This is a genomic window from Bacteroides rodentium JCM 16496 (genome assembly GCF_000614125.1).
Taxonomy (GTDB): Bacteria; Bacteroidota; Bacteroidia; order Bacteroidales; family Bacteroidaceae; genus Bacteroides; species Bacteroides rodentium.
In genome coordinates, this window is sequence record NZ_BAKJ01000016.1 from 1 (window position 1) to 86,118 (window position 86,118).

Genomic DNA, 86,118 nt, shown 5'->3' on the forward strand with positions numbered 1-86,118 from the left:
AAATTCATTCAGGAATGATAAGGTAGTAAGTCATTGATACCCAGCTAAACGACGAAAGGCAAGCAGTCTTTTTATCGACTACTTGCCTTATCGTTGTGATTCCGGTGCGATTCAATATTTAAAACTGCATAGAATTTCATGCAAAACAATGAACATTGTATTACAGATGGTTACAGGTTAAACAATGCTTATTTATTGCATTGTAGTGCAAATAAGTAGTGCAATACTTTAATTATGTAGTGCAATTTTCGTATATTTGCACTACGGGATTATATCCTATTTCAACAATGATAATTTTAGCAGTATGGAAAGAATTACAATTTTTAAAAGGACTACGAAGAAGGAAGGCAATATTAAACTTCGCTTCCGATTGCAAGATGGGCGCAATGTAGATTTATATCACAAAAGTGGTATTGTTGCCAATCTTAAAGAACTTGACAAGTTCACTTCCGAAGGTGCAGTAAAGCCCAAAGTAACCATCTACAACAAGTTATTGCACGAAGCCATAGCAACCGAAGTTACCGTTATGCGTAAAGTTTATGCCGACATGAAAAACAAAGGCTCTGTAATGAACGGGGAAACATTTGAAAAACTAATTGATGCGGAACTTCATCCTATCGCAGCGAAAGAAGAAGCTACGTTTCTATCCGACTTTTCCAAGTTTACTGAACGCTTCTTTCGTGATGGAGTTATAGGTGAAGGACGTTTGGCGCATTATAGAGTTACAGAAAGAGAATTAACTCGATTCCTTATTATCAAAGGTAAATCAGACATTAAGACACGAGATTTTGATAAGGAATTAATCATGGACTACCGAGACTTCCTGTTAAATGAATACCTCTATGTAGAGAAATGGACAGGACTTTACACGGGACTTACATCTGCAAATGTACCTACCAAGCCACGCAGCACCAACACCGTAGCGCAAAAACTGAACCAATTACAGAGTTTCTTCACTACAATGGAAGACGAAGAACAAATAGACAAATCCCCATTCCGGAAGTTGGGCAAACAGCGCAGAAATGCAGCACTTGAAGAAAAGTACGATGACCCTATATTTCTGACCGCAGACGAATTTAATAGGGTTATCGCAATGGACGTGCCAAAGAGCTTACAGGAAACGAAAGATGCGTTTATTCTACAAAGTATGCTTGGTTGTCGTATATCTGATTTTAAGGTTATGGATATGAGTAAGATCGCCATTGATAAAGAAGAAGGGTTTGCTTATATTCGCTATCTACCTATCAAGACAAAGAACAAAAGTCACGAAGAAGTAGAAACACCTCTTATGAAAACGGCTTTAGAAATCATAAAGAAACACGACTTCAAATTTAATATATTGAAATACGTTTCCGGTGAGCGTGGTTACAACGACAAAATAAAAGCATTACTGCAATTCTGTGGTATTGACAAGGATTGTACGGTTTTTAACCAACAAACCAAAAACAACGAACATAAGCCATTGTTTGAGTTGGCAAGTTCAAAACTGTGTAGAAAAACTCATATTGACATTATGAACAAGGTACAAGTAAATCAATACGCAGCCGGACTTCATAAGGAAGGAAGCGTAGCAGTAAACAGGTACACCAAATTAAGCCTGCACGATAGATTTATACTAATGTGCGCAGCGTTCAGTGAACCTTCTTATAAAGTGGATGAATATTTAAATGTTATTGATTAATCGGTGCTGGGGGCGGTGTATGCCGACCCTACCCATAAAACAGAATAACTATGACACGAAACGATGCAAAAATGATTGCCGAAGAATTATACAAGCTCATGCGCAAAGATGTAAAGCAGCTCGTCTGTCAGTCCGTAAGGGAAGAAGCTGAGGAGTGGCTTACCACCAAGCAAGCCGCAGAGCTGATGGGGATGTCAGTGAGCTACATAGAACACAGCGACATCCCGCATACAAAGGTCGGCAGATTGAACAGATATAAAAAGTCGGACATTGTAAAACTGATGAACAGATGAGTTTTTGGTTATTCATGGTTTTGTGGCTGGTTTTGTCAGCAATACAAAAAGCAAGTAGGGAGGATTAGGATATGACAATAGAAGAACTTGCAGCAGAAGTTTGTAGCGGAAATATAACATCGGTAGAAGTGTATGAGGGTTATTTTAAGACATGGAGTAAGAACGAACGCTCTATGTTCTTTGCAAAACTCACCGCCGCACAAATGAATGAGGTTATAGCAGATACTCGATGGGATAATCTGACGTATGACCATTGCCGACATTGCATTGAATATTTGAAGCGCAAATGGCATGAAGAAGATATGTCAAGCCAAGGCAACAGACCCGATACATCAGCAGAAGAACGTACTATTGATGAAGAAGCTATCGGGAATTGGTTCAACGCTCGATTCAAAGGCGCAGGAAACGGCAATATCAATCATTTGTCGGACTTAATTAAAGACCTCAAACAAAATAGGAGCAATAAAGAATTTGCTAAAATTGCATTTCTGATTCACAATAGTAGATATTGTCTGTGTGGCAAAAAGCCATTCTCAACATTCTATCAAGACTTTTGCCTGGCAGTAGGATGTCAACAAAAGAAATATGACCCATGCAAGCTAAGAGATGAAGAATTTGCAAGGAAATTCTATTACCTTTGATATTTTTCTGATTGCAAAACAATATGAAGTCGGCTTTTTCACGGAAAGTCGGCTTTTTTCGTACATAAACACAGAAAAAGTCGGCAAAATGTCGGGTCTGATAGTCGGCTATAAATCATCTAATTACTTATTAATCAATAATATACAAAAGCCATTAAAGTCGGCTTTTTCTCATTAAATTTCACACTACCTATCTTTGCATCGAACAACGAAAGTTGAGTGCGCACAAGACTTTCTCTAAACAAGAAAGTAATGAATATTAGAGATTTAATTGAAAGTGGTGCAAATGTATCGGTAACGGTCAATTTGCTTGATTTGAAAGAGTTTATGTTATCGCTACTAAACGAGCGTGACGAAGAAAAAAGGAGAAGTGTCCCTGCTCCCGAAACCTATATTACGCAGGATGAGGTATCAGCAAGGTTGCAAGTGGATAAATCTACTTTGTGGCGATGGGATAAAAGCGGCTATCTCACCAAATGCCGTGTAGGCGGCAAAGTCCGCTACCGTCTTAGCGATGTAACTAAACTTATGGAGGGCTAAGACTATGGAAGAAAAAACAAGAGCGACCGAAGCCGCCCCGATACAGCGCAAAGGTAATGATTCTCAGCGAGATATGCAAGAAAATGCCTACATTTCTTCGGAAAGCCTTGCGGAAAAAGTAGCGGTGAAAGGTTACACCATAACTCCCGATGCTTTATCAGAAAACACTCTCCCGATAGATGGTTTATCGTCCAAGATACAAGAAGTTATTACCCAGTACACAGATGCGTATCAGTGCCCCCGGGAGTATATCGTTACCGCTATCTTTGCGGCTGCTGGTGTAGCCTTGGGGAAGAAGGTTTCAATTTTTGATGGACTTTTTTGGAACAATCCTTGCTTGTGGCTCGTAAATGTTGGGCGAAGTTCCGCAAATAAGACCGCTCCCACCAAAGCAATAATGAAGCCAATCATAGAGGCTCAACAAGCCGGCTACAATGCTTTTTCTGAGGCTTATTCTCAGTGGGAAAGGGATAATGTCGGGAAGAAGAAAGACGAACGCAATGAAGCTGACAAGCCTAAATGGAATACACAGCTTTACATTTCCAAAGGAAGCGCGGAAGGACGTTACAAGGCAATGCAGGATAATCCTAATGGAGTATTAATGTGGGCTGACGAGCTGGCTACATTCTTCGGAAATCTTGGACGATACAATAATGGGGACGATGCCACAGAGCTTCTAAACTTTTTTGACGGGACTTCTTCGCCCATCAACATTAAGAGCGAAATCCCCAAAATGCTTGAAAATCCTTTCATGTCTATCTTTGGCGGCATCCAGCCTGGTATTTTAGGCAAGATTTTTGGTAGTGATTCGTTTTTGAACAACGGTCTAAATCAGCGGGTTTTATTTGCGTACCCCGATTCCTACCCTTCAGCGGACTATTTCAAGCGCAAGCGGATTGGCGGAGAGATTAAGGAGTTTTGGCACCAAACCGTCCTATCTCTGCTTGATGATGCTGGCAGCACTCTATATCTTGATTTAGATGCAGAAAAACTTTACGGAGAATTCTGTAATGAGTGTCAGAAAAAAGCCGAGGCAGCGGAGGATGATTACGAAGCAAGCTTGTATGGGAAGTTCCGCCCTAATGTCCTTAGGTGGGCGGCAGTAGCTCACTACCTCAGCGACAATAGAGGTATGACGAGAGTTACGCCCACCGTTATGGAATACGCTATAAGATGTATGAGATATTTCGCTACAGCAGGCGCAAGGGTGTATGAGCATTTGAAACATGGTTGTTTGCCGAAGGTTAAGCCGATGGGAAATCAAGAATTAATAGCGGAACTGGCGAAGCGGTATAAAATCAGCAGCCAAGCCGACCTCGCTAAAGTACTTGGTATCAGCCAAAAGAATGTTTCAACCGCAATAAACAAGTTTAAATGACGATGGTAGGGTACAGGTATAGGGATATTTGGTGTATATTGCTGATTTACAGCTTATTATAATGATATACCCTATACCCTTATACCCTATACTCTAAATAAAATTCTTATGGAAAAGATGTTTGATGTTGAAATCTCTATTTATCGTAACGTATTCGACAATGTGGGAACAAGCTGCAAGTTATCGACATTTCTTTTTAGTAGTAAGCACAGGGCAAAGATAGAATATCTTAGAACTTTGCCCACTAAAAAAGAACGTGACAAGGTTAAGATGACGCTCCCATCTGCTTGTATAAGTGGGGTGTTCCACCCGATAAGGAAGCAAGAGTGTTTAAAAAGACATACGGGATTTATTTGCGTTGATATAGATGCAAAAGACAATCCGTCTGTTACAGATTGGGAAGCATTAAAAAGAGAGCTATCCATTCTCCCTCAGATTGCCTACATTTCATTGTCGGTATCGGGAAATGGGTTATTCTTGCTTATTCCTATATCATATAAGGCTAAGCATTTGCAGCACTTTAAAGCTATGCAGAAAGACTTTAAGGATATGGGCATAATAATCGACCCTGCTTGTTCTGATGTAAGCAGAATGAGAGTAATAAGCTACGATGAAAGTTCGTATATCAACGAAGGTGCAACGGAATACAAGAAATTACTTGAAGAGCCAAAACCTACTCTAAGAAAACTAAACTATAATGTAAACGTGGATGATACATTTAGTAGGATATATTCTTGCTTACAAGAAATTCAGTCATTCAACATAGACATTACACAAGGTTATAACAGATGGTATGAAGTAGGTTGCTCACTGGCTTCACTTGGCGAAGCTGGCAGAGAGATTTTTCACGCTGTAAGTTCCTTAAATGATAAGTATAGGTATGCAGATGCAGACAAGAAATTTTCCAATCTCCTTGCCACAACTCATGCGTTCACCATAGGAACTTTCTTTGCTATCTGTGAGGAATATGGGATTTCTTACAAGAAGGTATAGGGTATAAGGGTATAGGGTATAAGGACGCAAACATCTGTTATTCAATATGTTATGCAATATTTGCCTATACCCTCGTATATTAAAAAATCAAAGAAGTATGTACATAGAAAGACGAATAACTTTTTAATATTTGAAATATGGAACAAAAAAAGATTATAGAACAAACAGACCGATACGACATCGTGCAATGGGAATTTCAAGAAATGCCAATCACTTTCCGCTTTTGGAAAGACGGTAGCGGCATTATAGAGATTAAAGTAGATAAGCACTTTGCCATCGCTAATGGCTACAAGTCCGTTTCAGACATGGCAGAAAGGACAATTGGCAGAGCAAAATTTGAAGAAATGTTCGGAGGTGTCCCGGAATGGATAAGGGTGAACAGAAACGGAGATTTCTTCTTTGTCGGACTGCCTAAGCACCTGCTCAACTAATCGTCAAAAAAAATAAAGAGGGACGGTTGCCGATTGGTTGCCGTTCTTTTTTTTGCAAGAAATTCGGTAATTCCCGATATACAGAGTCCCATTTCGGGAAAATCAAAACTATAAAATCATAGTTTTGCAAATAAGTAGCTGATTTACAGAAGCTCGTCAAGAAATTCGGATGAGTTCAGCACCCTTCATCTTCATGTGTGTGCGTGGGTTGTCCTATCTCATCCACAATCCTTTGCAGAGCGTCCAACCGTGCTTTGTAGTCATGCCATTCCTTACACTTGCCATCCTTGCGTTTGTAGATGTGCCTTACAGGCGGCAGCGTTATATTAGCAGGAACAAGCCGCTTACCATCACCTTCCACAATCATTTGGTAAGTTTCATCAGTTAACGCGCCGACCATCAAAGAAAGATGTTCTACTTTGCGACCAATCAAACAGCGTATCAGATAGATAAACATTGCAGATTTAAGAAAGAAAAGTACATGATACTCATTCACTCCATCATGTAAGCACAGGGACCAGTAAGGAAAGCCATGCCATTTGGTTTTTGATACAGACATAAGCCGCCCTTCGATTTGTGAAAATTCGAGTTCTTGGTCTGTATAAGGCGGCACACATCGCAACCTACCACGGCTCACCCGTACATCGATAGGAACACCGCCAAAGCAAGGCATATCATCGTTTATGTTCATAACAGTTTCTTTTTTAGTGTCAATAAAAAAGGAGTGAACATTTGCCCACCCCTTATTGCGGATTACAAGCACCGGAGTAACCTTTTCTCCCTCTCACCGCTTTAGGTTCTTTCATCGTGCCCGGACATCCTTCGTTATTTATAGCGGTGAAGGTTCGTAACCGCTTGCTATCAGGAGGATAGAACTATTCTTTCTCACCCGGTAGTATTCAGTATATTGGGATTGGGTCTGTAATGTTCCACCTTATCATCATTGATGGTTATGAAACCTTGCCAACGTCCCCAGCACTCCACCGCATCCGCAAAGGCATTGTTTCCCTCAATGGCTGATTGCAACTCATTCAGAACCTTTGCAGCTTTGACACTTAGTTTCCATACCTTTTCGGCTTGCTCGCCACCGTACACGCTGCATTCCGTTTTCAGAGCTTCCAGTCCGTCCTTGTCAAGAACACACACACCGTCCTTAATAGTAGTCTTATCAATAAGTTGATGGTGCTTCTTTGTAGTCAATGCTTTGTGGATGGCTTTCACTGCGTCAGAAATTCCCCCATCGGAAAACGCAGTGGAAAGCCGTACCGACTTCGGCAGGTTCGCCATGTAAGCATCATACTCTTTTCTTGCAGCCTCAACAAGTTCATTGCACAAAGTAGAAGGGTCAGAGAGAAACTTTGTAATTTGTTCGTCCGTGAGTTCCCCGGTAACGCCTTCCAGTTCCACGATAGCGGCATTTACGGCTTTCGCCCACTCATTATTATAGTCTGTCTGCAAGGAAAGGCGGCTTTCATTGGTATAAATCAGCTTCTTCATCGGTTACCTCCTCTCTTTTCCCGACATCTTGGGTCATTTTGAATTGCACCGACAATACTCTCCATCAAAGAGCCGTATTTCGGGGCTTGTGCCTCACGTTCTCTTTTTACGATTGCCACCACATCGGCAGTAAGTTCTTTCATTTCTTTTTCGTTCATGTTATCCTCCTTTTTAGTTTAATGCAAATGTAGTCATAAATTCTTTAATCCACAACTGTTTTCACAATTATATTAAAGTGATACTTTAAGTAAAAGAAACGATTTAAGGCGTTATCTCAAAGCAAGGTGATAACTTGTACCGCCAAAGTGGAGAAAATGCCGTGTTGGGGCTGGGATGAAGCGAGAGAGGGCGCAAGGGCACTTTGCAGGATGGCTTCAAAAAGAAAAACGGCAGATAGCCTACTATGCTTCGACTATCTACGTAAAGGATATTATCACCACAAAGATACGATTTTCTTTTGATAGAGAAAATTTTCAAAAAAAAATTTGAGTGGGGACGGACTAAAGCCGAAAACCAGCCATACCGGGGAGGGGGGGCTAACACGGTATTCCGTTCTCAAATAGGTATTCCGGGGCTATGTCCGCACCGTTTGCCCAAAATACCGTACCGTCGACCCCGTAACGCTCAAACTCGCTTTCATCTTTCAGTTCCTCAAAAGCCGGGTATTTCAAAAGCGGTGTTAAATCCACCTTTCTCCGTTCTCCGTTATTGAATGTGCACAAAAGAGTGTATTTACCCATGTATTCAGCGGACTCTACTAATAGTATCATAATCTTTATTTTTAGCGTTTAACCTTTTCTATCTTGTCACCTCTTTGCGCCTTTTCCCAAATTTCAAGTAATTGCGCTTCGTGTGCATCTATGTATTCATTTATCAGCCGGATAGTTTTCGCCGTTCCTTTGCCCTCTACCATTCGGTCTTTGATAGTGATAGTAAACCAGTTGCCACCGTCTTTAATGTGCAGGTGTGGCGGGTTGTGGTCTTGCCCGTACATGTATATCAGAATACCCCGGATAATATCTATTGCGCTCATGCCTTTTCTATTGTTGTTTTGATGGTTATCGGTTGACCGCAATAAGGGCACGTTTCGCCCTTGGCTTCTTTTGCCACTTCTTCGGGTGATGCAAAGAGTTGCCACATAGGAACATCTAAGGCGGTGGCAATCTTTTCAAGCGTGGAGGTAGTAACCGATGGAGCATTAAGGGTTTGTTTCATTGACTGATAAGAAACCCCCACCTTGTCGGCTAATTCTTGTTGCGTTAAACCCTTTTCTTTCAATAATTCTTTGATTCTCATAAAGCTATCTTTTGAAATTATAATGCAAATATACTCATTTGTTATTTTCGTATATTGTTTAATATACTAAATAGTGTTAATAGTATATTATTTATATACTCTTTACTTGTATAAGTATAATAAATAATATACCTTTGCAATACAATAATAAACCAATAAGATATAAGCCTTATGACAAGAGAAGATTTAAACCAGATGTGCAGAGAATACCAAGCGGTATTATTAATGAGTGAAACGGAAGTGTTCGCCATGTACGAAGAAAGCAAGGCGGAGTGTATGGCTTCTTATGAGGCTGAAATAGACTTTTGGGAAAAACATTTCGGATATAACTATTAAAACATACGATTATGAGAACGAAAGACTTTCATTCACTGGAAACGCTGATTTCCGCAGCGGTAAAGGTAGGGCACAACAAGCAGGAAGCAACCGAGATTATCGCAAAGAGCTATGACTACATTAAAAGGGTTTACCCTAACGTGTCCGCAAAGAAAGCGGTTCACATTGCTTATGTAATTTACTAACCCAAAAACACTAAGGATATGAGTACACAATTTAAAAGCCTGATGCGTGAAGTTATGCGCATGGCTTGGCAAATGGTCAAGAAGAACGGTTATTCAATGAGTGAAGCCCTTAAAACGGCTTGGATGAACATCAAACTTAAAGCAGCCATGAAAGAAAGAATAGTTAAGTTCTACTTTCAAAAGGTGGACGGCTCGATACGTGAGGCATACGGAACACTGAAAGAAAGTTTGCTACCCGAAAACAAGGGCACGGACAATCGAAAAAAGAGTGAGACGGTACAAGTATACTTTGATACGGAGAAAAGCGAATACAGGTGCTACAAAGTGGCAAACCTCGTAAAGATAGCATAAAGTATTAACACGGTGGGTATGCCTCAACGTACCCACCACAAAGAAGAAAGGAAACATCATGTTTTTTATTTGTGTAGTGATATGGTTGCTTTGCGGAACTGCAAAGGAATTGACCGGGAAGAATGGCTTTTAAAGCGTGGGTTATGGAAATAGTTATCATGTTTCTTTCGTTGGCACTTGGAAAAGTGCTATACGACCACAATAAGAGATTTAAAGAATTTATAGATAAAGAAGATTATTAACCGTTGGCAGGTAGTGGGCTTTTCGCCAATCGCCCACACCGAACCAGCACAAAAATACAAGGATATGAAAAAGGATTATAAGAATTATGACTTATCACCGTTGAATGAGTATTTTAATCATGGGGCTACACCCATGCAGTTAGACAATGAGATAAACGAGTTAATGTACAATTATGCTTCATGTGTTAATGATGCGGATGAGTGCTTTAGTCGTGATGTAAGTACGCTATACTGTTTGCATCGTATTCTTATACAAATAGCACAAAAGGCAGGAGAAACAGATATTTTATAAATAATGCCATGCAGACAAGACCACCGCCAAAAGCGTATCCATCAAAAAGCAACCATGCCTTGAACAAAACGTTGTTCTCTTATGGCTTGGGGCATTTCAACAAATAACAGACTAAACTATATCCCTGCGGACGGATTGAACGGTATCGGGTAGCGAGAACCCGGCAGGGAACGAATACACAAACTTGGCGGCTCGTCCTCTTTCCAATGCAGAATGCAAGGTTGGATATATCGGGGAAAAAGCGTACCTTTGCGTTATGTTCGTTTCATACGAACTAAAATTATCATTATAAGGCTATCTGTCTGTGAAGATGGGTAGTCTTTTTCGTTTGATAATACCCCAATAGAGTACGGCAAAACATAGGGTCTAAATATTCAGTAGTGCAAATGTTAGTGCAAACACCAAAAATAAAAAGCGCAAACAACTGATAATTAGTTATTTACGCTTTAGTTAAGTGATTCCGTTGCGATTCGAACGCAAGACCCACGCCTTAGAAGGGCGTTGCTCTATCCAGCTGAGCTACGGAACCAGCCTTAATTGCGGTGCAAAGGTACGCTTTTTTACGAATATTGCAAATTTTTGTATCACCTTTTTTCGTTACCTATGTACAAAAGGCTCATTTGCTACATAAAAAGTAATGATTAGTTACCTTTACAAACAAGATACACGGTATTTATATACAGATGTATTAAAACATTTTGCAAATTATCAATGTTACTAATTATAAAAAGTAAAAATATGGAGGAATATTCAAGTAGGAAAAGTAGCATTGACCCGAAAATGAATGAAAGAGTAATAACAACTAAATTTTAAAGAGATGGAATGGGGAAATCAGTTGATACAAGAATTACAATGGTCAAATAAAATCAGTAATAAGGCGAGTAAGGAACTGGTAGCCAGGAAATTGCCGGACTGGCCAAAGACGGTGATGTCATAGGAGCAGGCTCCGGCTCTACCGTTTATCTCACTTTGTTTGCATTAGCTCAGCGAGTTAAACAAGAATCTTTGCATATAGAAATCATTCCGGCATCTGCCGAAATTTCGATGACATGTATACAGCTTGGCCTGCCGCAAACTACTCTGTGGAATAAGCGCCCGGATTGGACATTCGACGGTGCAGACGAAGTGGATCCGCAGAATAACCTCATCAAAGGACGTGGCGGAGCCATGTTTAAGGAGAAGCTCCTAATTAAAAGTAGTGGTAAGACTTACATCATTGTCGATGAAAGCAAGCTTGTCAGCAAACTGGGGAGCAAATACCCCATACCGGTGGAAGTATTTCCACATGCTCTCTCCCATGTGGAACACGAGATACGCTTATTGGGAGCTTCAAAAATCAGCCTACGTCTTGCAGAAGGAAAAGACGGTCCGGTATTTACCGAAAACGGTAATTTCATTCTTGACATTCATCTCGGCAACATTATTCCTGATTTGGAACAGAAACTGAAAGCCATTACCGGGGTTATCGAAAGCGGGCTGTTCATCGGTTATGACATTACAGTCCTAATGGCAAACCGCTGATGTACCAAAGCACAAATAAGGCAGTCCATGCCAATAGAATGACTAAAGAATATCTCCAAGTATACTTCAGCAATGAACCATAAGTGGATTGCCTATCATATTGCTGCATATAGGTCAAGACAAGTGGCATGTAGAACATAAAAGGTGTTATGGCATTTGTTGCACTGTCACCTATACGGAACGCACATTGGGTCATATCCGGCGAAATGCCCATACTTGCCAATACCGGAACAAAAATGAAAGACATAAAAGCCCATTTAGCTGTGGCAGATACCATAAAGAGATTGACCAGCGCCGTGAAAAGAATGAAGAGAATCAATATCCATAAGCTGCTCAAAGAGGCGGAGGACAGCAGATTAGCGCCTAAAATGGCAATGCACTTGTCCAAGTGGGAATATTCAAAACAAGCAAACATCTGTGAGGCAAAGAAAGCTATCACAAAATAAACGCCCAGCTGTTTCATCGGCTGCGTAAGTCCTTCTATCACATCACCGTCCGTACGGTATCGACCGGAGGCAAAACCATAGACCATCCCCATCAAACCGATTCCAAACGAAAGCAAAAACAGGATACCGACTATAAACGGAGAACGAATCAGCCCACCATTGACACTCCGCAATATCCCCCATGAAGAGAATGTAGCCCACAGAATAATGGCAATATACAGCAAGCCTGCAAATACGGCTCCCAACATAGCTCTCCGTTCCTTGCGGGACAATTGTTTGTAGCCATTAAAATGAATATCCCCTGCATACACTCCCAAGTGCGGCAACAAGCTCCTGCGGGTAATATGATAAATAATGAATGCAAGCAGGAACGTGGAAACGAAGAGAAAATAATAATTGCACAGCGGTCCAGTCTGCCCCGGAGCAATATTCATCCTATCAGCCGCTTCTTGCGTTACAGAGGCAATCATGGGGTCTAATGTACTCAAAAACACATTAGCGCTATAGCCACAAGAGACTGAAACATAAGCTGTAATTATACCTCCAATGGGGTGCAGACCAACGGACTGGAACAAAGTTGCGGCTATCGGCAACAGAATGATATATCCTGCATCTCCCACTATATTGGACAACAGTCCTAGGACAATGACCAGCAGAATAATGCGCCAAGGATCACGTGGACGTCGTACCCCCCTGCGAATACATGCATCGATGAAACCCGAATGCTGTGCCACCCCTATTCCGAACATAGCCACAATCACCAGCCCTAACGGAGCGAATCCCGTAAAATTGGTTATGACATGGCGCAGCAGCCAGCGTATGCCCTCCGGACTCAGCAGGCTCTGCACCCGTATTTCTTCTCCAGTCTGCGGTTGCAGCACGCTCAGGCCATAGACATCGAATATCCATGAAAGGAGGATGACTGCCAGCGTCAGCAGGAAGAACATCGTAGCGGGATGTGGCATTCGGAGTTTACTCATCGTCGGCTTCCAGATTGTCTATATTCAGGATTCGAAGTTCCAATGCACGCACCACCAGACGAGTGGCATTCACCCCCACCCGTTCACTAGGCGGGAAAAGACGGCCGACCAAGTCGTTCTGCCGTTTCTCCAGCGACTTGACACCAAAAGGCATTCCCCTGAGATTGGCAATCATTTCTTTGGTATAGCCCAGTGCCAAATGACGGAGGAAACGCTCGTCATACTCATCAATATCATAGCTTATGATTGCTTCCTGACGTTTTGCATCATTCAGGACAGATTTCTTGAAGCGTTCCACAATCTTCTCCAGTATCGGATAGTTAAAGACCAGCTTCTTGCCGTCCATCACTGCCTGCACATCGGTTTTGGTCAGCAACTCTCCGGTTTTCAGGATAATGCCGTCGGCACCGGCTTCAAGTACGTCCACCCATAACTTCTCATTCAATATTTCTCCCGTGAATATCAGCACATGTACTCCCGGATAACGCTTGAAGATATTCCGGCAGATGTCCACCCCGATTGTGGTCGAGCCTCCCAATCCCAAGTCCAGCAGGACAAGATCCGGCACGCCGGCTTCAATCAATGTCCAGAACTCCTGCTCAGTCATGGCAGTACCTATTACCTCCGCATCGGGAATTTCATGGCGGAAAATTTCTTCCGTCCCTTTCAGTTCCAACTTGACATCCTCAACGATGATTACTTTAAATTTTTTGTCTTCCATATTTCATTTTTTCGGTAGCGTAAAATATATTGTAAAACCTCCTTCCCTTCCCGGTTCGGCATTGATACGGCATCCCCGGCGTCCGGCAAACTCGTCATGGTCGCGGATAATCTGCTTGCACACCAGATATTCCGTACCACGCAGTTCACCTTTCTCACCGGCCGTCATGCGTGACAAGTCGGGATAGAACAATTGGTTCAATTCTTCACGGGTCTTTTCCCTGCGCATATCTGTAAACAGAAAACGTATAAATTCCCCATCTTCCGGGCCGACAGACAGACAGCTCCATCCAGAGTTACGGAGCAAGCCTCGTCTATCAGGTTTTCAAGCAGGAAACGCAACTGGTTCCAGTCACCGGTAATCCGTCCTTCCAACGGTTGTATCTTAAAATCAATATGCGCTTTGTTTCCCTTATACACTTTGCGGAAATATTTCCCGGCAGTAGCCATAAGTTCCGGCACAGATATTGTCGCACGCCTGAAAGTCACCTCTTCCAACTGGCGGGAAGCGCATGAACTGAGTGTCGTAAAGATACCTTTGTAATACTCTATCAATTCGCTGATGGCAACCACCGTTTCCCGCTCCTCCGCTTCTGTCTGTTTGCCGGACCGCAGTTTCCCTATCAGCTGCTTTATCTTGTTCGGATAATAAATCGTTTCATGCTTGATGGTCGAGAGACAATTATCCAGCACCATGTTCTGTACATGCAGCAAACTGTCTTCCCAGGAAGCTCGCCGGGCTTCATCCTGAGCCACTTCGATGTCCCGGTATTTCGTAGCCAACTTAACCACTGCATTAAAGATTACAATGGAGACATAACGGGCTATCAGTTCCAAAAGCAGATGGTCGGTCTCCTGCTCCGTGCCTTCCCTGCGTTCCAGACACAGCACACCTATGCAACGGCACATATTTCCCGCATCCACAACAAGCGGCAATGCCTGTATACCCTTTTCCGATATGTACACTTGCCGCTCAAAGCAATTCTCCATATATTTCCTCCAGACAGGCAGCCCGTCCACGGCGGTATCTTCCACAGGATTGGAAGTGTATTCCAGCTTATGTGCAGTCTCGTTGTATACGGCTATGCTTAACCGGTCGATACTCAAAAGTTCGTTCACTGCATCAAAAGCGGAACCTACAATCTGCCGTGGGATTTCCTTCAATGTATCCTCCTCACGCTGCAACATTTCCTCCGTATCCGAAACCGGCAGCAAGGAGGCATTGAACACCTTTCCGTTGATTTCCAGTACTTGCTCCAGATTCCAGCGGTTCACCAGACGTTTTCGGAAATAGAGTATGTAATATCCCAACAGTAATACGAACAGCAAAATCACCGCCAGCAAAATGCCCACCATCTTGTTGTTGGTGGAACGCTCCAGCTGCCGGCAATATTCTTCCAAGGACTGGTCTTCTCCCAACAGTTTGTATAAGGTGGTGTAGGCAGCATTATTATAACTATAGTCATCCCATTGCTTCAATGCAAGAAATGAGACTGCCGCTTCATTCCTTATATCCAGAATTACATGGTAATCCGAATTGAACATCCGGTTCCACCAATCCAGTTCCGCAGGCGCCCCGTCTCCCGTCAGTGTCATATAGCGATGTATAGGATGGGCGTATTGCTTGTAATGTTCGTTCAGGCAATACATTGCCGAATCTATGTATTGCAGAGCCAGTTCGTATTCTCCGTCTACATTGCAGTAATAAGCTTCATTGGCATAATCGGAGGCTTCGTCCAGCAAAGCTTCGTATTCATTCTGTGCAAGCAGTGCCAAAGAATCCGGTAACACCTCTCCGGAAGCAGGCTGTTCCACAGCATGCCGGCAGGATGACATGCACAAAGACAACACAACGAGCAACACCGACACAGACTTACGGATACCGGCAGGCAGACGGAAATAAAAACGGCTGCCTTTTCCCAGCCCGCTCTCCACATTAAACAGACAAACCTTGAACAAATCATTCGTCTTGCGATATTTTTCAATGATACCCTTACAGTTCATCAGTCCAAAGCCACTTCCTTTATTCTTCCTCAATTCCTCCTTGTCGGGAGCGTCACTCATACCGATGGCTTTCGAGTCATATACTTTTTCTCCCACAATGCGGGCTACATCTTCCGGTGACAATCCACAACCATTATCCTCTACCGAGATTTCCACGTAATCCTCCTCCTGCCGTGCATATACTTTCACCATACCGCCCTGAGGGGTATATTTACGGGCATTCTCCGCCAGTGTATTTATCATAAACAATGTAAGGGCCTTGTCCGCCTTTACCCGGATATCCGTAGGCTGCACCTCCAACGACTGTCTCTTCATCTCGAATGTACGGCTTCCTTTCCTGAGCAGCTCGAAAAGTTCATTCAATTCGAACGTCTCTATGTTCAGGCTAAGGCTCCCTTGCTTCATCTTTATCCAAAGGGCAAGAATATCATTGTATTCGTTGATGGTAGTGACCAACTCGTCGATATACTGGTATTTCTCCTCTTTGATCCGCTCCTCTTTGATGAATCCTTTTTGAGTCAGTTTCTGCACTTCATTGATGATACGGTCTATGTACGGGTGAATTCCGTTGACAATAGCCATACATGCTTTCTTTATCAGATTTTGCCGTTTGTTCCCCGCGATGTGCTGCTCGTAAATGTAGCGTTGCTTTTCCAGTCTGCGGCGTTCGTCGCCAAGGGAGATGGACGTCATGCCGTTGTCAATTGCCCATTGGATATAAGGGGTTATCACCCGTACCATCGCCTGCTCATCCTTGCTCATCCGACGCGGGAACACTAATTGCCCGTTGTCTATGCGGATATCCTTCACTCCAAACAGCTTTTCCAATTCCGGGCAGACAGCCGTCCGGATGGAGCCGATGATTTCCTCCTCAGTCTGTGCATCTGCCGGAATGGACGCCGTTATCTTCTGACAGATATCCAGCATCAGTTGCAGACGGTGGAGATGCACCCTGTTCCGGTCTTTGGAACGCTTGTTGAAAAACCAGAAGAAGAGGGATACAAGCACGAAGCCCACAATGACCAGTGACAACACGACGTTGAGCTGTCCCGCCTCCTTTTCCAATGCCTGATAGCGGCTTTCCAGCTCTTTATCCTGGCGTGTATCTTCAAGGATATCCAGGTAAATATTGCGGTTATAGTCTGATTTTTCTTTCATCCCGAGTCCTGCATACGAAACGCTCAACTGTTCACGAATACGTGAAATCCACTCGGGTACGGTTTTCAGTTTCTGCTCCATCCATGCCTTCTCCGCACAAATCGTATCCCGACGGTCAAATGCTTTCAGCCAGTCCAAACTATCGTGGCAGTCATAGAAAAGGCGGTGATGGTCATTTACACATTCCAGAGCAAGTTTCAGCGTGTCAAGGGCTTCCGTATAGCGACCGTGGGCATTCAGGTACTTGCCGATGGATACATATGCGCCTGCTATCTGATACAAATCCTTGTATTGGCTGAATTTCTGCAATGCCAACTGCCCCAGACGCATGGGCAGCAGCGAATCTACCGGTACTCCAAAACGTGTCAAGGCATGGGAGCGGCGGTCTTGAAAAAATGCGTAATTATCCGGTGAAGCCATCAAGTTGGCAAGTCCCTGCACTCCATTGCCCTCAAAGTAAAGATAGCCCTTGCGCGAAGCCAACCGCCATGCGGTATAGAGCTCGTCAAATTCTTTCAGTCTTCGCTCATCCGGTGTCTCACCCTCGCATAAGGCAGCAGAACCTTTGATGTAGTGATAATACAACAACTGATTGGTATCTGCCGGCAACTCTTGTTTTTTAGTAACTTCATTAATAGAGGCTACAGCTTCCGGACGCTGTTGCAAATAATAATAATACACAGCAGATACGATATAAAATTCCGAACGGGCATAATTCAAACGCATTTGTTCGTGTTGGTCCACAAACAGGTTGTCATCCTCCGCTATTCTTTTCATACGGTGCAAGGCACTGTTGCGATAATCGTAGAACTCCTTGTTCAACGCCGTCCGCTGATAAATCTTCATCAGACCGATGTCGGCAATAAGGAGTTCCAGTTCATTCTTGGTCAGATTATAGACATCCATATGAAACTTTTCGGCCTGCTCAAAATCCATGCGCATAAAAGCACAAAAGCCCAGGTTATTGGATGCTTCCACTTTTCCCTGTTTATAGAGGCTGACTTCACGGTAGGCCCTTGATGCCGCATGGCAGGATGAATCCAGGTTTTTATAACGATAAGCATAAGCCGCCTGGTTCAGTGAGTCGATAAGGCGTACTTCCTTCCTGGGTGCCGTTCCCACACACGAAACCATTGTTGTACAAAGGCACAACAACCCCGCAAACCATATGGAAGAAAGTCGTTTCATAAAGCAAAGCTACGAATAAATCCGGGAAAGAAAAATAATTTTTATACAATAACTCTTGTTTTATGTAACGGGAAATTCATACCTTTGCACGCAAATTAACAAATAGGTAACATCTATTACACAAATGAGCGAAAAAGCACCCTTTATGGTATTCTCCGGAACAAATTCGAGATACCTTGCAGAGAAAATCTGCGCTAGCCTTGATTGCCCTCTGGGAAAGATGAACATCACCCATTTTGCAGATGGTGAGTTTGCAGTCTCTTATGAGGAATCTATCCGTGGCTCGCATGTATTCCTGGTTCAATCAACCTTCCCTAATTCTGACAACTTGATGGAACTTCTGCTGATGGTTGATGCTGCTAAAAGAGCATCGGCAAAAAGCGTTGTAGCCGTTATTCCTTACTTCGGTTGGGCTCGTCAGGACAGAAAAGACAAGCCTCGCGTGTCCATTGGCGCCAAGCTGGTGGCCGACCTGCTCTCTGTTGCAGGTATCGACCGTCTGATTACGATGGACCTTCATGCAGACCAGATTCAGGGTTTCTTCAACATTCCGGTGGATCATTTGTATGCATCAGCAGTATTCCTCCCCTATATTGAATCCTTGAAACTGGAAGACTTGGTAATCGCCACTCCGGATGTGGGCGGTTCAAAACGCGCCAGCACATTCTCCAAATACCTCGGTGTACCCCTGGTATTGTGCAACAAGACACGCGAAAAAGCAAACGTGGTTGCCACCATGCAGATTATCGGTGATGTAAAGGATAAGAATGTTGTATTGATAGACGATATTGTAGATACAGCAGGAACCATTACCAAAGCTGCCAACATCATGCTGGAAGCAGGAGCCAAATCTGTCCGTGCCATTGCCAGCCACTGCGTAATGTCCGACCCGGCTTCTTTCCGTGTACAAGAGTCTGCACTGACCGAAATGGTATTTACCGACAGTATCCCCTACTCTAAAAAATGCGCCAAGGTCAAACAGTTGAGCATTGCCGATATGTTTGCCGAAACCATCAAGCGGGTGATGAACAATGAATCAATCAGTTCACAATACATTATCTAACCGCGGAGCGGTTAGAAATTAAAAATTAAAAATTAAAGGCTGCGCAATGTTCACTTCAGAACCGCGCAGCCTTTAATTTTTAATTTCTAATTTTTAATTCTAATTCTCCAGCCTTCCCATCTTGTAGGTTCCTTTCCGTATCACTTTTCCGTTCTTGTCCGTTTCCACGAACGGACCGTGTTTTTTGCCTTGTTTGAAGAAGCCTTCATAACGGTTTCCGTTCTTGTCTTCCTGGATGCCGCTACCTTCTTCCATACCGTTCACAAAACCTCCTTTATATTTGGTTCCATCGGTCTGAATCAGGGTACCCTGGCCGTTGAACTTATTGTCTTTCCATTCACCTTCGTAAGAGTCACCTACATTCCATTTGTAAGTACCGTATCCGTCGCGTTGGTTATCTTTCCAATTACCTTCGTAAACGGCGCCGCTTGCCCACGTAAATGTGCCGTGGCCTTCCTGCTTTCCATCCTTGAAGCTGCCCACATACTTGTTGCCGCTGGCATGGTAATAAATGCCCTCTCCGGTACGTTCACCTTGAACATAAGAACCTTCGTAACGGTCGCCGGTATGGAAAAAGTAAATACCTTTGCCATGCTGCATGTCGTCCTTCCAGTCACCTACGTATTTGTCGCCGTTGGCATATTCAAAAGTTCCTTTACCGTCCCGGACATCATTTTTCCATCCCCCGTCATATTTGGAACCGTCATTCCAGGTCAGTGTTCCTTTGCCGTCTTTCTTGTCATTCTTCCACGAGCCTACATACTTGGAACCGTTCTTCCAGGTATACGTTCCCTGGCCTTCGCGTTTATCATTCACCCAGTCACCCTCATAAATATCACCATTGTAATAGTACATGATTCCTTTACCGTGCTGGTAATCCTGAAACCACATGCCGTCGTAACGGTTGTTATTCATAAAATAGTAGATACCCTTGCCATGCTGCTGGTCTTGAAACCATTGTCCCTCATACTTTTCACCGTCGGGAAACATATATGTACCGTAGCCTTCACGCTTGCCCTTCACATACTCACCCTCGTAGACGTCGCCGTTCTTAAAAACGGTCTTCCCCTTTCCATTGGGCTTGCGGCCTTTTATTTCACCGGTATAGACGGCCCCGTTGTCTTTGAACGTATAGGTGCCTATCTTTATCTCCGAAGAGAATGTACTTTTCACTTTATCGAAAAAGCCGCTTTTTTTTCCTGGGCAGTGGCTCCGCCTTGACATAAGAAAGCCAGAATGAGTGCAGTATATAGATATTTCATTAATTGATAGTTGATAATTGATAGTTGATAATTGACAAAGGTAGGATTTATCCGGTAAAATGATACGATAACTCCCGCTTTTTATGACATTTTTTTGCCGCACACTATTTCTTTTAATTTCTCTTTGCATAAATGCCGCCCTGCAAGTTCACGGATTTCTTGTGGTGTAACCTCCTTGACAGCATCCAGTGCTTCGGCAAAGTAAGTATCCTGCAAGCCCGATACCTGCACAAAAATCCAGGCATCCGCCAGCGAGAATGCAGATTCATAACTACGGCACATGTCTCCCAACATATAATTCTTCACCATGGAAAGTTCTTCATCGGAAACCAACTCGTTCTGAAGGCGGTCTATTTCATGATAAACCTCACCGACAAGAGGCTCCACAAATTCGTTGGCGGCTTCGGCACTGACCGCCAGCACTCCCTGCCCCGGATAGGGTATGATGGCTGCGGAGATACCGTACGTGTACCCTTTATCTTCCCGGATATTGGACATCAGGCGACTGCCGAAGTAGCCCCCGAACAGTGTGACCAGCACGCGGGCCTTCAAGTAGTCCGGATGATTGCGGTCCAGGGAAAGCATGCCCATACGGACAGCACTCTGCAGGGCGTCCGGACGTTCGATGAAGATACGTTTTCCGGAGGTGGTCACCGGATGGAATTCTGTCTTTTCCGGTTTGCGGAAATCCGTACCGAAAGCCTCGCAGCCAAACAAGGACTCTATCCTGCGGATGCAATCACCGGTTACCTTACCCGAGAGATAGATGCTGCAATTATTGGAATGATAGTGACGGTCATAAAACTCGCGTAGCACCACAGGGTGATGCGCCGATAATCCTCTTCCTGCACCAGACGTCCGCCGGGATGCTGCCCGCCGTACAAAGCCTTCACCAATCCGCGGTGTGCCAGAAAGTCCACCTTGGAAGAGTTGACAAGAAACTGCTGGATATTGTTGTCTACAATCACTCCCAGCTCTTTCTCGGGAAATACCGGCTCTTTGACGATAGACTCCAATATGTCAAGCGTTTGGGGAAGGTATTTATTCAGAGAATAAAGGGTGACATAGGCATACTCGGATGCACTGGACAATTCCAGCCAGGCTCCATAATAGTCCAGCTTTTCTGCTATCCGGGCGGCATCGTAGCGTCGGGTTCCCTCGCGAAGCATACGGTTCGTAAACAACGCCTGCAAAGGCTGTTTCTGTTGCCATCGGCCGCCTGCCATGAGGAGATCGATACGTGTCACCTCATTGTCACCGGCATTGAGCACACTCAATGGCACGCCGTTAGGCAACTTGACACGTTCCGGTCTTTGCACTGCCAGTTGTTCCGGTTCAAGAATCCGGGGTTGGTCACTTCGGTTCAGCATGGGCTTTCGGGTTTACAGCCCGTGGCTTTTAAGGAATTCTTCCGCCCGTTCCAAATCCTGAGGAGTATCTATGCCGATAGTTTCCACATCCGTGACACCTACCTTGATGGTATATCCGTTTTCCAGCCAACGAAGCTGTTCCAATGATTCGGCAATCTCGAGGGATGACTGCGGAAGGGCGGTTATCTCTTTCAGTACCTCCACGCGATAGGCATAAAGGCCGATATGCTTATAATACGTATGGTTCTCCAGCCACTCCTCCTTCGCCGCATTGCGCTGGTAGGGAATGATGGAACGGCTAAAATAGAGGGCATTCCTGTTCTTATTGAGCACAACCTTCGGAGAGTTCACGTTTTCCAGCGCCTCGAAACCATTATCCACCGTAAAGGGTTTCACCAGAGTGGCTATCTGGGTGGCCGGGTCGTCGAAACATGCTTTGACGGCTTGTAACTGCGAAGGCTGGATGAAAGGCTCATCCCCCTGGATATTCACCACGACATCAAACTTTCCTCCTATTTTTGTACAAGCTTCCTGGCAGCGGTCAGTGCCGCTTTTATGTTCGGTGGAAGTCATTACCACCTTTCCTCCGAATGCCTTTACTGCGGCTTCAATACGCTCATCGTCCGTAGCCACGTATGCATCGTCCAAGATTCCTGCCACTTGCTCGTATACCCGCTGTATCACGGTTTTTCCGCCCAACACCGCCAATGGCTTGGCCGGAAAACGCGTAGACGCGTAACGGGCAGGTATGATTCCTAAAAATTTCATTTTCAATCTTCGTTTTTTTTAAAATGAGGGTGTGTCCGAAAGTGTTCATATACTATCGACACATCTCCTTATATTCTTTATTAATTATAACAGTTGTTTCAATCCTCGCAGGATATAATCACGTTTCAAATCTTTTGGCTTATAGACAGTCCCGTCACAGGATAGCAAGTCTATATCCAGCCGTACAATTTCCTGCTCCTTCTCTTCGGGTTTCCTTCCGGCTTCCCGTTCGATGGCTTTCAGGCAGGCAATGACTTCCTCTGCTGGATTATCGGAAGCGAAGCATGCCACCTGATTGGAGAACAGGTTCGGACAGTGAAAGAACAAAGGTGCCGTCTCCTCCTCTTCCGAGAAACGTATTCCGGGAAAAAGTTCCGTCAAGCGTCTGCGGGCCAGTTCCATGTTCTCCCTCCGCTGCTCGTTGCTCCCAATACTAATCGTATAGTCCACTTTCAACTTTCACCTTTCAGCTAATTAAACAGTTCGTCGAGTCCCTCTACCGGTTCTTCGATATGGGTATCTCCTTCCAGGTTTATATCATCCTTGCACGGGTCGTAGCCTTCGGGCAACTGGAATGTTTCATTTTCATCATATCCCAGAGACTTGTCACCGAGCACTTTCACCATGTATTTGGTCCAGATAGGCAATGCCATGGAAGCACCTTGTCCGTGAAGCATCGTATCGAAGTGAATGTCGCGGTCCTCACCGCCCACCCAGCAACCGGACACAAGCGAAGGCGTGAAGCCCATAAACCAGCCGTCGGCATTGTAGTTCGTCGTTCCGGTCTTGCCGCCCATGTCGGCTTTCACCCCCAGACGGCGCACACGGCCTCCGGTACCTTCGTTGACAACGGCACGCAGCATGACCAGCATCTTGTAAGCGCTGGATACACTGATGACTTCCTGCATTTCGGGAGCAAAGGTTGCCAGCACGTTTCCATCATTGTCCTCGATGCGGGTCACAAACAGCGGAGCTACCCGGATACCCTTGTTGGGAAATGCGGTATAGGCACTTACCATCTCGCCGACGGAAATCTCGCACGGGCCCAGACAGAGTGAAACGGAAGGTACTATGTCACGGTTGCGGACACCGAAAGTATGTATCAGACGTTTCAGGTTATAGGGATTCAGTTTGCTCATGAGATAGGCCGTAATCCAGTTGTCCGAGTTTGCCAGCCCCCACTTCACAGTCACCATGTCACCAATCAGCTTTTTGTTGGCATTACGCGGCGTCCACGGTTTTCCGTTTTCATCGAACAAGGTATATTCCACATGGCGCACCTCGTCGCAAGGCGAAAAGCCGTTCTCCATGGCCAGTGTATAAAGGAAAGGTTTTACCGTGGAGCCTATCTGGCGGCGTCCCACCATGGCCATGTCGTACTGGAAGTAATGGTAGTTCGGCCCGCCTACGTATGCCTTTACGTGTCCGTTGCGCGGATTCATGGACATGAAGCCGGCGCGAAGGAAGAACTTGTAGTAGCGGATGGAATCCATCGGGGTCATAATGGTGTCTTTCTCCCCTTCCCAACTGAATACGGACATCTCCTCCGGGGTGTCGAAGGCTTTCTTTATTTCAGCTTCGGTGGCTCCGGCTTTCTTCATGATGCGGTAGCGGTCGGACAACCTCATGGCACGTCCCAGAATCTCGTCCACCTGCTCCTGGGTCAGACGGAAGGTGTAGGGAGCTTTCTTGGCCCCTTTCTTTTCTTTGAAGAAGTAACCTTGCAGTTCCTTCAGATGCTCCGTCACGGCATCCTCGGCATACTGCTGCATACGCGAGTCGAGCGTGGTATAGATTTTCAGCCCGTCGGTGTAGAGGTTGTATTTGGTACCGTCTTTCTTGGTATTCTTTTCGCACCATCCAAAGAGCGGATTGTTCTCCCAATCGAGTGAATCCTCGTAGTATTTCTGCATCTGCCAACCGCGGTAATCAGCCTTCTCGGGCTTCTTGGCGGTGAGCACGCCGCGCAGGTATTCGCGGAAATAAGTGGCCAGCCCTTCCTTGTGGTCCACACGGTTGTACTTCAGTTTCAGAGGCAATGCCTGGAGGGAGTCGCGCTCGGCTTCCGTAATATATCCCGCTTTCCGCATCTGGTCGAGCACCACATTGCGCCGTCCACGGGAACGTTCATTGTAGCGCACCGGATTATAGAGAGACGGATTCTTACACATGCCCACCAACGTAGCCGCTTCTTCAATCTTCAGATCCTTCGGTTCGCAACCGAAGTAGGTAAAGGCAGCGGTCTTGATGCCTACCGCATTGTTCAGGAAGTCGAACTTGTTGAGATACATGGTGAGGATTTCCTCTTTTGTATAGTAACGTTCCAGCTTTACGGCAATCACCCATTCGATAGGCTTCTGGAACAGGCGTTCCATCACATTGCCGGCACTGGGAGAATAAAGCTGCTTGGAAAGCTGCTGGGTGATGGTACTGCCACCGCCGGCATTCTTCTGCATCAGGATACCGCGCTTCACTACGGCACGCGTCAAGGCATAGGCATCGATGCCCGAATGTTCGGTAAAACGCACGTCTTCCGTAGCAATCAAGGCGTTGATGATATTGGGCGACAAATCATCGTATCCCACGAACACGCGGTTTTCCTTACTGTATGAATAGGTGCCCAGCACTTTCCCGTCATCAGAAAAGACTTCCGTAGCAAACTTGTAATTCGGGTTTTCCAGGTCTTCCACCGGAGGCATATAGCCTATCCAGCCCTTGGCTATGGAAAAGAATATAAAGACACACACCAGCGCAATCAGTGCGATGAAAATCCATAGGATTTTGACGACTTTCCTTATCATGTTTCAGTTGCTAAAATCAAAGTTCAATAATAGGGCAAAGGTACGGAAATATATTGGATGTGCCTATGCTTTTTATATCTTTTTCAGGATAAGCTTTCCGGCATCTGCAAAAAAACGCCCGTTTATTTTAATGGAAACTCTCAATGAATTGCGAAACAATTGCAAAACAATTAGAAAACTTGAAGAAAAAATCGAAAAGAAAAAATATACCGTAATAAGCTATAATACAGATTAAAACAATGAAAACTTGCCCTCGCGCGCGTAAGAGGAGATAAGAATAGAATATAGAATAGAAAAAACGACGTTGTCGTTAAAAAGAACGACGGCGACGGCGTAAAGAGATACCACACTTCACTGTCCGGAATGCCACACTTCGACAAGGCAAACGCTACACTTGAACAGGGCAAATGCCACACTTGAACATTCGCGAAATGCGGCATTTGCCTTGTCGAAGTGTGGCATTCCGGATGATGAAGTGTGGCATTCCGGATGATGAAGTGTGGCATTCCGGACAACAAGCCACACGGTTAAAAAAACAGCCCATATTTCGCAAAAAACTTCCCCGCATATTTCCGTAGCCCGCATATTTTCCGTAACTTTACACTCTCAAAAAGTATAAATGAATTCAACGATATGGAAAACAGAAGTTTAGTCACCATTGCCGAGCATAGCCGGGAAAAAATCCTCTATATGCTTGAGATGGCGAAAGAGTTTGAAGCCCATCCCAACCGGCATATATTGGACGGGAAAGTAGTTGCCACCTTATTTTTCGAGCCTTCCACCCGTACACGCCTCAGTTTCGAGACTGCCGCCAACCGGCTTGGAGCACGTGTCATCGGGTTCAGCGACCCCAAGGCCACCAGCTCATCCAAGGGAGAGACGCTGAAAGACACCATCAAGATGGTGAGCAACTATGCCGACATCATCGTGATGCGCCACCACCTCGAAGGGGCCGCACGCTATGCCAGTGAAGTCACCACCGTGCCCATTGTGAATGCCGGAGACGGTGCCAACCAGCACCCCTCACAGACCATGCTCGACCTCTACTCCATCTACAAGACACAAGGCACGCTGGAGAATCTGAACATCTTCCTGGTGGGCGACCTGAAGTATGGCCGTACCGTCCACTCCCTGCTGATGGCAATGCGCCACTTCAACCCCACTTTCCACTTCATCGCCCCCGACGAGTTGCGGATGCCCGAAGAATACAAAATCTACTGCCGCGAGCACAACATCAAGTACGTGGAACATACGGACTTTACGGAAGAAATCATTGCTGATGCCGACATCCTCTACATGACCCGTGTGCAGCGCGAACGTTTCACCGACCTTATGGAGTACGAGCGGGTGAAGAATGTCTACATCCTGCGCAACAAGATGCTGGAACATACCCGCCCCAACCTGCGCATCCTGCATCCGCTGCCCCGTGTCAACGAAATAGCCTATGATGTGGACGACAATCCCAAGGCATACTATTTCCAGCAGGCACAAAACGGACTGTATGCCCGTGAAGCTATTCTGTGCGATGTTCTGGGCATCACGCTGGATGACATCAAATAACGTAAACAAGTGGAAAACTGAAAGTTGAAAAAAGAAATGAAAAAGCAAGAATTGCAAGTGGCCGCCTTGGAAAACGGCACTGTAATAGACCATATCCCTTCCGAGAGGCTGTTTACCGTAGTCTCCCTGCTCGGACTGGAGCACATGAGCAACAATATCACCATCGGCTTCAACCTCAAAAGTGGTAAGCTGGGTACAAAAGGCATCATCAAGATTGCCGACAAGTTCTTCTGCGACGAAGAGATAAACCGCATTGCCGTGGTAGCTCCCAACGTGAAACTGAACATCATCCGCGACTACGAGGTGGTGGAGAAACGTGAAGTCCGTCTGCCCGAAGAGTTGCGCGGAATCGTGAAATGCGCCAACCCGAAGTGCATCACGAACAACGAGCCGATGCCTACGCTGTTTCATGTCGTGGATAAGGACAACTGCGTCATCAGGTGCCACTACTGCGAGAAGGAGCAGACCAGAGAAGATATTGAAATAATATGAAAGAAGATTGGAAACCCGGAACAATGATTTATCCGCTGCCTGCCGTATTGGTGAGTTGCGGAAGCACTCCGGAGGAATATAACATTCTGACTGTCGCATGGACGGGTACGATTTGCACGAACCCGCCCATGTGCTATATTTCCGTACGCCCCGAACGCCACTCCTACGACATCATCAAGCAGAATATGGAGTTTGTCATCAACCTCACCACGAAAGACATGGCACGGGCCACGGACTGGTGTGGCGTACGCTCCGGAAAGGACTACAACAAATTCGAGGAAATGCATCTGACACCCGGGAAAAGCACCGTAGTCAGCGCGCCTCTTATCGAGGAATCACCGCTTTGCATAGAATGCCGGGTAAAGGAGATTATGGCTCTCGGTTCGCACGACATGTTTATAGCGGATGTGGTAAATGTCCGTGCCGATACCCGTAACCTGAACCCCGAAACCGGCAAACTGGAACTGGCGGAAACGAATCCCCTGGTCTATGTGCACGGCGGATATTATGAGCTGGGAGAAAAGATAGGCAAATTCGGATGGTCAGTGGAGAAAAAGAAGTAATAATGCGATAAAGGTTTTAAGAGATGGAGCTGCGACGAATCTTGATGGGTTTATATCTGTTGGCCTTCCCCGCATGATGTGGGGACAGACTCCGATTGTGCCCGGCACTGCCGACGAAGCGCATTCCGGACACCACAAGGAAACTCCGGTCAATTTCGGCTTCAAAGGCGGTTTCACCTCTTCCTTGTTCCTTGTGTCCCAGTTCAGTGTCAACGGAGTGCCTATTGACGAGGTGCAGAACAATTATAAGATAGGCTATTTCGGCTCCCTTTTCATGCGGATAAACTTCGACCGCCACTTTCTGCAACCGGAAATATCCTACAACATCAACCGGTGCAACATCACCTTCGAGAAACCTCTGCCCGAAGACGCCGCATCAGGAGCCCTGCCGGAGGAAGCCTCCATTACATCGTCCATCCACAGTATAGACATCCCCGTCATCTACGGATACAACTTCATCAAGGAGGGGCCGTACAGCCTTGCCGTCTTTGGCGGGCCCAAAGTGCGCTATATATGGGACCGGAAAAGTGACATCGACTTCGAGAACTTCGACCAGGTGAATATCCGTGAAAGGCTGCGTCCGCTCAATCTCAGCTTCACGGTCGGCGTATCCGTCACCATCTCACGTGTCTTTTTCGACTTCCGTTACGACATGGGGCTGCACAACATCTCCAAGAGCGTGACATACGATATTCCGGCCGACAACAACGCCGCAGACGAAAATACGAAAAACGAAATACGTTTTCACCGCAGGGACAATGTACTGAGTTTTTCTTTCGGAGTGTTCTTTTGACAGTAAATTTCTTCCTTTTCTTTCAATTTATTCATTTATTTCCCGTAAATTTGTGCGCTTAATAAGAGAACACAGATTTATCAAACTTATCTAATAAGCAGAATGAAAAGAGATGATTTAATTTTCGATATTATCGAAAAAGAACACCAACGTCAGCTCAAAGGCATTGAACTGATTGCATCAGAGAACTTTGTAAGTGACCAGGTTATGCAGGCAATGGGCTCCTGCCTCACCAACAAGTATGCTGAAGGATACCCCGGCAAGCGTTACTATGGTGGTTGTGAGGTAGTGGACCAAAGTGAACGGATTGCCATCGACCGCTTGAAACAAATTTTCGGCGCAGAATGGGCCAACGTACAGCCGCACTCCGGTGCACAAGCCAATGCAGCCGTATTCCTCGCCGTGCTCAACCCGGGCGACAAATTCATGGGACTGAACCTTGCACATGGCGGTCACCTCTCCCATGGCTCGCTGGTCAACACTTCCGGTATTATCTATACTCCCTGCGAATACAATCTGAACCAGGAAACCGGACGCGTGGACTATGACCAGATGGAAGAAGTTGCCCTGCGCGAGAAACCCAAAATGATTATCGGTGGCGGTTCTGCTTATTCCCGCGAATGGGACTACAAGCGCATGCGCGAAATCGCGGACAAGATAGGTGCCATCCTGATGATTGACATGGCTCATCCTGCCGGACTGATTGCAGCCGGTGAACTGGATAACCCCGTGAAATATGCCCACATCGTGACCTCCACTACCCACAAGACTCTGCGTGGTCCTCGCGGTGGCGTTATCATGATGGGTAAGGACTTCCCCAACCCCTGGGGCAAGAAGACTCCAAAGGGAGAAATCAAGATGATGTCCCAACTGCTGGATTCAGCCGTATTCCCCGGTATCCAAGGTGGTCCGCTGGAACATGTCATCGCAGCCAAAGCCGTTGCCTTCGGCGAAATCCTGCAACCGGAATGGAAAGAATATGCCAAGCAGGTGAAGAAAAATGCCGCTGTCCTGGCACAAGCCTTGGTAGACCGTGGTTTCACCATCGTTTCCGGCGGTACGGACAACCACTCCATGCTGGTGGACCTGCGCAGCAAATATCCCGACCTCACCGGTAAGGTTGCCGAAAAGGCGCTGGTATCTGCCGACATCACCGTAAACAAGAACATGGTTCCGTTCGACAGCCGTTCGGCTTTCCAGACTTCCGGTATCCGTCTGGGTACTCCTGCCATCACCACCCGTGGTGCCAAAGAAGACCTGATGCTCGAAATTGCCGAAATGATTGAAACCGTCCTGTCCAACGTAGACAACGAACAAGTCATCGCAGAGGTACGTGCACGCGTAAATGCGAAGATGAAAGAATATCCGCTGTTTGCTTATTAATAAGCAAACAGAATTAAAAATTATAGTAGAACAGAAATGATTTGCGAAAAATACGGAGTAACTTACTTCTCCTCCTCCGGGGAGGAGGAGTACCCGTAGGGGGAGGTGGTAGCGATACACTCTGTACTGTTTTTCATTGCTTTATGCTCCCTACCACCCCGCCCTTTGGGCACCCCTCCTCCCCGGAGGAGGGGAATTAAGTTACTCTCTATTTCACTTCTTTTCTTCGCAAGTCATTTCTGTTTGACTATAAAAATAAAGGCTGCGCGGTTCATTCAAAGCGAACATTGCGCAGCCTTTAATTTTTAATTCTTAATTTTTAATTCTAAACGCGCTCCGCGCGTTTAGCTCAGCCCTTCTATATTACCATCCACAATATCAATGTGTTCGGCTTGCGGTTTCTTGGGTAATCCCGGCATACGGAGAATTTCACCGGCGATGGCTACAATCATTTCCGCACCATTATTGACCACAATATCCTTGATGTGGAATTCGAAGTTGTCGACTGCACCGTATATCTTCGGGTCGGCAGAGAAAGAGTACTGCGTCTTGGCGATACAGACGGGGTAATGGCCGATACCCATCTGTTCTATCAGTTTGATAACCTTGCGTGAGTGGAGACTGTAAGTCACTACACTTGCCCCGTAGAGGTTGCAGGCTACCTTTTCAATTTTACGTTCCACGCAATCGTTCTCTTCGTAGGTGAAGGTCAGCGGTTCGGATGGTTTGTTCCCGATAGTATCCACTACCAGATTGGCAAGGTCAACGGCCCCCTCTCCTCCTTTGGCAAAGGCGTTGTTCACGGCAAAACCTACCTCAAGCTTTTCTTTGCAATGGCGGCGGATAGCTTCCACCTCCTCGTCCGTATCACTGGCAAAACGGTTGAATGCCACGATGACCTGCTGGCCGAATGAACGCAAATTGCGTACATGCTTGTCCAGATTGCCGAAGCCCTCTTTTAACCCTTCCAAATTCGGTTCCTTGATGCGGTCCAGACTGACGCCGCCATGCATCTTCAGTCCTTGTGCCGTAGCAACGATTATCGTCAACTTGGGCTGCAAGCCACTCTTGCGGCACTTGATGTTGTAGAACTTCTCCGCACCCAGGTCAGCCCCGAAACCGGCTTCCGTCACTACATAATCGCCGAATGTCATGGCCATTTTTGTAGCAAGAATGGAATTACAACCATGGGCAATATTTGCGAACGGTCCTCCATGAACAAAAGCGGCAGTACCTTCGGTAGTCTGCACCAAGTTGGGGTTGATGGCATCTTTCAACAGTACGGTAATGGCACCGGCCACACCTAACTCCTTCACTGTAAAAGGAGTACCATCGAAACGGAATCCCAGGATAATATTTTCGATACGGCGACGGAGGTCGTCGAGGTCCGTTGCCAGACAGAGAATAGCCATAATTTCGGAAGCCGGGGTAATGTCGAAGCCCGACTCCTCGGTAATGCCGTTGGTGCTCGGTCCCAATCCGGTGACAATGCTCCGCAAGGAACGGTCGTTCACATCGAGTACGCGCCGCCAGATGATTTCTTTCAGTCCGAACCCGTCTGCCTGATGCTGGTACAAATAATTGTCGAGCAAAGCGGAAATCATGTTGTGTGCGGAGGTGATGGCATGAAAGTCGCCCGTAAAATGCAGGTTTATCTTCTCCATGGGAAGCACCTGGCATATCCTCCGCCGGCAGCACCGCCTTTCATGCCGAAGCAAGGACCCAACGAGGGTTCGCGCAAAGCCACAATCGCTTTCTTGCCAATCTTGTTCAGCCCCAATGCCAGCCCGATGGACACGGTTGTTTTACCGATACCCGCTTTCGTAGCCGTGATAGCCGTCACCAGTATCAGATTACTTTTCTTCACTTTCTCTTCATCAATCAGATGCGTAGGAATCTTGGCTATGTAGCGGCCATAGTTCTCTACTTCGTCACGCGGGATATCCACACTTTCAGCCACCTGCTTTATCTTCTTCAGCTCTATGCTGCGGGCTATTTCAATGTCCGATTTCATACAGAGTCTTTTCTTTATATAACAACTTTGATGTTTTGAAAGTTGCAAAAGTACGAAAAATCCCCTACTATTCCATCAGTTTCCCCAGTTTCTCCAACAAACTGCCTTTCCCGTAACCGGACCACATCTCTACAACCTCTCCCTCCGGAGATAAAAACACATAGCGGGGAATGGAGCCTGCGCTATATTTGGCATACAATCCGTGATTGCCTTTCAAGTCATTCAAGTTCCACCAACTGATGGCATGATGGCGCGAAGCTATCTCCCAATTTGTTTTGTCATCAATGCTTATACTTACTACCTCCAAACGGTCTTTATACTTTTGGCTGATTTCCTTCATCTCCGGCAAAGCTTTGAGGCAAGGACCGCAACCACGGCTCCAGAAATCTATCAGCACCGCTTTTCCTTTGAAATCGGACAAGCGGTGTACGTTTCCTTGCAAGTCAAACAAGTCACCATCCGCAGCTTGCTCTTGGGCGGCAACCGTCTGGGCAGGAAATAGAATACAGCGCTTACTATCTTCCTGCAGTTCATATTCTTTATCGATTTTGATTAATTATGAACAATGATACTAAAGAATAAAAGGAATTACGAAAAAAATCGTAACTCCTTTTATTCATATTTAACATCGACCTTTTTTATTGTAACTATTCAACGAATAATTACTTTTTATTTGAACCGCGACGTATCCACCGCCTCCCGTTGCTTCTCCTTATATCCTCCGAACTTATAGGTGAACGATACACCCACTTCGCGGAAGGAGGAGTAACGGTTCGTCACGTTCTGCGTCTGGAAGCGGATGCGGGGAGAAATCTGTCCCGTCTCAAAAATGTCATTGCAGTAGAGGTTGAGGATGGCTTTGTTCTTGGCGAAGCCGTAGCGCAGGGCAATATTCACATGGCCCGACGTGGGCAGGTCGTAGATGCCTGGATGGCTTTGCTATGCACCATTCCGGTCAGTGTCAGCTTCAAATCGGGCTTGGTGGAGAGGGTAAAAGTATTGTTCATCTGGGCAATGCCATAGCATTGTTTTCTGTCGAAAGGAATATCCCAGAAATCACCATCCTTTTCGCGGTGCCACAAGCCGATGAGGGTAAGGCGAGAATTCAACCAATTCTTCAGCTTAAACGGTATAGATACTTGTATTCCTACTTGTTGCTGATAATCAAAATTGAGTGTCTTGTAGATTTCAACCAGACGTTCGGAAGATTGGTAGAGTGTCTGTACAGAGTAGTCCTTGGTGTGGTTGAACCAGGCGCTGAAGATGTATTTGCTTTTCAAAATATAGGTCATTTTCAGCTCATACTCTTGTGCCGGTTTCAGCAACGGATTACCATGCAGCTCAGAGTATCCACCGCCGATGTAAGAGACGGCATCCTGCACGGCCCAGTAGTCGGGATAGTCCTTGTCGCTGCTCAGAGAAAGCTGAAAGATATGTCCCGGTGCCGGCATATAGTTCAAGTTGACAATGGGATACCAGTCCCACTGGTCCCAAACGGGAGTCTTGTAATGCTCCACAGCCAGAGAAGCGTCCAAAGCGAGTTTGTCGCCGAAACTCTTGCTGAAACCTGCATAGATATTCCAAGTTTGCTCGCGGCGGCGGGACTTCATATTGCTCAAAGCATCTGATGAGGTCAACTGTTCACCGGTTTCGGGGTGGTAATAATATTGGTAGCTGTTGTCAATACTGGTAGTGTAGACGGCTCCATAATTCAAGTCCCAGCCTTTCCCCAAGTTATGCTCCTGGGCCAGAAAGAACTTCCAGCGGTTGATGCGCTGACAGTCTTCCGTGTAGAAATCGAGTTCCTCATCCTGCATACGGCTATGCAGTAGTTGGTTGGACGGAGAGCGGTAGTAGGTCAGCTCGGCACCGGCTTTGAGGCCGAAAGGGGTGCGATAGTCCAGACGGCCGTTGTGTAGCCAGTCGGTGCTATTGCTATGAGTTGTGGACACCTGCGTGCCCGTCACGCCCTTCCAGTTGTGGGAGGTGGAATAAGCACCGTTATAGACGAAACTCAGCTGATGGTCCTTGGCGATGTTATAGTCTGCCCCTACCCTGAAGCTATGGGTATGGCTGCGGCCACGGCTCACCTCATCTGTTGTCATGGGGTGAACCGAGCCGTCTGCCAGAGTGTGCACAGCCTCTTTGTCGGTAGTAGAGTAGCCCCGGCCATGGCTGTGCGAGTAAAGAATATCTGCTGAGAATTTATTTTTGCTGAAGAGCAGGCTGGCGCGTTCCTCAAAGCCTTCGTTGTGCTTCTGGCGATACTTGGCATAGAGTTCGCCTTGCCAGGAGCCGAGGCCGCCTGCCGATTGTTTCAGGGTGATATTGATAAGGGCGCCACGCACTTGGTAGCGCGCAGGGGCATTGTACATCACTTCCGCCTTCTCTATGCGGCTGGCAGGGATGCTGCGCAGCAAGGCATAGAGCTGCTCGGTGCTGAGGGTGGTTACTTTGCCGTCCAGAATAACGGTGACTCCCTGGCCTGCCAGTTGCAGCCCGCCATTCATCTCGATGACACCGGGAAGCTCTTTCACGGCATCGTAAGCATTGTCTACGGGGAGGTTCCGGATAAGGCGGGGCAGGTCGTACACCAGCTTGCCTTGCGCCGCCTTTACGATGGGGCGTTCGCCGGTAATCATCACTTCCGGCAAGGTCTGATAAAGACTGTCCAGACGGGCATCGGTCGTGATAAGGCTGTCGGCGCTGAGGATGCGGTTGTCATCGTCATTCTTGGGGGACTGTGCCGAAAGGCTGATGCCAAGGACACAAGCGAACAGGGATAAATAAACTCGTTTCATTTTCATTGAATGTTAGTTCAAAAGTTCACCACAGAGGACACAGAGTCTCACAGAGTTCTATTTCCCAACCTAAAAGACAAGTTCCTATCCTTCCATCCAACGCATCGGAAAACTCTGTGAGACTCTGTATCCTCTGTGGTGAACCTTTTTGCAAAGTACGGCAGAATCAGCAGAAACTTGTGTTATCAGCGGCTTACCAAGTGTTATCCAGTGTTATCGGGAGTGTTATTTAGTCTTATCGGATGATAGGGTTCACAACATTAATCTTACCTTTGTATGTATAAAAGTAACCGGAAACAAACATGAAACTGCCATTCAAATATATTGCCATACTTGTCATCGTCTCCCTGACCGGCATCTTCGCCTACCAAGCCTACTGGCTGACGGGGCTCTACCATACCATGCACGACCAGATGGAACGCGACATCAACGAAGCCATGCGCATGAGCGACTACAACGAGATGATGATACGCGTGGAAAAACTACGGAATGACAGTATCAAAGAAGGAACCGTGAGTGTATCGGCAGGTTATGATAACGACAAGCCCTACGTCAGCAGCTCCACGAGCATCACCACAAACACCCCGAAGCAAGAGCCCGAGAAAGCGGACAGTCTCATTGTGGAAGTGACGGGAGACACCATATCCGAGTACGAGCCTGCCGACTCGCAACGCTCCGCCATGAGAGTCCACGAAGGCATGGACGTCATTCTCGGCAAGCAGAACAACATGCAGAAACTGACGAACTACTTCCAACGTGGACTGCACTCCGGACTGGATGTCATCCTCGACCCGGACCTTGCCATCTACGACAGCCTGCTCACCAGCCTGCTGCGCGAGCAGGGGCTCGACATGCCCTACCGGCTGGAATACCTGTATGCGGGAGGCGGCAGCGGCAACATCCTTCCCTACACCGACACCCTTTCCGTGAAAGGTACCGAGGGGTACACGCCCAGCGCCCAAGCCGTGCAGTACGACTATGCCTTCAACCTACATGGCAGCCAATTGTACCGGCTGACGATAGAACCCGTCACCGCGATTGTGCTACGGCAGATGTCGGGCATTCTCGCCACTTCCTTCATCATTCTCGTGATACTCTCTTTCTCCTTCTGGTTCCTTATCCGCACCATCTTAAAGCAGAAGACCCTGGAGGAAATGAAAAGCGACTTTACCAACAACATCACCCACGAACTGAAAACACCCATCGCCGTGGCCTACGCTGCCAACGATGCCCTGCTGAACTTCAACCAGGCCGAGGAGAAGACGCAACGCGACAAGTACCTGCGCATCTGCCAGGAGCAGCTTCAGCGGCTTAGCGGACTGGTGGAGCAGATTCTCTCCATGAGCATGGAGCGCCGCCGTACGTTCCGCCTCCATCCGGAGGAGCTCTCCCTGCAAGAAATCGTGGAACGCCTCGTAGAGCAACACAAGCTGAAAGCCGGGAAGCCCGTCCACATCTCCACCGACATCGAGCCCCGGGACCTCACCGTCCTTGCCGACCGTACGCACTTCAGCAACATCCTCAGCAATCTGCTGGACAATGCCATCAAATACTCTAACGGAGAAGCCGAAATAGACATCCGCTGCCGACGGATTGCCACCATGGAGCAAGGCGAGCAGACCGAAATATCTGTCAGCGACCGTGGCATAGGCATCGCACCGGAAAAGCTGAAACATATCTTCGACAAGTTCTACCGCGTGCCTACCGGCAATCTGCACGATGTGAAAGGATACGGGCTGGGATTGTTCTACGTAAAGACCATGACGGCCAAACACGGCGGCACCGTGTCCGTGAAGAGTGAACCGGGAAAAGGAAGCACCTTTACCATAAGGGTATAGCCACACCACGCGCCGGTAAGATTTACATTACTTGGTAAGGTGCATTACATTACTTGGTATGACACTTTACATTACTTGTTATAAACACAATGATTATGGAAAAGATAACCGTACTTCTGGTTGAGGACGAACAAACCCTCGCCATGATTATCAAAGACACGCTGGAAGGACAGAACTTCATTATCCACACCGCCGACGACGGTGAAGAAGGGCTGCGCCTATTCTTCAACCTCCGTCCCGACGTACTGGTGGCAGACGTGATGATGCCCCACATGGACGGTTTCGAAATGGTGCGCCGCATCCGGCAGACCGACAAACAGACCCCGGTACTGTTCCTCACCGCCCGCTCCGCCATCAACGATGTGGTGGAAGGGTTTGAGCTGGGTGCCAACGACTATCTGAAGAAACCCTTCGGCATGCAGGAGCTGATGATTCGAATCAAGGCGCTGGCAGGTAAAGCCTTCTCCTTTACAGACGAGAAGCCCAAGGAAAGCACCAGCTTCGAGATAGGCGACTACCGGCTCAACTCCATCACGCAGCGACTTACGTACGTGGGAGTCGCTGCCTCACTGCAGATGCAGACGGAAGTGGAACTCTCCCACCGCGAGTCCGAAATACTGAAACGTCTTTGCGAGAACCGCAACCAGGTGGTCAACACCCAGAACGTATTGCTCGACCTCTGGGGAGACGACAGCTTCTTCAACTCCCGCAGCCTGCATGTGTTCATCACCAAACTGCGGCATAAACTGGCCGGAGACGAGCGCATCCGTATCGTCAATGTGCGGGGAATAGGATATAAACTAATAGTGAACTAAACTAAAACTAAACTACTATTTATGAAAAAGTTATTATTCATTACTTTTATCTGTTCCTCACTCTGCGCCTATGCACAGAGCGAGATTCCGGAAGACACAATAAAGAACCGGCCTCCCGTAAAGAAAGAGCAGATTCCCTTTTCTCCAAAAGAGAACAAGCGTACGGGCCTTGATGAAAGCCAGCCCCAACAAAGTCTGCAGGGCGAACAGCAGGAAGAGATAAATCTCCATCTCCCTCCCTCCGACTATGTGGAGCCCCTGCCCTGGACGGACATGAAGAAGATACACTTTCAGAAAAACATCTTTGAATGGGACTTCCAGCGTTTCGCCGATTTCCTGCTCTCGCCGGAAGTCGTACTGACGATGTACGGCAGCCATAACACCTATCCTGCAATGGGCTCCATCATGCAGGCTGGCGCAGGAGTTACTTATTACAGTCCCGACGGACATTGGGAATTGAGCGGAGGGGTATATGCCGCCCATTATTCCATCTCCCAACCTTCATCCATTACCGGTGCCCAGTATGCCAAAAGGGATGCCCCCCGAGGTACTCAATGGGACATAGGCTACAATGCCTCCGTATCCTACCGCATCAATCCCTACATGCGCCTGCATGCCTTCGGCCAGTATTCAGGCTACGGGAGAAGTAACTCCTTTCATGGATATATGAACCCGATGTATCCACAAAGCGGTTATGGCATGGTACTGGAACTGAAAGTGACGGACTGGCTCGACCTCAACGGAGGGATGGAACGAAGATACGACCCCACCAAAATGAAATGGGTAAATTCGCCCATCTTCGCCCCTACCATTCGTATAAAGAAATAGAAATAATACAAAGATATTTCCAGAAATAGAGGGAAACGAGTATCTTTGTTCAGTCTGCCCCTATGCGGTGGACAGCAACTGAAATTGTGAACAAAGAACAATGAAACGAATCTTCTTCTGCATCATCATTTTACTTGCAGGCATGTCATCCGTCAGCGCACAGAGCGAGATGCCTGCCGATACGGTACGTACTGCTGTACGTGGCAAAGCGTCTCCCGAAGGCATGTCTCCGTCTGAAAAGGAACTTCTGCCGGACGTGAAGAATTACGACGGCTTCCTGCTGGATATGGGGCTGATGAATCTGTCCACCCCCACTCTTCCCAAATTCACTTTGGAGATACCGGATGCCAGCAAAGACTATAGCCGCATCTTCCAGTTGAACCCGAACGTGACTTATTCACAAGGTCTTTCGAACATATTCTCACTCAGCAACTCCCGGTATTTCAGTTCGAATCCCTTCGGACTGACGGGCTTCTGGGGCTCTACCGACAACCTGCAAATGGGAAGTTTCACTTTGAAGAACGGCATGCGCATCCATACGTACGGCGAATATGACAAGGACGGCTGGAAAGTACCCAACCCTTCCGCACTGCCTTGGGAAAAGAACAATTTCAAAGGGGCGTTCGAGCTGAAATCAGCCAACGGAGCCTTTGGCATACGCATCGAGGTACAGCAGGGCAGACACGTGCCCTATTGATGCCCATCACTTAACAACAGAATCAATGACAAGAAAGAAAATACTGGTAATAGGCGCCAACGGTTTTACCGGCAGACGCATCCTGGATGATTTGTCCCGCAACTTGTCTTATCAGACAACGGGCTGTTCCCTGCACGACGACATCTGTCCTCATTCGGGCGACTATCGCTTTATCCGTACGGATATATGCAACCGCCAGGCGGTGAAAAAGCTTTTCCAGGAAGTACAGCCGGATGTTGTAATCAATACCTCCGCCCTCTCCGTCCCCGATTATTGCGAAACGCACCATGCAGAAGCGGATGCCGTCAACATTACTGCCGTGGAGCATCTGGCAGAATGCTGTGAGGCAAGAGGCAGCCGTTTTATCCATCTTTCCACCGACTTCGTTTTCGGTGGTGTTACGGACCGGCCCTATACGGAGGAGGATATTCCCGCTCCCGTTAATTATTACGGCTACACCAAACTGGAAGGTGAGAAACGTATCGCTGCCGTTTGCAGGGATTATGCCATCGTGCGCATAGTGGTGGTGTACGGTGCCGCCCTGCCCGGACAGCATGGAAATGTGCTCCAACTGGTGGCAAATAGATTAAGGAACAATGAGGAAGTGTTCGTCGTATCCGACCAATGGCGTACGCCCACCTTCGTGGGAGACGTGTCGCAAGGAGTGGAGAAGCTGATAAGTCATCCGCAAAACGGTATCTATCATCTCTGTGGCAGCGAGTGCCTGACCATTGCAGACATCGCTTATCGGGTAGCGGACGTATTGGGGCTGAATCGCTCGCTCATCCGTCCCGTCACCACGAAGGAGATGAACGAAAAGACACCACGTCCCCGTTTCAGCGGGCTGAGTATAGAAAAGGCACGCCGGGAACTGGGGTATCGACCGCATACGCTGGAGGAAGGAATAAAGCTGATGTTCGGATGGTAAATAATGCAGGTGCGGACGGCAGCAGATTAGACTACAGCAACTCCGGCTCTGCCAGTCCTTTCTCTTTGCGATACACACGTACCATCTCCAGAATCACATCTCCATATTTCTCCACCCCTCTCTTTCCGAAGTACGGAATACGTACAAGCATGGCCTTATCCGAAGGAAGCAGATTGCTGATGCCTAGAATTGCCTTCTGCTGAATGACGGTGTATACGGGCAGCCCTAATGCGGAAGCTTCTGCATTGCGCCATGCTACCAAGCGGTTGTAAAGTTCCGGATGCAGCACATCCGTGGGTACTTCAACAGCCGCAGCATCGCGTTTCCGCTCACGCGGACGTTTCTCTTTATCAGCCTGCTTACTGCTTCCCTGCCCTTCTTTGGCAGAAGCACTTCTCCCTTTGCCTTTACCCTTCTGCGAAGCCGAATCATCAATGGAAAGCAGTGCTTTCTGCTTCAAGTATCCTGCCATATGGAAACCATTCTCCAGCACATAATCCAGCAAATCAGTCTTCATGTCAAACACTTCCTCCAGCTCCTCCATGGCATCCCGGAGCTTCTTCTTCAACTCTTTATTATCAGAAGTTACCGTACTCGCCATCACCGCATCCAGCGGTTGCAACTGCTCTTGAAAATAAGTGGCGGCAGAGTGTATGCGCCCCTGCAAAGTCCGGTCGGCTGCATAGTCCTGTGCAGTATCAATCAGGCGGGTATACTGGATACTGAACTTCTGGGCTACTTTCGTCACTTTGTCGTGAAAACGTTCCATTTCCTCCTTGCAGGCTGCGAGTTGCTTGGGAAAGAGCTTGTACAAGTGTTCGTCTATCAGCCGCACATACCGCCGCAAAGCCTGCTCCATGGGCTGGAAATCGAACAAGCCCGACAGCAGTTCCAGGAAATAGGTCTGCTGCAAGGAACGGAAGCGTTTCTCGTCCGGCTCGTTTCTCCGTGCCTCCATCGTGAAGGTATCTACTGCATGGTCACTGATAACGGCCTTTGCAGAAAGCGGGGCACTGAGCACCACTCCCTCCAATGTCTTGCAGCGGCTCAGAGCCACATAGGTCTGCCCATGCGCAAAGGAGGCACTGGCATCAATCACGGCACGTTCAAACGTCAGTCCCTGGCTTTTGTGAATGGTAATCGCCCACGCCAGCTTCAGCGGATATTGCCGGAATGTTCCTTCAATATCTTCTGTAATCTCCTTGGTTTCCTCATCAAGCACGTATTTGGCATTCGTCCACTCTTCCTCTTGAAGTAAGAAGGTAGCGTCGCTTCCCTTACTGCGCACTTCAATTCCATCTGCCGACACGGCTGTCACCTCTCCAATCATGCCATTGTAGTAACGGTGCTCACCGGAGGTGTCGTTCTTCACAAACATTACCTGGGCACCGCGTTTCAGTTCCAGTACTTCATCCGTGGGATAGGAATATTCGGGAAACTTTCCGTCAATCTTGGCACGAAAGGCATACGAGCGTCCCGGAAGTTGTTCCAGCTCATGGTCATTAATCCGTTGGGCCTGATAATTGTGGGTCACCAGGCGGATGTATCCTTCTTCTTTATCTGGTACGAAATTGGGAATATACCGGCGGTTCAAGGCTTCCAGCACTTGCCCGTCACAACGGTTTTCGCGAATGCGGTTCAGTAATTCAAGAAAAGTCCCATCGTTCTGCCGATAGACTTTCTTTAGTTCTATAGTGCAGTATTCCGTCTGCTTCAAAGCCTGGCTGGAGAAAAAATAGGGCGTGTCATAGTATTTGCGCAGCATCTGCCACTCATCGTCTTTCACTACGGGAGACAGCTGCTGTAAGTCGCCAATCATCAGCAGTTGCACGCCGCCAAAGGGTTTGTTCCGGTCGCGGAACCGCCTCAAGACGGCATCCACCGAATCGAGCAAGTCGGCACGGACCATACTGATTTCATCGATGACCAATAAATCTATGCTGCGTATAATGTTGATTTTCTCTTTCCCGTAACGAAAACGGTAGGTTGCCTTGCCATCTGCGCTGAATGAGCTTTCGGGCACATAAGGAGCGAAAGGCACCTGGAAAAAGGAGTGGATGGTGACACCGCCCGCATTGATGGCGGCAATTCCCGTCGGCGCAAGTACAATCATCCGTTTCGGACTCTCCGCCTTCAGTCTTCGCAGGAAAGTTGTCTTACCGGTACCTGCCTTGCCGGTCAAAAAAAGATGAGTGCCTGTGTTTTCAATGAATTGCCATGCAAGCGCTATTTCGGGATTATTCTCCATGGATATGTTTATTATTCAACCAATCCGCTCTCTCTCAGAATGATACGGATTTCATCAGTAGTCATATATGATAATAGGACAAAGATAGCGGTTATTTCGTTATCCTTGTCCTATTATTCCATTTATTTGTACCCATCCTGAGAAAGCCCTTTACGGGGCAATCCGGGCTATTTCAAGCTACCGCCGATAATATCGAGCAGCTCATTCGTAATGGCCTGCTGACGGCTCTTGTTATACTGTTTCGTCAAATCTTGAATCAACTCGTTGGCATTATCTGTCGCCGTCTGCATGGCTAGCATACGGGCAGCATGTTCCGAAGTATTGGAATCGAGAAGCACGGTAAATATCTTCTGACTCAACACTTTTGGCAGAAGTTCCGCTATCAGTTCGCCGACGGAAGGTTCCACAATGTAATCATTATTAAAACTGCGGGCATCCTCCGGTACATCTTCTGCCGCCTCCTGCGCTACTTGCGTCAGGTCAATGGGCAGATAATTCTCGCGGAGCAGCACCTGCGAACCCATCGATTTGAAGTGATGGTAAATCAGCTCCACATGGTCAATCTGCTTTTCCACAAACTCATGCATCAGCTTCTCCGCCAGCTCATACGCTTCAACGTACGAAGGCTTGTCTGCCATCAACTGATAGCTGCCTTGCGGCACATATCCCATTTTCTTGACGGCTTCCTCCACCTTTCTCCCAACGGGATATATCAGAATATTCTCCTTGCCCAGCGACTGGTAACTTTCCAAAGTCCGTTCCAGCATCTTCGCCACATTCGAGTTGAATGCACCGCACAAGGAACTATTGGACGAAAACGCCACGACCGCTACCCTCGTCACGGGCCTTGTCTCGGTATAGGGCGACTCGAAGGAAGCATCCGTACGCAGAAAGTTCGTCAGAATCTCATTCAGCTTCCGTTGATAAGGCAGCATATTCTCAATCCGCCCCTGCGCCTTATGCAGTTTGGCAGATGCCACCATCTTCATAGCCGATGTTATCTGGCGTGTACTCTTGACGGAGCTTATTCTATTTTTTACCTCTTTCAGTGAAGACATATATCTATTTACGATTTAATTATTTACGATTTACGATTGAAGTTACTTTTGCTTGCAGCCGATTTACCACTTACCATATAGAGTAGCCCCAATCGTAAATCGTAAATCGTCCAATCGTAAATTACATGAATTGCCTTGCAACCGCCTCTGCCGTCTCCTCAATCTTCTTGCAGACATCGTCATTGATGGCACCCGTCTTTAAAACATCAAGCACCTCCATGCGATAGTTCATCTCAAGAGACTCAAGGAAGTTGCGTTCAAACTCGCTGACCTTGTCCAAAGGAACATTCCTCAACAAGCCGTGCGTGCCGCAATAAAGAATGGCAATCTGCTTTTCTACCGGCATCGGGCTGTATTGGGGCTGTACCAGCAGGCGTGTATTCTTCTGTCCCTTGTCGATGGTCAATGCCGTCACGGGGTCCATATCGCCACTGAACTTGGTAAACGCTTCCAGCTCCCGGTACTGTGCCTGGTCAATCTTTAATGTACCTGCCACCTTCTTCATAGCCTTGACTTGGGCATTACCACCCACACGGCTCACAGAGATACCCACGTCAATGGCCGGACGGTTACCCTGGTTGAAGAGGTTCGTATCAAGGAATATCTGCCCGTCAGTGATTGAAATCACATTCGTTGGGATATAGCGGACACGTCTCCTGCCTGAGTTTCGATAATGGGCAATGCAGTCAGCGAACCGCCACCTTTCACCTTGCCTTTCAGACTGTCCGGCAGGTCGTTCATCTCGCGTGCCACTTCCTCCTGGCTGATAATCTTCGCCGCACGTTCCAACAAACGGGAGTGCAGATAGAAGATATCACCCGGATAGGCCTCACGTCCTGATGGACGGCGCAGAATCAGAGACACTTCACGATAGGCCACCGCCTGCTTGGACAAGTCGTCATAGACCACCAGCGCATGACGGCCGGTATCACGGAAATACTCTCCGATGGCAGCCCCTGCAAAGGGAGCGTAATACTGCAATGCAGCCGGGTCGCCCGCCGTAGCAGCCACCACGATGGTATAGTCCATCGCACCGTACTGGTGCAGGGTATTCACGATAGAGGCAACGGTAGAACCTTTCTGACCAATGGCTACATAAATGCAATACACCGGGTCACCGGCTTCAAAATTGGCACGCTGGTTGATGATGGTATCAATGGCAATGGCCGTCTTGCCGGTCTGGCGGTCACCGATAATCAGCTCACGTTGCCCGCGGCCAATAGGTATCATGGCATCCACAGCCTTCAGACCGGTCTGTAGCGGCTGATTCACCGGCTGACGGAAGATGACTCCCGGCGCCTTGCGTTCCAGCGGCATTTCATAAAGCTCTCCGCCTATCAGTCCTTTTCCGTCGAGCGGCGCACCCAGAGGGTCTATTACACGGCCAAGCATGCCCTCTCCCACCATGATGGAAGCAATACGCTTTGTACGCTTCACAATGAAGCCTTCCTTGATTTTATCCGTAGGACCAAGCAACACAGCACCCACATTATCCTCTTCGAGGTTCATCACAATGGCCTTGATGCCGTTGTCGAACTCCAGCAACTCGTTGGCTTCGGCATTGCGCAGCCCATAGATACGGGCTACACCGTCACTGACTTGCAGTACCGTGCCAATCTCGTCCAACTGTACGCGGGTGTCAATCCCTTCCAGTTGCTTGCGGAGAATATCGGAGACTTCGCTTACTTTTATATTTTCAGACAACATCTTAGTATTTACTATTTTACAATTTACTATTTACTATTTGAAAGAACACGAATCATGTACTGTTTGACCTCTACAACTTACCCATCACAAAACTATTAAATAGTAAATTGTAAATTGTCAAATCGTAAATCACACGATTCTTCTATTCTTATCAATGAACTGCTGTTTCACTTTCTTAAGCTGCGTAGCAATACTGGCATCCAGACGGAAGTCGTTGATGTCGAAGATAAAACCACCTTCAATGGAGGGATCCACTTCAGTCTGTAGCTCCATGCTGGCATGCAGCAAGGAGGAAGCACTGTCATGGATACGCTCCCGCACTTCCTGGCTGACGGGAACGGCTGTTATCAGCTTTCCTACACCGATATGCTTGTCTTTCCGGTACAAATCCAGAAAGCTCAAGCAGATGTACTGGAGAAAGCTTTCCCGCCGGTTCTTCAACACCAGGGCCATGAAACGCGCAAACTCACGGCCCGCAGGAGCATCCCCCACAGCAGCGGTACAGATAAGTGCGAACTTCTCACGTATCGTCAGGATGGGGTTTTCCAATGCCATGCGCAAATCCGGATGTTTCCTGAAGCTACGGTCGAGCATACAAAACTCCTTGTACAGAGTATCTTCTGCCCCCATGCTCTTGGCATATTCCATCAATGCTTTCGCATAACGCATCGAAACGATTCCTATATCCATTTCTTTGAGAATTAATTGTTTTTACTTGCGGCCAGCACTTCATCCAGCATCCGGTCTATCATCTCCATCTGCTCATGTTTCTCGTCCAGATTCTTGCGGATAATTTTCTCGGCTATATCTACGGACAAGACTGCCACCTGGCGGCGAATATCGCGGATGGCCTCTTCCTTCTCTTGCTGTATCTGCTTTTTAACTTCGTCCAGCTCCTTCTGCGCGGCGACTTCCGCCTGCTTGCGTGCTTCGACGATAATCTTGTCACGCTCATGCATCGCCTCCCGCAGAATGCGTCCTTGTTCTTTGTTGGCAGCAGCAATCAACGCTTCACTCTCCTCTTTCAGTTTGGAGAGCTGGGCATTTGCTTCGCGTGCCACTTCCAAAGACTGGTCGATGTAGGTCTTGCGACCTTCCACCATCTTGGTGATAACGGGAAAACCGTACTTGGCAAGCACCACAAACACCACACCGAATGAAAGGAGCATCCAGAACAGCAGACCACTATCGGGTAATAACAATGACATAATTTTATTTACTATTTGACAATTTACGATTTACAATTTGGCTGCGAAGTGATGCTGCACGGACAAATTGTACTTTGTAAATGGTAGATTGTACATTATAAAAAGAATACCAACAAACACACAACTACTGCCAACAAAGCAACACCTTCAATCAAGGCAGCAGCAATAATCATGTTCATACGGATATCTCCAGATGCTTCCGGCTGGCGGGCAATGGCTTCCATGGCAGAACTACCAATTTTACCGATACCCAAGCCTGCACCGATGACAGCAATACCTGCACCTAATGCAGCACCCAACTTACTAACTCCAACACCTGCCGCAGCAGCTTGCAATAATACAGATAGTAACATAACTTTTAGTTTTTAAATGGTTATTTTTATTAATATTTATATTCCCAATAATCGTATCACTTCACCGCCTTCTCCTTATGCTCTTCCTGCGCCAAGCCGATGAACACAGCCGATAGCATGGTGAACACATATGCCTGGATAAAGGCAACCAACAACTCAAGCGCATTCATAAAGATATTGAATAACACCGATGCCACAGTAAGCGCTCCGTTCAAAGCAGCTCCCATACCGACCGAGATGAATATCAGACAAGTAAGCACCAACATAGCCATGTGCCCTGCCAGCATATTGGCAAAAAGACGTATCATCAAAGCAAACGGTTTGGTAAAAATGCCGAAGAACTCGATGAACGGCATCATAGGGACCGGCACCTTCAGCCACCAGGCACATCCGGCCAGAAGATATCTTTCCAATAAGTCTTGGTTCCAAAGATATTCACGGCCAAGAAAGTACAGATGGCCAGTATCATCGTAATGGCTATATTTCCCGTCACGTTGGCCCCTCCGGGAAAGAAAGGAATCAGCCCATAATGTTGTTGATGAAAATAAAGAAGAAGGCCGTCAGCAAGTAAGGTGCGAATTTACGGTACTTCGGACCGACACAGCTCTTTATAATATCATCGTTCACCATCATGATAAACATCTCCATAAACCCGATGAAACCACCGGGAGCGGCACTTCCCTGCGGGTGCTTGCGATACCAGTGCGCCACACTCAAAATGATGACAAGCAGCAATGCGCTGTTGATGAGCAAAGCCAGTGTCACCTTCGTGATGGAGATGTCCAACGGGCGTATTTCGTTTCCGGTGGCATCATGCTCCACCAGCTTGCCTTCGTACTTGCTCCCTGCGGGAGCAATGGAAAAGCCTTCATAGCTTCCACCGTTCTCCTCCAGACGTGAGGATAGAAAGGCATGCCATCCGGTGGTAGAGCTATGCACTATTACCGGCAAGGGAATCGTAACGTGAGTTTCGCCCCACGTCGTGATGTGCCATTCGTAAGAATCGCCGATATGCCCGAAGACAATCTCCTTCACGTCCACCGTATTCTCGGCCCGCACCGTGGCGGGCAGCAACATGCCCAGTGCCAGCAGAACTACAGTCAGTATGTTACACAATCTTTTCATTGTTACTTTTCTTTTTCAGTTTCCGGTTCACCTCAAAAGTGAAGAAAAACCAGGAATCATAAATCAAATATATCAGATAGTTGGCTATAAACGTCAACAGAAACGCCCTGGCTTCCTCACGTACTGCAACGCAATAAACCAGCATCACAATCATGGAGACCAGCATTCTCATCACACGCATCAGCAGATAAATCTGCAACATTCGTCCCGGCATCCGGTGACGGCAGCTTTCGGTCATATTAATCATGAATACTCCGAAAACAAAGAAGAAAAGCGGAATCAGCGGATAACCGCCGAAATAGTGATGCGGATTTATCGAAAAATACGCCCAACCGCCTGCAATTCCTATCAACACCGTCAAGAGCGCCGTATGCAACAAGTAGTTTCTCTTAGTAATAGTCACGCCAACAACCTTTAACCTTTAATTTTCAATTTTTTAATTGCCTATTGCTGTTCTATACAGACGGCAACCCTTCCGTTACTCATCTCCACGAATCCGCTTTGAATATCCAGCTCATGTTCCTCACCGTCCGCTGCGTAGACCAATTTCCCCGTTCCCAACGATGATACAATCGGCGCATGCTGTGGCAGGATAGAAAAAGAGCCATAGTGCCCGGCAATGTAACACTTTCCACTTCCCCGTTGAAGAGCTCCTTCTCCGGTGAAACAATATTCAAATGCAACCTTTTCATCATCAAAGCTCCCAGACTTTTAATTTTTAATTGTTTTTCCCCCTGCCTGCTCCAGTAGTTTCTTACCCTTCTCAATGGCTTCTTCAATGGTTCCCACATTCAAAAAAGCTGGTTCGGCAGGTAGTCCACCTCTCCGTCAAGAATCATCTTGAAGCCTTTGATAGTATCCTCAATGGAAACCATTGTACCTGGGACACCCGTAAACTGCTCGGCAACGGCAAACGGCTGTGAAAGGAAACGCTGCACACGACGTGCACGGTTCACCAACGTACGGTCTGCATCAGAGAGTTCCTCCATACCAAGGATGGAGATAATGTCTTGCAATTCCTTATTGCGCTGCAATATTTGTTTTACACGTTGTGCCACTTCGTAGTGTTCCGCCCCCACGATGTGTGGGTCAAGAATGCGTGAAGTGGATTCCAACGGGTCCACAGCAGGATAAATACCAAGTTCGGTAATCTTACGGCTCAACACCGTGGTAGCATCGAGGTGGGTAAACGTTGTGGCAGGCGCCGGGTCCGTCAAGTCATCGGCAGGCACATATACAGCCTGCACGGAAGTGATGGAGCCGTTTCTTGTAGAGGTGATACGCTCCTGCATGGCACCCATTTCCGTTGCCAATGTCGGCTGATAGCCCACAGCAGAAGGCATACGGCCCAACAAGGCCGAAACCTCGGAACCGGCTTGGGTGAAACGGAAGATATTATCAATGAAGAACAGAATGTCACGCGGACCGTCCGTCTCCGCTCCCATGTCACGGAAGGACTCGGCCACCGTCAACCCTGACAATGCCACGGACTGACGTGCACCGGGAGGTTCGTTCATCTGACCGAATATCAGAGACACTTGTGATTTGGCCACTTCGTCATAATCTACTTTGGACAAATCCCAATGGCCTTCCTCCATACCTTTCTTGAATTCTTCCCCGTAACGGATAACGCCGGATTCAATCATTTCTCTCAGCAGGTCGTTGCCTTCACGTGTACGTTCTCCTACACCGGCAAACACAGAGAAACCATGCTGCTTCTTCGCAATATTATTAATGAGCTCCTGGATAAGCACCGTCTTGCCTACACCGGCACCACCAAACAGACCGATTTTACCACCCTTGCTATAGGGTTCCAGCAAGTCGATGACCTTGATGCCTGTATAAAGTACCTCTTGTACGGTAGTCAAATCTTCAAACTTAGGGGGTTCGCGATGGATGGGATAAGCACCGGTACGGTCCAATTCCTTCATGCCGTCGATAGAGTCGCCCACTACGTTCATCAGGCGGCCTTTGATTTGTGTACCTATCGGCATGGTGATGGGGCCTCCCAGCGGATGCACTTTCATTCCTCTCTGCAGGCCGTCCGTACTATCCATAGCAACAGTACGCACCGTGTTTTCACCAATGTGCTGCTGTACCTCTACAATCAGCCTTTTGCCGTTCGACCTTTTTATTTCCAGTGCGTCGTGAATACTCGGCAACATCATTTCTGCCTCCGTTCCTTCGAAATAGACGTCTACTACAGGCCCGATTACCTGTGAGATATGTCCAACAATCTGTGACATAAGCAATCTTTTTTATTCTATAATTATTTTTCCCAATACTAAGTTGTAAGTCGCGTGTATCCTCTAAAACAAATCAGCCAAGTCGCGTCTTTCATCAGCTATATAAGTACTTGTACCTATTAACGTTTGTCAGCAACGGTTTGTTCATCCCAATAGTTACATAAACAACGATGCAAATGTATAAACAATTTGCATGTAGTTGTTACCGTGTATAGCATTTTTTTGAACAAAAAAGACTATTTTGAACGATTAATACTACAATTGGAACAAATTGTTACAGACATGATAACGTCAGTTAACAATTAGCAAGAAAAGGAATTGTCCACCCATCTTATGAAAAACCACTGAATTGGCTACAGAGATTCTGTATATAAAAAATAAGCCTTGTCTCTCGACAAGGCTTATTCACAACACAAACACAAAATAAAACACGACAAAACTACTATGCAATCTTACCTGTCTATGCCGGGGAGGCATACGTACTAGTTACGGATATTCACATATACATAAACAGCTTCAGGCTGATTTGCACATTATAAACAAATGCGGGGAGGCATTTGTTTATTGCCTATTTGTTAAAAAACACAAATTCAAAGTTTGTCATTGAATACCTCTTTCACGAAGCTTCAACTGCCATTTCCATGCAGAAAGTAAAGTATCTTCAATACTTGTTTCTGCCTTCCAACCCAATTCATTGTTTGCCAATTCCGGGTTTGCCCATACTTTCTCAATATCACCGGCACGCCGACCTACTATCTGATAGTTCAGTTTTACACCGGTAGCCTTTTCGAAAGCATTAATCAGTTCCAATACGGAAAGTCCACGACCTGTACCGATATTGAATACTTCCACTTTCTCCTTCTGCTTGTTCTCCAAGATACGACGGATAGCCACTACGTGTGCTTTGGCCAAATCGACTACATTGATGAAGTCGCGGATACAAGAACCGTCGGGAGTATCATAATCGTCACCAAACACGCTCAGTTTCTCACGGATGCCGATAGCGGTCTGGGTAAGATAAGGTATCAAGTTCTGCGGTACACCGTTAGGCAACTCTCCCAGCAATGCTGTGGGGTGTGCACCTATCGGATTGAAGTAACGCAACAAAATGGCGTTTATCGGAGCACCGGAAGCAACCGTATCACGTACAATCTCTTCATTGATTTGCTTCGTGTTTCCATACGGAGACTCAGCTTTCTTAATAGGTGCCTTTTCCGTTACCGGAAGTTCGTCCGGCTGACCGTAAACTGTGCAGGAAGAAGAGAATACGATACCCTCCACTCCATGCTTCGGCATCAATTCCAGCAGGTTTATCAGTGAAACCAGGTTGTTACGATAGTAAAGCAACGGTTTCTGGACAGACTCGCCCACAGCCTTACTGGCCGCAAAGTGAATGATGGCTTTAATGCCTTTATATTTGGTAAACACAGCGTCAAGACCGGCATAATCCAAACAATCCAATTTCTCGAATGCAGGACGGATGCCTGATACCTTCTCTATGTTATCTACAACATCTGCGCTGGAGTTTGACAAATTATCAATAATAACAACTTCATAACCTGCGTTTTGAAGTTCCACCACCGTGTGAGAACCAATATAACCGGTTCCACCCGTAACTAAGATTTTCTCTTTCATATTAAATATAGACAATTTAGCTTTTAGGTTATCAATACGCCACAAATGTAAGGAAATAAATTAATAAAAACAGAAAAAGGGGGATAAATTTTAGCTTATCCCCCTTTCACTTTATTTCCGGTTTTTCTTCTTTAAATCTTCACAACCCCCGAAAAGCCCATGAATGCCATTGCCAGCAGTCCGGCAGTAATCAAAGCTATCGGAGTACCCTGCATACCTTTCGGTACACTAACGAGGCTCATTTGCTCACGCAAACCTGCAAACAGTGTCAGCGCCAAGCCGAAACCAAGTGCTGTAGAGAATGCATAAACCACTCCCGTCAGCAAATCATAATCTTTTTGGATAACAAGGATGGCCACACCGAGAATACAGCAGTTGGTAGTAATCAACGGCAGGAATACGCCCAAGGCTGATACAGAGAAGGAGAAACTTTCTTCAGGATGATCTCTACCATCTGCACCAATGCGGCAATCACCAGGATGAAGGTAATAGTCTGCAAATAGCCCAAATCAAAAGCGTCGAGCACATACTTCTGAATAAGGAATGTCACGATAGTGGCAATAGTGAGCACAAATGCCACCGCAGCCGACATGCCCAATGCAGTCTCCACTTTCTTGGAAACCCCCAAGAACGGGCAGATTCCCAAGAATTGCGACAATACGATGTTGTTTACAAAGATTGCCGAGATAAATATTAATATATATTCCATAATCATTAAATTAAGAATTAAAAACTAAAAATTAAAAGCCCGGCAGCCTACTGCCGATACGTTCTCAATTTTTTCATTTTTAATTTTTCATTATTAATTCTTCTTCATACTGTTGATTAAAGCAATGAGATAGCCCAATGCGATGAATGCACCTGGAGCAAGGACAAATACCAACATGCCGTATTCTTCGGGAAGGATACTCAAGTTGAATATCTTGCCGGTTCCCAAGAACTCACGCACGGCACCCAGCAATGTCAGTGCAATGGTAAAGCCCAAGCCCATTCCCAAACCGTCAAACAAGGAGGCCACCGGATTGTTCTTGGCTGCAAATGCCTCGGCACGTCCCAATACGATGCAGTTTACAACAATCAATGGAATAAACAGACCCAGCGTGGCATACAATGCGGGAACATATGCCTGCATCACCATCTGCAACAGAGTCACAAAGGATGCGATAACCACAATGAATGAAGGGATACGCACCATATCGGGAATCAGATTCTTGATGGCAGAGATTACCACATTGGAACATATCAGTACGAACATCGTAGCCAGTCCCATGCCCATACCGTTGATGGCAGAGGAAGTGGTACCCAATGTAGGACACATACCAAGCAGGAGTACAAACGTAGGATTCTCTTTGATAATCCCGTTCATCATAACCTTAAAATTATTCATATCTTCTACTCCTTTCTTTTATTCGGCACTGATACTGTCTGCGGCAGCAGTGCCGGCAGCATCAGCAGCTTGTTCAACATTCTTTTGAGTGGCACCCGTAGTACCGTCTGCCGTGTTCTGACCGGCATAAGCGGCGTATGCAGCATTCACCGCACTCAAGAAAGCGCGTGAAGTAATGGTAGAGGCAGTAATGGCATCCACCTTGCCACCGTCCTTGCTCACTACCAGAGGGGCTTCACCCGGATTCATGCCCGTAATGTCCCCCTTGTTTCCCTTCTTAAACCAGTCGGCAGCCTTGGAGCCCAGTCCCGGAGTCTCCACATGCGACAACAAGGAGTAGTTGATGATTTTGCCTTCGGCATCAAAGCCCACCAGCACCTTCAGTTCACCACCAAAGCCCATAGCAACTGCTTCCACAGCCGCTCCGACATACTCTCCACCTTTGGTGGCAGGATATACGGAATACTGTACTCCGTTTACTTCCTGCATCTTCTTCTCGGCAATGGGGTCATTGTCGAAGCCCGGAACTACCAAGTTTACAGCATCGCTCAAGGTCTTTGCATTGGCCTGCGCAATGGGTTCTTTCGTCAATTCGTTTACATAAGCCAGCAGCGCTACGGAAATTGCGGTAACACCCGTAAGTACCAGCAACATATTCTTCAAGGATGATTCTAACTTTTTCATTTCTTCTTCGCTACCTCCCCAAAGCGTTTAGGTTTAACATAGGTGTTGATGAGCGGAGTGAACGCATTCATAATCAGAATGGCAAACGACATACCCTCCGGATATGCACCAAACAGACGGATGATGACAGTCAGCAGGCCGATACAAACACCATAAATCAGCATACCTTTGTGGCTCATCGGAGAAGTCACGTAGTCCGTAGCCATAAAGACAGCACCCAGCATCAGACCACCGGACAACAACTGTACGACCGGAGATACATAAAGTTCCGGATTGACCAGATACATGATACCGGAGAACACGAATACCGTCACCAGAATAGATACCGGAATGTGCCAGGTGATGATTTTCTTCCACAGCATGTAGAACAAGCCAAGCAGCAGCGCCAAGGCACTCACCTCACCGAGACAACCTCCATTGTTACCCAACAGCAAGTCGAAAGCTCCCGGAAGGTCGCTCAATGACATGCCCGGAGCACCATTGATGACACCTTTCATAATAGCCAGCGGTGTAGCAGCTGTCGTGGCATCCGTATAGGCCGTCAACTGGCCTACAACCGGCCATGTCGTCATCTGTACGGGGAAGGAAAGCAGCAGGAACACGCGTCCTGCCAGTGCAGGGTTAAAGGGATTGCAGCCCAAACCTCCGAAAGACATCTTGCCTACCCCGATGGCAAACAAGGCGCCGAGGATGATTATCCAAACGGGCAGGTTGGAAGGCAGGTTAAAGGCCAGCAACACACCGGTAATGATAGCAGAGCCGTCGGTGATGGTTGTGGTCTCTTTTTTCATGAGGAATTTGCCGATGGCCCATTCAAAGAACAAGCAGGCTGCTACGGAAGTGGCCGTAACAATCAGCGCACCCAGTCCGAAAAAGTAAAGCGAAACAAGGAATGCCGGAATCAATGCGATAAGCACACCGTACATATTCTTCTTCACGCTGTCACCGCCGTGAACGTGGGGCGAAAGGGATACGATTAATTTATTCATACTTCGTTATTTTTTAGCTTGACGTGCACGGATCATCGCTCCTACCTTACCCTTACCCAAGCGGATATAATCCAGCATCGGACGATTGGAAGGACAAGTGAACTGGCATGAACCGCATTCTATACACGACATAATGTCTTCTTTCTCTACTCTTTCAAAATCTCCGTGGGCCGAAACGGTAGCCAGCAGATACGGCTCCAACCCCATCGGGCAGGCTCCCACGCACTTGGCACAACGGATACAAGGCTGTACCTCGCCGCGCTTGGCTTCCTTCTCGTTCATAATCAGAATACCGGAGCTGCCTTTAGCAGTCGGTACATCCGTATTCACCAAAGCTTTACCCATCATCGGGCCACCGCCGATAATCTTACCCGTATCTTCGGGCAGGCCGCCGCAAGCTTCAATCAGCTGCTTCATCGGCGTACCGATACGTGCCAGGAAATTGGACGGCTTTGCCAGCGACTTGCCGGTCACGGTAATGACACGCTCAAACAGAGGTTTGTTCTTCTGTACGGCCTGGTAAACGGCAAATGCGGTACCCACATTCTGCACCACAGCTCCCGTGGAGATAGGCAGCGCACCGGCTGCAACCTGGCGACTGATGACTGCATCAATCAACTGCTTTTCACCACCCTGCGGATATTGTACCTTCAAGGGTACCACCTCGATACCTGCATAGCTGGAAGCGACTTTCGTCATCAGCTGGATGGCATCGGGCTTATTGTTCTCAATGCCGATGAATGCCTTGTTCACCTTCACCGCCTTCATCAGAATGGATACACCTACCATAATTTCTTCCGCATGTTCCAGCATCAGCTGATGGTCGGCAGTCAGATACGGCTCGCACTCTACGGCGTTGATGATGACACACTCTGCCTTGAATGCAGGAGGAGGGCACAACTTGACCTGCGTAGGAAAGCATGCACCGCCCAGACCTACGATACCGGCATCGGCGATTTTCTTCACGATTTCCTCGGAGGTCAGACTGCATTCCTTCACCAACGTTTCGGAACGGTCAATGGATTCTTCCCATTCATCCCCTTCTACGTCAATGAATATAGCAGGTTTGGCGTAACCGCTGGCATCGACAATCGTGTCAATCTTAGCGACTTTCCCGCTGACAGACGAATGAATGGCTGCTGATACAAAACCGCCGGGCTCGGCAATCTTTGTACCCACTTTCACAACATCACCTTTGGCAACGATAGGCTTGGCAGGAGCACCGATGTGCTGTCCCAGCAAGATAGCTGCCTTGGCCGGAATCTCCGCCTTGATGATAGGCTGATGTGCTGAAAGTTTATTTTCGTGTGGATGGACTCCACCAATTGAAAATGTCTTCAACATACAATTCTGTATTTTTAGTCGTTTATTTACTTTATTAATTCATACCTCAACTTGGGAAGTCTAAACCTCTGCTTTAGGAGTCTCAACCTCAGCTTTAGGAGCTGCAACCTTTACTTGGGGAGCTGCATCGTCAGCTTTCGGTTTGCGCGGCGGGAAGTTGAGGGCAATGATTGTGTTTTGCGGACAAGCCTCCTCGCACTTGCGGCAGGATTTACACTTATTGGGGTCAATGTAAGCCAGATTGTTTTCCAGCGTGATAGCCTCGAACGGACAAACCTTCACACACTTGCCGCAACCGATACATGCCACGGTACAAGCCTTACGTGCTACGGCCCCCTTGTCCTTGTTTACACACTGTACGTAAATACGACGTGATTTCTTGCCTTGAGGACGGATTTCAATAATAGATTTCGGACAAGCCTTGGCACAAGCTCCACAAGCTGTACACTTTTCCTCATCCACTTCGGGAAGTCCGGTCTCCGGATTCATGTGGATAGCATCGAACTGGCAGGCAGCCACACAGTCGCCGCATCCCAGACAGCCATAACTACAACCCGTTTCACCACCATAGAGAGAAGCCGCAATGGCACAACTCTTGGCGCCATCGTATTGGTTCACACGAGGACGGTTGGCACAAGTTCCATTACATCTCACCACCGCAACCATAGGTTCGGCAGCAGCGGCATCCAAGCCCAGAATCTCGGCAATCTTTGTCATGACGGGCTGTCCACCCACCGGACAAAGTTTACCATCCAGCGAACCTGCCTTTACGCAAGCATCTGCAAATCCGCTACAACCGGGGTAACCACATCCACCGCAATTTGCCTGGGGAAGCACCTCTGCTACCTGGGCAATCCGCGGATCTTCATACACGGCGAATTTCTTGGAAGCCACGTAAAGAATAGCGGCCGATACCAGCGCTATAACTCCCAATGAAATCACTGCAATCAGAATTACATTCATAAATTAGTTGTTTATTAATTATTTGTTTTATTATTAGTTAGTTCATCGGTCGTACGGAGAATGAGAACTTCTTACCCATCCGCGACTTGTTCAGCCACAATATATAATAATAAGGTATAAGAAGTGCCAGCGAACAAAGTGCAGAACGCAGCTCGTCATTCCAGATAGCCATAAAGACAAACAGTGAGATTATCAGAATAAGGAAAGGAAATATAAAGGCAAACAGAACTGCCATCACTCCCATTGAAAGTTCGCCCGTCACCCATACACGGTCGCCGGCTGGTAGGATGCGGCATTGACATCGGCCACATCGACAAGTTTCTCTTTCGTATCCGCAGAGGTACAATGTCCCTTGACACTACACGAAGCGCACGCTGAAGTCTGGATGATTCTCACTTGGAGATGAGAACCGTTTATGTTTTCCACAATACCTTGATGTTTTATAGTATTCGCCATTTTGCAAAGTGTGCATTACAAATCGTGGCAAATTTACGCATTATTTGTGAACTGCAAACCTTTCCTATGCATTTTCTGTGTTCGTAAACGTGCTTTTTCTATGTTTTTATGTTTTTTCACCTGCCACAGACTACAAAAAGACAAAAAACAGACGGTCTGTCAAGGAAAAACAGACCGTCTGACTAACCAAAACAGATAATCTGTTCACTCCGAACAGACCATTTGTTTATTTACCATTTATAATTGATACCGAAACTGAGCAATTCTTTTACCTGGAAATAGCTGTCCCCTTCCGTCGGCTTGGCACTGTCGTCATAGCGGGCGTGCACATAGAGCTTGGTGGAAAGATAGCGGTTCAGTACAAAGTTCACCGTGTTTTCCCATTCGATACGCGTCCACTCATAACTGGTCTGGAAGTCCAGGCGGGAATCCAGCGTGATGGAAGGAATGATGGTCCATGAAAGAGTAGGCTGTATCTGCGAACCGAAATTATGCTTCACACATTTACCCTCATCAAGACCGAAACTCACTTCATTCACCCCCTTATTCCCTACATAGCGCAGCATGTACGTCAGCGGAGCCATGAAAACGGACAAGCTGAATTTCTGCTTCTTCAACTTGTAGTCCATACCGATACTGCTCGACCAATCCGCCGGAGCAAAGAAAGCCGAAACCAGCTCTTCACTGTTGGCCTTATAGCATTGCAGAACTGGGTCTTAAACTCAGTCGTGATGGTATAATACCACTTGGATGCAGCCTGAATACCCAGTTTACTGTACAGCCGGAGTTGGTCGGTACTTACCAGATAGTTATGAAACTCGTCGGAAGGTGCGGAGCTGAAGCCCAGCTTGGCATCGAGCAGATTTTCCCACTGTATCTTTTCACGGTCATTATAGTTGGCGAACAGTTGCAGGTTGGCAAGCACGGCGTTAGTGCTCTCACCTCCCTTGTACCAGTTGTCGGAAATATAGTTCTGGGTAATCTGCAACGAACCGTTTCCACCCGTCACCCACCAATTGGGCTTGTGGATAATCACGTCGGCTTCCTCCTTCACTCCCACCATATTCTCTTGCGCAAACAGTTTCACGACTGACGGCTTGGAAGAGACCTCCTTTTCTATATTATCCTTGAATATCCTCTTTCATCACCTCCTTCTCGGTCATTACAACCAGATTGGGACAATCCACATACGTATTCAGTAGCGTACGGTCCACCAATTTGTTGGCACGGTCCTTCGAGGTGAAACTCAGTGTGTCGAACGGCAACATCTCGCGCGTCAGGGCAGGCACCGTATCGGGCATCTGGAAATGCCAGTCCACCTTGGAAAGGCGTCTCATGGGGGCATAATAATAAGTAAGGGGAAGAAACAACCTATAATAGTTCGGATTGGAAGGTATATAACGTTCCGGAGTCGTGGGGTCATTCAAATAATCCAGCACTCCAAGATACCTTTCATATAATATGGAAACAGTATCCAGCTTGTAACCCATCCCTTCCGGTTTCAATTTCAGAATCATATATTCTTTCATTATATCCGGCAGGGTATCGGCTTTGGCCGTTGTTTTCTCTCCACTACTCTTCGAGGCGGTATCCAGCGTATTCTGTGCCATCACCGACGAAGAAATCATCGTAGCAATTAACCAAAATGCAATGTGTCTATTCTTCATAATGCCCTAAAGTCTATGTTTCGAGCGCAAATTTAGCTTAAAATGTTTAGAAAACATAGAAAAGCTATAAAAAAAAGCGAGAGTGAGTTTCTTCGATGAAATCGTATTTTTTAATAATTGTTTCACCTAAACTTTCTCTACTTCCTCTTTTTTTTATAATTTTGCGCTTTTTAAGTTCTACGTGTACTGACGGGAGCAGTATGCACCCTGAACGACCAGCCGTATAGGCTCTTGGCATTAGATTAAACAATTAATAAAATAATATAGTTGTGGGAGAAACAAAGTATATTTTCGTCACCGGTGGTGTTGCCTCTTCGTTAGGTAAAGGTATCATCTCATCCTCCATCGGTAAATTGCTGCAAGCAAGAGGTTACAAGGTAACCATCCAGAAGTTTGACCCGTACATCAACATCGACCCGGGTACACTGAACCCTTATGAACACGGCGAATGCTACGTAACCGTGGATGGCCACGAAGCCGACCTCGACTTGGGCCATTACGAACGCTTCCTGGGCATCCAGACCACCAAGGCCAACAATATCACGACCGGACGCATCTACAAAAGCGTCATCGACAAAGAGCGCCGGGGTGACTATCTGGGAAAGACCATCCAAGTTATCCCCCATATTACAGACGAAATCAAGCGTAATGTAAAACTGCTGGGAAACAAATACAAATTCGACTTTGTTATTACCGAAATTGGCGGTACAGTGGGTGACATAGAGTCTCTGCCCTATCTGGAAAGCATCCGTCAGCTGAAGTGGGAACTGGGAAAAGACGCCTTGTGCGTACACCTTACTTATGTCCCCTACCTGGCTGCTGCCGGTGAGCTGAAGACCAAGCCCACCCAGCACTCCGTAAAGGAACTGCAAAGTGCCGGTATCCAGCCCGATGTCCTCGTATTGCGTACGGAACACGAGTTGAGCACCAACTTGCGCAAGAAGGTGGCTCTATTCTGCAATGTGGACGAGAATGCCGTGGTGCAGAGTATCGACGCGCCTACCATCTACGAGGTGCCCATCTTGATGCAGGCCCAGGGACTGGACGTTACCATTTTGAAGAAAATGGGACTTCCCGTCGGCGACACTCCGGGACTGGGGCCGTGGCGCGCTTTCCTCGAACGCCGTCACAAAGCCGAAGAGACTGCCCCGCTGCACATCGCATTGGTGGGCAAATATGACTTGCAGGATGCCTACAAGTCCATCCGCGAGGCCCTTTCACAAGCAGGAACCTACAATGACCGCAAGGTGTCGGTAGACTTCGTAAACAGTGAAAAGCTGACGGACGAGAATGTGGCAGAAGCCCTGAAAGGCATGGCAGGCGTACTCATCGGCCCGGGATTCGGCGAACGCGGCATTGCCGGCAAGTTCGTAGCCATCAAATATGCGCGTACACACGACATCCCCACCTTCGGTATCTGTCTGGGTATGCAATGCATCGCCATCGAGTTTGCCCGCAACGTATTGGGCTATGCCGATGCCAACTCACGCGAAATGGATGAAAAGACGCCGCACAATGTCATCGACATCATGGAAGAGCAGAAATCCATCACCAATATGGGTGGGACCATGCGTCTGGGTGCCTACGAATGTGTTCTGCAGAAAGGCAGCAAGGCATACGAGGCATACGGTACCGAGCATATCCAGGAACGTCATCGTCACCGCTACGAATTCAACAACAGCTTCAAGGATGCCTACGAAGCAGCAGGTATGAAGTGTGTGGGTATAAACCCCGAATCGGACCTGGTGGAAATTGTTGAGATTCCCGCATTGAAATGGTTTGTCGGTACCCAGTTCCATCCCGAATACAGCAGTACGGTATTGCATCCGCACCCGCTGTTCGTAGCATTCGTAAAGGCCGCCATCGAAAATGAAAACGAAAAGAAATAATTTGTAATTAGTAATTTGTAATCAACAAAGAATGGATAAAAATACCATCACAGGTCTTGTTCTGATAGCGATATTGTTAGTAGGTTTCAGCTTTCTGAGCCGTCCCAGCCAGGAGCAGTTGGAAGCACAGCAACGTTACTACGACTCCATAGCCCAGGTGCAACAGCGCGAAGCCGACTTGAAAGCCAAGGCGGAAGCAGCCCTGGCCAACGAAAGCGGAGCGGAAGCAAGCGTTGACTCCACTGCCCTCTTCTTCGACGCCCGTCAAGGAACCAACTCGCAGGTAACCATCCAGAACAACCTGGCAGAAATAACCGTAGATACAAAAGGCGGACGCATAGCTTCGGCCACGCTGAAGGAATACATGGGACAGGACAAGACGACTCCCGTCACACTGTTCAGCGGCAATGACGCTTCCATGAATTTCCTCTTTTACAACAAGAAAGAGACTATCCAGACGGAAGACTATTATTTCACCGCAGTAAACCGTACGGACAGTACCGTTACCATGCGTTTGTCGGCAGACAGCAACAGCTATATCGACTTTACCTATAGCATGCACGATGACACATACCTGATAGACTTTACTATCCAGCAGTCAATATGGAAGGCAAGCTGGCTGCCACCAATAATTATGTGGACATCGAGTGGTCACAACGTGCCCGTCAGATAGAGAAGGGGTACACCTACGAAAACCGTCTGTCCGAGCTGACTTACAAAATCACCGGAGAGGGTACCGATTATTTGTCCGCTAACAAGAACGACGAAAAGGAAGTTCCGGAACGCCTGGACTGGATTGCCTTCAAAAATCAGTTCTTCTCTTCGGTATTCCTGGCAGATGCCAACTTTGAAAAGACAAAGCTGAACTCCAAGATGGAGACTCAAGGCAGCGGCTACATCAAGGACTACTCTGCAGAGATGAGTACGAAGTTCGACCCTACCGGCAAGGAACCTACCCAGTTGTTCTTCTACTTCGGCCCCAACCACTACAAGACTCTGACCGCGCTCGACAAGGGGCGTGACGAGAAGTGGGAGCTTAACCGTCTGGTCTATCTGGGCTGGCCGCTCATCCGCTGGATAAACAAATGGTTTACCATCAACATCTTCGACTGGTTGTCCAGTTGGGGCTTGAGCATGGGTATCGTATTGTTGTTCATGACGCTGATTGTAAAAGCAGTGGTATTCCCGGCTACGTGGAAGACCTATATGTCCTCTGCCAAGATGCGCGTACTGAAACCGAAAATCGACGAGATAAACAAGAAGTACCCCAAGCAGGAAGATGCCATGAAGAAGCAGCAGGAAGTGATGGGCCTCTACAGCCAGTACGGAGTCAGCCCGATGGGCGGATGTCTGCCGATGCTGATACAGTTCCCTATCCTGATGGCGTTATTCATGTTCGTGCCGAGTGCCATCGAACTCCGCCAGCAGAGCTTCTTGTGGGCAGATGACCTTTCCACTTATGATGCGTTCATCAATTTCCCGTTCCATATCCCGTTCCTGGGCAGCCATCTCAGCTTGTTCTGCCTGCTGATGACGGTTACTAACATATTGAACACGAAGTACATGATGCAGCAGCAGGATACGGGTGCCAATCCGCAGATGGCTGCCATGAAGTGGATGTCATACCTGATGCCCATCATGTTCCTCTTCATATTGAACGACTATCCTTCGGGATTGAACTATTACTACTTCATCTCTACGTTAATCAGTGTGGTAACAACGCTCATCATGCGTAAAACGACCAATGAGGAAGCGCTTCTCGCTCAAATGGAAGCCAACAAGAAAGACCCGAAGAAGATGAAGAAAACCGGTTTCGCCGCTCGTCTGGAAGCCATGCAGAAACAGCAGGAACAGATGATGAAAGAAAAACAGAACAAAAAGTAGTAAGACTACCGTTCAAGATATTCTTTTGCAGAAAGCCGGACAATGACATTTGCCCGGCTTTCTTATCCTTATACGAAAAACTCACAGACTCTAAATTATGCAGACTAAATACACTTACAAACAAATCTGGCTCATAGCCTACCCTATCTTAATCAGTCTCATTATGGAGCAGATGATAGGTATGACGGACACCGCCTTCCTAGGACGTGTGGGCGAAGTCGAACTGGGAGCATCTGCCATCGCCGGTGTCTTCTATATGGTCATCTTCATGGTTGCCTTCGGTTTCAGCATCGGGGCACAGATACTCATTGCCCGGCGCAACGGCGAACGGCAGTATAAAGAAATCGGTGACTTGTTCTATCAGGGCATCTACTTCCAGGTAGGGCTGGCAGCTGTCATGTTCCTGCTCTCCTATTGCTTCTCGCCGCTCATTCTGAAACGGGTTGTCGCATCCGAGCATATCTACGAAGCAGCCACCAGTTATCTGCACTGGCGGGTATTCGGAGCTTTCTTTTCTTTCAGCGCCATTATATTCCGCGCCTTTTTCCTGGGAACTACCCAAACCAAAACACTGACGCTGAATTCCATCGTCATGGTGCTGAGCAATGTCGTTTTCAACTACATTCTGATTTTCGGTAAAATCGGTTTCCCGGCGCTCGGCATTGCCGGAGCAGCTATCGGCTCCTCACTCGCCGAGCTGGTCTCACTGGTATTCTTCATCCTCTACACCCGTAGCCGTATCGACTGCCGCAAGTATGGACTGGACCGTATTCCGAAGTTCCGGCTGGACGTATTAAAACGGATGCTGAATGTCTCTTTCTGGACCATGATACAGAACTTCTTCTCCCTATCCACCTGGTTCTTGTTCTTCCTTTATGTGGAACATCTGGGAGAGCGTTCATTGGCTGTCACCAATATTATACGCAACGTATCCGGTATCTTATTTATGGTATTGATGGCATTTGCTTCCACCTGTGGCTCATTGGTAAGTAATCTCATTGGTGCAGGACATGCCGATTGCGTACTCGGTACTATCCGCCAGCACATACGCATTGCTTATATGTTTGTACTTCCACTGGCACTGTTTTTTACCTTTTTCCCCAAGTTGATATTGAGCATTTACACAGATATCCCCGACTTGCAGGACGCATCCGTCCATTCTTTATGGGTGATGTGCTCCACTTATCTGTTCCTGGTACCCGCCAATGTCTACTTCCAGGCGGTCTCCGGAACCGGTAACACGCGTACTGCGTTAGGCTTGGAGATGGGTACCTTGGTTATATATGTAGCTTATATCACCTACATTATCCTTTACCTGCAACTGGATGTAGCCCTCTGCTGGACTTCCGAGATTGTCTATTCCACCTTTATCCTTATTTTCAGCCGGTTTTATATAAAACATGGGAATTGGCAGGGAAGAAAGATTTAGAATCTTTACTGACAGCGGAGATAGGTTGCACCTCAACACGCGGTTCTTTGATTTATATAATTCATAGAAGGAGCTATCAGGTCACCCGAAATCTCCGGTGCATAGCTCATATTGGTTCTACCGGAGTTTTTCATCATATTTCTCAGCACTCAGCACAAATCCTCTGAAAGCCTTTATTCATGGGCATTGAGCGAGTGACGAGAAGCGTGCTGACAGCGTGTTGAGAAATGGTTCTCAACACGCTTTTTTTCTTCCGCAAGACTTTAACTGTTTGATAACAAGGACTTAATCACACTTTCCTCCCCGGTCTCCAATTGTACCGAAATAACATCTATTAACGCCGATTTCGGACTTATTCTTCGCTTTCCGCGTGCAAATACGGCATTGAGGGGGACAAACTCTGTTGTCCATGGTGCCGGAAGTGTAGCTTTCGCTCCCGGGATGCAGGTACTTTTTCCCTCCATGCCCTACGTGCAATACAGAAAAGCTTGGTGCATAATTCCCGAATCCTTATTACAAGACTTCGTCCCACGCATAAACCTCCATGATAAAAAGCACAGGACATATGCGGATTCTGCCTATACTTTCTTCCGGTTTTATCCCTATCCGGGGGACGGTCTTTCATCAGTTTCAACGCATCCTCATTATTGGTTTGGCATTATTTAGCGTTACGCCAATTCTTCCGCATGACTACCGGCGGACAATGATTCTCCCTGAATCGTTTGATGGCCTTAGGATTCCAAGTTGTCGAGCGGGTTGCCGCTTTCCGGTTGATGGCATCGTAAGCGACAAATGTTTCATAGTCGAATGCCCAGGGCGAGCCGTAGGCCAGTTTGTGGATACGATGGCAAACGCTTTTGTCATCTTTCTGCAAATATATGGAAAATATATTAAAAAAGTACTGCAATGCCACGGCTTTTTCATTTAAAGGAGTCAGAGCAGCTAAAGGGAGTATCAGCTTTGACTCCTAACGGAGCGGAGCAGAATGACAACTCCTCCAAATGAAAGAGCCGTAACCTCAACATAAAAAATAAACGAGTTCATTTTTTATGTATTTGGTTTGCACTATCTTTGCCCCCAATAACCGAAACAAAAAGCATATATGAAACAAGTAAATCTACTACTTATGTCAGCAGCTATGACATTGGCCTCCTGCGGAGGGACAAAAGATGCCGGACAGCAACAGGACGCAGCAACGCTCATCCAGCGGTCGGACATCAAGATTGAAGGGAAACGCATGACTCCCGAGGCACTCTGGGCGATGGGACGCATCGGAAGTGTGGCCGTATCGCCCGACGAGAAGCAGATTGCCTACACGGTATCCTATTACAGCGTGCCCCAGAACAAGAGCAACAGCGAGCTGTTCGTGATGAATGCCGACGGCAACGGGAATACACAGATTACCCGCGATGCCTGGCGCGAAGGAGAACCCACGTGGTTCAAGGACGGCAAGAAGATAGCTTTCCTTTGCAACGAGGGCGGAAGCAACCAGGTATGGGAAATGAACCCCGATGGTAGCGGACGCAGGCAACTGACCCGGTATGACGGGGACATCGAAGGATTTTCTTTCTCGCCGGACGGCAAGAAGTTGCTTTTCATCGCCCAAGTCGAGACGGTGAAAAGCACAGCCGACAAGCACCCCGACCTGCCCAAGGCCACCGGCATCATCGTCACCGACCTGATGTACAAGCATTGGGACGAATGGGTGACAACAGCCCCTCACCCCTTTGTGGCCGACTTCGACGGAAACGGCATCAGCAACGTAAAGGATATCCTGGAGGGATTACCCTACGAAAGCCCGATGAAGCCTTTTGGCGGCATTGAGCAACTTGCCTGGAGCCCGGCATCGGACAAGGTGGCTTTCACCTGCCGCATGAAGACGGGACTGGCATACGCCGTTTCCACCGACTCGGATATCTATGAATATGACGTGGAGAAGGGCGGATTCATCAACCTTTGCAAACAAAACGCCAAAGACGCTGACGGGAAAGATGAAATGGCAGGCTACGACACCAATCCCCAATACTCGCCGGACGGTAAGTACATCGCCTGGCAAAGCATGGAACGTGACGGCTACGAAGCCGACCTCAACCGCCTGTGTGTAATGGATCGCTCCACGGGCGAGAAGCGTTTCATCGTCAATGCCGGAAACTTCCCCTCGAACGTGGATGCTTTCCTCTGGAACAAAGATTCCCAGAGCATCTACTTCATCGGTGTATGGCATGGCGAGACACAGATTTACAACATCGGCCTTGCCGGAAACGACAAGCCTGTCCAGCTCACCGACGGCATGTACGACTATGCTTCACTTGCCCTTTGCGGAGACAAGATTATCGCCAAACGCCACTCCATGAGCATGGGCGACGAAATCTATGCCGTGGCCAATGCGCGTAACGGTGACGCTTTTGCAGAAACAGTGCAGCTGACCACAGAGAACAAGCAGATTTACGACCAGCTGGAGATGGGCAAGGTGGAAGCCCGCTGGATGAAGACCACCGACGGCAAGCAGATGCTGACTTGGGTGATTTATCCTCCGCAGTTCGATCCTAACAAGAAGTACCCCACCCTCCTCTTCTGTGAAGGCGGTCCTCAGAGTCCCGTCAGCCAATTCTGGAGCTACCGTTGGAATTTCCAGATTATGGCAGCAAACGATTACATCATCGTAGCTCCCAACCGTCGCGGCCTCCCAGGCTTCGGTGTAGAGTGGAACGAAGCCATCAGCGGTGATTACGGCGGCCAGTGCATGAAGGACTACTTCACTGCCATTGACGAGATGGCAAAAGAACCTTTCGTCGACAAAGACCGCCTGGGTTGCGTAGGTGCCAGCTTCGGAGGCTTCTCCGTATATTGGCTTGCCGGACACCATGACAAACGCTTCAAGGCATTCATCGCACACGACGGTATCTTCAACATGGAAATGCAATATCTGGAAACGGAAGAGAAATGGTTTGCCAACTGGGATATGGGCGGCGCTTATTGGGAAAAGAACAACGCCACGGCACAACGCACTTTTGCCAACTCCCCGCATCTCTTCGTCGACAAATGGGACACTCCTATCCTCTGCATCCATGGGGAGAAGGACTTCCGCATCCTTGCCAACCAGGCAATGGCCGCCTTCGATGCAGCCGTGATGCGTGGTGTTCCTGCCGAACTGCTTATCTATCCGGACGAAAACCACTGGGTGCTGAAACCCCAGAACGGTGTGCTGTGGCAACGTACCTTCTTTGAATGGCTGGACAAATGGCTGAAGCCTGTCACTATAAAGGAGCAGGGTTATCCAATAGCCAGGTAGTTCAGTAGCATGACGCCACAAGACTGCAATGCGTCGTTTGCATCACGATGATAATCAGTGTGTTCCTACTTTATTTTTATTTATCGGTAATAAAGTATCACTTTACTGTCGATAAAGTGCCGCTTTACTACCGATAAAGTACTACTTTACTACCGATAAAGTACTGCTTTACTACCGATAAAGTGATACTTTACTACTATAAAGCACTTAACATTCACGCCCGTTTCCACCAAGGGGAACGGGCGTTTCTCTTAATACCGATAACATCCAAGCTGTATGCTTGGGGCAAAGTCTCTTCTCACTCCTCCAGGCTCCGGGCATACAGATTGTCAATGATACCGTCTGCCAAGCCGATGACCGGTACATGTACATATTCGGCTTTGACAATGCCGGCAATCATAAGGAATATTTCGGCAGCCGGGACAATGACATCTGCACGGTCTTCTTTCAGACCGAATTCCTCCATGCGCTGTTCGGGAGTGAACGGCTTCAGTTCATCGTACAGGGCTTGCAGGGAGTCTACAGGTAAGCGCAGCCGTTTCTTGTCCTTCTTGTCGGCAAGGCGGTAGAGCTTGTTGATATTGCCGCCCGAACCGATGATATTGATGTTCTGAAAATCGGCAGTCAGACGGGACAAGTCATTCTTCATCTGCATCCAGCTTTCTTCCTTCACGGCATCGCTCAATATCCCGATAGTCCGTCACTTCATAAATCTTCATCAACTGGCAGAAAGCCTTCATCAGCCTGCGTAGTTTCACCGCTTTCACATCGATTACAGTTCACGTTCTCCGGCCTTTGCCTACAAAACCGTTTCCGGCAGTTTGAAATACGAATACGGGAAAGTCGGCACGGGATAATGGGACAACGGCGCACTATTCTCTATATGGTACAGAATCCTACGGTCGCAGCTACGCACCCAGTAGCGGAAAGCTACGTCCGGATGATAGTCGGCCGCGAATGCAAGCAAGCGTTCCAGGTCGAATCTGTCGGAAACCACGCCCGCACCGGAACGTGCCGCGTCGTAGGCATTGCAGTCTTGCTCGATGTGGGCAGGCACCATCAGCAGGGGCTTGCCCAGATACATGGCCTCGCAGACCGACTCGAACCCGGCAGTTGTGGCGTATGCCTTGCAACCCGCCATATAGCGCAGAAACTTGACATCGTCTATCTGGTGAAAGCTCAAGGTATCGTCCACCCGGCACACTTCCTCCTCGTCCTGCTTGTCCCAGAAGAAATGAAGGGGCACCTCGGGACGGGCATTGTGCCAGCTGCGGATGTTTTCGCCGAAACCGGAGTTCACCATATATCCGTGAAGATAATCCCCTTCCGTTCCCTCACACGACAGGACATCCCTCCGCAGCAACGGCGGAACCACACGGATATGCTCTTCTTCATCGTCCTCCATCTCACGGAAAGAAAGGGCGAGTTTTTCGCGGGCACCCATACACGTGAGACGCGTGAAGAAACGGAGCATCCACAGGCTGAAGCCATTCTTGTCGGGAAATTCAAAGTCACGATGCAGAAAGAGATATTGATGGCCTATGCTGATTTGGGGCACGGAAGGCCGGAACAAAAGATAAGTCAACCCCGTGAGCAGTTCGTAGAAGTTGATGACCAGTTCGGCACCGCTCTCCTCAATGCGGCGGCGTATATAGCACATGCTTTTGAGGTAAACGGGCAGCCGCGCCACGTTGTAAGCCACGCTGCGCGAAAGGCTCACCCGCTTGTTGGCAGGTGTAGGCAGAAACATTGGGCACATGTTCGTCCACCAACATCTCGTCATAATGGACAATGTCCCAGTTCCCGTTCTCATCCTCCGTCAAAGCGGAAAGTGTCTCCACCCAGTCGCCGGAGTTCAGATAGTGGATGTCACTGTAATACGTATTGGCCGGATGGTGGATGTGGCCGCAAATCACTCCGTCGCACTTGCGCGCCCGGGCAAACTTCACCAGTTCTTCTTCAAAAGAGGATATATACGAAACGGCAGACTTCACTTTTTGTTTGACGGCCTGGGACAAAGAATAGTATGGCAGGCCGTGGCGCTTATGTTATAGAACGTCATCGGGGCAAGGCTGTCCATAAAGTCGTCATGATTGCCACGGACGTAAATAACCTCCGTCCCCTGTTTCTCCATCATCTTCATGATGACCTTGAAGAAGTCGATATGCTTGGCCTGCCATTTGCGGGTTCCGCCTCTTTTCAAAGCCCACCCGTCTATGATGTCACCGTTCAGTATCAACCGGCGGCAGTTGACTGACCTTAGAAAATTGCTGACTTCAACAGTCTTGGAATTCGATGTGCCCAAATGAATGTCAGACAGCATAATCGCAGAATAAAAAGTACGTAAGCGCATAGTATTGCATTTTTGATTGCTACAAATGTCACGCATTCATGTTACGGGAAGATGTAAAGGAGATTACAAAAGAATGAACGAAAGGCCGGGCGTTTTGCAAGGAAACCCCAGGAGTTTTATGCGAAAACGCCTGGGGTTTCAAAGAAGAATCCCCGGAGTTTCAACTGAAAACTCCGGGGATTTATATCAGAATGCTCTGTAGTTATTAATAGGAACGTGCAAAAATCACACGGCAGGCAGAAGGCTTGCCGGTAACCATGCACTTGCCCGGTTCCTTGTCACCCGGAACAAATGACTCGAAAGGAATACAACGGATGGTTGCTTTGGTCTCTTCCTTGATTTTCTCTTCGGTTTCGGTAGTTCCGTCCCAATGAGCCAGGATGAAGCCGCCTTCTTCAATCTTTTCCTTGAATTCCTCGTAGCTGTCCACGCTGGTGATGCGGCTGTTGCGGTAATCGAGCGCCTTCTTATAAACATTTGCCTGAATATCCTCAAGCAAATTCTTCACGTACTCTTCGATGCCCTCGCAGGAACGCGTCTCCTTCTCCAGTGTATCGCGACGCATGATTTCCATTGTATTGTTCTCCAGGTCGCGGCCACCCATCACCAGACGAACGGGAACACCCTTCACCTCATAGTCGGCGAACTTGAAGCCCGGACGTTTGTTGTCGGCATTGTCGTACTTCACGGAAATACCCATTGACTTCAGCTTGGCAACAATGCCTGCCACTTTCTCGTCAATCTTAGCCAGCATCTCTGCATTCTTGTAGATAGGTACGATGACTACTTGTATCGGAGCCAGGTGCGGAGGAAGTACCAGACCGTTGTCATCGGAATGCGTCATGATAAGCGCTCCCATCAGACGGGTGGAAACACCCCAGGAAGTAGCCCAAACATACTCCAGCTTGTTCTCCTTATTGACAAACTGCACATCGAACGCCTTGGCGAAGTTCTGTCCCAAGAAGTGGGAAGTACCGCTCTGCAAAGCCTTTCCGTCCTGCATCATCGCTTCGATGGTATAGGTATCGAGTGCACCGGCAAAACGCTCGTTGGCAGACTTCACGCCTTTCACTACGGGCACTGCCATGTATTTTTCGGCAAACTCGGCATATACATTCAGCATCCTTACCGCTTCTTCTTCGGCTTCCTCACGGGTGGCATGTGCCGTGTGGCCTTCTTGCCAGAGGAATTCGGCAGTACGGAGGAAAAGGCGGGTACGCATTTCCCAACGCATCACGTTTGCCCATTGATTACACAAAATAGGCAGGTCGCGGTAAGAATTAATCCAGTTCTTATACGTGTTCCAGATGATGGTTTCGGACGTAGGACGGATAATCAGTTCTTCTTCCAGTTTAGCTTCGGGGTCTACAATAACTCCGCTACCGTCGGGAGCATTTTTCAGACGATGGTGTGTCACAACTGCACACTCCTTTGCAAAACCTTCCACATGCTCCGCTTCACGGCTGAGGAAAGACTTCGGAATCAGCAACGGAAAATAGGCATTCACGTGTCCCGTTTCCTTGAACATATCGTCCAGCTGACGTTGCATCTTCTCCCAGATAGCGTATCCGTAGGGCTTGATCACCATACAGCCGCGTACTGCCGATTGTTCTGCCAAATCGGCTTTTACCACCAACTCGTTGTACCACTGAGAATAGTTCTCACTACGTTTGGTAAGGTCTTTCAATTCTACTGCCATTCTATTTCGTTTTTTAAAGTTTTCGTTGATTTCTCTAAACAGTCGGCAAAAGTACAAATTTTAAAGGAAATTTATTTGAAAAACAAATAGTATTTTTAGTAGAACAGAAAACACACTAATCTACATATTCTATTTTAATCACAATCTTCCTGCTTTTAACAAGTTCCCCCTTTCCCCGGACAGAAGGCTGGTGAATGTCCGAAGGGAAAAACAAGAAGAAACTGCCGGCATCGGCAGAGTGGTGTTTTATCCGGGAAGAGGTATAAAAAGCAACATCTTTTTTTGAATTATACGCCTGGCGTACGTCGACGTCACTTGCCAGCCCCATCTTTTCATTTCCCCAGAGTACATACTGAAGGTCGACAAAACGGAGGTGGCTTTCAATATTCCCTTTCTCCACCTCTTTGGGAATGTATTCGCTGACCGTAGCCCAGCATTTCCCTTCCCGAATGACATGGTTGCCAATAGACAGCGCTTCCAAATCATGTTCGGCAAGAAAGCGGAATGCAGCATCCCAGACATCCTTATTCTTATGGTATTGGCAGGCAAATTCAACTGCATTGACAGATTTATGGGGAGAGACAGTCCAGCCATTGGACCAAACGGCACTTTTCATCCATTTCTTCGCATTTCCGGTGGTCCACTCCGAATTTGTTTGTGCAGATAAATACATATAGAAAAGAGTTAATAAACAAATGATTGATATACGTTTCATATTTTTTATTTTATCGTGAATTGAAACTGGTCATAAGATTCCGTACGCCATGCCTTGTCCTTGGTTTGAGGAGAAAAGCCGAAAAGCGGAGAATAGGTCCTGACCTGCACCGTGTGTCCGTCGGGCAAGAATTCGAGCAGACGCAGCCAGCCGTCTCCTCCGTTTCCACTCATGCCGCCACCCAACGCCTGGCAGTTGAACATCATCTGGTGCACCTCATGTCCGGCCGCATTCTTGTCGGTACGGAATCCCGTGGTATAGTCCAACCGTTCATTCGGAGTGGCATAGTGTCCGCACAGCACAAGACGGATGTTGGCAGAAGGTTGCACCAGCTTCTGCCAGATGCCTTCGCCCGTATTGGACGGAGTTATCTTATAGCCTTCCTTGGTGATGCGCTTGCTGTCGAAGCCGGTAAGATAGGAATGGGTGATAAGAATCACTGTGTGGTCTTTGAAGCGTGGGGCAGCCACCAGTTCCCTTGCCCATGACAAGACCTCATCACGTGGGGCAAATTCAACGGCAATAATCAAAATCCTCCCCCAATGCTCGTCCGTTATCTCCATTGCGGCATTTTCCAGCGTAGGCAGGCCGTTTCTATTATTGGTTGCAGCCACGATGGTCTTTTTCCATTGGCTGTTGCGCTCTATCGGGAAATATTCCGGGAAACGGGTCATCGAGTTCTCCGAACGGGTGTAGCCGTAATCATGGTTTCCGGTAGAAATGAGATAAGGGACCTTGTTGTCCAACCGCCCGAAAGCCCGCGACACAAATGTCCACTGCTCCCGGCTCGTAAGATTCCCGAAACGCGGGAAGGGAGGTAGAATACATTCATTCTGGTCTACCAAGTCGCCCGTACAAAGCACCGCCTTCACACGGAGGGAGTCTATATGATGAGCGGTCCACGCCGTCATCAGCTCAAAAACCGGCTGGTTATAGTCATACTTCACGTAGTTTTGCGGGTCGCCCAGCAGGACGATGGAAAAAGAATTAGGATTGCACAAATGCTGCTGGTTGGTATTGACTTGTGCCCGGAGCTGGAGGAATGCCAGCAGGCATCCCAAACAAAGAATGATTCTGTTTTTCATGGTTGCGTACTGAATTGATAAATACATGTCTGTTTATAAAGGTCTCCTTCACGTAATACGATGGAGGGGAAATGCGGGTTGTTCGGTGTATCGGGAAAGCACTGGGTTTCAAAGCAGACGGCGCTACGACGCGGATACACAGTGCCATGCATACCCGTGAAGCCCGGCAAATAATTGCCGGTGTACATAATAAGCCCCGGCTCTGTAGTATAGACATCCATTCTGCGCCCACTGGACGGACTGATGCAGGTGGCGGCAAAAGAGAGCTCATGCAGCGCGGGTTTCTTCAGGACAAAACAGTGGTCATAGCCGTGGCCGTTGAGCAGCTGCAAGTCTTTCCGGTTGATGCGTTCGCCTATGGAATGGTAGTCGCGGAAATCAAAAGGCGTATCGCCCACTGCCCTGACTTCGCCGGTATTGTTCGTATTCATGTCGATAGGCAGATAGAAATCCGCGTTTATCCTCACCAGATGGTCTTCAATGGAAGTAGTGGGAGTTCCCATGCCCGCCAGGTTAAAATAGGCATGATTGGTGGGACAGAACAAGGTGTCGCGGTCTGTCTCCGCCTCATAATCTATGCGGAACCCATTGTCGTCCGTCAAGGTATACATCATCCTTACCGTAACATTGCCCGGAAAGCCGGCTTCTCCATCGGCATGGAAATGACGGAGAAGAAGTTGGTTTTCACACGGTTGCTGTGTTTCCCACACCACCGTGTGAAAACCGTTATCACCACTGTGCAGAGTATTAGAAACAGAGTTAAGCTGTAAGTGATAATCTTTTTCTCCTACACGGAAAGCGCCGTGCAATATACGTCCGGCTACGGGGCCTATAGTAGCTCCTATATAATAGTCCTTGCTTTGCCTGCGGGCCTCTTCCAGCGTATCGAAGCCTATGACGACATTTTCAAACTTACCATGACAATCAGGAGCCATGATGGATAAGACAATGGCCCCGTAGTTCGTGACGCACATCTCCATACCGCTGCCATTGCGCAGTATATAAAGGCCCGTATCCTTTCCGTTGATTACGGACCGGAAATTATCGGGATTCAATCCCGTCAGGTTGGTCTTATCTTTCATACTTTCTAAACTTCGGGATATTCGTTGCACAACAGATGTTCGGCCGGAACATCCTCTTCTATCTGCGGGAAACGCCCCTTGGGGGTGAGGAAACGGTTGTCCCTCATGTCATCGTTCACCGTAGAGACTTCGCCTACCAGACAATGGTCGTCCTCGGCCCAGAAAGTATGGTAGAGATAAGGCTCATAACAAATGCTTTGTCCGGGAGCAAGACGCACCGTTTCTCCGGGAGCTACCCGTGTACTGACTCCGTCGATGGAAACGACAAGCGGTTCTTCAGTCAGCGCTTCAGTTTCCTTGTCGGCCTTCCATAGACGCATGCAGAGGATTCCTCCACCCCGGTTGATGATGTCTTCCGTTTTCAGCCAATGGAAATGGGTGGGAGTAACTTGTCCGCAGCGGACAAACATAATCTTTTCACAATAGGGTTTGTCTTTCTTCTGCAGACTTCCATTACGGAGGGTTACCAGAGTCAGGCCGATTTTCAGGAAATCGCCCCAGCCGAAGTCGGTCAGGTCCCAGCCCATGGCTCTTTCCCGGATATCATTACATTCCGGTCCTTTGCTTTTCCAGTCGTCCGGAGTCCAGTCCGCCCATGGCGGCAGCATGAAGTGATACTTTGTCATAAATGCTTTGGCTTCGCGGATATATCGATTGATTTCACTGCGTTTCATATTTGTCTATTTTTTAAGGTGTTATACTTTTATTTCTTCAATAATTCTTTCAGCGGGATAGCCTGGAACTGAATGTCGGCTTGGCTCCCCTCATAAAAGATACCTATGGTATGCTCGTCAATGGAAGTCATGCAAGAGTACCCCGCACCCCTACCTTCATCCAACAACATCCAATACTCCTCGGGCCAAGTTTGCCCGTCATCGAAACTCACCTTAATGGTAATGTTGTTACGGCGCTCTTTTGAATTAGGATTGGCAAAGAGTAATACATGACGTTCTTCTCCGTCTTCAATATAATCATGGCGCAGCAAAGATGCCTGGCAAGCCGGTTCAATGAGAGCTCTGCGCGACGTAGGATGTTCCGTCCACGTTTTTCCCAAATCGGCAGTGACAGCAATGGCCCGCCCATTACCTTCCTGACGTCCCCGGTTGCTACGCTCACGCATGTTCAACATCAAGGAATGGTCTGAAAGTTCTACCACCTGACATTCGTTGGTATTGTAGTAAGCCGGTTCGCCTACAGTCCAGTTTTCTCCCTTGTCTTTACTCCACATGATTGTAGAGAACTGAAGCCCGTCTTCGTTCCGCCCCTCTACCGGAAATACCAATGTGCCATCTTCCATTGTGATGCCACGACCCGGTCCGGGAGCAAGCAGCCACCATTTTTCCTTTTTTACTTGACGGGTAATGTTACGCGGCTCACTCCAGGTAAGTCCGTCGTCGGTACTCTTACTAATCAGGAATTGAGAACTTTGTTTAACACCATATCCCGGCTGAGAACCGTGCGCACGCCACTGGTGGTTCCATACGGTCGAGGTATCGGTAAGATTCTCTACCCATTTGCCCGTCTTGGGGTCCAGGACTCCGTGCATCCACAACCCTATGACATAGAGATCTCCGGTGAAATCATCCGACAAGATGCAACCATCACTCACTCCATTATATTTCTGAGGTAGCCCGCCCCATTCTTTCATGTCCAGAACAGTCTGCATGGGTTGCCAAGTCCGCCCTCCATCTTCACTGCGATTGATGGCAATATCAATGTCGCCCTGCAAATCGTCATCTCTTTCATTGCGTGCATCATACAAGGCCAGCAAGGTACCTTTCGTCGAAGTCACCAATCCGGGAATGCGGGAAGTATGTACCCCGTCCTGCCCCGACTGCCGCAGGGCCACTCCTATACGGAGCGGCTTCACTGCGGGCAACTGGCGGATGCCCGCTAGCCCCAGGTCTGTCTGAACACTGCTGCATGAGATTTCAATCTTGCTTGTGGCCTGCGCCGCATCATCCCTCAATCGGAGTGTCACCCAGCATGTCAGTGTATCTTCCTCTATCTGCCGGCCTACCTTAAAACTCAATTGTTTGTTCACCGGTTTGGCACTTGTACAGAGCTGCCCGCAATTCTCATCCAAGAACAGCGAAGCGGAAACGACATCGCCGGAACGGACTGTTCCGCCCAAAGTGAAATTTATCTTTTCCAACTGATATGCCACGCCGCTGTTCCTAATCAGGCGCAGACACAATACCGGATTATGCTCCTTCAATGTCAACACCGGATATACCGGTTGCCGAATCTCCACCGTTATCTTATCCGTATAATTTTGGCATGCCATGATGCCCCAAGCAGACAAGACCAGTAAAAGTATAGTCTTATATCTCATATCATCCCAATATTTATTTGTAACCTTCAGTTTGTGTTATATTCGGATTAGTATTGAGACAAGCAGGAGCAATAGGCCACAAGGTAACATTCTTCTCCCCTTCACGCCCCTTCAAGGTTTCGATAAGCTCGAATTCCTTGTTAAAGCGAAGGTATGCCCACCATGCCTTTGATTCTGCGACAAACTCTTTCAGTATTTCGCTGATAATGGCATTGTCTATGGCATCCTGAGTCCTTGCCGTGTAGTAGTTGTCTACCCCATAAGCACGCTTGGCCACTACATTCAGATTCTGCAAAGCGGCATCCGTATTTCCCAAGGCATTTTCCACTTCAGCTTTCAAAAGATAGGCTTCGGCCAAACGATAGACGGGGACATCACTGTCAAAACTACGCGTATCATTGGCAAAGGAGCCTTTGAACTTCACAACCATCCTTTTAATCTGTACTTCTTCCGTCAAGAACTTATCCTCGAATACCCGTACTGAAACATCCGTACGCGTGTCACGTGCATCTTCAGCCAGAAAATCACAATAGGCTTGCGTGGGCACAACATACTGGGCGTGGGAACCGGCGGGAACCTCATCTTCAGTATAGCCGGCTTCCCTCAACCGGGTTCTATCACCGTTAGGTGCCAGATAATAGGCGAAAAAGTTGGGGGATGTCCCCGGAGTCACATTTTCATTGACGATATAGGGCAATGTCCAGATAAGCTCGGCATTGGCTTCGTTGTTTAAATTGAAAATATCGGCAAATGCGGGAAGAAGCGCATATCCGGCTTTCAATACCGCATCAACAGAAGACTGCGCTGTGCTCAGAGCAGCATTCCCTCCTCCCAGACGCTTTGCCATCCACAAGTAATATTCGGTACGCAACATGTTAACGGCTGCCGGAGATGCCTTATGGAGAAGCTTGGAAGAAGCGGGCATCAACCTTAAAGCTTCTTCTATATCGGTTTCGACCTGAGCATATACCTCAGAAGCCGCCGTACGGCTGGGATACATGTCCTCCTGCTTTTCTGACTCAAAGCCGGAAGTCAGTAGCGGACAGTCACCGAATACCCGCACCAGCGTAAAGTAACAATATGCCCGCAGGAAATAGGCATTGGCCATTACTTCATTGCGTGTAGCTTCATTGGTAAAAGAGATTTCCGGAGTATGCTTCAGAATCAAATTTGCACTATTAATGGTAGTATATATGCTACTCCAATTTGTACCTGCATCACCGCTCAGCAATACGTTTGTACCCACTCTATTAAAAAACGCATCATTTACCGCCCCACTCTCATACCAGTTTGAGCGCAGCTCTCCATAGATATTGAGCAAATCGGAAAAGGCGGAACGGAATTGAGTATATGCTCCATTTACCGCACTCGTAGCATCGCTCTCCTCTGTCCACATGGACAAGCTGGTGAACTGGCTGGGCTGTATCACATTCAGGTCTCCATGACATGATGTAAAAAACGAGACCCCACTTATAAGAAGAATGCCGGATAATATTTTTATTTTCATAATTCTTATTTTTCGTATTAAACTTCTTTTATCACAAAGTAACTTTACATCCGATAGAGAACTTACGGATAGGCGGATAGGTATTGAAACTGCCGGAATAAGTACTTGATGCACCTACTTCGGGCGAAAGGCCTATTACTTCCGTAAAATAATGCAGATTGTTTCCGGCCAGGGTCAATACCAGCCCTTTCAGACCAATCTTTGCCAGCAATGCTTGAGGCAAAGCATATTGCAGAGAGATTTCACGGATACAGAGATAATCTGCTTTCTGGGTGAAAACATCGGAGTTGTCCCGGAAATTCTTATTCAACTCATCGGAGTCATTGCCTGAGAAACGGGCATACTTGGCCTTACTCGGGTCATCCCCCACATTCCAGCATTTCAGGATTTCGGCAGGCAGGCTGGTGTTTCCATTCATGAAATTACACATCTGGCGTTGCAGATAACCATTGGAAATGGAGTGCCCCAAAGCAAAATCAAGATAGACATTCAAAGTGAAGCCCTTGTAAGTGAAAGTATTATTCAAACCTCCGGTGGTATGGGGAATCGTATTTCCCAGCAGGAACATATCATTGCTGTTGATGATATTGTCTCCGTTCAGGTCTTTCCACTCATAGTCTCCGATAGTCTTTTTTCCGACACCCAGTCTCTGTTTCGTGGTCCAGTCCCAACCTTTGGATGAGGTGTCATAACGGGCATTAGCCGCTTGCTCGGGAGTTGTGATGATAAAGTCTTTCTTATATCCATAGAAACGACCCAACGGTTCACCCTCGCAACACCTCCGAATTCTTTGGTCGTGCCATCCTGCATTTTTACAGAGTATCCTCCCTGACGGTTCTTGTCCCGTCCGTTTTCGGGCAGTTTAAGTACCTTGTTCTTTACGTAAGTAATGGTGAATTTAGATTCCCACGTGAAATCCTTCTTGACAATGTTGCGTGTTGTAATTTCAGCATCGAAACCACGGAAACGGACTTTTCCAAGATTGGTAAGGATGGAACCGTATCCCGACGTATTGGGCAATACTTTGGAAGTAATCAAGTTATCCGTAATCTTATTAAAGTAATCGATACCCAGAATGATACGGTTTTTAAATAACCCCAAATCAACACCTAAATCCAGCTGTGTGGAGGTTTCCCACTCAAGAGCCTTGTTGGGCATGGCAGAAGAAACTGTCGCCGCATCCTGATTGTAGCTGGTGGTAATGGCATACAGCCCCAATGCATCATAATATCCGATAGAGTTATTACCCGTTTGGCCATAGCTGCCACGCCACTTCAAATTACTTATAAAGCCGACATTCTGCATAAAAGGCTCATCACTCATAACCCATCCGACAGAAAGCCCCGGGAAAAATCCCCATTGATTGCCTTTGGCAAAACGGGAAGAGCCGTCCTCACGGAAAGTAGCAGTCAACATGTACCTTTTCAGATAATCATAGTTCAATCGGCCGAAATAACCGATATTCACATCTTCCTGCTTGGTCGACGTTGCATCGGAATAGACAGAACCTCCGTTCAATGTCGGTATCTTGTCGGAGCTGTGTCCGGTAGTGGCAGCATACACATACTTGTACAGATATTGCTGATAGGAATATCCTACCATCGCGCTGATGCTGTGCTTATCGGCAAACGTTCTTGTATAGCTGGTGTAGAATTCCAGTTTCTTCCGTTGCTCATCCGTCATGTTGGTAGTCGCCTTCCGCGTTCCATTCATCGGGTTGGCACGCATAAATGTATCTCCATGGCTGTTTTGCGTAAACAAAGAAGCGGTGCCCACAGCATGCCATCCTTTCAAAACTTCCCAATCAAGAGAGCCGACTAACCCCAAACGGTTGGTACGCTGATTGTTATCATTAAAATACGAGTAGAAACTCGGATTCGGAGACGAAGAGTTGGGACCTGGAGTCGGGGTTCCGTACCATTCATTGTCAGACACCCAATATTTACGTTGAACAGCCGGGGTCATCAATCCACGGGAAATCACCTGATACTGACTGGCATACTCTTCGCTATTCGTCTGGCTGTAATCTATGTTGCTACTGAAAGTCAGGTTCTCTCTGATTTTGGCAGTTACATTAGTACGGGCGTTAAAACGGTCGAATGCCGTGCCCACACCTACACCGGAATCTTTCATATAGCCAATGCTGCCCACATAGCTCAATTTCTCCGTACCTCCTTCTATCCCCACATAATAATTTTGCCAAAGAGCATTCTTGAAACAAGTACTGGCCCAATCATTATCTTCAAAAATCAAAGTCTTACTTGGATCCAGCGGATCAGCCACAGACTTCCATCCTGCCGGAATACTCTCTCCATCCTCAAGTAACGGGTAGAAAACTTGGAAGCATCCGTATTGCCGGAACTATAAGCATATCCGTCAAGGTATAACTTTTCCGGACTGGGTCCGGAAGCCCAACGATCGCGCATGATAGTAACAGCTTGGGTAGCATCCAGATACTCAATCATCCGTTCCACATTCTCGTTTGCAAAGGAAGCCTCAAACGTCACTCGAGGAGCACTGCTTTTTCCTTTTCTTGTCGTAATCAGGACAACTCCATTCGATGCACGCGAACCATAAATAGCAGAGGAAGCGGCATCTTTCAAGACTTCGATAGATTCGATGTCATTGGGATTGATACCCGCCGTACTGCGCTCTACACCATCAACTAATATAAGAGGAGAATTACTCTGGCTGATAGATGAACCACCACGAATCAAGAACGTAGCCTCTGCACCCGGAGTATTGTTCTCATTGTACACGCGTACACCCGCAATTTTGCCCTTCAATCCTTCTCCCACAGTATTGATAGGGGTTGCCTTCAATGTTTCTCCATCCACCTTGCTGATGGCGGATGTTACGGTACGCTTGGATTGGGTACCATAACCTACGACCACCACTTCATCCAACCCCATGGTGGTCGGTTCCATCCGGATGTTAAGAATCTTTTGATTGGTAATCAGGATTTGCTGTTCATCATAGCCCACATAGGAAAATACAAGAGTTTCCCCCTTGCTTACTTTCAGCTGGAAAGCGCCATTCATATCCGTAATAACTCCTCGAGTCGTACCCTTCACAGCGATGGAAACTCCTGGAAGAGTTTCACCAGTATTGTCCACTACTACACCTGATAGGTTAAATTCTTGTGCCCAAAGCAAAAATGGGCAAAATAGTAGAAAAGTTATGAGGTGAAAATGAAATATTTTTCTCATCTTTGTTACGATTTTAATAATAAATTGTTTCAGTAATTTATTTAAGGGGAAACGGGAAGTGCCAATACTCGTTTCCCCTCCTTTTCGGGGGTCAAACTTAAGTTGGCCAATGAGCTTTTTCATTGGATGTATTGTTGCAATATCTCCATAGGCAATCGTTTTTAGTTAATTAATGTATTTGAAGAATTCCGTATTTTTCAATTCATTTCTTGTCTCCTCCAGCTCTTCTTCAGAGCAAGGAGCTATCGGCAATCGACATGGTCCGCAGTCTATTCCTGCCAGTTTCATGAAAATCTTACCGGCTCTGACTCCTCCCCCATGCTTTATCAGCACATCAATGATTTCAACAGATTTCCATTGCATTTCACGGGCTGTCTCAAGGTCTCCCTTTTCCATGGCTTCCATCACAGCTTTGTATATACCCGGAACATAGTTGTAGGTACTACCTACGGCAGCCTTGGCTCCAACCGACAGTCCGGTAATCAGTATCTCATCAAAGCCGTGCAAGACCTCAAATACCCCACCGTCCGCATGAATGCACTGCTGCATCTCCATCAGGTTGTTATGAGTGAACTTGACTCCCACCAGATTGGGAATTTGCTTCTTGCCCTCTATAAGAAACTTGTGTACCGGCAAGGAAACCCCGGTGATGGACGGCATGTTATAGTAGTAAAACGGCAAGCGGGAAGCCGATGCAGCTATCGGCTTGAAAAAACCTATCAGCTCATCTACAGAACCGGGCTTGAAAAAGCAGGGTGCCATGGCTGCTATCATATCAGCTCCAATAGCTTGCGCATGGGCTGCCAGCTCGGCACACTGAACCTGCGACATGCCCCCTACATGCACTATCACTTTCAGTTTTCCCTTGACTGCCTCCATCCATTTTTCCGCAACAGCCTTTCGTTCTTCTGTTGTCAGAGAAACGGATTCTCCCGTCGTGCCACAAATAAACACTCCCGTCACACATTTCTTTTGCATCAGAAACTCTGCATACGGCCCGATCACCTGCAAATTTAAGGAACCATCTTCGTGCATTGGCGTAAATGGTGCAGCGATTAATCCTGTTAAAAGTCGTTTGTTCATAAATAAATTATATTATAATTAATGATGGGTTCAAACCTATTTTTTCTTAAAGAACAAGCTTGCCAAATAGCCTATGACAAAACATGAAATAAAGCCGGACGCCGTGTACAAAAGCAAATGGAATGTTTGGAATCTGGCAACAAACAATTGCACGATGATACTTGCGACTATACCAATGATTGCCCCTCCGGAATTGGCGCGTTTGGTAAGCATGCCCAACATAAACAGTCCTCCCATACTACCCAATATGAGCCCGAGTATCTTGTTGAATTCGTCCCACAATGAAGCGATATTCCATGTTGCCATGAGAAAAGCAAAAGATAGACTAATGATTCCTATCACACAAGTTGCCATACGTGCCGCACGTAATTCATTGCTACCCTCTCCCTTATGAAAGAAACGTGAATAAATGTCTACTATATAAGCTGTGGCTGCCGAATTCATACTGCCGCTCAAAGTGGACATTGCCGCTGCGAAGATGCCCGAAATAAGCAGCCCTACAATACCGACTGGTAATTGGGTAAAAATATACCACGGAAAAATGGCATCGCCGTTAGGAATACTGATACTCAGATTCTCAGGATACACTTTGTAATAGGCATAAAGCGCAGTGCCTATAAAGAAGAAAATCAGTGTGGCGGGAACAGTCAATATCGCATTGGTCCATACACTCTTCCGTGCCTCTTTCATCGAAGGGGTAGTGAGATAGCGCTGCACCATACTTTGGTCCGTCCCATAGGTGGTAAGATGGGTAAAACATGCGGCAATAATGACAGTCCACATCGTAGCATCCTTCAAGTCAAAGTTCGTCGCTCCCAAATCGAACTTACCGTTTGCCACGGCAATATCAATCGTTTCACCCAATCCACCGGGAAGAGAACACGAGATGTATATCACTGCAAATATCGCTCCTCCCAACAGTATAATTACTTGAATGGCATCTGTCCATACAACCGCCTCTATTCCCCCTATCATTGTATATAGAATACTACAGACTCCCATAATACCGATACATAGGAATATATCCAATCCAGTCACTACATTCAAAGCAATAGAGGGCAGAAAAAGCACAACGCCCATACGCCCTACCTGGAAAATAATAAAGGCCAGACTGCAAATAACCCGGATAAAAACATTGAAACGTATCTCCAGATACTCATAAGCAGTCGTTATATTCAATTTCCGGAAAAAAGGAATAAAGACATAAACAATGACGGGGGCAACAAGCACAATACCGGTATTGAACAACACATAACTCCAGTTAGTGGCATATGCCTTGGAGGGTATAGCCATGAAGGTGATGGCACTCAACGCGGTTCCGAAAAGACTCAGCCCGGCAGCCCACCACGGAATGCGTCCTCCACCCTTGAAATAGTCATTCGTACTTTTCTGGCGCCGTGAAAAGTAAATTCCAATTCCGGCCAATACGGCAAAATAACCGATAATCACAAAGATATTGACAAGTCCCAACCCCTTTTCCAAAGGAACAATATCCCCCTGAAGGCTGTACAGTCTATTCGTTCCGGAACTGGCATTGCTACCGAGTATAACGAAGGAACGGTTTCTTTGCAAGACTTGCATGGTGTCATAGGTACCTGGAATACATTCAGACTTGACAAGAGTCTGCGTAATTGTATGGTATTTCCATAAAGCATTCTCTTTTTTAAGATGCTGTGTATCTTCCTGCTCTTTCTGAAAAAGAAGTATATGGTTGGCTCCGCTGGCGACAGCAGCACATATTCCTTTCGGAAAATCCAAACCTAATGGACTCCATCTGTCCAGTTGGGGGTTATAGACATATCCATCCGTCAAGCAAGAAGACAGCCCTTCTTCCGTTTCCGTCTGTCCGCCCAATAAATACAGACAAGGAGAAACGCCGTTGTTCTGTACCACGAGAATTGCATCTTCCCGGACGCTTCCCGGATAGCCTGGTAACTCTTTCCATCCTCTGGACTTGTTCGACAAATCCAGCACAAAGAAAGAATCCGATAACCTGGACGGGCTTACCGATTTTCTGCCTCCAAGCAGATATACTTTATTGTCCAGTAGTACTCCTGCCGCGTTAGACAACGGAAAAGGAAGTGGTGGCCAATCTTCCGAAATATTCAGTTTTCCCTGCTGCATTGTGACAAGAAACACATCTTTGTAACACTGGGAAGAATCACGTCCTCCAATACATAAGATACCGTCAGAGAGTGTTATGGAAGCGCCATAAGCCAACGGTTTGGACAATAGTTCTTCATACAAAGTGAATCCGGCTTTTTCAGAAAGGCATACCGCATTTCTTCCCCACCGGCTATAATCGTCGGAAGTGCCGCCTACCAATATTATTTGTCCGCCAAGTACTCCGGAAAAGAGTCCCAAAGTATTATGTTCCTCATTAAGAACACTCTCGTTGCCCCACTTTATCTGCTCAGAATGAGAAGCATCTGCAGCTTTCAAGCTTTGCCCCCAAAATAAACAAAGGCATACCAATACAACACAATTACTTACAATCCGTGTCATTTGTCATATTTTTATTGTGATTGACCCTTATTCTGTTCTCCTAACACCGCCCTATCATAAATCAGCTTTTTATAAACATAAAAGTGTTGCTCGATAGCATTTCTATAGCCCATTTCATCCTTATTCTTGATAAAGTTCAATAAATCGGTGTGAGTTACAATCTTTCCCTTTTTTTCCAATTCTATATTTATGGCTTCCACCCGTTCCCTCAAATTGGTTTTTACAAAGTTCATAACCGGATGAATGATGCTTTGGAACTGTACAATCGTCTTATTCCCCGTTATTTCGTATAGTTTTGAATGGAAAGTATATTCACTGAGATTGGCATATTCGTTGTTCCCCAATGCAACACCTGCATTCACAATCTCTTCCAGTTCCATAATATCCTGCTCTTTAATATTATGAAATATGTCACTACTGATTCCTATCTCCAGGGCAACCCTGAATCCCAAAAGATCGAGAAGTGATTCCTGGCTCATAATACGGGGATCAACCACTCTCTTCATTCCTCCTAAAATGAAAGGTTCGGTTAAAATCATTCCACGACGTGTGCGACTTTCAATCATTCCCATCATTTTCAGACGGCTAAGAGCTTCCCGAAGAACACTACGAGCAACCCCCAACGCTGACGACAACTCAATTTCGTTAGGGATAGAATCACCCACTTTCAAGTCCTGACTTCTGAAATAATTCAATAACTTGTCTTCCACTTGGTCTACCAAAGTAATCGACTGCCCATCAATTTTTAAGTTTTCCATATATTAAATCGTGTTATTATTAGTCCTATTAGTATTATTTGTCAGACAAATAAATGGATAATTTTTAATAAAAG

63 protein-coding genes, 1 tRNA gene and 17 pseudogenes are annotated in these 86,118 nt (G+C 47.3%); 27 read left to right on the forward strand and 54 right to left on the reverse strand.

From position 1 onward, the window contains the following. The first annotated feature begins 304 nt into the window (after nucleotides 1-304). From JCM16496_RS09035 to JCM16496_RS09065, 7 genes are all read left to right on the forward strand, one after another. Nucleotides 305-1,681 carry a phage integrase SAM-like domain-containing protein gene (locus JCM16496_RS09035; RefSeq protein WP_025833762.1) on the forward strand — a complete coding sequence of 459 codons (1,377 nt, stop codon included), beginning with the start codon at nucleotides 305-307 and terminating at the stop codon, nucleotides 1,679-1,681. 50 nt (nucleotides 1,682-1,731) lie between these two features. Next, nucleotides 1,732-1,974, forward strand: coding sequence for a helix-turn-helix domain-containing protein (locus tag JCM16496_RS09040; RefSeq protein WP_025833765.1), 243 nt, complete (start codon nucleotides 1,732-1,734; stop codon nucleotides 1,972-1,974). A gap of 71 nt (nucleotides 1,975-2,045) precedes the next feature. Continuing rightward, nucleotides 2,046-2,615, forward strand: coding sequence for a hypothetical protein (locus JCM16496_RS09045; RefSeq protein WP_025833767.1), 570 nt, complete (start codon nucleotides 2,046-2,048; stop codon nucleotides 2,613-2,615). 252 nt (nucleotides 2,616-2,867) lie between these two features. Continuing rightward, a complete protein-coding gene (locus JCM16496_RS09050) occupies nucleotides 2,868-3,155 on the forward strand; it encodes a helix-turn-helix domain-containing protein (protein ID WP_025833768.1) in 288 nt (95 codons plus the stop codon). A 4-nt stretch (nucleotides 3,156-3,159) separates the two neighbouring features. Further along, entirely contained in the window at nucleotides 3,160-4,533 is a 1,374-nt protein-coding gene (locus JCM16496_RS09055) for a DUF3987 domain-containing protein (protein ID WP_025833770.1), read from the forward strand. Nucleotides 4,534-4,641: 108 nt separating this feature from the next. Next, nucleotides 4,642-5,526 (forward strand): BT4734/BF3469 family protein, encoded by an 885-nt coding sequence (locus JCM16496_RS09060; protein ID WP_025833772.1) that lies wholly within the window; start codon nucleotides 4,642-4,644, stop codon nucleotides 5,524-5,526. 137 nt (nucleotides 5,527-5,663) lie between these two features. Further along, nucleotides 5,664-5,957 carry a hypothetical protein gene (locus JCM16496_RS09065; protein WP_025833774.1) on the forward strand — a complete coding sequence of 98 codons (294 nt, stop codon included), beginning with the start codon at nucleotides 5,664-5,666 and terminating at the stop codon, nucleotides 5,955-5,957. A 175-nt stretch (nucleotides 5,958-6,132) separates the two neighbouring features. Here the strand turns inward: JCM16496_RS09065 and JCM16496_RS09070 are convergent, their stop codons facing one another. The 6 genes from JCM16496_RS09070 to JCM16496_RS09100 form a co-directional block, all read right to left on the reverse strand. Beyond that, nucleotides 6,133-6,648, reverse strand: coding sequence for a hypothetical protein (locus JCM16496_RS09070; protein ID WP_128809516.1), 516 nt, complete (start codon nucleotides 6,646-6,648; stop codon nucleotides 6,133-6,135). A 194-nt stretch (nucleotides 6,649-6,842) separates the two neighbouring features. Further along, entirely contained in the window at nucleotides 6,843-7,454 is a 612-nt protein-coding gene (locus tag JCM16496_RS09075) for a hypothetical protein (RefSeq protein WP_025833778.1), read from the reverse strand. Beyond that, nucleotides 7,451-7,597, reverse strand: a complete 147-nt coding sequence (locus JCM16496_RS22680; RefSeq protein WP_159102446.1) for a hypothetical protein — start codon at nucleotides 7,595-7,597, stop codon at nucleotides 7,451-7,453. The genes JCM16496_RS09075 and JCM16496_RS22680 overlap by 4 nt, the downstream gene beginning before the upstream one ends. A 393-nt stretch (nucleotides 7,598-7,990) precedes the next feature. Further along, complete coding sequence (locus tag JCM16496_RS09090; protein WP_025833780.1) at nucleotides 7,991-8,224, reverse strand: DUF2442 domain-containing protein; 234 nt, start codon at nucleotides 8,222-8,224, stop codon at nucleotides 7,991-7,993. Nucleotides 8,225-8,235: 11 nt separating this feature from the next. Beyond that, a complete protein-coding gene (locus tag JCM16496_RS09095; RefSeq protein ID WP_025833782.1) occupies nucleotides 8,236-8,487 on the reverse strand; it encodes a DUF4160 domain-containing protein in 252 nt (83 codons plus the stop codon). Then, nucleotides 8,484-8,750 (reverse strand): helix-turn-helix domain-containing protein, encoded by a 267-nt coding sequence (locus JCM16496_RS09100; protein ID WP_025833784.1) that lies wholly within the window; start codon nucleotides 8,748-8,750, stop codon nucleotides 8,484-8,486. Before JCM16496_RS09100 ends, JCM16496_RS09095 begins: the two co-directional genes overlap by 4 nt. 171 nt (nucleotides 8,751-8,921) lie before the next feature. Here JCM16496_RS09100 and JCM16496_RS09105 point away from each other — a divergent pair, with 171 nt between their 5' ends. From JCM16496_RS09105 to JCM16496_RS09125, 4 genes are all read left to right on the forward strand, one after another. Then, nucleotides 8,922-9,086: a hypothetical protein gene (locus JCM16496_RS09105; protein ID WP_025833786.1), complete on the forward strand. Its 165-nt coding sequence runs from the start codon at nucleotides 8,922-8,924 to the stop codon at nucleotides 9,084-9,086. Between the two features lie 11 nt (nucleotides 9,087-9,097). Further along, a complete protein-coding gene (locus tag JCM16496_RS22685; protein WP_159102447.1) occupies nucleotides 9,098-9,271 on the forward strand; it encodes a hypothetical protein in 174 nt (57 codons plus the stop codon). Nucleotides 9,272-9,289: 18 nt separating this feature from the next. Then, nucleotides 9,290-9,622 carry an SH3 beta-barrel fold-containing protein gene (locus tag JCM16496_RS09115; RefSeq protein ID WP_025833788.1) on the forward strand — a complete coding sequence of 111 codons (333 nt, stop codon included), beginning with the start codon at nucleotides 9,290-9,292 and terminating at the stop codon, nucleotides 9,620-9,622. 306 nt (nucleotides 9,623-9,928) lie between these two features. Next, entirely contained in the window at nucleotides 9,929-10,156 is a 228-nt protein-coding gene (locus JCM16496_RS09125) for a hypothetical protein (protein WP_128809517.1), read from the forward strand. A 455-nt stretch (nucleotides 10,157-10,611) separates the two neighbouring features. Here the strand turns inward: JCM16496_RS09125 and JCM16496_RS09130 are convergent. Further along, a tRNA-Arg gene (locus JCM16496_RS09130) sits at nucleotides 10,612-10,685 on the reverse strand. A gap of 288 nt (nucleotides 10,686-10,973) precedes the next feature. Between JCM16496_RS09130 and rpiA the strand changes: the two are divergent. Then, nucleotides 10,974-11,677 (forward strand): annotated as a pseudogene (gene rpiA / locus JCM16496_RS09135) (ribose 5-phosphate isomerase A). Here rpiA and JCM16496_RS09140 read toward each other — a convergent pair. The 3 genes and pseudogenes from JCM16496_RS09140 to JCM16496_RS09150 form a co-directional block, all read right to left on the reverse strand. After that, on the reverse strand, nucleotides 11,652-13,103 hold the full coding sequence (locus tag JCM16496_RS09140; RefSeq protein ID WP_128809518.1) for an AbgT family transporter: 1,452 nt from the start codon (nucleotides 13,101-13,103) through the stop codon (nucleotides 11,652-11,654). The pseudogene rpiA and the gene JCM16496_RS09140 sit on opposite strands and share 26 nt — an antisense overlap. Next, nucleotides 13,096-13,824: a DUF5932 domain-containing protein gene (locus tag JCM16496_RS09145; protein ID WP_025833794.1), complete on the reverse strand. Its 729-nt coding sequence runs from the start codon at nucleotides 13,822-13,824 to the stop codon at nucleotides 13,096-13,098. Before JCM16496_RS09145 ends, JCM16496_RS09140 begins: the two co-directional genes overlap by 8 nt. A gap of 3 nt (nucleotides 13,825-13,827) precedes the next feature. Then, nucleotides 13,828-18,173 (reverse strand): annotated as a pseudogene (locus JCM16496_RS09150) (ATP-binding protein). A gap of 124 nt (nucleotides 18,174-18,297) precedes the next feature. Here JCM16496_RS09150 and JCM16496_RS09155 point away from each other — a divergent pair. Then, entirely contained in the window at nucleotides 18,298-19,236 is a 939-nt protein-coding gene (locus JCM16496_RS09155; protein ID WP_025833796.1) for a ribose-phosphate pyrophosphokinase, read from the forward strand. 99 nt (nucleotides 19,237-19,335) lie between these two features. On the opposite strand, the pseudogene JCM16496_RS09160 reads toward JCM16496_RS09155, so the two are convergent. The 5 genes and pseudogenes from JCM16496_RS09160 to JCM16496_RS09180 all read right to left on the reverse strand — a co-directional run bounded on the left by JCM16496_RS09160 (nucleotide 19,336) and on the right by JCM16496_RS09180 (nucleotide 25,437). Beyond that, nucleotides 19,336-20,498 (reverse strand): annotated as a pseudogene (locus JCM16496_RS09160) (MORN repeat-containing protein). Between the two features lie 81 nt (nucleotides 20,499-20,579). Next, a pseudogene (locus JCM16496_RS09165) lies at nucleotides 20,580-21,868 on the reverse strand (M16 family metallopeptidase). A 12-nt stretch (nucleotides 21,869-21,880) separates the two neighbouring features. Further along, complete coding sequence (gene kdsB / locus JCM16496_RS09170) at nucleotides 21,881-22,636, reverse strand: 3-deoxy-manno-octulosonate cytidylyltransferase (protein WP_025833798.1); 756 nt, start codon at nucleotides 22,634-22,636, stop codon at nucleotides 21,881-21,883. Between the two features lie 84 nt (nucleotides 22,637-22,720). Then, complete coding sequence (locus tag JCM16496_RS09175) at nucleotides 22,721-23,086, reverse strand: 2-amino-4-hydroxy-6-hydroxymethyldihydropteridine diphosphokinase (protein ID WP_025833800.1); 366 nt, start codon at nucleotides 23,084-23,086, stop codon at nucleotides 22,721-22,723. Between the two features lie 20 nt (nucleotides 23,087-23,106). Next, on the reverse strand, nucleotides 23,107-25,437 hold the full coding sequence (locus tag JCM16496_RS09180; protein WP_025833802.1) for a transglycosylase domain-containing protein: 2,331 nt from the start codon (nucleotides 25,435-25,437) through the stop codon (nucleotides 23,107-23,109). A 633-nt stretch (nucleotides 25,438-26,070) separates the two neighbouring features. Between JCM16496_RS09180 and pyrB the strand changes: the two genes are divergently transcribed. From pyrB to glyA, 5 genes are all read left to right on the forward strand, one after another. After that, entirely contained in the window at nucleotides 26,071-26,997 is a 927-nt protein-coding gene (pyrB, locus tag JCM16496_RS09195; RefSeq protein WP_025833804.1) for an aspartate carbamoyltransferase, read from the forward strand. Nucleotides 26,998-27,033: 36 nt separating this feature from the next. Further along, the gene (gene pyrI, locus JCM16496_RS09200; protein ID WP_025833807.1) at nucleotides 27,034-27,489 is read left to right on the forward strand and encodes an aspartate carbamoyltransferase regulatory subunit; all 456 of its coding nucleotides are present in this window, start codon (nucleotides 27,034-27,036) and stop codon (nucleotides 27,487-27,489) included. Continuing rightward, complete coding sequence (locus JCM16496_RS09205) at nucleotides 27,486-28,052, forward strand: flavin reductase family protein (protein WP_025833809.1); 567 nt, start codon at nucleotides 27,486-27,488, stop codon at nucleotides 28,050-28,052. Before pyrI ends, JCM16496_RS09205 begins: the two co-directional genes overlap by 4 nt. 73 nt (nucleotides 28,053-28,125) lie before the next feature. Beyond that, nucleotides 28,126-28,845 carry a porin family protein gene (locus tag JCM16496_RS09210; protein WP_025833810.1) on the forward strand — a complete coding sequence of 240 codons (720 nt, stop codon included), beginning with the start codon at nucleotides 28,126-28,128 and terminating at the stop codon, nucleotides 28,843-28,845. Between the two features lie 102 nt (nucleotides 28,846-28,947). Further along, on the forward strand, nucleotides 28,948-30,228 hold the full coding sequence (gene glyA / locus JCM16496_RS09215; protein WP_025833812.1) for a serine hydroxymethyltransferase: 1,281 nt from the start codon (nucleotides 28,948-28,950) through the stop codon (nucleotides 30,226-30,228). Between the two features lie 344 nt (nucleotides 30,229-30,572). On the opposite strand, the pseudogene JCM16496_RS09220 reads toward glyA, so the two are convergent. The 3 genes and pseudogenes from JCM16496_RS09220 to JCM16496_RS09230 all read right to left on the reverse strand — a co-directional run bounded on the left by JCM16496_RS09220 (nucleotide 30,573) and on the right by JCM16496_RS09230 (nucleotide 35,043). Then, a pseudogene (locus JCM16496_RS09220) lies at nucleotides 30,573-32,242 on the reverse strand (formate--tetrahydrofolate ligase). A 67-nt stretch (nucleotides 32,243-32,309) separates the two neighbouring features. After that, nucleotides 32,310-32,795, reverse strand: coding sequence for a TlpA family protein disulfide reductase (locus tag JCM16496_RS09225; RefSeq protein WP_369346657.1), 486 nt, complete (start codon nucleotides 32,793-32,795; stop codon nucleotides 32,310-32,312). Nucleotides 32,796-32,911: 116 nt separating this feature from the next. Continuing rightward, nucleotides 32,912-35,043, reverse strand: a pseudogene (locus JCM16496_RS09230) (outer membrane beta-barrel family protein). Nucleotides 35,044-35,345: 302 nt separating this feature from the next. Between JCM16496_RS09230 and JCM16496_RS09235 the strand changes: the two are divergent. From JCM16496_RS09235 to JCM16496_RS09255, 5 genes are all read left to right on the forward strand, one after another. Beyond that, on the forward strand, nucleotides 35,346-36,881 hold the full coding sequence (locus JCM16496_RS09235; protein WP_025833816.1) for a sensor histidine kinase: 1,536 nt from the start codon (nucleotides 35,346-35,348) through the stop codon (nucleotides 36,879-36,881). 95 nt (nucleotides 36,882-36,976) lie between these two features. Then, entirely contained in the window at nucleotides 36,977-37,696 is a 720-nt protein-coding gene (locus JCM16496_RS09240; protein ID WP_025833818.1) for a response regulator transcription factor, read from the forward strand. Between the two features lie 21 nt (nucleotides 37,697-37,717). Further along, nucleotides 37,718-38,524 carry a hypothetical protein gene (locus tag JCM16496_RS09245; RefSeq protein ID WP_008663564.1) on the forward strand — a complete coding sequence of 269 codons (807 nt, stop codon included), beginning with the start codon at nucleotides 37,718-37,720 and terminating at the stop codon, nucleotides 38,522-38,524. 100 nt (nucleotides 38,525-38,624) lie between these two features. Next, a complete protein-coding gene (locus JCM16496_RS09250; RefSeq protein ID WP_025833822.1) occupies nucleotides 38,625-39,221 on the forward strand; it encodes a hypothetical protein in 597 nt (198 codons plus the stop codon). Nucleotides 39,222-39,246: 25 nt separating this feature from the next. Continuing rightward, the gene (locus JCM16496_RS09255; protein WP_025833824.1) at nucleotides 39,247-40,149 is read left to right on the forward strand and encodes an SDR family oxidoreductase; all 903 of its coding nucleotides are present in this window, start codon (nucleotides 39,247-39,249) and stop codon (nucleotides 40,147-40,149) included. A 31-nt stretch (nucleotides 40,150-40,180) separates the two neighbouring features. Here JCM16496_RS09255 and JCM16496_RS09260 read toward each other — a convergent pair whose 3' ends face one another. The 19 genes and pseudogenes from JCM16496_RS09260 to JCM16496_RS09350 all read right to left on the reverse strand — a co-directional run bounded on the left by JCM16496_RS09260 (nucleotide 40,181) and on the right by JCM16496_RS09350 (nucleotide 59,219). Further along, nucleotides 40,181-42,397 carry an AAA family ATPase gene (locus tag JCM16496_RS09260; RefSeq protein ID WP_025833827.1) on the reverse strand — a complete coding sequence of 739 codons (2,217 nt, stop codon included), beginning with the start codon at nucleotides 42,395-42,397 and terminating at the stop codon, nucleotides 40,181-40,183. Between the two features lie 167 nt (nucleotides 42,398-42,564). Then, nucleotides 42,565-43,455 (reverse strand): F0F1 ATP synthase subunit gamma, encoded by an 891-nt coding sequence (locus JCM16496_RS09265; RefSeq protein WP_016273714.1) that lies wholly within the window; start codon nucleotides 43,453-43,455, stop codon nucleotides 42,565-42,567. Between the two features lie 121 nt (nucleotides 43,456-43,576). Further along, nucleotides 43,577-45,159, reverse strand: a pseudogene (gene atpA, locus JCM16496_RS09270) (F0F1 ATP synthase subunit alpha). A 132-nt stretch (nucleotides 45,160-45,291) separates the two neighbouring features. Next, on the reverse strand, nucleotides 45,292-45,852 hold the full coding sequence (locus JCM16496_RS09275) for a F0F1 ATP synthase subunit delta (RefSeq protein ID WP_025833831.1): 561 nt from the start codon (nucleotides 45,850-45,852) through the stop codon (nucleotides 45,292-45,294). A gap of 11 nt (nucleotides 45,853-45,863) precedes the next feature. After that, on the reverse strand, nucleotides 45,864-46,370 hold the full coding sequence (gene atpF / locus JCM16496_RS09280) for a F0F1 ATP synthase subunit B (RefSeq protein WP_025833833.1): 507 nt from the start codon (nucleotides 46,368-46,370) through the stop codon (nucleotides 45,864-45,866). Between the two features lie 95 nt (nucleotides 46,371-46,465). Then, nucleotides 46,466-46,723, reverse strand: coding sequence for an ATP synthase F0 subunit C (atpE, locus tag JCM16496_RS09285; protein WP_025833835.1), 258 nt, complete (start codon nucleotides 46,721-46,723; stop codon nucleotides 46,466-46,468). Between the two features lie 56 nt (nucleotides 46,724-46,779). Further along, nucleotides 46,780-47,848, reverse strand: a pseudogene (gene atpB, locus JCM16496_RS09290) (F0F1 ATP synthase subunit A). Next, nucleotides 47,832-48,251, reverse strand: a complete 420-nt coding sequence (locus JCM16496_RS09295; protein WP_025833836.1) for a hypothetical protein — start codon at nucleotides 48,249-48,251, stop codon at nucleotides 47,832-47,834. Before JCM16496_RS09295 ends, atpB begins: the two are co-directional and overlap by 17 nt. Nucleotides 48,252-48,292: 41 nt before the next feature. Next, nucleotides 48,293-48,540 (reverse strand): annotated as a pseudogene (locus JCM16496_RS09300) (F0F1 ATP synthase subunit delta/epsilon). A gap of 19 nt (nucleotides 48,541-48,559) precedes the next feature. Further along, nucleotides 48,560-50,094 (reverse strand): annotated as a pseudogene (atpD, locus tag JCM16496_RS09305) (F0F1 ATP synthase subunit beta). Nucleotides 50,095-50,694: 600 nt separating this feature from the next. Further along, nucleotides 50,695-51,729 carry a UDP-glucose 4-epimerase GalE gene (gene galE / locus JCM16496_RS09310; RefSeq protein ID WP_025833837.1) on the reverse strand — a complete coding sequence of 345 codons (1,035 nt, stop codon included), beginning with the start codon at nucleotides 51,727-51,729 and terminating at the stop codon, nucleotides 50,695-50,697. Between the two features lie 131 nt (nucleotides 51,730-51,860). Then, a pseudogene (gene rsxA, locus JCM16496_RS09315) lies at nucleotides 51,861-52,438 on the reverse strand (electron transport complex subunit RsxA). 93 nt (nucleotides 52,439-52,531) lie between these two features. Next, nucleotides 52,532-53,116, reverse strand: coding sequence for an electron transport complex subunit RsxE (gene rsxE, locus JCM16496_RS09320; RefSeq protein WP_025833839.1), 585 nt, complete (start codon nucleotides 53,114-53,116; stop codon nucleotides 52,532-52,534). A gap of 18 nt (nucleotides 53,117-53,134) precedes the next feature. Beyond that, nucleotides 53,135-53,800: an RnfABCDGE type electron transport complex subunit G gene (locus tag JCM16496_RS09325; protein WP_025833842.1), complete on the reverse strand. Its 666-nt coding sequence runs from the start codon at nucleotides 53,798-53,800 to the stop codon at nucleotides 53,135-53,137. After that, on the reverse strand, nucleotides 53,797-54,789 hold the full coding sequence (locus JCM16496_RS09330) for an RnfABCDGE type electron transport complex subunit D (RefSeq protein ID WP_025833844.1): 993 nt from the start codon (nucleotides 54,787-54,789) through the stop codon (nucleotides 53,797-53,799). Before JCM16496_RS09330 ends, JCM16496_RS09325 begins: the two co-directional genes overlap by 4 nt. A 6-nt stretch (nucleotides 54,790-54,795) precedes the next feature. Next, a complete protein-coding gene (gene rsxC, locus JCM16496_RS09335; protein ID WP_005829145.1) occupies nucleotides 54,796-56,133 on the reverse strand; it encodes an electron transport complex subunit RsxC in 1,338 nt (445 codons plus the stop codon). A 60-nt stretch (nucleotides 56,134-56,193) separates the two neighbouring features. After that, nucleotides 56,194-57,096 carry a Fe-S cluster domain-containing protein gene (locus JCM16496_RS09340; RefSeq protein ID WP_005829147.1) on the reverse strand — a complete coding sequence of 301 codons (903 nt, stop codon included), beginning with the start codon at nucleotides 57,094-57,096 and terminating at the stop codon, nucleotides 56,194-56,196. 37 nt (nucleotides 57,097-57,133) lie between these two features. Continuing rightward, nucleotides 57,134-57,552 (reverse strand): annotated as a pseudogene (locus JCM16496_RS09345) (SoxR reducing system RseC family protein). A gap of 230 nt (nucleotides 57,553-57,782) precedes the next feature. Beyond that, a pseudogene (locus JCM16496_RS09350) lies at nucleotides 57,783-59,219 on the reverse strand (DUF3078 domain-containing protein). A 269-nt stretch (nucleotides 59,220-59,488) separates the two neighbouring features. Between JCM16496_RS09350 and pyrG the strand changes: the two are divergent. From pyrG to JCM16496_RS09365, 3 genes and pseudogenes are all read left to right on the forward strand, one after another. After that, nucleotides 59,489-61,108 (forward strand): CTP synthase, encoded by a 1,620-nt coding sequence (pyrG, locus tag JCM16496_RS09355; protein WP_025833850.1) that lies wholly within the window; start codon nucleotides 59,489-59,491, stop codon nucleotides 61,106-61,108. A gap of 31 nt (nucleotides 61,109-61,139) precedes the next feature. Next, nucleotides 61,140-62,992, forward strand: a pseudogene (yidC, locus tag JCM16496_RS09360) (membrane protein insertase YidC). A 97-nt stretch (nucleotides 62,993-63,089) separates the two neighbouring features. Beyond that, nucleotides 63,090-64,421, forward strand: coding sequence for an MATE family efflux transporter (locus JCM16496_RS09365; protein WP_025833852.1), 1,332 nt, complete (start codon nucleotides 63,090-63,092; stop codon nucleotides 64,419-64,421). 658 nt (nucleotides 64,422-65,079) lie between these two features. On the opposite strand, the gene JCM16496_RS09370 is transcribed toward JCM16496_RS09365, so the two are convergent. After that, the gene (locus JCM16496_RS09370; RefSeq protein WP_128809519.1) at nucleotides 65,080-65,295 is read right to left on the reverse strand and encodes a hypothetical protein; all 216 of its coding nucleotides are present in this window, start codon (nucleotides 65,293-65,295) and stop codon (nucleotides 65,080-65,082) included. A gap of 228 nt (nucleotides 65,296-65,523) precedes the next feature. Between JCM16496_RS09370 and dpp5 the strand changes: the two genes are divergently transcribed. Further along, nucleotides 65,524-67,713 carry a dipeptidyl-peptidase Dpp5 gene (dpp5, locus tag JCM16496_RS09375; RefSeq protein WP_209441610.1) on the forward strand — a complete coding sequence of 730 codons (2,190 nt, stop codon included), beginning with the start codon at nucleotides 65,524-65,526 and terminating at the stop codon, nucleotides 67,711-67,713. 298 nt (nucleotides 67,714-68,011) lie between these two features. Here dpp5 and JCM16496_RS09380 read toward each other — a convergent pair. The 16 genes and pseudogenes from JCM16496_RS09380 to JCM16496_RS09445 all read right to left on the reverse strand — a co-directional run. After that, nucleotides 68,012-68,410, reverse strand: a pseudogene (locus JCM16496_RS09380) (Ppx/GppA phosphatase family protein); the annotation flags it as partial. Then, on the reverse strand, nucleotides 68,352-68,480 hold the full coding sequence (locus JCM16496_RS25270) for a hypothetical protein (protein ID WP_262482767.1): 129 nt from the start codon (nucleotides 68,478-68,480) through the stop codon (nucleotides 68,352-68,354). The pseudogene JCM16496_RS09380 and the gene JCM16496_RS25270, both read right to left, overlap by 59 nt. A 32-nt stretch (nucleotides 68,481-68,512) precedes the next feature. Further along, nucleotides 68,513-69,466: pseudogene (locus tag JCM16496_RS09385) on the reverse strand (glycosyltransferase family protein); the annotation flags it as partial. Continuing rightward, a pseudogene (locus JCM16496_RS09390) lies at nucleotides 69,348-70,066 on the reverse strand (UDP-2,3-diacylglucosamine diphosphatase). The pseudogenes JCM16496_RS09385 and JCM16496_RS09390, both read right to left, overlap by 119 nt. A 205-nt stretch (nucleotides 70,067-70,271) precedes the next feature. Then, nucleotides 70,272-71,765: a proline--tRNA ligase gene (gene proS, locus JCM16496_RS09395; protein ID WP_025833860.1), complete on the reverse strand. Its 1,494-nt coding sequence runs from the start codon at nucleotides 71,763-71,765 to the stop codon at nucleotides 70,272-70,274. Nucleotides 71,766-71,880: 115 nt separating this feature from the next. Continuing rightward, nucleotides 71,881-72,381, reverse strand: a complete 501-nt coding sequence (locus JCM16496_RS09400) for a NanQ anomerase/TabA/YiaL family protein (protein WP_244440289.1) — start codon at nucleotides 72,379-72,381, stop codon at nucleotides 71,881-71,883. Between the two features lie 104 nt (nucleotides 72,382-72,485). Continuing rightward, complete coding sequence (locus JCM16496_RS09405) at nucleotides 72,486-73,565, reverse strand: metallophosphoesterase (RefSeq protein ID WP_025833865.1); 1,080 nt, start codon at nucleotides 73,563-73,565, stop codon at nucleotides 72,486-72,488. After that, nucleotides 73,562-74,647, reverse strand: a complete 1,086-nt coding sequence (locus JCM16496_RS09410) for an aldose epimerase family protein (RefSeq protein WP_025833867.1) — start codon at nucleotides 74,645-74,647, stop codon at nucleotides 73,562-73,564. Before JCM16496_RS09410 ends, JCM16496_RS09405 begins: the two co-directional genes overlap by 4 nt. A 5-nt stretch (nucleotides 74,648-74,652) precedes the next feature. Further along, complete coding sequence (locus tag JCM16496_RS09415; protein ID WP_025833869.1) at nucleotides 74,653-75,321, reverse strand: D-lyxose/D-mannose family sugar isomerase; 669 nt, start codon at nucleotides 75,319-75,321, stop codon at nucleotides 74,653-74,655. Nucleotides 75,322-75,350: 29 nt separating this feature from the next. After that, on the reverse strand, nucleotides 75,351-76,982 hold the full coding sequence (locus JCM16496_RS09420; RefSeq protein ID WP_128809521.1) for a sialidase family protein: 1,632 nt from the start codon (nucleotides 76,980-76,982) through the stop codon (nucleotides 75,351-75,353). Between the two features lie 13 nt (nucleotides 76,983-76,995). Then, nucleotides 76,996-78,489: a RagB/SusD family nutrient uptake outer membrane protein gene (locus JCM16496_RS09425; RefSeq protein WP_025833871.1), complete on the reverse strand. Its 1,494-nt coding sequence runs from the start codon at nucleotides 78,487-78,489 to the stop codon at nucleotides 76,996-76,998. A 597-nt stretch (nucleotides 78,490-79,086) separates the two neighbouring features. After that, nucleotides 79,087-80,742 (reverse strand): TonB-dependent receptor domain-containing protein, encoded by a 1,656-nt coding sequence (locus JCM16496_RS23620; RefSeq protein ID WP_244440290.1) that lies wholly within the window; start codon nucleotides 80,740-80,742, stop codon nucleotides 79,087-79,089. Further along, a complete protein-coding gene (locus JCM16496_RS23625) occupies nucleotides 80,739-81,605 on the reverse strand; it encodes a TonB-dependent receptor plug domain-containing protein (RefSeq protein ID WP_244440291.1) in 867 nt (288 codons plus the stop codon). The genes JCM16496_RS23620 and JCM16496_RS23625 overlap by 4 nt, the downstream gene beginning before the upstream one ends. A 258-nt stretch (nucleotides 81,606-81,863) precedes the next feature. After that, the gene (locus JCM16496_RS09435; RefSeq protein ID WP_025833874.1) at nucleotides 81,864-82,781 is read right to left on the reverse strand and encodes a dihydrodipicolinate synthase family protein; all 918 of its coding nucleotides are present in this window, start codon (nucleotides 82,779-82,781) and stop codon (nucleotides 81,864-81,866) included. Between the two features lie 36 nt (nucleotides 82,782-82,817). Next, on the reverse strand, nucleotides 82,818-85,286 hold the full coding sequence (locus JCM16496_RS09440; RefSeq protein ID WP_025833876.1) for a sodium:solute symporter family transporter: 2,469 nt from the start codon (nucleotides 85,284-85,286) through the stop codon (nucleotides 82,818-82,820). An 11-nt stretch (nucleotides 85,287-85,297) separates the two neighbouring features. Continuing rightward, on the reverse strand, nucleotides 85,298-86,044 hold the full coding sequence (locus tag JCM16496_RS09445) for a FadR/GntR family transcriptional regulator (protein WP_005829254.1): 747 nt from the start codon (nucleotides 86,042-86,044) through the stop codon (nucleotides 85,298-85,300). Nucleotides 86,045-86,118 lie beyond the last annotated feature (74 nt).

Bases quoted from the DNA above. Each gene is read 5' to 3' on its own strand.
- JCM16496_RS22685 (WP_159102447.1), top strand. From the start codon at position 9,098: ATGAGAACGAAAGACTTTCATTCACTGGAAACGCTGATTTCCGCAGCG.
- JCM16496_RS09060 (WP_025833772.1), top strand. From the start codon at position 4,642: ATGGAAAAGATGTTTGATGTTGAAATCTCTATTTATCGTAACGTATTC.
- JCM16496_RS09055 (WP_025833770.1), top strand. From the start codon at position 3,160: ATGGAAGAAAAAACAAGAGCGACCGAAGCCGCCCCGATACAGCGCAAA.
- JCM16496_RS09035 (WP_025833762.1), top strand. From the start codon at position 305: ATGGAAAGAATTACAATTTTTAAAAGGACTACGAAGAAGGAAGGCAAT.
- JCM16496_RS09045 (WP_025833767.1), top strand. From the start codon at position 2,046: ATGACAATAGAAGAACTTGCAGCAGAAGTTTGTAGCGGAAATATAACA.
- JCM16496_RS09235 (WP_025833816.1), top strand. From the start codon at position 35,346: ATGAAACTGCCATTCAAATATATTGCCATACTTGTCATCGTCTCCCTG.
- JCM16496_RS09325 (WP_025833842.1), bottom strand. From the start codon at position 53,800: ATGAAAAAGTTAGAATCATCCTTGAAGAATATGTTGCTGGTACTTACG.
- JCM16496_RS09205 (WP_025833809.1), top strand. From the start codon at position 27,486: ATGAAAGAAGATTGGAAACCCGGAACAATGATTTATCCGCTGCCTGCC.
- glyA (WP_025833812.1), top strand. From the start codon at position 28,948: ATGAAAAGAGATGATTTAATTTTCGATATTATCGAAAAAGAACACCAA.
- JCM16496_RS09240 (WP_025833818.1), top strand. From the start codon at position 36,977: ATGGAAAAGATAACCGTACTTCTGGTTGAGGACGAACAAACCCTCGCC.
- pyrB (WP_025833804.1), top strand. From the start codon at position 26,071: ATGGAAAACAGAAGTTTAGTCACCATTGCCGAGCATAGCCGGGAAAAA.
- JCM16496_RS09075 (WP_025833778.1), bottom strand. From the start codon at position 7,454: ATGAAGAAGCTGATTTATACCAATGAAAGCCGCCTTTCCTTGCAGACA.
- JCM16496_RS09040 (WP_025833765.1), top strand. From the start codon at position 1,732: ATGACACGAAACGATGCAAAAATGATTGCCGAAGAATTATACAAGCTC.
- pyrI (WP_025833807.1), top strand. From the start codon at position 27,034: ATGAAAAAGCAAGAATTGCAAGTGGCCGCCTTGGAAAACGGCACTGTA.
- JCM16496_RS09415 (WP_025833869.1), bottom strand. From the start codon at position 75,321: ATGAAACGCAGTGAAATCAATCGATATATCCGCGAAGCCAAAGCATTT.
- JCM16496_RS09410 (WP_025833867.1), bottom strand. From the start codon at position 74,647: ATGAAAGATAAGACCAACCTGACGGGATTGAATCCCGATAATTTCCGG.
- JCM16496_RS09440 (WP_025833876.1), bottom strand. From the start codon at position 85,286: ATGACACGGATTGTAAGTAATTGTGTTGTATTGGTATGCCTTTGTTTA.
- JCM16496_RS09105 (WP_025833786.1), top strand. From the start codon at position 8,922: ATGACAAGAGAAGATTTAAACCAGATGTGCAGAGAATACCAAGCGGTA.
- JCM16496_RS09265 (WP_016273714.1), bottom strand. From the start codon at position 43,455: ATGTCTTCACTGAAAGAGGTAAAAAATAGAATAAGCTCCGTCAAGAGT.
- JCM16496_RS09065 (WP_025833774.1), top strand. From the start codon at position 5,664: ATGGAACAAAAAAAGATTATAGAACAAACAGACCGATACGACATCGTG.
- kdsB (WP_025833798.1), bottom strand. From the start codon at position 22,636: ATGAAATTTTTAGGAATCATACCTGCCCGTTACGCGTCTACGCGTTTT.
- JCM16496_RS09095 (WP_025833782.1), bottom strand. From the start codon at position 8,487: ATGAGCGCAATAGATATTATCCGGGGTATTCTGATATACATGTACGGG.
- JCM16496_RS09405 (WP_025833865.1), bottom strand. From the start codon at position 73,565: ATGAAAAACAGAATCATTCTTTGTTTGGGATGCCTGCTGGCATTCCTC.
- JCM16496_RS09050 (WP_025833768.1), top strand. From the start codon at position 2,868: ATGAATATTAGAGATTTAATTGAAAGTGGTGCAAATGTATCGGTAACG.
- dpp5 (WP_209441610.1), top strand. From the start codon at position 65,524: ATGAAACAAGTAAATCTACTACTTATGTCAGCAGCTATGACATTGGCC.
- JCM16496_RS09400 (WP_244440289.1), bottom strand. From the start codon at position 72,381: ATGAAAAGTGCCGTTTGGTCCAATGGCTGGACTGTCTCTCCCCATAAA.
- JCM16496_RS09435 (WP_025833874.1), bottom strand. From the start codon at position 82,781: ATGAACAAACGACTTTTAACAGGATTAATCGCTGCACCATTTACGCCA.
- JCM16496_RS09250 (WP_025833822.1), top strand. From the start codon at position 38,625: ATGAAACGAATCTTCTTCTGCATCATCATTTTACTTGCAGGCATGTCA.
- rsxE (WP_025833839.1), bottom strand. From the start codon at position 53,116: ATGAATAATTTTAAGGTTATGATGAACGGGATTATCAAAGAGAATCCT.
- atpE (WP_025833835.1), bottom strand. From the start codon at position 46,723: ATGTTACTATCTGTATTATTGCAAGCTGCTGCGGCAGGTGTTGGAGTT.
- JCM16496_RS09425 (WP_025833871.1), bottom strand. From the start codon at position 78,489: ATGAAAATAAAAATATTATCCGGCATTCTTCTTATAAGTGGGGTCTCG.
- JCM16496_RS09445 (WP_005829254.1), bottom strand. From the start codon at position 86,044: ATGGAAAACTTAAAAATTGATGGGCAGTCGATTACTTTGGTAGACCAA.
- JCM16496_RS09155 (WP_025833796.1), top strand. From the start codon at position 18,298: ATGAGCGAAAAAGCACCCTTTATGGTATTCTCCGGAACAAATTCGAGA.
- JCM16496_RS09210 (WP_025833810.1), top strand. From the start codon at position 28,126: ATGATGTGGGGACAGACTCCGATTGTGCCCGGCACTGCCGACGAAGCG.
- JCM16496_RS09090 (WP_025833780.1), bottom strand. From the start codon at position 8,224: ATGATACTATTAGTAGAGTCCGCTGAATACATGGGTAAATACACTCTT.
- JCM16496_RS09420 (WP_128809521.1), bottom strand. From the start codon at position 76,982: ATGAGATATAAGACTATACTTTTACTGGTCTTGTCTGCTTGGGGCATC.
- proS (WP_025833860.1), bottom strand. From the start codon at position 71,765: ATGGCAGTAGAATTGAAAGACCTTACCAAACGTAGTGAGAACTATTCT.
- JCM16496_RS09125 (WP_128809517.1), top strand. From the start codon at position 9,929: ATGAAAAAGGATTATAAGAATTATGACTTATCACCGTTGAATGAGTAT.
- JCM16496_RS09070 (WP_128809516.1), bottom strand. From the start codon at position 6,648: ATGAACATAAACGATGATATGCCTTGCTTTGGCGGTGTTCCTATCGAT.
- JCM16496_RS09275 (WP_025833831.1), bottom strand. From the start codon at position 45,852: ATGGATATAGGAATCGTTTCGATGCGTTATGCGAAAGCATTGATGGAA.
- rsxC (WP_005829145.1), bottom strand. From the start codon at position 56,133: ATGTTGAAGACATTTTCAATTGGTGGAGTCCATCCACACGAAAATAAA.
- JCM16496_RS09365 (WP_025833852.1), top strand. From the start codon at position 63,090: ATGCAGACTAAATACACTTACAAACAAATCTGGCTCATAGCCTACCCT.
- JCM16496_RS09180 (WP_025833802.1), bottom strand. From the start codon at position 25,437: ATGATAAGGAAAGTCGTCAAAATCCTATGGATTTTCATCGCACTGATT.
- JCM16496_RS09330 (WP_025833844.1), bottom strand. From the start codon at position 54,789: ATGAATAAATTAATCGTATCCCTTTCGCCCCACGTTCACGGCGGTGAC.
- JCM16496_RS09115 (WP_025833788.1), top strand. From the start codon at position 9,290: ATGAGTACACAATTTAAAAGCCTGATGCGTGAAGTTATGCGCATGGCT.
- JCM16496_RS09255 (WP_025833824.1), top strand. From the start codon at position 39,247: ATGACAAGAAAGAAAATACTGGTAATAGGCGCCAACGGTTTTACCGGC.
- JCM16496_RS09260 (WP_025833827.1), bottom strand. From the start codon at position 42,397: ATGGAGAATAATCCCGAAATAGCGCTTGCATGGCAATTCATTGAAAAC.
- JCM16496_RS09145 (WP_025833794.1), bottom strand. From the start codon at position 13,824: ATGGAAGACAAAAAATTTAAAGTAATCATCGTTGAGGATGTCAAGTTG.
- JCM16496_RS09100 (WP_025833784.1), bottom strand. From the start codon at position 8,750: ATGAGAATCAAAGAATTATTGAAAGAAAAGGGTTTAACGCAACAAGAA.
- galE (WP_025833837.1), bottom strand. From the start codon at position 51,729: ATGAAAGAGAAAATCTTAGTTACGGGTGGAACCGGTTATATTGGTTCT.
- JCM16496_RS09140 (WP_128809518.1), bottom strand. From the start codon at position 13,103: ATGAGTAAACTCCGAATGCCACATCCCGCTACGATGTTCTTCCTGCTG.
- atpF (WP_025833833.1), bottom strand. From the start codon at position 46,370: ATGTCATTGTTATTACCCGATAGTGGTCTGCTGTTCTGGATGCTCCTT.
- JCM16496_RS09245 (WP_008663564.1), top strand. From the start codon at position 37,718: ATGAAAAAGTTATTATTCATTACTTTTATCTGTTCCTCACTCTGCGCC.
- JCM16496_RS22680 (WP_159102446.1), bottom strand. From the start codon at position 7,597: ATGAAAGAACTTACTGCCGATGTGGTGGCAATCGTAAAAAGAGAACGT.
- JCM16496_RS09340 (WP_005829147.1), bottom strand. From the start codon at position 57,096: ATGAATGTAATTCTGATTGCAGTGATTTCATTGGGAGTTATAGCGCTG.